This is a genomic window from Amycolatopsis sp. NPDC033938, from assembly GCF_055575975.1.
The window spans coordinates 280,264-394,334 of the sequence record NZ_JBVIRO010000001.1; the positions used below are offsets into that span (position 1 = coordinate 280,264).

105 protein-coding genes (2 of these 105 only partly in view) are annotated in these 114,071 nt (G+C 67.9%); 51 read left to right on the forward strand and 54 right to left on the reverse strand.

Annotated elements, in window-relative coordinates:
- From ACZ5ZX_RS01450 to ACZ5ZX_RS01470, 5 genes are all read left to right on the forward strand, one after another.
- Positions 1–690: the 3' portion of a MerR family transcriptional regulator gene (locus ACZ5ZX_RS01450; protein WP_465500126.1), read on the forward strand. The gene continues 72 nt to the left of window position 1, outside the view; only the last 690 of its 762 coding nucleotides appear in the window; the start codon falls outside the window, past its left edge; its stop codon occupies positions 688–690.
- Positions 691–803: 113 nt separating this feature from the next.
- A complete protein-coding gene (locus tag ACZ5ZX_RS01455) occupies positions 804–1,994 on the forward strand; it encodes an AAA family ATPase (protein ID WP_465328369.1) in 1,191 nt (396 codons plus the stop codon).
- A 285-nt stretch (positions 1,995–2,279) separates the two neighbouring features.
- A complete protein-coding gene (locus ACZ5ZX_RS01460; protein WP_007032374.1) occupies positions 2,280–2,429 on the forward strand; it encodes a hypothetical protein in 150 nt (49 codons plus the stop codon).
- A 240-nt stretch (positions 2,430–2,669) separates the two neighbouring features.
- A complete protein-coding gene (locus ACZ5ZX_RS01465; protein ID WP_465500127.1) occupies positions 2,670–3,593 on the forward strand; it encodes a bifunctional helix-turn-helix transcriptional regulator/GNAT family N-acetyltransferase in 924 nt (307 codons plus the stop codon).
- A gap of 293 nt (positions 3,594–3,886) precedes the next feature.
- On the forward strand, positions 3,887–4,522 hold the full coding sequence (locus ACZ5ZX_RS01470) for a hypothetical protein (protein WP_465500128.1): 636 nt from the start codon (positions 3,887–3,889) through the stop codon (positions 4,520–4,522).
- Here the strand turns inward: ACZ5ZX_RS01470 and mctP are convergent.
- Both mctP and ACZ5ZX_RS01480 read right to left on the reverse strand, forming a co-directional pair.
- Positions 4,519–6,162, reverse strand: a complete 1,644-nt coding sequence (gene mctP, locus ACZ5ZX_RS01475; RefSeq protein ID WP_465500129.1) for a monocarboxylate uptake permease MctP — start codon at positions 6,160–6,162, stop codon at positions 4,519–4,521. The two genes, ACZ5ZX_RS01470 and mctP, sit on opposite strands and share 4 nt — an antisense overlap.
- On the reverse strand, positions 6,159–6,437 hold the full coding sequence (locus ACZ5ZX_RS01480; RefSeq protein ID WP_465500130.1) for a DUF3311 domain-containing protein: 279 nt from the start codon (positions 6,435–6,437) through the stop codon (positions 6,159–6,161). Before ACZ5ZX_RS01480 ends, mctP begins: the two co-directional genes overlap by 4 nt.
- Before the next feature lie 203 nt (positions 6,438–6,640).
- Between ACZ5ZX_RS01480 and ACZ5ZX_RS01485 the strand changes: the two genes are divergently transcribed.
- Complete coding sequence (locus tag ACZ5ZX_RS01485; RefSeq protein ID WP_465500131.1) at positions 6,641–8,257, forward strand: alpha/beta hydrolase; 1,617 nt, start codon at positions 6,641–6,643, stop codon at positions 8,255–8,257.
- A gap of 214 nt (positions 8,258–8,471) precedes the next feature.
- On the forward strand, positions 8,472–8,744 hold the full coding sequence (locus tag ACZ5ZX_RS01490) for a helix-turn-helix transcriptional regulator (RefSeq protein ID WP_465500132.1): 273 nt from the start codon (positions 8,472–8,474) through the stop codon (positions 8,742–8,744).
- On the opposite strand, the gene ACZ5ZX_RS01495 is transcribed toward ACZ5ZX_RS01490, so the two are convergent.
- The 12 genes from ACZ5ZX_RS01495 to ACZ5ZX_RS01550 form a co-directional block, all read right to left on the reverse strand.
- Entirely contained in the window at positions 8,741–9,316 is a 576-nt protein-coding gene (locus ACZ5ZX_RS01495) for an EndoU domain-containing protein (protein ID WP_465500133.1), read from the reverse strand. The two genes, ACZ5ZX_RS01490 and ACZ5ZX_RS01495, sit on opposite strands and share 4 nt — an antisense overlap.
- Positions 9,317–9,392: 76 nt before the next feature.
- Positions 9,393–10,640 (reverse strand): DUF6297 family protein, encoded by a 1,248-nt coding sequence (locus ACZ5ZX_RS01500; protein WP_465500134.1) that lies wholly within the window; start codon positions 10,638–10,640, stop codon positions 9,393–9,395.
- Positions 10,634–11,239 carry an ABC transporter ATP-binding protein gene (locus ACZ5ZX_RS01505; RefSeq protein WP_465500135.1) on the reverse strand — a complete coding sequence of 202 codons (606 nt, stop codon included), beginning with the start codon at positions 11,237–11,239 and terminating at the stop codon, positions 10,634–10,636. Before ACZ5ZX_RS01505 ends, ACZ5ZX_RS01500 begins: the two co-directional genes overlap by 7 nt.
- The gene (locus ACZ5ZX_RS01510) at positions 11,236–12,108 is read right to left on the reverse strand and encodes an LLM class F420-dependent oxidoreductase (protein ID WP_465500136.1); all 873 of its coding nucleotides are present in this window, start codon (positions 12,106–12,108) and stop codon (positions 11,236–11,238) included. Before ACZ5ZX_RS01510 ends, ACZ5ZX_RS01505 begins: the two co-directional genes overlap by 4 nt.
- An 84-nt stretch (positions 12,109–12,192) precedes the next feature.
- Positions 12,193–14,016: a phosphoenolpyruvate carboxykinase (GTP) gene (locus ACZ5ZX_RS01515; RefSeq protein ID WP_465500137.1), complete on the reverse strand. Its 1,824-nt coding sequence runs from the start codon at positions 14,014–14,016 to the stop codon at positions 12,193–12,195.
- Positions 14,017–14,413: 397 nt separating this feature from the next.
- Positions 14,414–15,130 carry a DUF6802 family protein gene (locus ACZ5ZX_RS01520; RefSeq protein WP_465500138.1) on the reverse strand — a complete coding sequence of 239 codons (717 nt, stop codon included), beginning with the start codon at positions 15,128–15,130 and terminating at the stop codon, positions 14,414–14,416.
- A 109-nt stretch (positions 15,131–15,239) separates the two neighbouring features.
- Entirely contained in the window at positions 15,240–15,560 is a 321-nt protein-coding gene (locus ACZ5ZX_RS01525) for a hypothetical protein (RefSeq protein ID WP_465500139.1), read from the reverse strand.
- Positions 15,557–17,398, reverse strand: a complete 1,842-nt coding sequence (locus tag ACZ5ZX_RS01530) for a dynamin family protein (protein ID WP_465500140.1) — start codon at positions 17,396–17,398, stop codon at positions 15,557–15,559. Before ACZ5ZX_RS01530 ends, ACZ5ZX_RS01525 begins: the two co-directional genes overlap by 4 nt.
- A complete protein-coding gene (gene grpE, locus ACZ5ZX_RS01535) occupies positions 17,395–17,898 on the reverse strand; it encodes a nucleotide exchange factor GrpE (protein WP_465500141.1) in 504 nt (167 codons plus the stop codon). Before grpE ends, ACZ5ZX_RS01530 begins: the two co-directional genes overlap by 4 nt.
- A 34-nt stretch (positions 17,899–17,932) precedes the next feature.
- Positions 17,933–18,589: a TetR/AcrR family transcriptional regulator gene (locus ACZ5ZX_RS01540; protein ID WP_465500142.1), complete on the reverse strand. Its 657-nt coding sequence runs from the start codon at positions 18,587–18,589 to the stop codon at positions 17,933–17,935.
- The gene (locus ACZ5ZX_RS01545; protein ID WP_465500143.1) at positions 18,586–19,065 is read right to left on the reverse strand and encodes a YqeB family protein; all 480 of its coding nucleotides are present in this window, start codon (positions 19,063–19,065) and stop codon (positions 18,586–18,588) included. Before ACZ5ZX_RS01545 ends, ACZ5ZX_RS01540 begins: the two co-directional genes overlap by 4 nt.
- Positions 19,066–19,147: 82 nt before the next feature.
- Positions 19,148–20,713 (reverse strand): dynamin family protein, encoded by a 1,566-nt coding sequence (locus tag ACZ5ZX_RS01550; RefSeq protein WP_465500144.1) that lies wholly within the window; start codon positions 20,711–20,713, stop codon positions 19,148–19,150.
- A 149-nt stretch (positions 20,714–20,862) separates the two neighbouring features.
- On the opposite strand from ACZ5ZX_RS01550, the gene ACZ5ZX_RS01555 reads away from it, so the two are divergent.
- The 3 genes from ACZ5ZX_RS01555 (at position 20,863) to ACZ5ZX_RS01565 (ending at position 23,225) form a co-directional block, all read left to right on the forward strand.
- Positions 20,863–22,071 (forward strand): sensor histidine kinase, encoded by a 1,209-nt coding sequence (locus ACZ5ZX_RS01555; protein WP_465501001.1) that lies wholly within the window; start codon positions 20,863–20,865, stop codon positions 22,069–22,071.
- Positions 22,068–22,724, forward strand: a complete 657-nt coding sequence (locus tag ACZ5ZX_RS01560; RefSeq protein WP_037307422.1) for a response regulator — start codon at positions 22,068–22,070, stop codon at positions 22,722–22,724. The genes ACZ5ZX_RS01555 and ACZ5ZX_RS01560 overlap by 4 nt, the downstream gene beginning before the upstream one ends.
- An 81-nt stretch (positions 22,725–22,805) precedes the next feature.
- Entirely contained in the window at positions 22,806–23,225 is a 420-nt protein-coding gene (locus tag ACZ5ZX_RS01565) for a VOC family protein (protein ID WP_465500145.1), read from the forward strand.
- 535 nt (positions 23,226–23,760) lie between these two features.
- Here the strand turns inward: ACZ5ZX_RS01565 and ACZ5ZX_RS01570 are convergent.
- Positions 23,761–24,672, reverse strand: a complete 912-nt coding sequence (locus ACZ5ZX_RS01570; protein ID WP_465500146.1) for an SDR family NAD(P)-dependent oxidoreductase — start codon at positions 24,670–24,672, stop codon at positions 23,761–23,763.
- A complete protein-coding gene (locus ACZ5ZX_RS01575) occupies positions 24,673–25,251 on the reverse strand; it encodes a TetR/AcrR family transcriptional regulator (RefSeq protein ID WP_465500147.1) in 579 nt (192 codons plus the stop codon).
- A 189-nt stretch (positions 25,252–25,440) separates the two neighbouring features.
- On the opposite strand from ACZ5ZX_RS01575, the gene ACZ5ZX_RS01580 reads away from it, so the two are divergent.
- The 6 genes from ACZ5ZX_RS01580 (at position 25,441) to trmB (ending at position 30,405) form a co-directional block, all read left to right on the forward strand.
- Positions 25,441–26,379, forward strand: a complete 939-nt coding sequence (locus tag ACZ5ZX_RS01580; protein WP_465500148.1) for an ABC transporter ATP-binding protein — start codon at positions 25,441–25,443, stop codon at positions 26,377–26,379.
- A gap of 29 nt (positions 26,380–26,408) precedes the next feature.
- Positions 26,409–27,140 (forward strand): ABC transporter permease, encoded by a 732-nt coding sequence (locus ACZ5ZX_RS01585; protein ID WP_465500149.1) that lies wholly within the window; start codon positions 26,409–26,411, stop codon positions 27,138–27,140.
- 157 nt (positions 27,141–27,297) lie between these two features.
- On the forward strand, positions 27,298–28,218 hold the full coding sequence (locus ACZ5ZX_RS01590; RefSeq protein ID WP_465500150.1) for an ABC transporter ATP-binding protein: 921 nt from the start codon (positions 27,298–27,300) through the stop codon (positions 28,216–28,218).
- Positions 28,215–28,967: a hypothetical protein gene (locus ACZ5ZX_RS01595; protein ID WP_465500151.1), complete on the forward strand. Its 753-nt coding sequence runs from the start codon at positions 28,215–28,217 to the stop codon at positions 28,965–28,967. Before ACZ5ZX_RS01590 ends, ACZ5ZX_RS01595 begins: the two co-directional genes overlap by 4 nt.
- 168 nt (positions 28,968–29,135) lie before the next feature.
- A complete protein-coding gene (locus ACZ5ZX_RS01600; protein ID WP_465500152.1) occupies positions 29,136–29,678 on the forward strand; it encodes a hypothetical protein in 543 nt (180 codons plus the stop codon).
- Between the two features lie 43 nt (positions 29,679–29,721).
- Positions 29,722–30,405 (forward strand): tRNA (guanosine(46)-N7)-methyltransferase TrmB, encoded by a 684-nt coding sequence (trmB, locus tag ACZ5ZX_RS01605; protein WP_465501002.1) that lies wholly within the window; start codon positions 29,722–29,724, stop codon positions 30,403–30,405.
- Positions 30,406–30,617: 212 nt separating this feature from the next.
- Here the strand turns inward: trmB and ACZ5ZX_RS01610 are convergent, their stop codons facing one another.
- Complete coding sequence (locus ACZ5ZX_RS01610) at positions 30,618–32,870, reverse strand: FtsX-like permease family protein (protein ID WP_465500153.1); 2,253 nt, start codon at positions 32,868–32,870, stop codon at positions 30,618–30,620.
- On the reverse strand, positions 32,870–33,565 hold the full coding sequence (locus ACZ5ZX_RS01615; protein ID WP_037307451.1) for an ABC transporter ATP-binding protein: 696 nt from the start codon (positions 33,563–33,565) through the stop codon (positions 32,870–32,872). Before ACZ5ZX_RS01615 ends, ACZ5ZX_RS01610 begins: the two co-directional genes overlap by 1 nt.
- Before the next feature lie 181 nt (positions 33,566–33,746).
- Here ACZ5ZX_RS01615 and ACZ5ZX_RS01620 point away from each other — a divergent pair, with 181 nt between their 5' ends.
- The 3 genes from ACZ5ZX_RS01620 (at position 33,747) to ACZ5ZX_RS01630 (ending at position 37,668) form a co-directional block, all read left to right on the forward strand.
- On the forward strand, positions 33,747–35,522 hold the full coding sequence (locus ACZ5ZX_RS01620; RefSeq protein ID WP_465500154.1) for a sensor histidine kinase: 1,776 nt from the start codon (positions 33,747–33,749) through the stop codon (positions 35,520–35,522).
- Positions 35,519–36,169 carry a response regulator gene (locus ACZ5ZX_RS01625; RefSeq protein ID WP_061981716.1) on the forward strand — a complete coding sequence of 217 codons (651 nt, stop codon included), beginning with the start codon at positions 35,519–35,521 and terminating at the stop codon, positions 36,167–36,169. The genes ACZ5ZX_RS01620 and ACZ5ZX_RS01625 overlap by 4 nt, the downstream gene beginning before the upstream one ends.
- Positions 36,170–36,360: 191 nt before the next feature.
- Entirely contained in the window at positions 36,361–37,668 is a 1,308-nt protein-coding gene (locus tag ACZ5ZX_RS01630; RefSeq protein ID WP_465500155.1) for an amidohydrolase family protein, read from the forward strand.
- A gap of 226 nt (positions 37,669–37,894) precedes the next feature.
- Here the strand turns inward: ACZ5ZX_RS01630 and ACZ5ZX_RS01635 are convergent, their stop codons facing one another.
- The 10 genes from ACZ5ZX_RS01635 to ACZ5ZX_RS01680 all read right to left on the reverse strand — a co-directional run bounded on the left by ACZ5ZX_RS01635 (position 37,895) and on the right by ACZ5ZX_RS01680 (position 49,501).
- On the reverse strand, positions 37,895–38,581 hold the full coding sequence (locus ACZ5ZX_RS01635) for an SDR family oxidoreductase (RefSeq protein WP_465500156.1): 687 nt from the start codon (positions 38,579–38,581) through the stop codon (positions 37,895–37,897).
- A gap of 14 nt (positions 38,582–38,595) precedes the next feature.
- Positions 38,596–40,320, reverse strand: coding sequence for an arabinofuranosyltransferase AftB family protein (locus ACZ5ZX_RS01640; RefSeq protein ID WP_465500157.1), 1,725 nt, complete (start codon positions 40,318–40,320; stop codon positions 38,596–38,598).
- Positions 40,321–40,373: 53 nt separating this feature from the next.
- Positions 40,374–40,991 carry a class I SAM-dependent DNA methyltransferase gene (locus ACZ5ZX_RS01645; protein WP_465500158.1) on the reverse strand — a complete coding sequence of 206 codons (618 nt, stop codon included), beginning with the start codon at positions 40,989–40,991 and terminating at the stop codon, positions 40,374–40,376.
- A 56-nt stretch (positions 40,992–41,047) separates the two neighbouring features.
- Complete coding sequence (locus ACZ5ZX_RS01650; protein WP_465500159.1) at positions 41,048–41,308, reverse strand: Txe/YoeB family addiction module toxin; 261 nt, start codon at positions 41,306–41,308, stop codon at positions 41,048–41,050.
- Positions 41,305–41,547 (reverse strand): type II toxin-antitoxin system Phd/YefM family antitoxin, encoded by a 243-nt coding sequence (locus ACZ5ZX_RS01655; protein WP_229907886.1) that lies wholly within the window; start codon positions 41,545–41,547, stop codon positions 41,305–41,307. The genes ACZ5ZX_RS01650 and ACZ5ZX_RS01655 overlap by 4 nt, the downstream gene beginning before the upstream one ends.
- 99 nt (positions 41,548–41,646) lie before the next feature.
- The gene (locus ACZ5ZX_RS01660) at positions 41,647–43,281 is read right to left on the reverse strand and encodes a DUF7850 domain-containing protein (protein ID WP_465501003.1); all 1,635 of its coding nucleotides are present in this window, start codon (positions 43,279–43,281) and stop codon (positions 41,647–41,649) included.
- A gap of 133 nt (positions 43,282–43,414) precedes the next feature.
- Positions 43,415–45,514, reverse strand: coding sequence for a PhoX family protein (locus ACZ5ZX_RS01665; protein ID WP_465500160.1), 2,100 nt, complete (start codon positions 45,512–45,514; stop codon positions 43,415–43,417).
- Positions 45,515–45,694: 180 nt separating this feature from the next.
- On the reverse strand, positions 45,695–47,737 hold the full coding sequence (locus tag ACZ5ZX_RS01670; RefSeq protein WP_465500161.1) for a PhoX family protein: 2,043 nt from the start codon (positions 47,735–47,737) through the stop codon (positions 45,695–45,697).
- 98 nt (positions 47,738–47,835) lie between these two features.
- Positions 47,836–49,053 carry an MFS transporter gene (locus ACZ5ZX_RS01675; protein ID WP_465500162.1) on the reverse strand — a complete coding sequence of 406 codons (1,218 nt, stop codon included), beginning with the start codon at positions 49,051–49,053 and terminating at the stop codon, positions 47,836–47,838.
- Positions 49,043–49,501: a MarR family winged helix-turn-helix transcriptional regulator gene (locus tag ACZ5ZX_RS01680; protein WP_465500163.1), complete on the reverse strand. Its 459-nt coding sequence runs from the start codon at positions 49,499–49,501 to the stop codon at positions 49,043–49,045. Before ACZ5ZX_RS01680 ends, ACZ5ZX_RS01675 begins: the two co-directional genes overlap by 11 nt.
- An 81-nt stretch (positions 49,502–49,582) precedes the next feature.
- Between ACZ5ZX_RS01680 and ACZ5ZX_RS01685 the strand changes: the two genes are divergently transcribed.
- Complete coding sequence (locus tag ACZ5ZX_RS01685) at positions 49,583–50,227, forward strand: HAD family hydrolase (RefSeq protein ID WP_465500164.1); 645 nt, start codon at positions 49,583–49,585, stop codon at positions 50,225–50,227.
- A gap of 86 nt (positions 50,228–50,313) precedes the next feature.
- Here the strand turns inward: ACZ5ZX_RS01685 and ACZ5ZX_RS01690 are convergent, their stop codons facing one another.
- Positions 50,314–51,396, reverse strand: a complete 1,083-nt coding sequence (locus ACZ5ZX_RS01690; protein WP_044849462.1) for an inositol-3-phosphate synthase — start codon at positions 51,394–51,396, stop codon at positions 50,314–50,316.
- Between the two features lie 62 nt (positions 51,397–51,458).
- Complete coding sequence (locus ACZ5ZX_RS01695; protein WP_465500165.1) at positions 51,459–52,004, reverse strand: PadR family transcriptional regulator; 546 nt, start codon at positions 52,002–52,004, stop codon at positions 51,459–51,461.
- Between the two features lie 247 nt (positions 52,005–52,251).
- On the opposite strand from ACZ5ZX_RS01695, the gene ACZ5ZX_RS01700 reads away from it, so the two are divergent.
- Both ACZ5ZX_RS01700 and ACZ5ZX_RS01705 read left to right on the forward strand, forming a co-directional pair.
- Positions 52,252–52,665 carry a DUF5318 domain-containing protein gene (locus ACZ5ZX_RS01700; RefSeq protein ID WP_465500166.1) on the forward strand — a complete coding sequence of 138 codons (414 nt, stop codon included), beginning with the start codon at positions 52,252–52,254 and terminating at the stop codon, positions 52,663–52,665.
- Between the two features lie 499 nt (positions 52,666–53,164).
- Complete coding sequence (locus ACZ5ZX_RS01705; RefSeq protein WP_465500167.1) at positions 53,165–55,558, forward strand: transglycosylase domain-containing protein; 2,394 nt, start codon at positions 53,165–53,167, stop codon at positions 55,556–55,558.
- A gap of 108 nt (positions 55,559–55,666) precedes the next feature.
- Here ACZ5ZX_RS01705 and ACZ5ZX_RS01710 read toward each other — a convergent pair whose 3' ends face one another.
- The gene (locus ACZ5ZX_RS01710) at positions 55,667–56,158 is read right to left on the reverse strand and encodes a hypothetical protein (protein WP_465500168.1); all 492 of its coding nucleotides are present in this window, start codon (positions 56,156–56,158) and stop codon (positions 55,667–55,669) included.
- Between the two features lie 493 nt (positions 56,159–56,651).
- Here ACZ5ZX_RS01710 and ACZ5ZX_RS01715 point away from each other — a divergent pair, with 493 nt between their 5' ends.
- From ACZ5ZX_RS01715 to ACZ5ZX_RS01725, 3 genes are all read left to right on the forward strand, one after another.
- On the forward strand, positions 56,652–59,948 hold the full coding sequence (locus ACZ5ZX_RS01715; protein WP_465500169.1) for a golvesin C-terminal-like domain-containing protein: 3,297 nt from the start codon (positions 56,652–56,654) through the stop codon (positions 59,946–59,948).
- On the forward strand, positions 59,945–60,913 hold the full coding sequence (locus tag ACZ5ZX_RS01720; RefSeq protein ID WP_465500170.1) for a S8 family serine peptidase: 969 nt from the start codon (positions 59,945–59,947) through the stop codon (positions 60,911–60,913). The genes ACZ5ZX_RS01715 and ACZ5ZX_RS01720 overlap by 4 nt, the downstream gene beginning before the upstream one ends.
- 88 nt (positions 60,914–61,001) lie before the next feature.
- Positions 61,002–63,542, forward strand: a complete 2,541-nt coding sequence (locus ACZ5ZX_RS01725; RefSeq protein ID WP_465500171.1) for a transglycosylase domain-containing protein — start codon at positions 61,002–61,004, stop codon at positions 63,540–63,542.
- On the opposite strand, the gene ACZ5ZX_RS01730 is transcribed toward ACZ5ZX_RS01725, so the two are convergent.
- Complete coding sequence (locus ACZ5ZX_RS01730) at positions 63,543–64,592, reverse strand: Gfo/Idh/MocA family oxidoreductase (protein ID WP_465500172.1); 1,050 nt, start codon at positions 64,590–64,592, stop codon at positions 63,543–63,545.
- Between the two features lie 55 nt (positions 64,593–64,647).
- On the opposite strand from ACZ5ZX_RS01730, the gene ACZ5ZX_RS01735 reads away from it, so the two are divergent.
- Complete coding sequence (locus tag ACZ5ZX_RS01735) at positions 64,648–65,736, forward strand: ROK family transcriptional regulator (protein ID WP_465500173.1); 1,089 nt, start codon at positions 64,648–64,650, stop codon at positions 65,734–65,736.
- A gap of 17 nt (positions 65,737–65,753) precedes the next feature.
- The gene (locus ACZ5ZX_RS01740; RefSeq protein ID WP_465500174.1) at positions 65,754–67,298 is read left to right on the forward strand and encodes a glycosyltransferase family 87 protein; all 1,545 of its coding nucleotides are present in this window, start codon (positions 65,754–65,756) and stop codon (positions 67,296–67,298) included.
- Here ACZ5ZX_RS01740 and ACZ5ZX_RS01745 read toward each other — a convergent pair.
- Positions 67,255–67,602, reverse strand: a complete 348-nt coding sequence (locus ACZ5ZX_RS01745; RefSeq protein WP_465500175.1) for a hypothetical protein — start codon at positions 67,600–67,602, stop codon at positions 67,255–67,257. The genes ACZ5ZX_RS01740 and ACZ5ZX_RS01745 overlap by 44 nt on opposite strands.
- 43 nt (positions 67,603–67,645) lie before the next feature.
- Positions 67,646–68,155, reverse strand: a complete 510-nt coding sequence (locus ACZ5ZX_RS01750) for a hypothetical protein (RefSeq protein WP_465500176.1) — start codon at positions 68,153–68,155, stop codon at positions 67,646–67,648.
- 113 nt (positions 68,156–68,268) lie between these two features.
- Here ACZ5ZX_RS01750 and ACZ5ZX_RS01755 point away from each other — a divergent pair, with 113 nt between their 5' ends.
- The gene (locus ACZ5ZX_RS01755) at positions 68,269–68,754 is read left to right on the forward strand and encodes a hypothetical protein (protein WP_465500177.1); all 486 of its coding nucleotides are present in this window, start codon (positions 68,269–68,271) and stop codon (positions 68,752–68,754) included.
- A 344-nt stretch (positions 68,755–69,098) separates the two neighbouring features.
- Here ACZ5ZX_RS01755 and ACZ5ZX_RS01760 read toward each other — a convergent pair whose 3' ends face one another.
- The gene (locus tag ACZ5ZX_RS01760) at positions 69,099–69,878 is read right to left on the reverse strand and encodes a deoxyribonuclease IV (RefSeq protein ID WP_465500178.1); all 780 of its coding nucleotides are present in this window, start codon (positions 69,876–69,878) and stop codon (positions 69,099–69,101) included.
- Positions 69,879–69,998: 120 nt separating this feature from the next.
- Between ACZ5ZX_RS01760 and ACZ5ZX_RS01765 the strand changes: the two genes are divergently transcribed.
- The 12 genes from ACZ5ZX_RS01765 to dnaB all read left to right on the forward strand — a co-directional run bounded on the left by ACZ5ZX_RS01765 (position 69,999) and on the right by dnaB (position 81,519).
- Complete coding sequence (locus tag ACZ5ZX_RS01765; protein ID WP_465500179.1) at positions 69,999–70,799, forward strand: hypothetical protein; 801 nt, start codon at positions 69,999–70,001, stop codon at positions 70,797–70,799.
- Between the two features lie 571 nt (positions 70,800–71,370).
- Positions 71,371–72,264 (forward strand): hypothetical protein, encoded by an 894-nt coding sequence (locus ACZ5ZX_RS01770; protein ID WP_465500180.1) that lies wholly within the window; start codon positions 71,371–71,373, stop codon positions 72,262–72,264.
- Positions 72,265–72,382: 118 nt separating this feature from the next.
- Positions 72,383–73,270: a hypothetical protein gene (locus tag ACZ5ZX_RS01775; RefSeq protein ID WP_465500181.1), complete on the forward strand. Its 888-nt coding sequence runs from the start codon at positions 72,383–72,385 to the stop codon at positions 73,268–73,270.
- Positions 73,271–73,371: 101 nt separating this feature from the next.
- Positions 73,372–73,692 (forward strand): 30S ribosomal protein S6, encoded by a 321-nt coding sequence (rpsF, locus tag ACZ5ZX_RS01780; protein WP_177242327.1) that lies wholly within the window; start codon positions 73,372–73,374, stop codon positions 73,690–73,692.
- A 17-nt stretch (positions 73,693–73,709) separates the two neighbouring features.
- The gene (locus tag ACZ5ZX_RS01785) at positions 73,710–74,219 is read left to right on the forward strand and encodes a single-stranded DNA-binding protein (protein ID WP_465500182.1); all 510 of its coding nucleotides are present in this window, start codon (positions 73,710–73,712) and stop codon (positions 74,217–74,219) included.
- Positions 74,220–74,308: 89 nt separating this feature from the next.
- Positions 74,309–74,557 (forward strand): 30S ribosomal protein S18, encoded by a 249-nt coding sequence (gene rpsR / locus ACZ5ZX_RS01790; RefSeq protein ID WP_005168122.1) that lies wholly within the window; start codon positions 74,309–74,311, stop codon positions 74,555–74,557.
- 12 nt (positions 74,558–74,569) lie between these two features.
- Positions 74,570–75,025, forward strand: coding sequence for a 50S ribosomal protein L9 (gene rplI / locus ACZ5ZX_RS01795; RefSeq protein WP_465500183.1), 456 nt, complete (start codon positions 74,570–74,572; stop codon positions 75,023–75,025).
- Between the two features lie 157 nt (positions 75,026–75,182).
- Entirely contained in the window at positions 75,183–75,593 is a 411-nt protein-coding gene (locus ACZ5ZX_RS01800; RefSeq protein ID WP_465500184.1) for a hypothetical protein, read from the forward strand.
- A complete protein-coding gene (locus ACZ5ZX_RS01805) occupies positions 75,593–76,189 on the forward strand; it encodes a DUF3558 domain-containing protein (protein ID WP_465501004.1) in 597 nt (198 codons plus the stop codon). Before ACZ5ZX_RS01800 ends, ACZ5ZX_RS01805 begins: the two co-directional genes overlap by 1 nt.
- 3 nt (positions 76,190–76,192) lie before the next feature.
- Positions 76,193–77,533, forward strand: coding sequence for a PPE domain-containing protein (locus ACZ5ZX_RS01810; RefSeq protein WP_465500185.1), 1,341 nt, complete (start codon positions 76,193–76,195; stop codon positions 77,531–77,533).
- Positions 77,534–77,630: 97 nt separating this feature from the next.
- Positions 77,631–78,428, forward strand: coding sequence for an ESX secretion-associated protein EspG (locus ACZ5ZX_RS01815; protein ID WP_465500186.1), 798 nt, complete (start codon positions 77,631–77,633; stop codon positions 78,426–78,428).
- Positions 78,429–78,903: 475 nt separating this feature from the next.
- The gene (gene dnaB, locus ACZ5ZX_RS01820; protein WP_465501005.1) at positions 78,904–81,519 is read left to right on the forward strand and encodes a replicative DNA helicase; all 2,616 of its coding nucleotides are present in this window, start codon (positions 78,904–78,906) and stop codon (positions 81,517–81,519) included.
- Between the two features lie 18 nt (positions 81,520–81,537).
- Here dnaB and ACZ5ZX_RS01825 read toward each other — a convergent pair whose 3' ends face one another.
- The 3 genes from ACZ5ZX_RS01825 to ACZ5ZX_RS01835 form a co-directional block, all read right to left on the reverse strand.
- Positions 81,538–82,050, reverse strand: a complete 513-nt coding sequence (locus ACZ5ZX_RS01825; protein ID WP_465500187.1) for an allene oxide cyclase barrel-like domain-containing protein — start codon at positions 82,048–82,050, stop codon at positions 81,538–81,540.
- A gap of 81 nt (positions 82,051–82,131) precedes the next feature.
- Entirely contained in the window at positions 82,132–83,064 is a 933-nt protein-coding gene (locus ACZ5ZX_RS01830; RefSeq protein ID WP_465500188.1) for a LysR family transcriptional regulator, read from the reverse strand.
- Positions 83,065–83,120: 56 nt separating this feature from the next.
- The gene (locus tag ACZ5ZX_RS01835; protein WP_465500189.1) at positions 83,121–84,242 is read right to left on the reverse strand and encodes an FAD-dependent oxidoreductase; all 1,122 of its coding nucleotides are present in this window, start codon (positions 84,240–84,242) and stop codon (positions 83,121–83,123) included.
- Positions 84,243–84,310: 68 nt separating this feature from the next.
- On the opposite strand from ACZ5ZX_RS01835, the gene ACZ5ZX_RS01840 reads away from it, so the two are divergent.
- Positions 84,311–84,994: a TetR/AcrR family transcriptional regulator gene (locus tag ACZ5ZX_RS01840; RefSeq protein WP_465500190.1), complete on the forward strand. Its 684-nt coding sequence runs from the start codon at positions 84,311–84,313 to the stop codon at positions 84,992–84,994.
- Between the two features lie 37 nt (positions 84,995–85,031).
- Positions 85,032–86,210, forward strand: a complete 1,179-nt coding sequence (locus tag ACZ5ZX_RS01845) for a serine hydrolase domain-containing protein (protein ID WP_465500191.1) — start codon at positions 85,032–85,034, stop codon at positions 86,208–86,210.
- A gap of 6 nt (positions 86,211–86,216) precedes the next feature.
- Here ACZ5ZX_RS01845 and ACZ5ZX_RS01850 read toward each other — a convergent pair whose 3' ends face one another.
- Entirely contained in the window at positions 86,217–86,699 is a 483-nt protein-coding gene (locus ACZ5ZX_RS01850; RefSeq protein ID WP_465500192.1) for a MarR family winged helix-turn-helix transcriptional regulator, read from the reverse strand.
- A gap of 84 nt (positions 86,700–86,783) precedes the next feature.
- Here ACZ5ZX_RS01850 and ACZ5ZX_RS01855 point away from each other — a divergent pair, with 84 nt between their 5' ends.
- Positions 86,784–87,968, forward strand: a complete 1,185-nt coding sequence (locus tag ACZ5ZX_RS01855) for an FAD-dependent monooxygenase (protein ID WP_465500193.1) — start codon at positions 86,784–86,786, stop codon at positions 87,966–87,968.
- On the opposite strand, the gene ACZ5ZX_RS01860 is transcribed toward ACZ5ZX_RS01855, so the two are convergent.
- Positions 87,965–88,390, reverse strand: coding sequence for a MarR family winged helix-turn-helix transcriptional regulator (locus tag ACZ5ZX_RS01860; RefSeq protein ID WP_465501006.1), 426 nt, complete (start codon positions 88,388–88,390; stop codon positions 87,965–87,967). The genes ACZ5ZX_RS01855 and ACZ5ZX_RS01860 overlap by 4 nt on opposite strands.
- A gap of 120 nt (positions 88,391–88,510) precedes the next feature.
- Here ACZ5ZX_RS01860 and ACZ5ZX_RS01865 point away from each other — a divergent pair, with 120 nt between their 5' ends.
- Positions 88,511–89,281: a dioxygenase family protein gene (locus ACZ5ZX_RS01865; protein ID WP_465500194.1), complete on the forward strand. Its 771-nt coding sequence runs from the start codon at positions 88,511–88,513 to the stop codon at positions 89,279–89,281.
- Here the strand turns inward: ACZ5ZX_RS01865 and ACZ5ZX_RS01870 are convergent.
- Positions 89,278–90,444: an MFS transporter gene (locus ACZ5ZX_RS01870; RefSeq protein WP_465500195.1), complete on the reverse strand. Its 1,167-nt coding sequence runs from the start codon at positions 90,442–90,444 to the stop codon at positions 89,278–89,280. The genes ACZ5ZX_RS01865 and ACZ5ZX_RS01870 overlap by 4 nt on opposite strands.
- A gap of 90 nt (positions 90,445–90,534) precedes the next feature.
- On the opposite strand from ACZ5ZX_RS01870, the gene ACZ5ZX_RS01875 reads away from it, so the two are divergent.
- Entirely contained in the window at positions 90,535–91,725 is a 1,191-nt protein-coding gene (locus ACZ5ZX_RS01875) for an ROK family transcriptional regulator (RefSeq protein WP_465500196.1), read from the forward strand.
- Positions 91,726–91,883: 158 nt separating this feature from the next.
- Here ACZ5ZX_RS01875 and ACZ5ZX_RS01880 read toward each other — a convergent pair whose 3' ends face one another.
- Positions 91,884–95,117, reverse strand: a complete 3,234-nt coding sequence (locus tag ACZ5ZX_RS01880; protein WP_465500197.1) for a beta strand repeat-containing protein — start codon at positions 95,115–95,117, stop codon at positions 91,884–91,886.
- Between the two features lie 209 nt (positions 95,118–95,326).
- On the reverse strand, positions 95,327–96,358 hold the full coding sequence (locus ACZ5ZX_RS01885) for a hypothetical protein (RefSeq protein ID WP_465500198.1): 1,032 nt from the start codon (positions 96,356–96,358) through the stop codon (positions 95,327–95,329).
- Between the two features lie 279 nt (positions 96,359–96,637).
- On the opposite strand from ACZ5ZX_RS01885, the gene ACZ5ZX_RS01890 reads away from it, so the two are divergent.
- Genes ACZ5ZX_RS01890 through ACZ5ZX_RS01900 form a run of 3 tightly spaced genes read left to right on the forward strand, consistent with a single transcriptional unit; the run spans position 96,638 to position 99,662 of the window.
- Positions 96,638–97,843, forward strand: coding sequence for an AI-2E family transporter (locus tag ACZ5ZX_RS01890; protein WP_465500199.1), 1,206 nt, complete (start codon positions 96,638–96,640; stop codon positions 97,841–97,843).
- Positions 97,840–99,006: a MacS family sensor histidine kinase gene (macS, locus tag ACZ5ZX_RS01895; protein WP_465500200.1), complete on the forward strand. Its 1,167-nt coding sequence runs from the start codon at positions 97,840–97,842 to the stop codon at positions 99,004–99,006. Before ACZ5ZX_RS01890 ends, macS begins: the two co-directional genes overlap by 4 nt.
- Positions 99,003–99,662 (forward strand): response regulator, encoded by a 660-nt coding sequence (locus ACZ5ZX_RS01900; RefSeq protein WP_465500201.1) that lies wholly within the window; start codon positions 99,003–99,005, stop codon positions 99,660–99,662. The genes macS and ACZ5ZX_RS01900 overlap by 4 nt, the downstream gene beginning before the upstream one ends.
- A gap of 1 nt (position 99,663) precedes the next feature.
- On the opposite strand, the gene ACZ5ZX_RS01905 is transcribed toward ACZ5ZX_RS01900, so the two are convergent.
- Entirely contained in the window at positions 99,664–100,590 is a 927-nt protein-coding gene (locus tag ACZ5ZX_RS01905) for a hypothetical protein (protein ID WP_465500202.1), read from the reverse strand.
- Between the two features lie 189 nt (positions 100,591–100,779).
- Between ACZ5ZX_RS01905 and ACZ5ZX_RS01910 the strand changes: the two genes are divergently transcribed.
- Positions 100,780–101,445, forward strand: a complete 666-nt coding sequence (locus ACZ5ZX_RS01910) for a DUF1707 SHOCT-like domain-containing protein (RefSeq protein WP_465500203.1) — start codon at positions 100,780–100,782, stop codon at positions 101,443–101,445.
- Here the strand turns inward: ACZ5ZX_RS01910 and ACZ5ZX_RS01915 are convergent.
- The 8 genes from ACZ5ZX_RS01915 to ACZ5ZX_RS01950 all read right to left on the reverse strand — a co-directional run bounded on the left by ACZ5ZX_RS01915 (position 101,442) and on the right by ACZ5ZX_RS01950 (position 109,721).
- Positions 101,442–102,860 (reverse strand): MFS transporter, encoded by a 1,419-nt coding sequence (locus tag ACZ5ZX_RS01915; protein ID WP_465500204.1) that lies wholly within the window; start codon positions 102,858–102,860, stop codon positions 101,442–101,444. The genes ACZ5ZX_RS01910 and ACZ5ZX_RS01915 overlap by 4 nt on opposite strands.
- Before the next feature lie 85 nt (positions 102,861–102,945).
- Positions 102,946–103,482 carry a cadmium resistance transporter gene (locus tag ACZ5ZX_RS01920; protein ID WP_465501007.1) on the reverse strand — a complete coding sequence of 179 codons (537 nt, stop codon included), beginning with the start codon at positions 103,480–103,482 and terminating at the stop codon, positions 102,946–102,948.
- A 51-nt stretch (positions 103,483–103,533) separates the two neighbouring features.
- Positions 103,534–105,171 (reverse strand): phosphoenolpyruvate--protein phosphotransferase, encoded by a 1,638-nt coding sequence (gene ptsP / locus ACZ5ZX_RS01925; protein ID WP_465500205.1) that lies wholly within the window; start codon positions 105,169–105,171, stop codon positions 103,534–103,536.
- Between the two features lie 68 nt (positions 105,172–105,239).
- Positions 105,240–106,100, reverse strand: a complete 861-nt coding sequence (locus tag ACZ5ZX_RS01930; protein WP_465500206.1) for a ribokinase — start codon at positions 106,098–106,100, stop codon at positions 105,240–105,242.
- 319 nt (positions 106,101–106,419) lie between these two features.
- Positions 106,420–107,568 (reverse strand): hypothetical protein, encoded by a 1,149-nt coding sequence (locus tag ACZ5ZX_RS01935; protein WP_465500207.1) that lies wholly within the window; start codon positions 107,566–107,568, stop codon positions 106,420–106,422.
- Between the two features lie 26 nt (positions 107,569–107,594).
- A complete protein-coding gene (locus ACZ5ZX_RS01940) occupies positions 107,595–108,836 on the reverse strand; it encodes a WXG100 family type VII secretion target (protein ID WP_465500208.1) in 1,242 nt (413 codons plus the stop codon).
- A gap of 3 nt (positions 108,837–108,839) precedes the next feature.
- Positions 108,840–109,157: a hypothetical protein gene (locus ACZ5ZX_RS01945; protein ID WP_465500209.1), complete on the reverse strand. Its 318-nt coding sequence runs from the start codon at positions 109,155–109,157 to the stop codon at positions 108,840–108,842.
- 24 nt (positions 109,158–109,181) lie between these two features.
- Complete coding sequence (locus ACZ5ZX_RS01950; RefSeq protein ID WP_465500210.1) at positions 109,182–109,721, reverse strand: YbaB/EbfC family nucleoid-associated protein; 540 nt, start codon at positions 109,719–109,721, stop codon at positions 109,182–109,184.
- A 190-nt stretch (positions 109,722–109,911) separates the two neighbouring features.
- Between ACZ5ZX_RS01950 and ACZ5ZX_RS01955 the strand changes: the two genes are divergently transcribed.
- Entirely contained in the window at positions 109,912–110,283 is a 372-nt protein-coding gene (locus ACZ5ZX_RS01955) for a hypothetical protein (RefSeq protein WP_465500211.1), read from the forward strand.
- A gap of 38 nt (positions 110,284–110,321) precedes the next feature.
- A complete protein-coding gene (locus ACZ5ZX_RS01960; protein ID WP_465500212.1) occupies positions 110,322–111,038 on the forward strand; it encodes a TetR/AcrR family transcriptional regulator in 717 nt (238 codons plus the stop codon).
- On the opposite strand, the gene ACZ5ZX_RS01965 is transcribed toward ACZ5ZX_RS01960, so the two are convergent.
- Both ACZ5ZX_RS01965 and leuS read right to left on the reverse strand, forming a co-directional pair.
- The gene (locus tag ACZ5ZX_RS01965) at positions 111,035–111,772 is read right to left on the reverse strand and encodes an SDR family oxidoreductase (protein WP_465500213.1); all 738 of its coding nucleotides are present in this window, start codon (positions 111,770–111,772) and stop codon (positions 111,035–111,037) included. The two genes, ACZ5ZX_RS01960 and ACZ5ZX_RS01965, sit on opposite strands and share 4 nt — an antisense overlap.
- A gap of 89 nt (positions 111,773–111,861) precedes the next feature.
- Positions 111,862–114,071, reverse strand: the 3' portion of a protein-coding gene (gene leuS / locus ACZ5ZX_RS01970; protein WP_465500214.1) for a leucine--tRNA ligase. 637 nt of this gene lie beyond the right edge of the window; the window shows 2,210 of its 2,847 coding nt (coding positions 638–2,847); its start codon lies off the right edge, out of view; its stop codon occupies positions 111,862–111,864.

Consider the following 114,071-nt stretch of genomic DNA (forward strand, 5'->3'; position numbering starts at 1 on the left):
CACTACGGCGACATCGGGCTGCTCGAACCGAGCCGGGTGGGGAGCAACGGATACCGCTACTACGACCAGGACGCGCTGGTGCGGCTGCAACGGATCCTGCTGCTTCGCGAACTCGGGCTGAGCCTGCCCGCGATCGGCGAGGTGCTCGAGGGGGAGCGGGACACCGCGGCGGCGCTGCGCACCCACCTGAAGTGGCTGGAGCAGGAGCGGCAGCGACTCGGACGGCAGATCGAATCGGTCAGGACGACCTTGAGGAAGACGGAGAGAGGTGAACAACTGATGGCAACGGAAGTGTTCGACGGCTTCGACCACACGAAGTACGAGAAGGAGGTCACCGAACGCTGGGGCGCCGACGCCTACCAGCAGGGTGACCGGTGGTGGAAGTCGCTGAGCGCCGAGGACAAGAAGGCGCACCAACAGGAGCAGAAGGACATCGCGGCCGCGTTCGGGGAAGCCCGCGCGAAGGGCCTTCCTGCCGACGGCGACGAAGCGCAGGCGATCACGCGACGGCTGTACGAATGGCTCCGGCCTGCCGTGCGGACGGTGTCGAAGGGCTACTTCGCCGGTCTCGGGCAGCTTTACGTCGACGACCCGCGCTACGGGCAGTACGACGAGAAGTACGGCACGAGCACCGCGGAGTACATCCGCGACGCGATGGCGGTCTACGCCGAGCGCAACCTGAGCGAGTAAGCACCAGGGACGGGGCTGCAGACCCGTCCCCCTCGGCGTGCCCCGCCGCGACACGCCTATCCCTCTATCGCCGAATATCGGCTCCGCGCTAGAAACGCCGATAGCGTGTGAGAGTGGATCCCATCCGCAACCCCTTCGCCCCGGGCGCCGGTCAACGGCCGCCCGAGCTGGCCGGTCGTGTGCGTGAGCTCCAGGCCTTCGAGGTCGTTCTCGAACGGGTCGCGCGGGGGAGGCCGGAACGCAGCCTGATGCTCACCGGTCTGCGCGGCGTGGGGAAGACCGTGCTGCTGGGCGAGCTGCGCTCGAAGGCCATCAAGCACGGCTGGGGCGCGGGCAAGATCGAAGCCCGTCCCGACACCGAACTCCGGCGGCCGCTTTCGGCCGCGTTGCACCGCGCGATCCGCGATCTCGCCGTTCGCCACCGTGCGCCGGACCGGGTCGAGCAGGTGCTGGGCGTGCTCAAGGCGTTCGCGCTGCGCGCCAACAAACCGGACGCGAAACTCCGTGACCGCTGGCAACCGGGCATCGACGTGCCCGCCGCGCAGGGCCGCGCCGATTCCGGCGATATCGAGATCGACCTGGTCGAGCTGTTCACCGAGGTCGCGGAGCTGGCGGCGGACGTCGGCACCGGCGTCGCGCTGCTGATCGACGAGATCCAGGATCTGCTCCCCGAGGACGTCTCCGCGCTCTGCGCCGCCTGTCACGAGCTCTCGCAGTCCGGGGCCCCGCTGGTCGTGGTCGGCGCGGGACTGCCGCACGTGCCAGCCGTCCTTTCTGCGTCGAAGTCGTACTCGGAACGCCTCTTCCGCTACGCGCGCATCGACAGGCTCGAACGCGAAGACGCCGACCTCGCGGTGATGGCGCCCATCGAACGCGAAGACGCGGGGATCGAGCCGGAGGCCTTGGACGCGTTGTTCGACGCGTCCGGCGGCTATCCGTACTTCATCCAGGCGTACGGCAAGGCCGCCTGGGACGCGGCCCCGGCCGATCCGATCACCGTGAAGGACGTCCAGGTCGCCGCGCCGGAAGCCGAATCGGAACTCGCCGTCGGCTTCTTCGGCTCCCGCTACGAGCGCGCGACGCCCGCCGAACGCGAGTATCTGCTCGCGATGGCCGAGTTGACCCAAGGCCGGGACGAGGCCGCCGGTACCGCCGATGTGGCCGTCTACCTGGGACGGAAGCCGTCTTCGCTGTCTCCCGCGCGGGACAGCCTGATGAAGAAGGGCCTCGTGTACTCCGCCGAGCGCGGGCATATCGCCTTCACGGTCCCGCACTTCGGCCACTACCTGCTCGGCCGAGACTAACCCTCTCTGCCACTCTCTAGCAGTATCGCTAGAAAGCCCTAGAGAACGCCATCTCCGGCTTCATCGCGCCCTCTTCCGCCGTATCGCGCGAACACTAGAAAGCCCTAGCGTTACCAAGAAGTGACCGGCGACACCAAATCTCTCCGGATTTCCCTCCCTGTTGCCGATGATTCATCGGCAAGTGTGCCAAGTCACCGGATAATCGTTGGCGTTCATGTGAAAAAAGGCGCATACTAGGTGCACAGCCACGAAGACACAAGACCCTCAAGGGGATGACTTAAACCGATGAACAACATCGCCGCCAAGCTCCGTGCCCGTCGCGCCGAGGCTCGCACTCGCCGGGCCCTGAACCGGGCGATCGACACCGCGGCCACCGCGACCGTTCGTCAGGAGCTCATCGCTATCTCTCAGGCGCGTCACACGCACATGCGCTGATTCGACGAAACACCGTTGTGAGTGTCGCCCATTCGAGTGACCTACGACACATAGTGTGTGGGGTGTAACGCCGCGGAAAGCAGCGTCGATACCCATTACGACCCCGTGATGCTGGCGGACCCCCGACCTGGCAGCATCACGGGGTTTCCATATGTCCGGACCCTTTTCCCCGAACTTCTCACCGGCGCCGTTTTGCGCGGTAATCTTTGACCCAGTCAACGAATCTGTTGAGGTGGTCAAATGACTGGATCCGCGGACCGGGTGGCGACCGTCCGGGCGTTCAACCGGCTGTACACCGGCGTGATCGGCGTCCTCGACGAAGGACCGGCCGACGCCGAGTACTCCCTGAGCGAGGCCAGGGTTCTCTTCGAACTCGCGCAGCAGGATTCGACCCAGGTCACCGATCTGCGCAAACGCCTCGACCTCGACGCCGGGTACGCGAGCAGGCTGCTCGTCAGGCTCGAAGGCCGCGGCCTCCTCACCCGCGAACGCAGCGACGAGGACGCCCGTCGTCAGATCGTCAGGTTGACCGAAAACGGCCGGAAGGCCTTCGCCGTCCTCGACGCACGTTCAGTGGACCGGATCGGTGCGCTGCTCGGCCGGTTCGGCGACGACGAGCAGGAGCGGCTGCTCGGCGCCATGGGCACGATCACCTCGCTGGTCGGTGACCGCCGAGCGGATCCCACGCTGGTGCTGCGTCCGCCGCGGCCCGGCGACTTCGGCTGGGTCGTCCACCGCCACGGCGCCCTCTACTCCCGCGAATACGGCTGGGACGAACGTTTCGAAGCTCTCGTCGCCCGGGTCGTCGCGGACTACGCCGACCATCGTGGTGATCCTCGCCAGGCCGGGTGGATCGCGGAGCTCGACGGAGAGCGTGTCGGCAGCGTCTTCTGCATGCCCGCCGAAGACGGCCGCACCGCGAAGCTGCGGCTTCTGCTGCTCGAACCGGCCGCCCGCGGCCGTGGCGTCGGGAAACGCCTGGTCGCCGAATGTGTCGAGTTCGCGAGGGCGTCCGGCTACGCGGCGATCGAACTGTGGACGGTGTCGTTGCTGGACGCGGCGAGGGCGATCTACCAGAAGGCCGGTTTCCGGCTCGCCGACGAGGAGACGATCCCCGGCTTCGGCTACGAGCTGACCGGCCAGACCTGGCGGCTGGAGCTGTGAGTACCTCGGCGCCGACCCACCCTGACCAGCCTCAACGCACAATCCCAGCCCACCCCAGCCCCCACCCGTCCCAGGGGGGCGTGCCCTGCTCCAGCGTATCGGGAGGGGGTGTCGGGAAGCGGATTCGTAAGGGATTCGGCGTGGAGTTGTCCACAACGGCGGCGGGGTGTGGACAACTCGGGGCGGGTCTCTCGAAGGGGTCTTTCGGGACGTTCGAGGACGCGGAGGTCTCGTGAAGGAGCGCGACGCGGGGGCAACACCCCGAGTTCACGCGGAGAGGGTTATCTAGAGGGGTGAACTGGACGGTCTACCTCGACAGGTACTGCGAACGCCTGGCCCCCGGCCTCTGGGGCGAGCCGCTCAACAGCCTCAGCAATCTCGCGTTCCTGGTCGCGGCGATCGTCGTCTGGCGTCGGGCCAAAGACAGCCACGGCCGCGTCTTCGCCGTCCTCATCGGACTCGTGTTCCTCGGCAGCACGGCCTTCCACCTGTTCGCGAACCGCTGGTCCGCGGCCGCCGACACCGGTTTCATCCTGGTGTTCGTCCTGTACTACGCGGCGGTGTTCCCCCGCCTGTTCTACGGCGCCGGCCGCAGGCTTTCCTGGCTGGGTATCCCGGTCTTCCTGGCGTTCACCGCCGTCTTCGCCTCGGTGGGCGGCGGTCTGTACGTCTCGGCGCTGATCGGTCTCGTGGTCTTCGCGATCGTCCTCAAAGGAGCGGACCGGAGACGCTTCGCCATCACCGCGGCGGTCTTCGGGGTGTCGCTCTCGTTCCGGTCGGCCGACCACGCCGTCTGCGGGCACTTCCCGGCCGGGACGCATTTCGTCTGGCATCTGCTGAACGGTCTCGTGCTCTACCTGGCGGCGGACGCGGCCATGAGAAAGGCCGCGTCCCGGCAGGACGCGGCCCATTCCCAGAGCAGGAGCTAGTGGACGCCGATCTCGCGGAGATCCTTGTCGTGCTCGTCGGCGTGGTAGTCCTCGGGCTCGGTGTCGTCCGTACCGTTGAAGACCTTCATCTGCCGCGCGATCACCGTGAAGATCACCGCGATCAGCAGGTTCGCCACCAGCGCCACGAATCCGACGTAGATCTGCAGCTGTGAGCCGCTGAGCGGGTGCCAGCCGAAGATCGACAGCTTGTCCAGCGCCAGCGCCGACGTGCCGAAGTGCTTCTGACCGGTGGCCGGGTTGGGGATGTTGTAGAGCATGATCAGGCCCCAGCCGATCCCGACGACCCAGCCCGCGATCAGGCCCCAGCGGTGGAACCACCGCGTGTACAGCGAAAGCGCCACCGCCGGCAGCGTCTGCAGGATCAGCACCCCGCCGATGAGCTGCAGGTCGATCGCGTACTGCGGGTCGATGAACAGGATGAACGCCACCGCGCCGAACTTCACGATCAGCGAAGCGAGCTTCGCCTGCTTCGCCTCCTGGCCCGGCGTCGCGTTCTTCTTGATGTACTCCTTGTAGATGTTGCGGGTCCACAGGTTGGCCGCCGCGATCGACATGATCGCCGCGGGCACCAGCGCGCCGATGCCGATCGCGGCGAACGCGATCCCGGCGAACCACGACGAGAACTGCGAGTCGAACAGCACCGGGACGATCGTGTTCGTGTCCGGCCTGCCGGTGGCGTTGTTCTTGATCGGCGAGACCGACGCGCTGATCGCCACGTAACCGAGCAGTGCCAGCAGACCCAGGACCAGCGAGTACGCCGGGAGCGCGACCATGTTCCGCTTGATCACGCTGCGGCCGCGCGAGGCGAGCACGCTGGTGAGCGAGTGCGGGTACAGGAACAACGCGAGCGCCGAACCGAGGGCCAGCGTGGCGTACTGCAGCTGGTTGTTGGCGTTGAGGAGGATGCCGTCCGCCGGGGACTGCGACTTGTCGAATTTCGCGTCGGCCGCGTCGAAGATCGCCGACCAGCCGCCGAGCTTCGCGGGCAGGTAGATGATCGCCACGATGATCACCAGGTAGATCAGGATGTCCTTGACGAACGCGATCAGCGCGGGCGCGCGCAGGCCGGACTGGTAGGTGTAGACCGCCAGGATGATGAAGGCGATCAGCAGCGGCAGGTGCCCGACGATGCCGGAGCCGTTGATACCCATCGTCCGCAGCACCGCTTCGAGGCCGACGAGCTGCAGCGCGATGTACGGCATCGTCGCGATGATGCCGGTGATCGCGATCAGCAGCGCCAGCGTCGGCGAACCGAACCGGCCGCGGACGAAATCGGCGGGCGTGACGTAGCCGCGAACGCGGGAGACCGACCACATGCGCAGCGCCGGCATCAGCACGATCGGGTAGACGATGATCGTGTACGGCAGCGCGAACATGCCCATCGCACCGGCGCTGAACATCAGCGCGGGGACGGCCACGAAGGTGTACGCCGTGTAGAGGTCACCGCCGAGCAGGAACCAGGTGATCCACGAACCGAATTTGCGGCCGCCGAGCCCCCATTCATCGAGGTGGTCGAGGGTGTTGCCCGCCTTCCAGCGCGACGCGACGAAGCCGAGGACGGTGACCACCGCGAAGAGGATCGTGAAGATGATCAGCTCGGGCCACTGGATGTTCGTCACTTGAGGTCCCCCTCGTCGAGCTCGTCCACGGACAGCCGGTCAGGACGCTCACTGGTCGGCTTGTCCTTGGTCATCACGAAGACGATCCAGGTACACAGGACGCCCACGACCACGAACACGAATTGGAACCAGTAGAAGAACGGCATCCCGAACAGCCGAGGGCCGTCCGAATTGAACAACGACGTGATCAGCACCAGCAACGGGATGATCAGCAGGAGGTTCCAAGGGCTGAACTGAAAGCCCTTCACCTTCCCGTCTGCCTTACCTGACGCCATCGGACCTCACCTAACATTCCCGTAACCCCGGATGGTCCCGATGACCCTAGAACCTCTCCCCCACCTGGGTCACGCGTGCCCGATATCGATTTGATCAGCACCGTCGATCCGACGAAGGGCGGTTGCCGCCCGCATCCGGAGCGGATATCAATAGCCCGCAGTCGCGAACAGGAACTTCGCACGCAAGACCAAAGGGGCATCGGATGAAGAAACTCCGCTATGCGGTGGTGATCCCGGCTGTCGCCGGCACCATGCTGGCCGGGTTCACTCCTGCGTTCGCAGGACCGGAGGCGGCCACGCAGCAGCCTCTGAACTCCACCAACATTCCGGCGAAGTACGCGGGCCAGAAGCTGGACTGGCACAAGTGCACGGCCAATGAGCTGCCGTCCGCGCCGCCTCCGGGGGCCGAGAACATCGAGTGCGCGACCTACCGGTCGCCGCGAAACTGGTACAACCCGGGCGAGAACATCGACCTGACGATCGCCGTCAGCAGGCTGGCCGCGACCAGCGGCACCGCGACGGCCAGCGTCATCACGAACCCGGGTGGCCCCGGTGCTCCTGGCCGGAACTTCCCGGCGCGTCTGCGTAACCAGACGAAGCTGCGCGCGAACCAGGAGATCATCGGTCTCGACCCGCGCGGAACCGGCAAGAGCACCAACATCACCTGCGGCAACGCGATCGGCACCGGCTCCGACCTCGACCCGCGCGACCGCAGCCGGGCGAACCTCAACCTGATCCTGGACGCCACCAAGTACGCGGCGGACTCGTGCCAGGTGAAGTCCGGCGAGCTGGGCCCGCTCATCAACACCGCCCAGACCATCCGCGACATCGATCTGCTGCGTGTCCTGCTGGGCCGCGACAAGATCAACTGGGTCGGCTACTCGGCGGGCACCTGGATGGGCGCGCACTACGCGCAGCAGTTCCCCACCCGGACCGGCAAGTTCCTGCTCGACTCGTCGACCGAGTTCACCACCACCTGGCAGAACTCCTTCGACGGGCAGCCGCTCGGCTTCGAGCGCCGCTGGCGTCAGGACTTCCTGCCGTGGATGGGCAAGTACGACAAGGTCTACGGCTTCGGCAAGACCGGTGAAGCCGCGCGCCAGAGCTACGAGAAGGTCCGCTTCGCGCTGACGCAGAAGCCTGTCGAGGTGGACGGCGTCCCGGTTTCGGCCAACGCGCTCGACTCGACCATCGCGGGGTACCTCTACTCGAAGCGCAACTTCCCGGCGCTGGCCGAGTACCTGGTCAACCTGAAGACGCTGACCGAGGGCACCTCGACCCAGCAGCAGAAGAGCGCGGCCGCGCAGAAGGTCAAGGCGGAGACGGTGGACGGTGACGGCGTCATCGGCCCGCAGCCGCTGTTCGTCCCGAGCGACGGCGACTCCTACAACGCCAGCTTCTGGTCCATCCCCTGCAACGAGGGCCCCTGGTACGGCAACCGGAACAGCGTCATCCGGCAGTCGCAGAAGCTGATCGACAAGGACCTGCCGCTGCTCGGCGCGGGCTGGCTGATCCAGCCGTGCATCTTCTGGAAGAACAAGCCGGTCGACCTGCCGAGGCTCGCCGGCGTCGGTGTCCCGCCGGTGCTGATCGTCCAGTCGGTGCACGACCCGGCGACCCCGATCGAGGGCGCGACCCGTGCGCACCGCGCGTTCGCCAACTCGCGGATGATCACGGTGACCGGTGAGGGTGACCACGGCATCTACGCCGGCGGCAACGCGGGTGTGGACAAGGTCGTGGAGGACTTCCTCGTCGACGGCAAGGTGCCGAACGACCAGAGCCTCCCCGGACTCCCACTTCCGGTGCCCGCGGGCGCCTGAAGCCACTAGGGATTGTGGCCCCGTCGAGTTTCGGCTCGGCGGGGCCCTTTCTTTCGCCGGTCCACAGACCTGTGCACAGAGTTATCCACAGGCTGGGGGTAACTCGACCGGCTGCGCGTGAAGGACCCCTTCCCTCGGCTCAGCCGAGGAAAGGGGTCCTTCACGCGCTGCCCGAGACACCTGCATCGAGTCGGCCGGTATTACTATTGGGTCCATGGTGCGAGTGCCGTTGACGGACGAAGAACGCGAACGCGGCGAGCGGCTGGGGCTGGCGCTCCGGGACGCCCGCGCGTCGGCGTCGCGGAGCATGGTCGAGGTCGCCGCGGAGGCCGGGATCTCGGTGGAGACGCTCCGGAAGATCGAGACCGGCCGGATCCCGACGCCCGCCTTCTTCACGGTGACGGCGATCGCCGACGCCGTCGGAATGCCGTTGGACGTCCTCCGCGCGACTGTGGACGGAGCCTCTGAAGTCGCCGAAGCGAGTTAGGGGCGCAAGGTGGCCAGGGTGTGCGCCCGGTCGTTCAGGTAGAGAAAGCCGTCGATCGGCAGCTCGAAGCTGTTCAACAGGCTCTCCAGGGTGGCGAACTCGTCCACTCCGAGCCGCAGGTTCTCCTTCATCGCGTGCGCGACGAGGACGTCGGCCAGCTCTTCCCACTCACCCGACCAGTGCAAGGTCCGGTAGAACGCCAGGACGTCCGGCGCGACGCGGTCGGCGATCTGGTCGAGCAGGCTTTCGCCGAAGAAGCTGATGCGACCGGCGGCGAGGTCGGCGATGGTCGGGTTCGCCGGATCGGCCGCGGTATCGGGATTGCGGACCACGCCGGGGCCCGCGACCGGATATCCCGTCTTGACGTTCCCGTTGTCCTCGACCAGCACGATCAGGTGCACGCCGTACCGCTCGCCCGCACAACGCCAGCGGCCGTTGTGCTGTCTGCGTCGAGGTTCGCTGGGGTCGTTCGCGACGTCCTTGATCACCGCGATGATCTGCTCGTCGGTCCAGCCCGCGGGGAATTCGCTGGTCGCCCGCCGTCCCTTTCCCGGTGCGTGCCCGCCGCCCACTCGTGCTCCCTTCGTCGCCCCGAGGGTAACTCGCGTTCGGAGTATTCGAATGGTCCGAACGCGGGAACGGGTGACCTCAGGTGATCACGGAGAGCACTATCGAGCCGGCGATCAGCAGATCGGCGCCTCGCAGGGCCTGCAATCCGGCGGCCCCGCCGCTGACGTCGTAGTTCATCGGTGGCCGGGTCGCCGTCCGCAACGCGGCCGCGACGGCGAGCGGAACCGCGAGCCACACCGGCCAGGCAGGTGTCACCCCGAGCGTCAGCGTGACCAGGCCCAGCAGCCCTCCCCACCCGAAGCCGAGTACGGCGATCACCAGGCCGTTGACCAGCCGCAACTCCCAGTCGGACGCGCCGAGCCAGCGCCTGCGGCCGGGATTGCGCCACAGTTCGCCGAGTCCGCCGACGAACGGCACGAGCGCCGCGTACGCGCCGAGCGCGAACAGCGGCGCCACCGGGACGGCGGGGAACGCCAGATGCCCGACGCCGGTCAGGCAAGCGATCACCACGCCGGCCGCCGCGTAGCGCAGACGACCGAGCACTCCGGCCCACGCGAGCCGCAGTGTCGTCGGCCGCCTCAGCGACAGCCATGGCACCGGCCTCGATTCCGGGATCAGCAGCATGGGATCCATGAAGACCGCGGCCATCGCCCGCAGCAGCCGCGCGTTCCAGCCGTCGACGAGTTCCTGGCGCCCGACCCCGGACACCGGCTCGCCACCGAAGGCCACCGCGACCGCGACGACGAACAACCCACCGGCGAGCGTTTCGACCGCGATCGGGCCCAGTCCGGCGGCGGCCACCGCCAGCCCGGCCAGCGCGAGCACGACCGGGCCCGCCGTTTCCCCGCGGGTCGCCGTCCGCCGGGCGGTGACCCCGGCCAGGATCGCCCCGGAAGCGGTCAACGCCGACATCGCGATCCAGACGTCCTTCGACCCGCCGCCGATCGCGGTGACCAGCGCCCCGGTGTAGCCGACCACCACGACCAGGCCCAGCCACAACGTCCACATCCGCTTCAGGACGAGACGGCGCCTGTCGACGCCCGCGAAGTCCATCCACGTCAGCGCCGCCGGTTCGGCCCAGACGAAACCGCGGCGCAGCAGGCTTCGCCAGAAGATCGCGCACAGCACGACCAGGAGGCCGAACACCGCGGCGAAGTCCACAACGGACTGTCCAAAGAGGAAATGACGCAGCTTCGGCAGGTTCTGGAACGCGGTGAACAGCGCACCGAATCCGAACAGTGCCAGGAAGGTCTGGTAATCCCCGTTGAGCAGTCCGCCGAATCGCTGCCGCCCCGGAACCCGCGTGGGGGCCTTGGTGCTCACCACAACTCGAGGGTGGAATCGGCCGCTTCGAGCAGCGGGGGATGGTGCGTGGCCACGACCACCGCCGCCCCCGCGCCGGTCGAACGTGCGATCAGCGCGGTCAGCCATTCCTTCCCTGCGACGTCGAGCGCTCGCTCGGGCTCGTCGAGGAGCAGTACGTCGTGCGGCCGCGCCGTCGCGCCGAGGAGCAGCAGGCGGCGGCGCTGCCCGGCGGAGAACTTGCCCGCGGTCACCTTCGCCCGTTCGGAAAGGCCCGCGTCCGCCAGCAGCGCGCCGAAATCGCCGAGATCGGCTCCGAACGAGCCCTCCAGCAGTTCGAGATGCTGCAGCGGGGTCAATTCGGCGAAGAAATCCGAATCGTCGAACAGCACGGAAACCTTGCGCCGGAAGGAAAGATCGCGTTCGTCGGGTTTTCCGCCCGCGACGACGACCCGGCCCCGCTGCGGGGCCTGCGTTCCGTACAGGCATCGCAGCAGGGTCGATTTCCCGACCCCGTTCGGGCCGACGATCACCGCGCATTCGCCCGCCTCGACCTCGAAATCGAGGCCGTCGAACAACCAATGCTCCCCGGCCTGGACACCGAGCCCGCGTACGTCGATCATCGGCCGCGCAACAGCTCGATCACCGGCGCGAACGACTCCATATTGTGTTCCAGCACGGTGAAATAGGTGAAGCCGTACCGCTCGCGATGAGCCAGGAGCTGTTCGGCGATCTGTTCGTGAGTGCCGACGAGTGCCGTCGGCAGGACGGCGAGCTGGTCGACGGTCAGTTGACCCTTCACGCGTTCCCGCAAGTCCGCCAAACCCGCCTGTCGGTCTTCGACCACCGCGACGAAATGCGGGAGGAGATTCAATTCCACGTCGCGGCCGTTCAATTTCCCCCGGACGAACTCCACCCGTTCCGCGATTCCGTCCGCGTCGTCGGGGACGAGCCCACCGCCGTCGGGAACGGCTTTCGTCCCGGTGAAGCCGATGATGTCGGCGTGTTCGGCGGCGAGCGCGAGCAGCCTGTCGCCCCGGCCGGCGATCATCAGCGGCGGGCCCGGTTTCTGCACGGTTTCCGGTTTGTGGTCTTCATCCGCGTAAAGCCGTTTAAGCTCTTTGATGGTGTTTTCGAGGTGATCGACCCGCTTGCCCGCACTGGGGAACTCCATCCCCGCGGCTTCGAATTCGGACTTCACGTACCCGGCGCCGAGGCCGAGCTCCAGCCTGCCTTCGGTGAACTGGTCCGTGCCCGTGACGTCGCGGGCGAGCAGCACCGGGTTGTAGAAGGAAGTGTTGATGACGAAGGTGTTGAGCCGAGGACGGCTGGTCACCTCGGCGGCGAGCACCAGCGCGGGAAAGGGCGGTGCCATGCCCAGATGGTCGGCGGCACCGATGACGTCGAAACCGAGTTCCTCGGCCTTCCGGCATTTCCCGACCCAGGCCGCACGGCTTTCCGGGACGATCATGTTGACCCCGAATTTGAACATACGGCCACGTTACCCAAGAGCGAAAGAAGAAGGCCTCATCCTCAGGAATGACCATGAGGATGAGGCCTTCTCCGGCGTTCTGGATCAGCCGAGACGCTGCTTGAGCGCGTCCAGCTCGTCACGCAGCGAAGCCGGGACCTTGTCGCCGATCTTCTCGAACCACTCCTCGATCAGCGGCAGTTCCTGGCGCCACTCGTCGGCGGAGACGTCCAGCGCGGCCTGGATGTCGGCGAGCGGCTCCTTGAGGCCTTCGGTGTCGAGGTCCTCGGCGTTCGGCACGAAGCCGACCGGGGTCTCCTTCGCGTTGCCCTTGCCCTCGACGCGGTCGATGACCCACTTCAGGATCCGCGAGTTCTCGCCGAAGCCCGGCCACAGGAAGCGGCCGTCGTCGCCACGGCGGAACCAGTTGACGTAGAAGATCTTCGGCAGCTTGTTCGCGTCGGCGTTCTTGCCGAGGTCCAGCCAGTGCTTGAAGTAGTCACCGGCGTGGTAGCCGAGGAACGGCAGCATGGCCATCGGGTCGCGGCGCACGTTGCCGACCGCGCCGGCGGCGGCCGCGGTGGTCTCCGACGACATGGTGGCGCCCATGAACACGCCGTGCTGCCAGTCGCGGGCCTCGTTCACCAGCGGAACGGTGGTCTTGCGACGGCCACCGAACAGGATCGCCGAGATCGGCACACCCTTCGGGTCGTCCCACTCGGGCGCGAGGATCGGGCACTGCGACATCGGCGTGCAGTAGCGCGAGTTCGGGTGCGCGGCCTTCTCGTCCGACTCCGGCGTCCAGTCCTGCTTCTTCCAGGAGGTGGCGTGCGCGGGCTTCTCGCCCATGCCCTCCCACCAGACGTCGCCGTCATCGGTGAGCGCCACGTTCGTGTAGACCGTGTTGCCCTTTTCGATGGTGCGCATCGCGTTGGGGTTGGTGTGCCAGTCGGTGCCCGGCGCGACGCCGAAGAAGCCGAACTCGGGGTTCACCGCGTACAGGCGGCCGTCCTCACCGAACCGCATCCACGCGATGTCGTCACCGAGGGTTTCGGCGCGCCAGCCGGGGATGGTCGGCTGCAGCATGGCGAGGTTGGTCTTGCCGCAGGCGCTCGGGAACGCCGCCGCGACGTAGTGGACCTTGTCCTCCGGCGAGATCAGTTTGAGGATCAGCATGTGCTCGGCCAGCCAGCCCTCGTCGCGGGCGATGACCGAACCGATGCGCAGCGAGTAGCACTTCTTGCCGAGCAGCGAGTTGCCGCCGTAGCCGGAGCCGTAGCTCCAGATCTCCCGGCTCTCGGGGAAGTGCGAGATGTACTTGGTGGTGTTGCACGGCCAGGAGACGTCCTTCTGGCCGGGCTCCAACGGGGCGCCGACGGAGTGGAGCGCCGGGACGAACTCGCGCTCGGTGCCGTCCTCGGTGACGAACTTGTCCAGCGCGGCCTTGCCGGCGCGGGTCATCACGCGCATGGAAGCGACGACGTAGGCGAAGTCGGTGATCTCGATGCCGAGCTTGGGGTCGTCGGCGCCGAGGGGACCCATGCAGAAGGGGATCACGTACATCGTGCGACCGCGCATGCACCCGCGGTACAGCTCGGTCATCGTGGCCTTCATCTCGGCCGGGTCCATCCAGTTGTTGGTGGGACCGGCGTCTTCTTCGTTCTCCGAACAGATGAAGGTGCGCTCTTCGACACGGGCGACGTCATTCGGGTCGGAAGCGGCCCAGTACGAATTGGGCTTCGCGTCGAGCTGCACGAACGTGCCGGCGGCGACCAGTTCGGCGTTGATGCGCGCGGCCTCTTCGTCGGACCCGTCGACCCACACCACGCGGTCCGGAGTGGTCAGTTCGGCGACCTCCCGGACCCAGGACAGGACGCCGGAGTGCGTCGTCGGCGCTTTATCCAGTCCGGGGATGGCGACTGCGGTCATCTCTACTCCTGACTTCCGACGGCAGAAGCCCACACCGGGAACGACGCTGTTCCGATGCGGGCTTCGATGCCGGCGACCGAATGGCTTCGCACACCGGCGGGAAGGCCGGTGTGCAGGTTTTGGGATTCCCCGAGAGTAGCCGGATGACCGGCAGGTAACCGAGAGCTGACCTGTCGGTTCTCTCACAAGAACGATAAGGGAATCGATTCAGTATCACCGGAATGGGCCATACGCAAAAATTCTTCCGGTGATCGACAGCACAAGGGACGGGCGAAATCGGACACGAGAAAGCCCGGCACGAGATCTCGTGCCGGGCTGTTCTGTGACCAGGATTACACGAATTGGCCTAATCGAATGGACTAAACCACTCCACTATTGGTTCAGGCCATTTCCAGGTTTAGTTGGGACTGATCCACTGACCGGTGGCGGAATCGATCTTCGCCACTCCTTCGAGTGTTTCGGTGCCCGCGCCACCCCACGCCGCGTCGCCCGCCGGGTCGCCGACGGCGGCCGGAGTGCTCGCGAAAGCCGAGCCGATGTCCTCGTTGACCACGCCGCTGCTGGTCTCGGTCCACTGGCCGGGGCCGGTGTGCTCGTAGGTCTTGGAGTTGCCCGAAGCGTCCGTCTCGACCGCGATGTCGGCTTTGCCGTCACCGTCCTTGTCGGTGAACGCGATCGTGCGGCCGTCCTCGGTCTGGATGACGGCGGTGTCGGGAGTGCCGTCACCGTTGGTGTCGATCGTCGGCGGGCCGACCTCGACGTCGCCGTTGGGCATGTCGGCGTGCATGGTGCCGCTGGTGCCCGCGTCGCTGCCGCTGTCGTCGCTGCCGCCCGCTTCGACCCAGGCGCCGGAGGCCTCGTCGTAGACGGCTTCCTGGACGACCTTGCCGTTCTCGTCGAGCACCGCGTACTGGTCGGCGTCGCCGTCGCCATCGGTGTCGACGAATGCCTGGCCGGTGCCGTCGTCGTGCTGGATGACGGCGGCGTCGTTCACGCCGTCCTTGTCGAGGTCGTAGTTGAGCTCGGCCTGGTACTCCTCGCCGTCAACGTGGACCGTGACGGCCTCCGTGGAGCCCGCCTCGGTGTCCGTGCCGCCGCTCTCGTCGACCCACATGGGATAACCCCCTCGTTGACCTGCTGGTGTGTCGAAGCTTATGACTCACCGTAGGCCCGTTCGGTTCCGGTCCACAACAGCGCCACCCGGCCGGGCCGTCCGGAGCGGACTACTTCGACAGGTGGTCGGCCACCGGAGCGACCACGAAGACGAACAGCGCGATCACCGCCACGATGAAAACGACCAGCGCGACAATGCCGAGCAAGGTCCTGAGGATCAGCTTCTTGCGACTCTGTGGATCGCGGGCCATTTCGCTCAGCCGCTGCAGCTTCGCGGGCAGACCCTTCTGCGGCGGCAGCGGCGGGAACGGGCTTTGCGCCGGTCCCGGCGGCGGGAACTGCTGCCCGAACGGCTGCTGCGGCGGGTACGGCGGTTGCTGTCCCGGCGGCTGCGGCTGCTGTCCGTAAGGCTGCTGCGGCGGAAAGGTCACGCTTGATTGTCTCGCAGTGACCGAATGCGACCAAGGAGGGCCTCGGCGCGGTCGCGACCGTCGGAGACGTCCTTCAGGCGCTTCGCGACGACCGAGATCTTCTTCGCCCGTTCCTGCGCGCCCATCTTGATCGTCTTGTCGACTTCCTTCAGCTCCGCCTCGATCGCGTCGATGCGGCGGCCGAGTGCCTCGTCGAGCGCCATCGACAGCTGCTGCTCGGCCTCGATCAGCTGTTCCGCGACGAGCTGGTCCAACGTGGACCGCGCGTCGGCGATCGCCTCGACCAGCCACTGCTTCATATGCTGCTTGTCGGCCGCGTGCTTGCGGGTCCGCGCCATCCACCAGCCGGCACCGAGGCCGATGATGATCGTGGCGGGCAGGATCACCGGGTTCAGGATCGCGACGCCCGCCAACGGCAGCGCGGCGACCTTTCCGGCACCCAGACCGCCGGAGACGCCCATGAAGACGAGCAGTTTGTCCTCGGCCGTCGGCGGTTTCTTGTCCGGCGGGCGCAGCACGACCGGCGGGCCGCCCGCCCTGGCGAACTGACCTCGGATGATGTCGAGTTCCTCGGCCGAGAACAGCTCCGAAAGCGCGACGTTCGTGACCTGGTTGAGCCGCTGGGAGAGCAGCATCGAGATCCGCTGCGACGTCGTCTGCAGCGCGATGTCCACCTGCTGCGGCAGCGCGGCGAGGGCGTCGCGTTTCGCGCCGTCGATCTGCTGCCGGAAATGCGTCGACGCGTCGCGCATCTGCCTGCTGGTCTCGTGTCCGACCTCGACGCGGGTCCGCTGGATCTCCGCGCGCAGTTTCAGCTGCCAGCCACGCGTCGACGAACGACGTTCGGTGGTCAGGTCGTCGCGGCGCCGGCGCAGCTGTTCCGCCTCGGCCTCACCGGCGGACAGCGCACGGCTTTCCGCCTGCAGCTTCGCCTTGAGTTCGGCGAGCGCGCTCGACAACGCGCGCAGGGTGTTGGCCTCGCCCAACATCGCCGAACGACCGACCAGCATCTCCTGCAGCGCACCCTGGAGTGCCGCGATCCCGGCCTTCTCCCGCAGCATCATCGCCATCTGCTCGTTCGGCGCCTTGGCCGCCGTCTCGAACATACGCGCGGACACCGGGTGGAACACCGCGTCGGCGAACCGGGGAGCGTGTTCGGCGAGCAGCCGCCGGTCGGCTTCGAGTACTTCGCGCCAGCCGCGGAACTGGTCGGTCTTGGTCAGCGCGAACAACACGGTCTCGACACGCTCGCCCATGTCGTGCAGGAACTGCAGCTCCGGCGCGGTGAACGGGGAGGAGGCGTCCACGACGAACAGCAGCGCGGTGGCACCGGCCGCCGCCTCCTTCGCCAGCTCGCCGTGCAGCGAGTCGAGCCCGCCGACCCCGGGGGTGTCCACAATGGACACGCGTTCGAGCAGCGGTACCGGGCCGGAGACCTCGACGTAACGCGGCGGGATCTGCCCTTCCGGCAGTTCGTGCGCGGCCGAGACCCAGTGGATCAACTCGGTCAGGTTGATCGGTACCGGCGCCAGCTGCCCCGGATAACAGGCCTGCGCGGACCACTGCTCGGCATGTTCGAAGACGAGGTACGTCGCCGTGGCGACATCGGCGTCCACAGGGGACAGACCGGGCATGGACAGGAGCGCGTTCACGAGCGAGCTCTTGCCGCGGTTGGTCTCGCCGACCACCACGACCGACGGCTTCTTCGGCCGCGCCTTCCGGACGTCCTCGACCCATTTCGCGGCTTGAGGATCGGCTTCACGGACGACGGTGAGCAGCTGCTCGCGAGTGCTCTTCACGACCGCCGGAAGATTGGCCGCCGCGCTCGGAGCGGTCACTGGGCCTTCTTCGCGTAGACGATGACGATCGGCGCGCGCAGGACGCGGTCGTGATCGGCGAAGCCGACGACCTCGGTCTCCGCGACGAGCCCTTCGAGTGCCGGATCCTCCGTCGCGACCGCGCCACCGGCCTCGTGCACGGCGGGGTCGAACCGCTCGCCGTCCGGGCGCAGGGCACGGACGCCGATACCGGCGAGACCGTGTTCGAGCCGCTCGACGACGCCGCCGCTACGGGCGCGGTCGAGGGCGTACAGGCAGAGCTGGATCAGCGCCTGCCGGTCGGCGAGAGCCTGTTCGAGGTCGGCCGGACCCGTGGTCGTGGACTCCACATCGGTCTTCGACGCGGCTTCGACGGACTCGGTTCCCTCGACGGGCGAAGTCTCACCGTCGACTTCGGCGATGATCGCGGCGATGCTCACGGCCGAGATCTGGCCGGTCGGCACATCGTCCGGATTCTCCTCCTCGACCGCCTTCTTGCGCAGCCAGGCTCCCACCCGCATCGACCCCCGTTACTGGCGTTCTCGAGCTTCCCGATCAGCTCGGAGAGATTTCACCAGTGTCGGCCACGGCCCCGCCCTCTGGGGGTGGAATCGCAAGAACCGGACGGAGGAATCTGGTGAGGACCACCTTCAGCACCGCGATTTCCGCGGCCGGATCGAGCTCGGGATCCAGGATCACCCGGGAAAGCGGTGCGTCGATCAACGCGGTGAGCCAGTCGGCGGCGACCTTCGGTTCGAAGCCGGGATCGATCCGCCCCGCTTCGATCGCCCGCTCCACGAGGTCGAGGAGGCCGTCACGCAGGAACCGGTCGTTGCCCTGGATCAACCCGGCCAGTTCGGCGTCGCGGGCGGACTGCGCGGCGACTTCGAGGACGAGCTTGGCCACGATGGGGTGCAGGAGCTGCTCGCAGACGTGCACCATGACGTGGAGGATCGATTCCCAGGGATCCTCGAGGTCCCTCGCCGCCGCGAGCAGGGCCGTGGTCTCGTCGGCGTCCTGCTCGAAGATGCCGACGAAGACCGCGCGCTTGTTCGGGAAGTAGTGGAACAGGCTGCCGGTGCTGATCCCGGCGGCGCGGCAGATCTCCGCCGTCGTGGTCTTCTCGAAGCCCTTCTCCGCGAAGCACACCGTGGCGGCCTCGAGGATCGCGCGGCGCTTCGCCTCGTGCTTGACCGGGTCGACCGTCCTCATTTCACCGCCGGTGGCTCGTCGAGCCACGGATAGCCGTACTCGAGGAAGGCCTTGGCGACGGCTTGGCGATCGACGTCGGCCTTCTCCCGGACCAGTTCCCGGCCGTCGGCGGCGAGCAGGACGAGTTCCTTGCCGTCGAGGTAGACGGCTTCGAGCTTGGCCTCATAGGCGCGGCTGCGGCCCTTCGAGGTCAGCGTGACGCGCGTCGGCGTCACCTTGACGATGAGCCGCTCGTGCGCCCAGACCGCGGCGAACATCAGGCCGAGCACCAGGCCCGCGCCGATCCCGGCGACCGCGCCCCACGGGCGGGGGATATCCGAGACGAGCTGGAAAGGACCCTTGAACGGGACCCAGCTCAGGGAGACCACCCACCCCGAGATCGACTGGAGGAACCAGCCGATGGCGGCGCCCGCCAGTGGGCAGCCGAGCCAGGAGCCGACGCGCAGCCACTGGGGTTCGTCGACGATCGTTTCCATGGGCTCCATTATTAGACCGAGCGCTCGGTTTATCAATCTCGGGTCGCGTTTAGCCCGCTAACCGCGACGCGTTTGGGGGTGATCAGTCGCGGATTTGTTGCCAGATGAGGAAGTACGCCCGGTGCACGACGTGCGCGACGCGGCTTTGGGCGGGCGTCGCGCCGAAGGACGCGAAGGAGCGCCACCAGCCGGCGCGCTCCAGGGCGTGCGCCGCGAGTTCGGCACGGGGTGCGCCCGGCTTGCCGAGCTGGGCTCCGATGTCGGCGTTGCTCCCGACCCGCAGGACCTCTTCCGACAGGTCCTCTGGCATGTCGACCGCGCCGGACGCGACCAGCGTGAGCGCTTCGAGCAGCCGGAGCTGGTGCGCCTCGGGCTTGGCGAGCAGGACCTCGATCGCGTCGTGGACCCGCTGCCGTTCGGCCGGGTCACCCGAGGCGTGGGCCAGCGCGGTGACCGAAGCCAGTGCGGCGGCCGCCTTGATGCCGTCGGCGCGCGCGGCGAAGACAATGCTCAGGCGCTGTCGGACGGCTTCGAGCCCGGAGGCGTCAAGGAGCTTCCGACGCAGTGAGCCCGCGGTGATCTCGGGTTCCTTGCGGATCGCCTCGACGGCGTACCGGACGCCGAAGAGGTCCAGCTTCTCCAGCAGCCGCAGTCGCGTACCTGCCGCGACGTCGCATTCCCAGCTGGTGAAGATGTCCGCCGAGATCAGCATGGTCTCGAGGATGTCGTCGTCCATCTCGGCAAGCTGGCGCAGCGCCTCGGCGTCGCCGGAGGTGAACCCGCCGGACTCCGCCGATTCCGCGATCAGCCCGATCACCGGCAGCACGTCCGCGACGCGGGGTTTCAGCGTCGCGGCCTGCTTCTCCGACAGCAGCGTCGCGGCCTTCCAGACGTCGCCGCCCGAGCCTTCGACCGACTCCGGCGCGATCGTGTCCGCCTTGTTGAGCACCGCGATCGCGTTGACCGGGCCCGCCTCGCGGCTCGCAGTCGCCGCGGTGAACGCGGCGAGCGCCTGCTGGTCGTCCGCGCGCACGCCCTGCGTGACCACGTAGAGCACGGCCTCGGCGCCCGCGACGGCGTTGCGCGAAGTGTCGTCCAGCTCGTCGGAGCCCTCTTCGTCGTCATCGTCGTCGGCCTTGCGATGCTTCGCCGCGCCCAGCAACTGCTCGGTCCGCGACACCGACGCGGCGTCGAGCGAGCCGAGGCCGGGGGTGTCGATGACGGTCATGCCCTGCAGGACCGCGTTGGTGAGGTACGCCTCGATATGCGAGACCTTCTCGATTTCGATGCCGAGCTCCGCCGGGATCATCCCGTCGGCGGCGAACGGCAGCACCTGTTTGCGGCCGTCGTTGAAGACGATCTCCACGCGGTCGACCGTGCCGTATTGGAACCGGGTCACCAGCCGGGTGCACTCGCCGACGTCGGTCGGCGCGACCCGGCGCCCGATCAGGGCGTTGACCAGCGTGGACTTACCGGATTTGATCCGGCCCGCGACGGCGACCTGCAGCGGACCGCCCAGCCTGCGCAGCACCTCGGCGAATCCGGCGGCGGTCCGCGCGGACACCTGCGGCTGCAGGCGATGGCAGAGGTTCGCCACCGACATCGACAGCGGACCGGCGAGCCGCCCCTGCTCCGTCGGTGACGTCACGGCGCCTGCCCCTCCCAGTCGTCGAGCCTGCCGAGTCGAATCGTGCCATGCCGCTCATCCTCGGGTCGCACCGAAGGTGGTACCGGCGACCGACGCGCGAGCGGCCCTGGCCGACATAGTGTTACCAGGTGCGACGGTTGAGCCTCTGGATGCGTGCCCACCCCATGGCGGGTGACAGTTTCATCGCCGTCGTCCTGTTGCTGACCGACCTGCTGTTCTACGTCGCGGCGACCGAGACGCCGGAAGTCCCGATGCCACCCTGGTACGTGGCGGTGCCGCTGGACATCGCGATGGTCCTTCCGCTGATCTTCCGCCGGAAGGCGACGCTGTGGTCGGCGTACCTGGTGCTGCTGATCGGTATCCCGCACGGCGCACTGGAACTGGGCGTGGCCAGCGCGCTGGCGTTGATGATCAGCATCTACTCGGTGCTGGTCTACGTCGGCCGCAAACAGGGGCTGCTGTACCTGCTGGCGGTGCTCGTCACCTCGGGGATCCAACTGCGGGTCGATCCGCCGGAAGACGTCTTGGTACTGGCCGTCATCGGCGTCTTCGCCGCCGCGCTGTGCTGGACGCTCGGCGAATTCGCCGGCGCGAGACGTGCCTATCACGAGGAGGTGGAAGCCAGGTTGCATCTACTGGAGACGGAACGGGACCAGGCGACCAGGATCGCCGTCGGTGAGGAACGCGGACGGATCGCCCGTGAGCTGCACGACGTCGTCGCGCACGCGGTGAGCGTGATGGTCGTGCAGGCCGACGGCGCTTCCTACGCGGTCGACGGGAATCCCGAGATGGCGAAACGGGCCTTGCAGACGATTTCGGAGACCGGCCGCGGCGCGCTCGCCGAACTGCGACGGCTGCTCGACGTGCTCCGCAGCGACGGTGACGAGGAGCCTCGCGTACCGCAGCCGGACGCCAGCGCGCTGAGCGATCTCGCGGATCGCATCCGGCTGGCCGGGGTGCCGGTGACGCTGGCGATCGGCGCGGACGCGCTCGACGGCCTGCCGGCCGGTGTCTCGCTCGGCGTGTACCGGATCGTCCAGGAGTCACTGACGAACACGCTCAAGCACGCCGGGCACGGCGCGCAGGCGGAGGTGCTGGTGCGCCGGGAGGCGGACGTGATCGACGTCCGGATCACCGACGACGGCGCAGGCAACGCCAAACAGCTCGTGCCGGCCGCGTCGAAGGCCGCTCCACACGGAGCGCCCACCGGGCCGCGGCGACTCGCGGTCCCCGGCGGGAACGGTTTGATCGGAATGAGGGAACGGGCGAACGTCTTCGGCGGCACGCTGGAGGTCGGCCCGGCTCCAGGTGGAGGGTGGCAAGTGCACGCGAGGCTCCCGGTTAGGTTGGCGACGTGATCCGAGTGGTGGTCGTCGACGACCAGGAATTGATGCGTGTCGGGTTCCGGATGGTGCTGGGCGCGCAGGCCGACATCGATGTCGTCGGCGAGGCCGGTGACGGCGCGCAGGCCATCCGCCTCGCCGAGGAGCTACGGCCGGACGTCGTGCTGATGGACGTCCGGATGCCGGTGCTGGACGGGGTCGAGGCGACGAAACGGATCGTCGAGGCCGGGACGGCGCGGGTGCTCGTGATGACGACGTTCGATCTGGACGAGTACGTCTATTCGGCGTTACAGGGCGGGGCGAGCGGGTTCCTGTTGAAGGACACCCAGCCGGATCACCTGGTCTCGGCGCTGCGGGCGGTCGCTTCCGGCGACGCCGTGGTCTCGCCCTCGGTGACGCGGCGGCTGCTTGACCGGTTCGTCGGCGGCGGCGGGAAGCCGATGCGGGACGCGGCCGAACTCGACGTCCTCACCGAGCGGGAGCGGGAGGTGCTCGTGCTGATCGCGAAGGGCCTTTCGAACCTGGAGATCGCCGAGACGCTGTTCCTGTCCGAAGCGACGGTGAAGACGCACGTCGGACGGATCCTGTCCAAACTGGATCTCCGGGACCGGGTGCAGGCCGTGGTACTCGCGTACGAGACCGGTTTGGCCCGACCCGGCGTCAGCTGAACTTCTCCGGGAAAAGTGGTCATTCGGTGAGCACTTTGCGGTGGATCCTTGTCTCCAGAGCCACTACTGGAGGAGAAGGACATGCTGCGAGGACTCACCACGACCACGTTCTACGCCGACGACATGACCGCCGCGATCGAGTGGTACTCCGACCTCTTCGGGATCGAGCCGTACTTCGTCCGCATCGGACCTGACGAGACGCCGGCGTACGCCGAGTTCCGGATCGGCGACTACCAGCACGAGTTCGGCATCGTCCGCGGGGACTACCGGCCCGCGCTCGCCCAGCCCGGCCCCGGTGGAGCGATCGCGAACTGGGCCGTCGACAACGTCGAGGACGCCTTCGCGAAGCTGCTCGAAAAGGGCGCGAAGGAGTACGAGCCGATCATCGAGCGCGGGCCGGGCTTCGTGACCGCGGCGGTCGTCGACCCGTTCGGCAACGTCCTCGGCGTGATGTTCAACCAGCACTACCTGGACGTGCTGGGGCGCGTGGGTCGCGAGTGACAAGTGTCGTTGGAGCGACCCCTCTCTTAGGGACCTACTCGTCACCTGCGGCCTGGCTCGTGGGGGAAGCGCGTGAAGGCCCCTTCCCTCGGCTGAGCCGAGGGAAGGGGGCCTTCACGCGCAGCCGGTGTGGCTGGTGGTGCTGTTGAGGCTCGTGATGGCCTTCCCAGGCCGCTGCCGGACTCACTCACCGTAGGTACCTAAAACCCCCTTGGTTATTGAGGGGTAAGGCAAATACGGCGCGGTCGGCTCGTTGCCGTGAAGGTCCCCTTGCTTACCCTGAAGGTAGTGAAGGAGGCCTTCACGGACCGGGCTTGGGCCTGACCTGGACGAGGGTGGTTCCGCGGGCATCGTCGCCCGGTCTACCGGCGATCGAACGGGGAAGATTCCGGACGCTCAACGGCCGGAATCTTCCCCACTCGGACCGCACCGGCAACCCGCACAAGCTCCACACCAGCGGGTAAGCAAAGGCGAGCCCCTCAAAGGGGCTTTCGCGACAGTCGCGAACACCGCTGCCCCAGCGTCGAAGCGTGACTCAGCGGTACAGGGCGTGGTCCGCCGTGTCCGGATCCTTGCCCGCGTCCCTGACTTCGGCCATCCACTTGCCGAAGTCGGGGCGTGAGCCGTCGACGTCGGTCAGGCCGTACTCGTTCATCAGCGTCCACGAGGCCAGCGTTTTGCCCGCGAACCGCGAGACCTCGGGGTCGGTCGCCAGTTTCGCGACGCCTCGCCCGAGCAGCGTCGGGGTCTCCGAGATGGCGAAGTCGACCGGCGCGGCCTTGCCGACCGCGTCCCGCCACGTCTCTTCGGTGACCTTGAAGTAGTCGAGCATCGCCTCCGACCGCAGGAAGCCCGGCGTCACGGTCATGCCGACGCAGCCGTACTTCTTCAGTTCGGCCCCCAGCGCCCTGCCGATCGCGCGGACACCGCACTTCGCGAGGAAGTACGGGATCCCCGCGCCGACGTACTCGTCGTGATCGCCGTCGGTGACCTCGATGACGAGACCGCCCTCGGACTTCACGACCAGCGGGAGGAGCCGGTGCAGGGCGATCAGATGGGTGTCGAGCGCGTTGTGCACCAGGGTGAGCGCGTCGTCGAGACTGGAATCCCAGTACGCCCCGTCGAAATCCGCCAACGGGTCGCCGCCCCAGACGTCATCGACCAGTACGTCGATCCGGCCGTCCACTTCGGACTCGATCCGCGCCTTCAGCGAGTCCACATCGGACACTTCGGTGAAGTCGGTGCGGACGGCGATCCCCCGGCCGCCCGCCGCGTCGACCAGTTCCGCGGTGTCTTCGATCGTCTCCGGCCGCTTCATCGGCGACCCTTGTTCCCGCGTCGTACGGCCGGTGACGAACACCGTCCAGCCGAGTCTGCCCAGCTCCACCGCGATCGCGCGGCCACATCCCCTGGTCGCCCCCGCGACCACGGCCACTTTCCGGTCCATTCAGGACACTCCTTTCCACGCGGTCAGCACCGCGTCCACGTCTTGCCCCACCCGGTCGACGAATCGGCCCTTCGGCCGGATCGACCAGTCCAGCGCGGCCCCGTTCGCCACCCCCAGCAGCACTCGCGCCGCGCGGACGACACCCGGCGCACCCGGCAGGTCACGCGCCGCCACCCGCATCAGCCGACGCAATTCCGCTTCCACCGCGGTGAAATGCACCCCGAGCAGGAGACGGAGTTCTGGGTCACCGAGGTCCACTCCGAGCTGACCGAGATGGTTCGCCGCGGTTTCCGCCGAACCCAAGCCCTCGTAGACCACGACCACCGCGGCCCGCAGACCCTCCACCGGATCGGCCGACTCGCCGCGTTCCCGCATCCGCTCGACGACGGTTCGCGTGTTCAACCTGCTCAATGCCTGCAACAGGCCGTTTTTGGAACCGAACCGCTGGGCGATGGTGCCGACCGCGACCCCGGCCTCCGCCGCCACCTGCGCCAGCGTGAAACCCGGGCCGACCATGCCGATCACGGTCTCCGCCGCGTTCAGCAGTCGTTCGTCGGTGATGGTACGGGGCCTCGCCACGCAGTTATTGAACCACAGTTCATTAACCCTGGCGATTCAGGGTCCGTCTCAGGGGCATCACCGATCGCGTACGCCGCCGGGAGACGGCAAGCTACCTCTCAGGTCGGGTATCAGGTTGGCACCTCAGGATGACGCGCTCGGCCACCCACATGGACGACGATTGTTTCGCAGTCGCCGAGGGGAGCAGACATGATCGAGGCAGTGGGCCTCACCAAGCGGTACGGCAAGACACTGGCGGTGAACAACCTTTCCTTCTCCGTCGCGGGTGGAGAGGTCACCGGATTCCTCGGCCCCAACGGGGCGGGCAAGTCGACGACCATGCGGATGATCCTCGGCCTGGACAACCCGACCGCGGGTTCGGTGCGCATCGGCGGCAAGCTTTACCGTGAGCTGAAGGATCCACTGCGGACGGTCGGCGCTCTGCTTGACGCCAAGTGGGTGCACCCCAACCGGTCGGCGCGGGCGCATCTGCAGTGGATGGCGAGGTCGAACAAGATCCCGGCGGCCAGGGTCGACGAGGTACTCGAAATCGTCGGGCTCACCAGCGTCGCCGGAAAACGCGCCGGCGGCTTCTCCCTCGGTATGTCGCAGCGACTGGGGATCGCGGCGGCACTGCTCGGCGACCCGGAGGTCCTCCTCTTCGACGAGCCGGTCAACGGCCTCGACCCCGAGGGCATCCTCTGGATCCGGAAGTTCATGCACCGGCTGGCCGACGAAGGCCGCACCGTACTCGTTTCCTCGCACCTGCTTTCGGAGATGGCGCTGACCGCGAGCCAGTTGGTCGTGATCGGCAAGGGACAGCTGATCTCCCAGTCCTCCACCGCGGACTTCATTTCCCGTGCCGCCGAGAACACGGTCAAGGTCCGGTCGCCGCAGCTGCCCGCGCTGGGCTCCGCGCTGACCCAGGCGAGCGCGCAGGTCACCGCCGTCGACAACACCCTCGTCGTGTCCGGAATGGACAGTGACAAGATCGGCGAGATCGCCGCGGCCAACCGGATCGTGCTGCACGAGCTCAGCCCGCAGACCGGCTCCCTGGAGCAGGCCTTCATGCAGATCACCGGCGATTCGGTCGAGTACCACACCGGTCTCGAAGCCGAAGCCGCCGAAGTGGTCGCCGCCGCCCAGTAGCCGCTTACTCTTTTGAGGAAAGAAAAGCCATGACTCTGCTCGCTGTGGAACGCATCAAGCTGTTCACCACACGCTCGCCCTGGTGGTGCGCGCTGGCCGCACTGGCGGTCGTGATCGGTTTCGCCGCCATCATCTCCGGCGCCGCACCCGCCGGTGAACTCACCGACGTCAGCCTGACCCAGTTCGGCTACGGCTTCGGCATGGCCGTGATCATGGTGCTCGCCGCGCTTTCGGTGACCACCGAATACCGCTTCAGCACCATCCGGACCACCTTCCAGGCCGTGCCGAACCGCACCGCGGCGCTGCTGGCCAAGACCGGCGTCGTCGCGATCCTGTCGCTCGTGGTCGGCGAGATCGCCGCGTTCGGCGCCTGGGGCCTCGCCTCGGTCATGCGGCCGGAAGACCTCGCGCTGAACACCGCCGCGGAGTGGACCAGTGTCGCCGGGGTGGGCGTGGTGTTCGCACTCGCCTCGGTGATCGCGATCGCCGTCGGCATCCTGATCCGGCACAGTGCCGGCGCCATCTCACTCGTGCTGATCTACGCCCTCGCGGTGGAGAACCTGGTCCGGCTCATCCCGAAGATCGGCAATGACATCTACGAGTGGATGCCGTTCCGTGTCGCCGACAGGTTCCTCACCGGTTCGGGCCCCGCCAGGGCGGAAGCACCGTTGAGCCAGGCCGGATCGCTGGCCTACTTCGCCGGCTTCGCGCTGGTGCTGCTGGTCATCTCACTGGTCGTCGCGAACAAGCGCGACGCGTAAGAACTTCCACAGGGGAGGAGGCCGGTCGCTCGGCTCGGGGGAGTGAAGCGACCGGACGGGGGAGAAAAAGGGGAAACAAGGACCGGGCCGCCTATCGGGGGGCAGCCCGGTCCTTTCCCGCGTAATGTCGGAATCCACTGGAGGGAGGGGAGGCCAGATGATCGAGGCCGCCGGACTCACGAAACGCTACGACGACAAGCTCGCCGTCGACGATCTTTCCTTCACCGCCCAAGCGGGTCGCGTGACCGGGTTCCTCGGTCCCAACGGCGCGGGCAAGTCCACCACCATGCGGATGATGCTCGGGCTCGACAACCCCACGGCGGGCTCGGTGACCATCGACGGCAGGTCCTACCGCGAACTGCGTGATCCACTTCGGACGGTCGGCGGCATGATGGACGCCACCTGGCGCCACCCCGGCCGCACCGCCCGCGAGCACCTCCGCTGGATCGCCGCGACCAACGGCCTCCCCGACAAGCGAGTCGACGAGGTGCTCCGGCTGGTCGGACTGGAATCGGTCGCCCGCAAACGGGCCGGGCAGTTCTCGCTCGGGATGTCGCAGCGCCTCGGCATCGCCACGGCGTTGCTGGGCGACCCCCGGGTGCTGCTGTTCGACGAACCGGTCAACGGGCTCGATCCCGAGGGCATCGTGTGGATCCGGAAGCTGATGCACGCGCTCGCCGCCGAGGGCCGCACCGTGTTCGTGTCCAGCCATCTGCTGCCGGAGATGGCGCAGACCGCGCAGGACCTCGTCGTGATCGGCCGGGGGAAGCTGATCTATCAGGGCACGATGGAGGACTTCATCGGCCGGGCGAAGGGACTCGGCGTGCGGGTCCGCAGCCCGCAGCTGCCCGAACTGCGGACGGCGCTGACCGAGAAGGGCGCCGAATTCCGCGAGGACGACGGCGCGCTCATCGTGTCCGAAATGGACAGCGACGACATCGGCGAACTCGCGTTCGCCGCGGGCGCGACCCTCCACGAGCTGAAGCCGCTCACCGGCTCGCTCGAACAGGCGTACATGCAGTTGACCGCCGGAGCCGTCGAATACAGCGCCGGCCAGGTTACGGAGGTCGTCCGATGACCGCGGTGAACATGCTCCGCGCCGAGCGGATCAAGCTGCTGAGCACCCGCGCGCCCTGGTGGTGCGCGGGCATCGCGGTCGTGGTGGCGCTCGCCTACACCGCGTTGTTCTTCGGTTTCGTGCCGATCGAGGGTCAGACAGGCGTCAACTCGACCCAGGTCGCCGGCGCTCTCGGCCGCACCGTGGTGCTCGTCCTCGCCATCCTCGCGGCGGCGACGGAGTTCAGCTGGGGCACGATGAAGCTCACCTTCCAGGCGGTGCCCTCGCGTGTGCCGGCGTTACTGGCGAAGGGCGCCGTCGTCGGGGTGTTCTCGGGACTGATCGGGCTGCTGGTGGGCTTCGGCTCGTGGGCTGTCGCGTATCTGATCAAACCGGCCGCCGACCTGGGCCTGGCTTCCGGAGCCGACTGGCGTGCGGTGGCGGGCCAGGGCCTGACCTTCCTCCTGACCGGGCTGCTCGGCGTCGGCCTCGGACTGCTGTTCCGCAACCCCGCGTTCGCACTCGGGGTCGCGCTGGCCTGGACACAGTTGCTCGAGGGCCTCATCGTGCTGATTCCGCGTGTGGGCGACGACATCTACCAGTGGATGCCGTTCTTCGCGGCGAATCAATTTTCCGGCCCGGATCTGACGGTTTCGATGCTGAAACTCGAGCCGCCGATGGGGCCGTGGGGCTATTTGGCTTATTTCGCTGGTATCAGTGTGCTTGTCTATACAGCTGGGCTGATGATCACCCACCGCCGGGATGCCTGAGCTTTTACCGCCACCAAAGGAGTTAAGTCCACGTTAAGAGGCTGTGGCTTCTCTCACAGGAAGCGGACATACTGTTCCCGACCGGGCGATGCTCGGGATGAGCCTATTTCGGCTCTTCGGCCCCGGAGGTGATCCTTGACGGTGGATTCCGGTCAGGGAGTAGAACGCATGATCCCGAAAGCCCGCACGGAAAGTACGCAGCCGCGACTCGAGCCCATGCTCGACCTCGAATGGTCACAGGCGATCGAACTGCCCCGCACGGTGGCGTCCGCGACCCGGCCATCCGATATTCGCCGCGCCTGGGTGCACCGCGCGCCCGAAGATCTCGTTGTCGCGCTGTACCGCGCGTCCAGCGGAATGCACGGGGAAATTCCCGCACCCTGGTGGCTCCGCGCCGTCGTGGAAGGCAGACTCGAATCGCGGGAACTCGGTTTCCGCATCGAAGACCGCATCGCCGGCCTGCTCGGCAGGCGTCCCGGTTGGGAATTCGTCCCGTGGGCCGCGGACGGCGAATCCGGCTACTGGGAGTTCATGCCTTCCGAACGCGGAGCGTCCGGGCATTCGATCCCGACCACGGTGCTGAACACCAGCCGCCACGACGGCTGGATCGACGTTCTCCCCGCCCACTCCAGCACGACGCCACCGCCGATCGCGGTCGCCGGATTCGCGGGCCTGCGCTCGCGGCTGGGGGAGTTCGAAGCGGTCCGGTAACCCCACGTTTAATGGGTGGGTGGAAAACGAGGACCAGCCACGGATGCGCAGCGTGGTCAGTTATGTCAAACGCGGCGGCCGGATGACCGTCGGGCAGCAGCGAGCGTGGGACGAGTTGTGGCCGTCGCTCGGCCGCACGGTCGGCGAGCTGCCCGAAGGCCCGGTGGACTTCGACGACTGGTTCGGCAGGCAGGCCCCGGTCATGGTGGAGATCGGTTCGGGGATGGGCGAGACCACCTCCCAGCTCGCCGCCGCGGCGCCGGAACTCAACTACGTCGCGGTCGAGGTGTACGACCCCGGGCTCGGCCAGCTGATGTTGCGCGCCGAGAAGCTCGGGGTGCAGAACCTGCGGCTGATGCACGGTGACGCCGTCATCCTGCTGACCGAGCACGTCGAGCCGGGGACGCTGTCCGGGGTCCGGCTGTTCTTCCCGGACCCGTGGCCGAAGAAGCGGCACCACAAGCGGCGGATCGTGCAACCGGAGTTCGTCTCGCTGGTGGCCTCACGGCTCGAACCGGGCGGCACGTTCCACATGGCGACCGACTGGGAGAACTACGCCGAGCAGATGATGGAGGTCTGCTCGGCCGAGCCGCTCCTGCGCAACCGCCACGCCGACGAGCCAGGCGGCTGGGCCCCGCGCCCGGAGTGGCGCCCGATCACCAAGTTCGAGAACCGCGCCGACGTCGAAGGCCGGATCTCGCACGACCTGATCTTCGAACGGGTCTGAAGCGCCTGAAAGGGCCGGTCAGGACGTCCCCCGTCCTGACCGGCCCTTTCTGTACACCCCGCGCCCGCGGGACGCCCCCTGCGCGTCCCGGTGCCCGTTCGTCCCTCCCCCGACAGAGGGACGAACGGGTCACCCGGCTCGTGGGTGGAACCACCGACTCCACCCACGAGACCTGCCCGCCCGGGCGCCATGACGCCATTCGGGCGAACTTTCTATTCGTCGGCGAGTGGCTCCGACTGCACCCGCTTGAGCGCCGGGGTCGAGACGGATGCCCCGAGCAACGCCACCCCGATTCCCAGCACCACGGGCGCCAGCAGCCACGGGCTCAGCACCACAGGGTCCTTTTCGACCATGCTGTAGAGCCCCATACCGACGCCTATCCCGACCACACCCGCGCCGATGGTGGCCACCATCGCGGGCAGGGCCGCCTCCATCCGCAGCGCCCTCGCCAGCACCCGGACCGGTGTCCCGGCCGCGATGAGCGCCCCGAAGGTGCGGCGGCGGTCCATCACCGAACCGGCGGTCGCCACGGCCGCGCTGCAGCCGGCGAGCACGCCCGCCGCGATCAGGCCGATCACGGTGACCCGGCGCAGGTCGGCGAGTTCCTGCTGCTGGCCGACCAGGTGCAGGCCACGGCTGCCGACCTCCTGGCCGGGTGCCGCGCCGACCAGTGCGGTCCGCACGATCTCTCCGTTCGACGGCGTCGTCGGCACGACCACGTCGACGTTCTCCGGCTTGACGCCCTCGGGCACCAGGGCCGGATCGATGACGATCGTGCTGTAGGTGTCCTTTTCGGACTCGGGGAAGGTGTACGCCGGGATGTTCGCGGCGAACGGCACCCCGGCCTGGTTCCACTTCCCCGTCACCCGGAACTGCGCCGGGTCGATCTTGTAGCTGCTGTAGACCGCGGGCCCGGGCTTGCACGAACCGCCGATGTTCACTCGAAGCAGCTTCGCGGCGTCTTCGCAGGTCATCACGAAGGCGCGGTTCAGCGACTGGCTGCCGTCGGACCGCATCTCACCGCTCGCCAGGTAGACCTGGCCGACCGCGATGGCCTTTTCGGTGATCCCGTTGCGGGCGAGGGTGGCGTTGGTCTTGTCGACCACCTGCTGTGCCTGGGTCACGTCGGCGTCGGCGTAGAGGACCTCGTCCTTGAAGGTCCGCCCGCCGCCCGCCATCGACTCGAAGGAGGGCAGCAGCGTGAGCGCCATGGAGCCGGTGAAGACGGCGAGGACGACACCCGCCGTGGCGCGGTAGGCGCTCTTCGGGTCGTCACGGAGCCTGCGCCCGGCCAGCAGCGACGCCGGTTTGCGCCAGACCCGGACGAAGGTGCCGCCGACCGCCGAGGTGACCCACGGGCCGATGATCGCGGCCGAGGCGACCAGCAGGAAGAGCCCGAACATCACCATCCCCAGGTTGCCGTTCTCCTGGCTGACCGCGAAGAGGAAGAACGCGCCGGACACGGGGACCGCGAGCAGGCGCCACCAGTGCAGCGGTTTGCGAGCGTGCGCCGAAGCCGCGAACAGCGGCGTCTTCAGCACGCGGCGGATGCCGAGGACCCCGGCGAACACGACCAGCAGCGGGATCGCCACGGCGACCGCGATGGTCGAGCCGAGCGAAAGGCTGAAGTCCGACGCGAGCCAGGTGCCGCCCGCCCAGGGGACGAACGTCGAGAGGCCCTGTAGCGCCGGTGCCACGAGGATGCCGAGCAGCGCGCCGACGATCGCGGACAACGCCGTCTCACCGGCGACGATCTTCGTCACCTGACCCGGCGTCGCGCCTGCCAGCCGCAGCGCCGCCATCCGCACCTCGCGCCGAGCCGCGGTGAGCCGGGCCGAGGACGCGACCAGCACCAGGCTCGGCACGAGCAGGACGATCACGCCGACCCAGGCGAGCAGTTCGAGCAGCGGGTCGGGTTTGGCCTGTTTGTCGGGGAAGCCGTCCGCGGCCTGCGCCGACTGCGGCATCGAATCCGGGGTGTGGCCGACGATGGCGACCAGCTGCTCCGGATACATCAGGGAGTCCGGGCCGAGCGAATCGACGAGCTTGCCGAACCGGTCCCCGAGCTGGGCGGACGGCGTCGACTGGATCAGCTTCCCGAGCGCGGGCGAAACGACCGCCTCGCCGGGGCCGGGCAGCTTCGGGATGCCCGGAGGCAGGCTGAGCATCGGCGAAGTGCCGGTCTGGGCGATGTCGACCCGGGTGATCTCGCGGTCACCCGAGTAGTCCTTGTTCGCCGCCATCAGCAGCGGCGCCGGGCGCTGGGCCTCGCCGGAACTGGAGTAGTAGCTGTGGATGTCCTGCCAGATCGCCCGCTGCGAGCGGGCCTGCGTGGCACCGGGGAGGGAGGCCAGCAGGAGCACCAGACTGGTCGCGACGGCGACCCCGACCGCGGTGAGGATGGCCGACGTGCGGGTCCGGCGGTCGACCCGGAGCACCCGCATGGCCAGCTGGAAACTGTTCATTACGCAGCCAACCTCGTCGCGATCAGGCCGTCGCGGATGGAGACCGTACGCGGCATGGCCTCGGCGAGTTCGCGGTCGTGGGTCACCACGATCACCGCGGCCCCGCTGTCGGCGGCCGCCGAGAGCAGCGCGTCCATGGTGGCGCGGCCGGTGCGGGTGTCGAGCGCGCCGGTCGGCTCGTCGGCGAAGATCACCTTCGGCCGGTGCGTGAGCGCCCGTGCGATCGCGACGCGCTGCGCCTCACCGCCGGAAAGCTCACCGGGGCGGCGCTTCTCCTTGCCCGCGAGGCCGAGCTTCGCCAGCCATTCGCGGCCGGCCTCGATGGATTCCTTGCGGCCCTTGCCACTCAGCAGCGACGGCAACGCGACGTTCTCCTCGGCGCTCAATTCGGCGACGAGCATCCCGGACTGGAACACGAAGCCGAACTCGGTGCGCCGCAATTCGCTGCGCTTGCGCTCGTTGAGCTGGTCGACCCGCTGGCCGGCGAGGAAGATCTGTCCCGAGTCGGCGCGGAGGATCCCGGCGAGCACGTGCAGCAGGGAGGTCTTGCCCGAGCCCGATGGCCCCACGATGGCGACCGCGTCACCCGCCTGGATGTCGATGTCGATCCCGGCCAGCGCGTACTGCGTGCCGTACCGCTTGACGAGCCCTCGCCCGGAAAGTACCGGCTGCCCTGTCCACTGTGGATCTTCCACCGTGATTCTCCCTAGTCAGTCACTTGGTGTTCTGCTTCGGGGAAGAGCTTCGCTTCGAAGTACCTGTGTCCACTTCGGGCAGACGGCCAGTGCTGATCATGCGCGCATCGGCCGATCGGCCGACCCACGTCGGACCGGTCGGCCAAGGTGCGGACGGTGACGAATCCTCTACCGTCACGGTGTGACAGCAGGTCCATCCCAGAACAGGTTCTACGCACGCGCGGTCTCGCTCGTGCGCCGTATCGGCGTTCCCGCGTCCGTACTGCTGGCCGCGCTCGCCTTCGACCTGCTCTTCATCACCGACGCCGCGTTCGACGACACGGGCCCTCGCGGCATCGACCTTCTGCTGTTCCCCGGCATCTTCGCGATGGTGTTCTGCGCGCTCTGGGCACAGAAACGGGCGGCCGTCGCCGCTGTCGCCGCGTCGGTGGTGCTGGTGGGCTACACGCTGGTCGTCCGGTATTTCGACATCCCGACCTACTCGAGCGTGCTCGCCCACCTGTCCATCACCGAGGTGGTGGCCGGGGTCGAGGTGCTGTTCTACGCGGCGCGCCGGACGCGGCCGGGTGTCGCGTTCGCCGTGATCAGCGGGCTGGTGCTGGCGACCCTGACCGCGGTGTCGGGCCGCTACTACTACGGCAGCACCGCCAACGGCACCATGGCGCAGGCGATGCTGTTCGGCGGGATCCTGCTCGGCGGAACGCTGGTCTTCGCGATTCCGGGACGCGACCGCACGGCGACCCCCAGAAGTTACGAGAAACTGCAGAAGATCAACAAGCTGGTGCTGGGCCAATGGCCGCTCATCGGCATGCTGTCGATCGCGCTGATCGTGGAATTCGGCTTCACCTACGCCAGCGGGGCGCACGGCTTCCCCATCCTGGTCTGCTCGATCGTCGCCGCGGTCATCGCGGTCGCCGCGCCGCGACGGCCCGCCGACGCGATGGTCGGGCTCACCGCCGTCATGCTGCTTTCCGCGCTGGTGACGCCGTTCCTCCGGCTCGGCTACGAGTACGCGACGCCGGGCGGTGTGCCGGGAACGCAGGTCGTCGCGGGGATGGGCGCGATCGTCACGCTGGTCCGCGCGGCCGGGCTCGGCAAGGCCATGCCGCGGCTCGCGGGGATGACCGGGGTGGTGGTGATCGCCTGCGTTCTCAACACCAGGCGCCCGAGCCCCCGGCTGATGACCGACCCGGACGACATCGCCGGATTCGCGATCGCGGGCCTGCTGCTGCTCGGCATCTCGGTGGCGGTCGGCCTCGCGCTGCGGTCGCGGGATTCGGAGCGCACGCAGGTCATCCAGTCGGCGATCAGCGACGCGCAGACGTCGGAGCGGATGGCGCTCGCGCGGGAACTGCACGACGTCGTCGCCCACCACGTGACCGGCATCGTCGTGCAGGCGCAGGCGGCGAAGATGATGGGGGAGAAGAACCCACAGGTCGCGGTCGAGGCGATGGGCCGGATCGAGGACGCCGGGGTGGAAGCGCTCGCGGCGATGCGGCGGCTCGTGCGGAGCATGCGCGGCGACGCCCCGGCCGGGAGCAGCGAGTTCAGCGAGCAGGCCACCACCGATCTGGCCGCCGACCTGCGGACGCTGGTCGAACGGTCGAACCACGGCGTCGAGACGTCGATGAAGCTCGAACTGCCGCCGAACGTGCCGCACGAGGTCGGGCGGTCGGCGTTGCGGCTGGTACAGGAGTCGCTGACGAACATCGGTAAACACGCGTCCGGCGCGACGGAGGCGCTGGTCGTCGCCGAAGTGGTCGAGAACGAACTGCACCTCCAGGTGACCGACGACGGACGCGAACCACAGGGCCGTCCGGCCGGCGGGTCGGGCGGATACGGTCTGATCGGCATGCGCGAACGCGTCGCCCTGCTGCACGGCCGGCTCTCCGCCGGACGCGCGCCGGGCGGCGGCTGGCGCGTCGAAGCGTGGCTACCACTTGAAGGAGAAGAGTGATCCGGGTACTGATCGCCGACGACCAGGACATGGTGCGGATCGGCTTCCGGATGATCCTGGACGCGCAGGACGACATCGAGGTGGTCGCCGACGTCGCGGACGGCGTCTCGGCGGTCGCGAAGGCGCGCGAACTGCGGCCGGACGTCTGCCTGCTGGACATCCGCATGCCCGGGATCGACGGACTCGAGGTCACCAAGCAGCTGGCCGGCCCGGACGTCACCGATCCGCTGAAGGTGGTGGTGGTCACGACGTTCGATCTGGACGAGTACGTGCACACCGCGCTGCGGAACGGCGCGAGCGGGTTCCTCCTGAAGGACGCCGGGCCCGCGCTGCTGATCGAGGCGGTGCGAGCGGCCGCGCGCGGTGACGCGCTGGTTTCGCCGCAGATCACCGTCCGGCTGCTGAAGCATTTCGACGGCGGGACGGTGAAACGCGACGTCAGCCCGCCTTCGGAACCGCTGACCGCGCGAGAACTGGACGTGGTCAAGGCGGCCGCGAAGGGGCTGACGAACACCGAGATCGGGGCCGAGCTGTTCCTGTCGCTGTCGACGGTCAAAACGCATTTGGCCTCGGTGCAGGGGAAGATCGGTGCGCGGAACCGGGTGGAGATCGCGGCCTGGGCGTGGCGGAGCGGCGTGGTGGATTAGGCCGTGTCTCTCAAACCGGAGTTGGCAGTTCCGGTGACGACACGCGCGCGCGTTTCTTGTGGGCCGAAGGCCTCGGACTTGCGGAGACGGGCCGCTGATACGACCGCGGGAGTGGTCAGCGCATGCCACGGCCCGGCTGCGGAAATCCGACAGCGCGCTTTGAGTGACACAGCCTGACCTAAGCTCTTTTCATGCAACGCCGTTTCCACGCTCCTGTCGTTCTTCCCGCCGACCCCGCTTGCTCATTGCTGCGTGACGCCGTGGTCGATGTGGACGAAACGGGACGTATCACCCACGTCGGTCCCGTATCCGGGGCTCCCGAAACCTCCGCTCCCGTGACCCGGTTGAGCGGCATCCTCCTGCCCGGTCTGGTCAACGCGCACGCGCACAGCCCGATGACCCTGCTGCGCGGGATGGGCGGCGACCTGCCGCTGCTGCGGTGGCTGACCGAGATCATCTGGCCTGCCGAGGCGAAGCTGAAGCCCGCCGACATCCGCACCGGCATGGTGCTCGGCTCGGTCGAGATGCTGCGGCACGGTGTCACGACCAGCGCGGAGATGTACTTCGAAGGCGAGCAGCTCGCCGACGCGGTGCTCACCACCGGTGGCCGCGTGCTGCTCGGCCCGCCGATCATGGAACTGCCGGGGATGGACTGGCGCGCGATGCTCAAGGGCATCGAACGCTGGATCGACACCGACGGCCTCCGGTTCGGGCCCGGTGAGCGGATCGAGGTCGGCTACGGACCGCACTCGGCGTACATGCTGAACGCCGAAGCACTGCGCGCGACCGCGGAATCGGCGGCCGAGCGTGGCGCGCTGGTGCAGATCCACGTGGCCGAGGCGGCGCTCGAAGACGTCAAGCAGCGTGAAGAGCACGGCTCGGTGCCCGCGCTGCTGGAGAAGGTCGGGATGCTGCGCGGCCGCACGCTGGCCGCGCACGCCATCCACCTTTCCGACGAGGACATCGCGCTCTTCGCCGCGCGCGGGGTCGGGATGGCGCACTGCCCTGGCTCGAACGCGAAGCTCGCTTCAGGTATCGCGCGGGTGACGGAGCTGCGCAAGGCCGGTGTCGCTGTCGGGCTGGGCACGGACGGCCCGGCGTCGAACGACGACATCGACCTGTGGGAGGAGCTGCAGCTCTCGGCGATGTTCGCGCGGCTCGCGACCGGGGAATCGACCGTGCTGACCGCGGCCGACGCGTTCCTGCTCGGCACCCGCGGCGGCGCGGACGCGCTGGGCCGAGCCGACATCGGCGCGCTGGAAACAGGCCGGTGGGCGGACATGGTGCACGTCGACCTGGACGACCCGGCCTTCGCGGCGGGCATCGACGTCCCGGACGAGCAGCTGCTCTCGAACCTGGTGTGGGCGGCGGGCTCGCGCCGGGTGCGCGACGTGTGGGTGGCGGGCGAGCAGGTGGTCGGCGACGGCGAATCACTGCGGGTGGACCGCGCGAAGGTGCAGTCCGAGGTCGCCGAAACCTCGGCGCGGCTGCGCTCTTGACGAGGGGTAAGTCAAACCTGGCGTAATCGGCTCGTTGCCTGGCGGCAGGCGAGGAGCTCCCGTTGAGACGGGGGTGGGCCGGCTGGGTTTTCTGAAGTCGCAAGGGCCTCCTTTGGGACGATGAGCGTCTCAAAGGAGGCCCTTGCGACATCCGGCTTGCGAGGACACTCCCCGAGCGGAGCAGCCGGGCCGAAGGGGTTGGAGCGCTCGACAGTTTCCGGCCCGTCTAGACCAGTCCTCGTGGCCGAAGGGTCACCTCGGTCGGATGCGCGTCGCCGGTGGCGGTGACGGCGGCGACCACGGCGGCCGCGACGGATTCGGGACGCAGGAAGCGTTCCGGCTCGTACGCGCGCCCTTCGTCGGCGACGATCGCCTGCTGCATCTCGGTGTCCGTGCGGCCGGGGTAGATCGACGTCACCCGCAGGGTGGACTCCTCTTCGCGCAATGCGTCGGCGAAGGCGCGGACGGCGAACTTGCTCGCCGCGTAGGGACCCCAGCCAGGGCGCGCGTTCTGCCCGGCCCCGGAGTTGATCACGACGACGTGCCCCTTCGCGGCACGCAACGCGGGCAGCAGCTGCCTGGTCAGCGTGACCACCCCGAGCACGTTGACCTCGAAGTTCGCCCGCCAGTCGGCGTCTGTCGCGGTTTCGACCGTGCCGAGCCGCGCGACACCCGCCGAGTGCACCAGCACGTCCAGTTCGCCGAATTCGGCTGTCGCCGCTTCAAGCGTCTCGGCGTCGGTCAGGTCGACCGGCCACGGCCTCGCGCCGGGCAGCGTTCCGGCGAGTTCGCCGAGCGCGTCGGCGTCGCGTCCGCCGAGCAGCAAGCGGTGGGTGGGGGCGAGCGCGCGGGCGGTCGCGGCGCCGATTCCGCGGGTGGCGCCGGTGACGAGGGCGAGGGGAAGATCAGCCATGGCCGCCACGCTAGTCACCGGCAGACGACCGGTGGCGACGCCACCCGAGGGAACCGCACGGAGCCCCGCGCGAACGACCCGATGAGGTTGTCCACGAACCGTCCCGCCGTCAGCGGATCCCGCACCGACGCGTCGATCGCCACGAGCTCCGGGCAGCTGAGGGCCAGTCGCGCGGCGGCCACGTCCTCGGCACGGACCGGACCGCCCTCGGGGATCGGCAGCCGCGCCGAGTTCGCCAGTTCCCACACCGGGGGCAGCCATTTCTGGTGGCCGGGGCGGCCGTCGGGGAACGACGTCGAATGGGCGGCGAACGGGTTGGCGAGGCCGTAACCGTCGCGCAGCCGCATGTCGAGCGGGATCAGCACGCCGAGCGCACCCATGCTGTCCGCCGCGACGGTCACATACGGCCTGTCCGTCGGGTACGCGTACCAGCTCCTTGTCGAGTAGTCCTGGATCAGCACCGCCGGGCCCCGCACCCCGCGGATGGCGTCCAGCACCGTCGGCATCGACGGATGGTCGGCGTAGTCCTCGGCCAGAATCGGATGTTCGTGCCCGGTCGCCCGCGACCAGTAGGACCGCTCGTCGGTGATGCCGACGGCACGCGGCGCGGCGGAATACGGCGGACGGAGCGATCCCGCGGCCACGACCGCCCAGATCCCGACGCCGACCAGAAGTACCGCGGTCACCCTCGTCACGGGCACGGCCAGCACGGGCAGCAACAGGCAGAACAGCGCCGGGAGCAACATGCGCCCGTGCATGAAATCCCCGCCGACCCTGATCACGTACAGCGAAAGCAGGACCGCGCCGATGAGGGGGACCGCCGCCAACACCACGAAGGTCCTGTCCACAGTGGACGTCACGGTCAAGACGGCGGCGGCGAGCAGGAGCACCGGGACCAGTAGCCAATACGGCTGAGCGAGGTCGGTGAGGTACGCCCAGCCGCGAGCCCAGTTCGCCTCCGACGCCTCCTTGACCAATGCGGTGTTCGGCGTCAGCAGGCCGTAGTAGCCCATCCGGAACACCTGATACGCCAACGGGAGCGCGGCCGCGGCGGCCAGCAGGCCCACCGCGTGACGCCGTCCTGGCTTCAGGAGAAAGAGCAACGCAAGCACCGCGACACCGCTGAAGAGCGCGAGATCCGGCCGCACCAACGGCCCGAGACCGGCGACGACCGCGACCGGCCAGCCGCGCGGTCCATCCACTGTGGACACACGTCGGACGAGTAGCCACCAGGTGACGCCCAGCCACAAGGTGATCAGGCCGGTCTCCAGGCCGGACGTCGCGAAGTCGCGGAACGGCGGAAGCGCGCAGACCACCAGCGCCCCGGCGGGCGCGAGGCCGTGGAAGGCCAGCGGCTGATAAAGCCGCCGGGCACCGTCCAAGCCGAAGAACAGTCCGGCGACCGAGAAGACCAGCCCGGCCACCACGGAGATCCACTCCAGCGGTACTCCCGGGAGCAGGCCGAGAACACTCAATATCGCCGTCCACAAAGGACTGGTGTTGGTCTCGACCCGTTCGCCGATGTTGAACACCGGCCCGTTGCCCGCGAGGATCTGGCGGACCGTCCGCAGCACGATCAGCCCGTCGTCGCTCATCCAGCGGCGGCGCCAGGCGAGGTCGGCGTAGACCACCAGCACCAGGCCGAAGCCGAGCCGGGTCCAGGTCGACGGTCGCCGGAACCAGGCACGTGAAGGCCACGCGGGCGGGCTTTCGCTCGCCGTCGTACTTGTCTGTGTCATGGCCCCGCCCGGCTCGGTCGCGTCCGCAGGGAATCAGGTCCGCGGCCCACGAGTCAAACCGCGACGGCGAGCAGGCAGGCCTGCGGCCACTTCTTCCCGGCCAGCTCCAGCCGCGCGGTGACCTCGAATCCAGCCTGGCCGAGCAACTCGGCGATCCGGGCCGGTCGCAGCAGGTAAGCGTCGTAGGTGACCGGGTGGCCGTACGCCGTCTCGGGGCTCAGGCGCTCGTCACCGACGTGGAAACCGATCAGCAGATGCCCACCTGTCACCAGCGTCCGACGGAATTCGGCGAACACGGCCGGAAGGGTCTCCGGCGGCAGATGGAAGATCGACCACCAGGCGACGAGGCCGCCCAGAGTGCCGTCGGGGACATCGAGCGCTGTCATCGAGCCGACCTCGAACCGCAGGTCCGGGTACTGACGGCGGGCGATCTCGATCATCTTTGGCGACAAGTCGACACCGGAGACGTCGAGACCGAGCGAGGCAAGGTGGGCGGTGACATGGCCTGGCCCGCAGCCGACGTCGGCGACCGGGCCGCGCACCTGCTCGGCGAATCCGGCCAGCATCGCGCGACTGACGGGCTCCTGGTCGAACAGGGGTTTGATCAGCGTCACGTAGTCCTCGGCGACGGTGTCGTAGGACTCGCGGGTGGCATCGAGATGGGAGGTCACGGTCGGCGACGGTAGCGGCCCCCACCGACAATCCCGGTTCGATCAGGTTCCGTCTTCTATTTCCCGTAGTGGTAACGACAGGCAGCGAGCCTGATCTCGCCTTCAGCGACCTTGTAGACAAGTCGGTGCTCGTCCGTGATCCGACGCGACCAATAGCCCTGAAAGCCGTGCTTCAACGGTTCGGGCTTCCCGATACCTTCATTGCCGTTGCGCACGATGTCCTTGATGAGGTCATTGATGCGCTTGAGCACTTTCCGGTCCTGGGTCTGCCACCAGAGATGATCTTCCCAGGCGTTTTCGTCCCAAATCAGCTTCATTCAACGAGTTCGTGCTGTGTCCCGCCGCCCGACTCCAGTCGCTCGATCGCGGTGATCAACCGCCGCGCGTTCTCCGGACTGCGGAGCAGGTACGCGGTTTCCTTGAGCGACTGGTAGTCGTCCAAGGACACGATCACGACGGGCTCGTGCCCAGCGCGGGTGATCACAACCTCTTCGCGGTCGTTGACCACCGAGTCGAGCGTCTCGGCGTACTTCGCACGAGACTCGGAGTAGCTCATGGTTTTCACTAGCACCCTCCCTTCGACGTACAGATTATTGTACGTCGGTAGAGGGGGGCGGGACAAGGGTGCCGGGTAGGTCATGAGTCACACCGGCAATCACGGTTCGATCAGCCCGGCATCCCTGGTCAGATCCTCCGGTACCCCCGGCTCGGTCACCGGGGTGCAGCCGGTCGCGGGGTCGGCGGCCGAATCGGTCCCGTTGTACTGCACCGCGCCCGACCGGGTCAGCTGCCGGGATCCGGCGTCGAAGCAGACCTGGTACGAGCCCGCGGGTACACCCCCGAAGGCATACCGGCCGTCCGGCCCGGTCACGGTCTCGCTGACCACCTTCGCGGAAGCGTCCTTCAACGTCACCTTCACCTCAGGGACGCCGATCTCGTCGCGGCCCTGCAACCCGTCCTTGTCCTTGTCCAGCCAGACGAAGTCGCCCAGTTTGCGCACGGGCGCGACCAGCCCCGCGGCGAGTGTCAGATCCTGGCGTTTCCGTGGGCCGACCGTGGTGGTCGCGGTGCACCCGTTCGTGGGATCGGCGTCGGAGTCCTTCGCGTCGTCACCCGCGTCCTTCGCCGTGAAGGCGTAACCCGCGAACTCGGGCGGAAGCGCGCCGATGTCGAAGCAGACCTGGTAGATGCCGTCCTTCAGCTTGGCGAAGCGGTACTTGCCGGCGGCGTCGGTGGTGAGTGTGCCGAGCGCCGTGCCCGAAGCGTCCTTCAAGGTCACCTTCGCCCCGGCGACACCCGGCTCGCCGGCGTCCTGCAGGCCGTCCCGGTCGAGGTCGTTCCAGACGAACTCCCCGATCTCGTCGATCGCGGGCGGCGGGGTGACCTTGATGGTCGTCGTGGCGGTCTTCTGCGGCAGCGTGCCGCCCGAATACTTCGCCCCGGAGACGGTCACGGTGCCGACGCGGCCGTTGTCGGCCTCGGTGACGTTCGCGTGGTCGCAGGTGATCGTCGTGGACTTGCCGCCGTCGAGGCTCGCGACCGGGGCGGGCTTCACGTCGCAGTACGGGTCGTCCACCTTGATGCCGGTCAGGTTCTCGGTGCCGTCGTTGGTCAGCGTGAACCGGAAGTTCGCGGTGGTGCCCGCCTCGATGGTGGCCGTGCCGCCCCAGGCGCCGCTCGCCGGGTCCCGCACCTCGGCCTTCACCGACAACGAGGCGACCCGGAGCTGGACGCAGTCCCACATCACCCAGTTGTGGTCGGTGGCGGCGAAGAACTTCACCGAGGTGGCCGTCGGCGGCGCGGTCGACGGCGGGAAGTCCTGGCGGGCGACCTTCCCGTCGGTCTCGACGGCGTGCGCGACCTTGAGCTTGTTCTCCAGCACGACCTTGTTCGTCGCGTTGTAGAACCGCAGTCCCGTTTCCCGGACGGCGTCCGCGCGGCGGAGATTGTCGTCGTTCGTACCGGTCCAGTCGGTGAGCGTGTAGACGGCGCCGGGCACGAACTTCATCGCCGCGTAGGCGGTGCTGACCATCTTGTCCGGCGTCGCGATCAGCGCGTACTTGCCACCGTCCTGCTGGTAACCGCCCGCCGTCGACAGCCGTGGCTGTTTACTCTTCGGCGTCCCTGGGGGCACCGGGGCCGCCGGGTTGAACGAGTACCCGGCGGGTGGACTGCCCTCCTCCACGCTCGGGTTCGGCGCGATGCCGCCGGTGCAGCCGGACGGGACGTCCGGAGCCTGCGCCTGCGCGGGAAAAGCACCCGCGCCCAGCAGAAGCGCGCCAGCCGTCATCAACACCAGTGCCCTTTTCACAGGGCCGAAGCTAGTGAGCGCGGGGCCGTTCCGTAATCGCTGAACGGTGTCGACCGGCGCCCCGATCAGGCAGAACGTGTCTTGCCGAGAGTGATCGGGGCGCCGGTCGCCGCTACTTGACGCCGATGCGGCCGACCTGGCCCCAGCGACCCTTCTTCCACACCGAGACGATCGACGGCCGCGGCTGCGAAGTGCCACCGTCCGGCCAGTGCGACGTCGGGTTCGCGGAGGAGGGCGCGTCCTCACCGGGGTGCTGCACGGCGACGAGCACCAGGTGGTCGGTCACCACCGGGCCGCAGGTCTCCGCGCCGACCGGGACCGACAGGAACTGCTTGACGTGACCACGCTCCGGCCCGTCGACCGGCACCGAGAACAGGCCGTCGTTCGCGCCGAGCGCGTTGCCGTCGGTGGAGATCCACAGGTTCCCGTGCCGGTCGAACGCGACGTTGTCCGGGCAGGAGATCGGGCTGACCTGGTCCTTCGGGAAGCCGCCGAAGTAGGTGTCCGCCGTCTTCGGGTCACCACAGACCAGCAGCAGCCGCCAGGAGAACCGCGTCGACGCGGAGTCGCCGCCTTCCTCGTCCCACTCCAGGATGTGCCCGTTGCGGTTGTTCGGCCGCGGGTTCGCCTCGTCGACGTTCGCCTTGCCCGCGGGGCCACGCTGGCTGTTGTTGGTCAGCGCCGCGTAGATCCGGCCGTTGACCGGGTTGGGCTGGATGTCCTCGGGACGGTCCATTTTGGTCGGCTGGACCTTGTCCGCGGCCTGACGGGTGAAGACGTAGACCTCTTCGGCGGTGAATCCGTCCACAAAGGACTTGTCGCCGGAGACCAGCGGGATCCACTCGCCGACGCCGTCGAATTCGCCGTCCGCGGGGAGTTTGCCGGTGCCGTCGATCTCGGCGGCGGGGCTGTCACCGGTGAACCGGCCGACGTACAGCGTGCCCTCGTCGAGCAGCGCCGAGTTGTGGCGGCGCGCGTGCGCGCTGTCGCCCGGCTTGTACTTGCCCTTCGAGACGAACTTGTAGATGTACTCGAACCGCTCGTCGTCACCGGAGTAGACGGCGACGCGGCCGTCCTTGGTGATCTTGACGTTCGCGGCCTCGTGCTTGAACCGGCCGAGCGCGGTGTGCTTGACCGGCGTCGAGTTCGGGTCGTTCGGGTCGATCTCGACGACCCAGCCGAACCGGTTGGCCTCGTTGGGCTCCTGCGCGAGGTCCCAGCGCTTGTCGTACCGCTCCCACTTCCGCGTGGTGGCGGTACCGGAGAAGCCGTACCGCTTCAGGCGGGCGGCCGCGACCGGGTCGGTGACCTTGTCCGCGTTGGCGAAGTACTGGTTGACGTTCTCCTCACCGGAAAGCACGGTGCCCCAAGGGGTCACGCCACCGGCGCAGTTGTTCTGCGTGCCGAGTACCTTGCGGCCGCTCGGGTCGGCGGATGTCTTGAGGTACTTCGAACCGGCGGCCGGGCCGCGGACCTCGAAGGTGGTGTTCAGTGTGATGCGGCGGTTGTACCGGCTCGGCGTGACGTGCAGCGCGCCGCCGATCGGGTCGCGGAAGGCCTGTACCACCGAGAGGCCGTGTGCCGCCCAGGCGATCTTGACCTGTTCCTCGGTGGGGTTGGCCGGGTCGTACTGGTCGGCCGGGAACATGTGGACCTCGGTGGTGTACTCGTGGTTCACCACCAGCAGGTTGCGGATGCCCAGCGGATCCTGCGGGATCAGGCCGACGAAATCGCAGTTGTAGCCGAACTGCTTGGCCTGCGCGGCCGCGGTCTGCTTGGCGAAGTCGAACTTCGGCGCGCCCGCCTCGACCGCGTCACCCCAGCGGATGACGACACGCTGTTCGTACCCCTCGGGGATGGTGACGGCGTCGAGCTTGTTCGGCGGCACCGCCTCGAAGTCGGTGCCGGGCACCGGACGGCCGGGACGGCCCGGCTTGCCGTGGCCGGCGGCCGCGACGTCGGCGGGTTCGGCGGCGGCCGTACCGGACAGCGCGGCGAAGCCACCCGCGGCGGCGGCCATCACGGCACCCGCCTTCAGCGCGCCACGCCGGGACAGCATGTCCTTGACCACGTCGCCGAAGTATTCGTTCTCCGAGCCGTTGGGCTCGGGGTGGGCGCACGCGTTGCCGCAGCGGTACTCACAGGTGACCGCGGAGCGGCCGCCGGGATGAGAGGTGATCAACGGCAGGAGCCGCCGAGGCTCGAAGGACACAGGGCCTCCATGGTTCGCGGTGGGTTCACGTAATCCGGTCAGGGGAACGCCGTGACGGTAAGCGACCAAAACGATCCAGTCCCGACCAGCAGATGAACAGCGCGCGAACGAGCGATGGCGCGCTGCCGGAACCGGCCGCGCGCCATCGACGAAAAGTACTGCTAGAACGTTGCTTACCGACTAGGAACCGATGTCACACAGCCCGTGACGACCGGGTTTCCACACCGCCACCACCGAGGGCCGCGGCTGGCTTTCGCCGCCGTCCGGCCAATGGGAGGCCGGTTTGTCCGCACTCGCGCCGTCCACCTCACCCGGATGCTGAACACAGACCGTGACGATCTTGTCCTCGACGATCGGACCGCAGGTCTCCGCGCCGCGCGGCACGGTGAGGAACAGCTTCAGCTCGCCGCGGTTGCGGCCCTCCAGCGGCACCGAGTACAGGCCGTCGTTGATACCCAGCGCACCGGAGGAATCGGTGGAGATCCACAGGTTGCCGTGCTTGTCGAAGGCCACGTTGTCCGGGCTGGAGATGGGCGAGACCTGATCCTTGGGGAAGCCCGCGAAATAGGTGTCCGGCGAGGACGGATCACCGCACACCAGGAACAGCCGCCAGCTGAACGTCAGCGCGAGCGCGTCCCCGCGGCGCTCCTCGAACTCCAGCACCTGGCCGTGTTTGTTGTTGACCCGGGGATTGGGCTCGGTGGCGCCTTCCTTGCCGGGGTTGCCACGCTGGACGTTGTTGCTCAGCGCGCAATAGATCCGGCCGGTGTACGGATGCGCCTGGATGTCCTCGGGGCGGTCCATCTTGGTGGCGCCCACCCGGTCGGCGGCCTCGCGGGTGAACACGTACACCTCTTCGGCGGTCATTCCGTCCACAAAGGACTTCTTGCCGGAGGCGAGCGGGATCCATTCGCCGACACCGTCGAACTCGCCGTCGCTCGGCAGTTTCCCGGTGCCGTCGATCTCGGCGGCCGGGCTGTCGCCGGTGAACCGGCCGACGTACAGCGTGCCGTCGTCGAGCAGGGTCATGTTGTGCCGCCGGGCGTGGCGGCTGTCGCCCGGTTTCATCCGGCCCTTGGAGATGAACTTGTAGATGTACTCGAACCGCTCGTCGTCACCGGAGTAGGCGACCACGCGGCCGTCCTCGGCGACGCGGATGTTCGCCGTCTCGTGCTTGAACCGGCCGAGATGCGTGTGCTTGACCGGGGTACTGTCCGGATCGTTCGGGTCCAGTTCGATCACCCAGCCGAAGCGGTTGGCCTCGTTCGGTTCCCTGGCGATGTCCCAGCGCGCGTCGAACCGCTCCCACTTCCGGGTGGTCGCGGTGCCGTTGATGCCATAGCGCGCGAGCCGTTTGCGCGCCACGGGATCGGTGACCGTGTCCGCGTTCCCGAAGTACTGGTTGATGTTCTCCTCGCCGGACAGGATCGTGCCCCACGGAGTGACGCCACCGGCGCAGTTGTTCATCGTGCCCAGCACGACCGTGCCGGTCGGGTCGGCGGCGGTTTTGAGCAGCTCACTGCCCGCCGCCGGGCCTGCCACCTTGAACGGGGTGTGCAGCGTGATGCGCCGGTTGTAGCGGGACATCTTCGGCCGCAGGTGTCCGGTGTCGCGTCCGCGCGTCACCTGCACGACGGTGAGCCCGTGAGCCACCCAGGCGATCTTGACCTGCTCCTCGGTGGGGTTGTTCCGGTCGTACCCGCGGAACATGAACTCTTCCGACGTGTACTCGTGGTTCGTCACCAGCAGCGCGGAAAGGCCAGAACGGTCCAGGGGGAGCAGCGCGGCGAAGTCGCAGTTGTAGCCGAACTGCTTCGCCTGCGCCGCGGCCGTCTGATTGTCGAAGTCGAACTCCGGTGCTCCGGGAAGCACGGCGTCACCCCAGCGGATCACGACGCCCTGCTGATAGCCCTCGGGCACCACGACGGCGTCGAGCGTGTTCGGCTGGACTCGCTGGTAGTCGGTGCCCGGCGGCGGTTTCGGACGGCCATCGGGAGCGGCGGAAGCGGGCGCGGCGAGCGCGAGCGGGGTGCCGGCGGCCAGCGCGACGACGGCGGTCGCCTTCAACGCGCCGCGGCGGCTCACCGCGCCGAGCACCTCGGCGAAGGTGGGGTTGTCCGACGTGTTCGGCGCGTCGTGGAAGCACGCGTCGCCACAGCGGTAAGTACAGGTCACTGACGCCCGGCTTGGTGAGTGGCCGGCCAGTAACGGAAGGAACTTCACGCGGACCTCCGCATCTGCAGTTCGGGAGGTCGACGCTAAGGCACCGGACCAGCGAGAGGAAACCCCTCGTTGGTCCGGTGTTCACCTTTTGTTCCGATTTACATCTCTTCGCCCACGAGGACCGCTTCGGCCGGGACCGTGTGCGGGTCGGCGGTCTTCTCACGGATCGTCAGCAGGGCGCCGGCGAGCACGCACAGGACCGCGGCGATCACGAAGGGCGCCTGCTTGGCGCCGAACCACTCCGCCAGGTGACCGACGATGGTCGCGGCGACCGCGCCGCCGAGCCACCGGCAGAAGTTGTACCCGGCACTCGCGACCGGACGCGGCGCGCCGCTGATGGACATCGCCGTCCCGGTGAAGAGCGTGTTGAGCAGCCCGGAGACCAGCCCCGACAGGATGATGCCGACCACCAGCACCGGCTTGCTCGGGATCGCCATGATCAGCAGCAGTACCGCGTAGCCGAAGACGGCGACCACGGTCGCGTGCCGTTCACCGAGTTTCGCAGCGAGCTTCGGCGCCAGCACCACACCCGCGACCGCGACCGAAAGTCCCCAGCCGCAGAAGATCAGGCCGACGGCGACGGCGCTCCACTCCAGCACGAACGGCGACCAGGCCAGCACCACGAAGAACGCGGCCGTGTAGAGCGCGGAACCGATCGACGTGCGCAGCAGCCCGGCGTGCTTCAACGCGCGGAACGGGTCGAGCAGGCGGATCTTCGGCCGCTTCTCCTTGGCGTCGCCGGTCAGGAAGATCGAGCACAGCACGAGTCCGCACAGCATCAGCAGCGACGTGCCGAGGAACGGGCCGCGCCAGGAGATGCTGCCCAGCAGGGCGCCCAGCAGCGGGCCGACCGCGAGACCGACACCGAGGGCAGCTTCGTACAGCAGGATGGCGCCAGCCTGGCCGCCGGTCGCGGCGCCGACGATCACCGAAAGCGCCGTCGCGATGAAGAAGGCGTTGCCGAGTCCCCAGATCGCACGCAGCCCGATGAGCTGCTCGATCGAGCCGGACGCGGCACACAACGCGGTGGCGACGACGACCAGCGTCAGCCCGGCGACCACGGTCCGCTTGGCCCCGAACCGGGCGCTCATCGCGCCGGTCACCAGCATCGCGACCGCTTGGACGCCGAGGTAGCTGGAGAACAGCAGCGTCACCTCGGACGGCGTCGCGTGGAGGCCTTCGGCGATCGACAACAGGATCGGGTCGACCAGCCCGATCCCCATGAACGCGATGACCGCGGCGAACGCGGTGATCCATACCTGTTTGGGCTGCCCCTTGACGGCGTCCAACAGGCTCGAGTGGTGCTCAGCGCTCATCGCGGATCAGTTCCTCCTTCTTGTCTTCGTGCAGCAACCTGGTGAGGGCGGGGAGCGCGGCTTCGATGGCGGCGTGATCGGCGTCGTCCAGTCCGAGGAGCCGTTCACGGAGGAATTCCTCCCTGGCGACGATCAGCCGCCGATGGAAGCGCTGCCCCACCTCGGTGACCTCGACGAGCACCGCCCTGCCGTCGGCGGGATCGGGACGGCGGCTGACCAGCCCCAGCCGTTCGAGACGGCGGACGACGTCGGTCATCGTCGGCATCCGGACCCGTTCCAGCTCGGCGAGCGTGCTCATCCGGCGCGGGCCGCCGTTCAGCAGCTCCGACAGCACCGAACCCTGGGTGAGGGTGAGCTGCACCTGCGGGGTCTCCCGGCGGACGAGGTAGTACAGCCGGAAGACCAGCGGGCGGAGCCGATGCGCGAGGCCGGCGACGGTCGTGGTCACTTAGCCATGCTAACTAAAAATACTGAGCATGGCTAAGTAATCTGCCGCACAAGATCTCCCTGGACGTTCTAGGGTTGTGGGGTGGAAGCGGTGATCTTCGATCTCGACGGTGTCCTGGTGGATTCGGAAAAGATGTGGGACGAGGTCCGACGGGCGGTCGCGTACGAGTTCCACGGCACCTGGCGTGACGAATCGACCAGGGCCATGCAGGGGATGAGCACCCCGGAGTGGGCCGCCTACCTGGCGCACGACCTCGGCGTCCGGCTCCGGCCCGCCGACGTCGCGCAGGTGGTGATCGAGCGGATGGCGCGCCGGTACGCGGAGAAGCCGCCGATCATCCCCGGCGGGCCGGACGTCGTCCGCGAGGTCGCGAAGCACTGGCCGGTGGCGATCGCGAGTTCGTCGCCGCCGCTGCTGATCAAGGCGTTCCTGGACATCACGCGGCTACCGGTGCCGACGGCGGTGTCCTCGGAGCAGGTCGGCGCGGGAAAACCGGCGCCCGACGTGTATCTGAAGGCGGCCGAGCTGCTGGGCGTGGAGCCGAAGAACTGCGCGGCCGTCGAGGACACGACGAACGGGCTTCGCGCCGCGCTGGCGGCGGGGATGACGGTGTACGCGGTGCCGAATCCGCACTTCCCGCCGGATCCTTCGGTGCTGGCGGAGACGACGGTGGTCGAGAAGATCACTGATCTGCCGGCGGCGCTTCAGAAGGCGCTTCAGGACTGAGGTGCGCTACCCCGCCGATGCAAGGAAAGGTCCTTTCCTCGCAAATTTTGCAAGGAAAGGACCTTTCATAGCGCGCTACCGGGGGCTCACGCCTCGCCGGCGATGAACTTTTCGACCTCGTCACGCGCGGTGGAGTCGTCGTACTGCTCCGGCGGCGACTTCATGAAGTAGGAAGAAGCCGACAGGATCGGGCCGCCGATACCGCGGTCCTTCGCGATCTTCGCGGCGCGCACGGCGTCGATGATGATGCCCGCCGAGTTCGGCGAGTCCCACACCTCGAGCTTGTACTCCAGGTTCAGCGGCACGTCGCCGAAGGCGCGGCCCTCGAGCCGGACGTAGGCCCACTTGCGGTCGTCGAGCCACTGCACGTAGTCCGACGGGCCGATGTGGACGTTGCCCTTGCCGAGTTCGCGGTCGACCTGCGAAGTGACCGACTGGGTCTTCGAGATCTTCTTCGACTCGAGCCGCTCGAGCTCCTTCATGTTCAGGAAGTCCATGTTCCCGCCCACGTTGAGCTGCATCGTCCGGTCGAGCTGGACGCCGCGGTCCTCGAACAGCTTCGCCAGCACGCGGTGCGTGATGGTGGCGCCGACCTGGGACTTGATGTCGTCACCGACGATCGGCACCCCCGCCGCGCGGAACTTCTCGGCCCACTCGGGGTCGGAGGCGATGAACACCGGCAGCGCGTTGACGAACGCCACACCCGCGTCGATGCACGCCTGCGCGTAGAACTTGTCAGCCTCTTCGGAGCCCACGGGCAGATAAGAGACGAGCACGTCGACCTCGGCCTCGCGCAGCGCCGCGACGACGTCGACAGGAGTCTCGTCGGACTCTTCGATGGTCTCGCGGTAGAAGCGGCCGAGCCCGTCGTAGGTGTGGCCGCGCTGCACGGTGACGCCCAGCGGCGGCACGTCGGCGATCTTGATGGTGTTGTTCTCGCTCGCGAAGATCGCCTCGGACAGATCGCGGCTGACCTTCTTGGCGTCCACGTCGAACGCGGCGACGAACTCGATGTCGCGGACGTGGTACTCGCCGAACACGACGTGCATCAAACCGGGCACGCGAGTGCTGGGATCTGCGTCGCGGTAGTACTGAACGCCCTGGACCAGCGAGGCCGCACAGTTGCCGACGCCCACGATGGCCACCCGAACGCGGCGGTTCTCGCCCATGCCGGTTTCTCCTTCATTCGTCCAACAGTTGTAGGTAGTGCTCAGCGGGGCCGGAGAGCGCCTCAGATCTCCGGTCCGCGCTGCTCGGCCTGTTCGTGCGCGATCAGCTCGTTGAGCCAGCGCACCTCCCGCTCGCTGGACTCCAGCCCGAGCCGGTGCAGCTCGCGGGTGTAACGGTCGATCTTCTCCTCGGCCCGCGCCATTGCCGTCCGAAGTCCTTCTCGGCGTTCCTCGACCCGACGACGACGGCCTTCCAGGATGCGCATCCTGACGTCGGCCGGTGTCCTCGAAAAGAACGCCAGGTGGACGCCGAAGCCTTCGTCGTCCCACGTCTGCGGACCGGCGTCGCCGAGCAGTTCGGCGAACCGCTCCTTGCCCTCGGCGGTGAGCTTGTACACGCGCTTGCCCCGGCGTGCCCACGCCCGGTCTTCCACCTCTTCGAGCTCCTCGACGAGGTAACCGGCGCGAAGCAGCCGACGCAGTGTCGGGTACAGCGAGCCGTACGAGAACGTCCGGAACATCCCGAGCGTCTCGTGCAAACGTTTGCGCAGCACGTAACCGTGCATGGGGGTCTCGTGCAGCAGCCCCAAGATCGCGAGCTCGAGCACACCGCACCCCCTTCCGGGAACAAACCGCGACCGGTCGCGTTGGCCACCGAGACCGGCTCGGTCAACCTACCGGCCCACTATATCGCGCCGATACATCGAAGTGGTGTAGCTAACCCGATCAGGGCCCTCGCCAACCGGACGAAATTCACCGGAGAGTTATCGAATCCTCGGCGTGTCCGGATGCGCGCACCCCGTCCGGTCGAGAACGGGACGTGGACCACACAGCGAGAGCCCGTACTCTGTTGGCGTGCGAAACCAGCGGCAGGTCGTGGACTACGCCTTACAGCGGCGCGCGCTGCTGAAGGGCGTCCACTCCGGACGGGTCGGCACATACGACGTCTGCGACGCGGGTCCGTACCTCCTGCGGGCCGCGAAATTCCATGGACGACCAGGTGAGCAGGACTGCCCGGTCTGTCATCGGGAGGAACTGACCCTGGTGTCCTGGGTCTACGGCGACGAGCTGAAGCACGTCGCCGGATCGGCCAAGACGCCGGACGAACTGGTGCGGATGGACGGGCTCTTCGCGGAGTTCACCGTCTACGAGGTCGAGGTCTGCCGGAGCTGTCACTGGAACCACCTGGTGCGCTCCTACGTCCTCGGAACAGGAGATCCGGGAAGCACCCGGCCACGGACCCGGTCGCAGAGGACAGCGGGTCAGTGACAGGTATCGAAATCGCAGTTGAGCACAGAGCGGCGTGCCCCGAAGCGCCGGTCTGGGAGGCCCATTCGTGAACGACGAACGCAACCGCTCCTGGCCTGGCCAGGAGCCTGATGCACCTCGCCGTGCCCAATGGCCGGGAGAAGAGGACGGACCCGGCTGGCCGGGCGAGGAACCCCCGCGCCGCCCCCAGCGCCGGACACCCCCCAACGGCGGTCCCCGCGCGGCCGCACCGCGCTCCTCCGATCCCAGACCTCCGGCCCCTCAGTGGCCAGGAGGTGACGGTGGCGGCCCGGAGTGGCCGTCCGACGACGAACCGCGCCGCCCCGCCGCCCCGCGCCGCGCCAACGGCATGCCCCCGCGCAGGCCAGGGCCCCCGCCGCCCGGCGGGCGTTCCGCCGCTGCCGCTGCCGGAGCCCAGCGTTCCCGGCAGGGTGCCACCGGCCATCGGCCGCCGCCTCCGCCCGGCAACCGCCGCCCTCCCGCCGATCAGGCGACCGCGATGGTCCGTCCCGTCGAGCCGGACCCGTACGAGCGCGAACCGGATCTCATCACGCACCACGCCCACAACGGCACCGAAGACCCGTACGGCTACGACCCGTACGACGATCGCTATGACGATCGTCACGAAAGCGTCGCACTCGGGGCCGAGGGCGAGGATCCCCACGACGACGAACCCGCCGAGGAAGAAGACGGCGACAAAAAGAAGACCCTCACGCCGAAGCAGCGCAAGAAGCGCCGCTGGAAGATCATCCGCCGGGTGCTCTACGCGATGTTCGGCCTGTTCGTGGTGGTCCCGGCGATCGCGTTCGTCATCACCTACTTCCTGGTGGACGTCCCGTCTCAGGAAAGCGTCGCGAGCCAGCAGAGCCAGCCGATCACGCTGATGTACTCCGACGGCAGCCCGATGGGCAAGATCGCGCCTGCCAGCGGCGGCAGCCGCTACCTCCTGAAGCCGGGGGAGATCCCGGACTCGGTGAAACACGCCGTGTACGCCGCCGAGGACTCGTCCTTCGAGACCAACTCCGGGTTCGACGTCGGCGGCATCCTGCGCGCGGTCTACAACAACGTCACCGGCGGCCAGGGCGGCGGTTCGACGATCTCCCAGCAGTACATCAAGAAGGCCACGGCCAACGAGGCACCGACGCTCACCCGTAAATGGACCGAGCTGGCCAAATCCTTCAAGATGAACAACCAGATGTCCAAAGAGGAGATCATCACCGCCTACCTCAACACCATCTACTTCGGCCGCGGCGCGAACGGTATCGAAGCGGCCGCGCAGGCCTACTTCAAGAAGCCCGCCAAGGAGCTCAGTTCCTCCGAAGCCGCTCTGCTGGCCGGCCTGATCCAGGGTCCGAGCCGGTCCGAGAACGACGCTTACGCGCAGCGGCGCTGGAACTTCGTGATGGACCAGATGGTGGCGAACAACTGGTTGCCCGCCGCCGAACGCGCGGCCGCGACCTACCCGAAGCCGATCCCGAAGGCGCAGGCGAAGGCCGACGACGCCGGGACGCTGAGCCTGCACATCCGCAACAGGGTGATCGACGAACTCGAAGCCCGCGGCTACGACCAGGACAGGCTGCACCAGGGCGGGTACAAGATCACCACGACGATCGACCCCAAGGCGCAGAAGATGGCCGAGGAGTCCGTCGCGGAGGGGATGAAGGGCCAGACCGACGAAAACATCCTGAACGCGCTGGTCGCGGTCGATCCCAAGACGGGCGGCGTGGTCGCCTACTGGGGCGGCCCTGACTGGAAGAAGAACGACCAGGGCCAGGACGTCCAAGCCCACGACTGGGCGAACGTCCCGCACAACCCGGGTTCCGCGTTCAAGGCCTTCGACCTGGCCGCGTGGCTCAAGATGGGCAAGGGGCTCGGCGAGACCTTCGACGGGTCCAACAACCGGAAGTTCGACATCGGCGGCGGCAAAACCCGCACGGTCAAGAACGCGGGCGAGAGTTCCAACTGCGGCTCCCAGTGCACGGTCGCCGAAGCGATGAAGGTCTCCGCGAACACCGTGTTCTACGACATGGTGATCAACAAGACGAAGGTCGACCCGGTGGCGAAGGCCGCGAAGGAAGCCGGCGTGGAGACGGTGGACGAGGGCGGCACTTCGGTCCTCTACCCCGACATCAACATCGCGCTCGGCGGTGGCCGCACGGTGACCACGGCGGAGGACATGGCCGCCGGGTTCGCCACGTTCGCCGGTGAAGGTGTCCGGCAGAAACAGCACTTCGTCGCCAAACTGACCAACTCCCAGGACGAGGTCGAGTTCGACGAGACGGCCCCCAAGGGCACTCCCGCCTTCAGCGACGACGCCGACAAGAGCAAGCAGATCGCCGGCAACGTCACCGACGCGCTTGAGCCGGTCGTCCCGTATTCGAAGCTGAAGTGCCCGGCCAACCACGATTGCGCGGGCAAGACCGGGACGCAGCAGTACGACCCTCAAGACAAGGACCCCGCGAGCTATAACGACCGCAACGCGCAGACGTGGATGGTGGGCTACACGCCGTCCATCTCGACCGCGGTGTGGGTCGGCGGCGACGGCAACAAGCCGCTGCACGACAAGAACAACAAGCCGATCTACGGCCGGACGATCGCCGGTCCGATCTGGGAAGACTTCATGTCCCGGTACCTGACCGGGAAGCCGACGGAGAAGTTCGGCAAGGTCAAGCCCATCGGCAAGGACGCCCGTGCGGTGGTGACGACCACGCCCCCGAAGCCGCCGGAGACGTCGACACCGCCGGAGACGACCTCGTCGGCCCCGCCGCCGCCCACCTCCACTGAGCCGACGGAGACGACGCCGACGAAACCCACGAAACCGACGAAGCCGCCATGGTCTCGTCCGGGGCCGGGGACCTCCGATCCGTTGTTCCCGAATACCGGGGACCCGTGACCGGGCGAAAACGACTGAAGAAGGTGTGCTGGGCGGCGGCCCGGCACACCTTCTTTCGTCAATACCGACGGCCGGAGATCTCACGAACAAGCCACTTCGACCTCGAAGTCAGTGCCAACGCGAAAGCACTTGCACGCCGCCGTCCCGTGCGCCTGCCCGGAAAACCCATTGAGAACTCGAACTGGTCTGCTTGGCAGCCGATGTGATGGACATCTTTCCCTTCGAGTTGTAGAAGGGACCACACTGCAACCACGTACGGCCGCCGTCCTGCGACCAGTCCAACCACACGCTGCTCTCCTTCGGCAGCCAGTCTTGCACCGGCCCGTTGTCGCTGGCGAACAACATTGCCCAGCCACGAGTCACACCGTTGACCTTGCCGAAGTGGAGTTCCAGCCAATGCGTCCCGCTTCTGACCTGTTCGACCGCCAGCCCGGCCAGGTTATCTGGGATGTCGACGAAACCGTTGGCACCGCCTGCACAATCCCTTGCCGCGGCTGACGCGGTTGATGACGCGACAACGCTGAAACTCGCGACAACTACCACGACCGACGCCAAGGTGCCCATGCGTGCGAGAAAACCGCGCGTACCGAGATTCTTCACGTAACCCCCTTCGAACTACCGTCGACTACGCAGTCATTCACCTTGCCCACTGCCAACAGAACCATAGCAGCCAAACACTCCGCCACTAGAGTGTAACTCAAACAAAAGTTCGAAAAGAAATTTTTCGTTTTGCTCGAAGGTCACCGTGCCCGACTTCATTATTCGCAATTTTTTCTATCGTCCAGTACGAAAATCTGAGCCGAATCACACGGTACCCGAATGGCGGATGACAAGGCACAAACCAGGCCGGTTTGATGATCAGGATCGCAGGTCCGTGCTGATGGGCGCACACAAGGAGGACTTGCCTGCCACGATACATCTGGGGAAACGGTAATTTGTTCGTTTGCAGCATACCTTTTAACCGAAGGCAGCCATCCGTTCGATTGTGTCATGACCTCATTTGGAGAGATTCCGAAAGGGAAGAATGAGAACGATCGGTCATAGAGTCGCGATAGCGGCTTTAGCCGTGGCATCGATGCTATCCAGCGTCGCGATGACCACGCCTGACGCCGTGCATTCCAGTGATGAGCAGACCACCGCGCCGCCTGTACCACCCGTTCGGCCGACAGCGATCGACCTCCCCCAGCGCGATGAACTGCTGGGCAAAGACTGGCAGTCCTCCGAAGACCGGCTGTGGACTACCAGCGGCGACGCGACCGGATTTCACGTCCTGGTGGCCGAGGCCAAGACTGGATACTCCTGGCGGACCGCCGCGACACTGCGTCAACCCGGTGTCGAAGCCGACCAGTGGATAGGCAACGCCTGCGTCACCGGCTCCGGCAACCGGGCAGTCGTCGTCTACGCGCCACGGACCTTTACGAACAAGGAGAAGTTGACCTCTAGGGGCGGTTTCACCGCGATCGTCGATCTTGTTTCCGGCGCGGTCACCAAGCTGCCCGTGCGAACCTCGCTCGCATACTACAACCCCGGTTGTGGCACGGGTGAATCCGCAGCCTTGACCCAAGAAGCCACCGAGGACCTGGGCAAGACCGGCGTGCTCCTCGTGGATGCGACCTCCGGCAAGGTCCGCCCGCGCACGGAACTGACCGGGCAGGTCACCTCGGCGCTGCCTGTCCAGAGCGGCTTCGTGGTCGCGGACACGAAAGGGCTGCTGAAAGTCGCGGACGACGGAAAACAAACGCGATTGGTCGCGAATACCACAGGCGTCCCCTTCGCGGTGAAGGCCGACGGCGATGGCGGCATCGTGTTCATGGACCAGACGAAGGACGCCACAAGGATCTTCCGGGCCGCTGCGGAAGGGCCCGACAAGAAGGCTCAGGTACATCAGCTCGTATCGGGCAAACGCGGCTCACTGGGCTTGTCGTCCGGCGCAGGAGGCCGGCTGTTCGTCACCGGCGCGGCCGACACCATCGCCCCGTTGCCCGCCTCGATCTCGAAGGTGGACGCACCAGTGTCCGCGAATATCTCCACCCTCGGCGAGGCTGCCGCCGACGTCGTTCGGGCCAGCCCGTCCTCGTCTGACGCAAGCACTCCCGAACTGGTGCACATCGAAGGCAGGAGCGTGAAAACGGGCAAGCCGTTGGCGTTCACCGTGAACCCTGGCGAGACGTTGAAACCCCGGTGGACCGACCCTCGGGATCCGGCGCGGACCTGTGCCGTACCGCGAAACAGCACCGGCAGGCAGGTATACCAGCCCAAACCGAAACAGGTCGAATGGGCGGCCAATATGGCAGTGAAAGGGCAACTGTCGATCACTCGTCCCGCCAACTGGCGAGGCAATGGGCTGGGCGCGTATGTACCTCAACAGATGTTCCCGCCCATCCCCTTGAAGAACGGCGGGCAAGTCCCCGCGCAGCTCCTGCTGGGGATTCTCGGCCAGGAGTCCAACCTGTGGCAGGCGAGCAGACACACCCTTCCCGGCGAGGTCGGCAATCCCTTGATCGGCAACTACTACGGCCTGGCAATCTACGACGACACGACCGCCAACGACTGGGACATCCGCTGGGACAAGGCCGACTGCGGCTATGGAGTCTCCCAACTGACCGACGGAATGAGGCTGGCCGGTCACGCCCGGCCCGGCGAGGCGCTGCTGCCGCCCGATCAGCAGGCGGCGGCCGCCACCGACTACGCGGCGAACCTCTCGGCCGGCCTCCGGATCCTGCAGTCGAAGTGGAACCAGATGCAGGACGCCGGGATGACTGTGAACAACAACGATCCGTCGAAGATCGAGAACTGGTTCTACGCGACTTGGGCGTACAACTCGGGCTACCACACCGGAGCTGCACCAGACGATGACGGCGTTGCCGGATTGGGCTGGCTGAACAACCCTGCCAATCCGCGTTACCCTCCGGACCGTACCGCCTTCGGTAAGAATCCCCGCGACTTCGCGACGCCAGGCCGGTGGCCTTATCCTGAAAAGGTACTCGGGTTCGCCTCGTACCCACCGAGCGGTTACGAGAACCCGGAACTCGCCGTCCCGTTCTTCCGCGCCGCCCGATGGCTCACTGATGCGTACAGGGCGGCGGCCGTGCCTCCGCCCTGGCTGTTCTGCGTGCAAAAGAACTCGTGCGCCTGGGGAACTTCCACGAAGCCCGACGCCCCAGGAGTAGAAGACGAACCCGCCGGCCCATGCCAGCACAAGAACGCCGCTGGCAAGTTCGACCTGAAATGCTGGATAACCTATCCACTCCTGTCGAAAGACGACTGCGCCAAAACCTGCGGCTTCGAATTCATCCGATATCCGTACCCGGAGTACGCACAGGAACCTGAGGACGGAATCAGCTATCCTCCTGTCTGTACCCCGGCCGGCCTGGTAGCGGATGCCATCACCGTCGATGACGTCCCTGATGCGACCAAGCCGATACAAAGACCCGACTGTAACGGAATCGGGAAGAACTACGGGAGCTTCGACTTCACCTTCAAGAAGAACTCGCAGGGTTTCGAACCCGGAAAGATCGACCTACACCAACTCGGCGGCGGATTCGGCTCTCATTTCTGGTTCAGCCACACTCGAGGCGCCTACCAAGAGGGCTTGGATCTCGAAATCAACGGAACCTGGACATTCGAACCGATCGACGGCCTAGCGCGCGTCAAAGTACATATACCAGCACACATGAACAAGGGTTCGGTCGTCACATATCGCGTGGAGAACGCCAACGGGGCCGTTCCGGTTCTCGTCGATCAGAAATCGAACGACAATAGATGGGTCGATTTAGGCGTCCACCCGTTCTCGAAATCTTCACCGCCAAAGATCCATCTCGGCACGATTCAGCCCGAAACCAACGGAGAGAAGACCGTAGCCTGGGATGCGGCCGCCCTGGAACCCGCATATCAGGCCGGATCAAACACGCTCTACCAACCCACAGTGTGGAATGACGCCAACGGCAGATGCATGATGTTGCGAAACAATTCCATCGCCGAAACCGTGATCGAGCAACGCGATTGCAACAAATTCAGTGCCAACTACTGGCACTTCGAAAAGGTTGCAAGCGGGCCTGATAACCGTTATGTCATCGTCAAGATCATAGACCGGGGAAATGGCAGGTGCCTACAGGCCTTGAACGGGCGGACGGATTCCGGAGCGCCGGTAATGGAATCTACTTGCGACGGGACCAACAAGTCCCAACTTTGGATCGTTCCCGACCTCGTCAATACCGCATACCCAGAAATGATTTGCAATCAGAATGGCGGATTTTGCATAACACCAATGGGGTCTTCGCACCTGAGTGGCACTCCGCTTGTTCTGGAACCTGAAAAGGTCGATGAAAACGGACATCCCCTCGACCCCAGCCAGTCCTGGCGCATACACATGGAGGCACCGCCCACGTGATAGCCGCGCTGGCCGTCAGCGTGATCGTTCTCGTCGGCTCCCCGGCAGGCACGCCTGCCGGGGAGCCGCACTGGGTCGATCAACTCGGCCTTTCCCAAGCCTGGTTGCGCTCGCGCGGTGAAGGGGTCCGAGTCGGCCTCGTCGACACCGGCGTGGACACCTCCGAGCCCGACCTGGCGAAGCGCGTTCTGTCCGAAGCGAGTTTTCCAGACCTCGGCGGTGACGCGGCGAGTGGAGACGGTCACGGAACCACCATGGCGTCCCTGATCACCGGGGTCGCCCCAGAGGCGAAGATTGTCTCCGCCCGACTGACCGGCGGCGCCGAGGACGCGAACAACGCCATTCGCTGGGCCGTGGACAACGGTGCCACAGTGATCAACCTCTCACTCGGCGGGTCTGTCGATTCGTCTTCCTTCGACGCGGGACTGCGGTACGCGATGGCACACGATGCGATCGTGGTCGCCGCAGCAGGGAATGCCGATGTGGAAGACGAAGTCACGAGTCCTGCGGACCGACCGGGCGTCATCGCGGTGTCCGCGGTGGACCAGAGCGGCCGTTTCGCGCGGGAGGTAAGCGTGTCCGGCCAAGAGGTCAGCTTCGCCGCCCCTGGTGTCGACATCATCACCTCGGCTTCGAAAGAATCGGCACCGACATCGGGCACCAGTCAGGCGGCGGCCCTGATGTCTGGGGTAATTGCCCTGGTCAGAGCCTATTTTCCTCAGCTGACCGCTGATCAGGTTGTCGAGCGGCTCTCTCTGACCGCCAAGGACATGGGGGCTCCCGGGCGGGATCCGGAGTATGGGTACGGGACGGTCGATCCGGTCGCGGCTTTGACTTCCCCAGGTGTGACGGAGCCGGAAGACAGCACGCCCGTGTGGTGGCTTGGCCCTGTCGGCCTTCTACTCGTGGTAATGGTGTGGCTACTGATTCGCAGGCGTAAGAGGGCTTCTTTCGGCCTGCGATGAACCTGAACGGATCTGACACGTCTTCTCTAGAAGGAGACCTGCGACCGCAGGACCGCGCTCACCACGGAAAGGTTCGGAGGACGTCCAAGTGAACGACGATCCCCACGGCGGATGGCCAGGTCAGGACCCTGACCCCGCACGTCGTCCGCAACGCCCGGCCGGACCGCCCCGTCGTCCCGCCGGGGGCCCGCCCCCGGGCCACGGACAGCGACCGGGCGCCCACCAGCAAGGTCCCGGGCAAGCGCCGTGGCAACGGCAGCAGGGTTCGCCCCAGCAGCCGCCACCGCGCCGTCCGCAGCGCCCGCCGGTCGCGCCGCAGCACGAGCCGGACCTCATCACGCATCACGAGCACAACGGCACAGAGCACCGGTACGAAGCCGACCGCGGCTACGAAGAGCCGTACGACGAGGATCGGCCCGGCCAGGAGACCGACGAAGACGGCAAGCCCATCCTCACCCCGGCGCAGCGCAAGAAGCGCAGGTGGAGACGGATCCGGCGGGTGCTGCTGGCGCTGTTCTGCCTGTTCGTCGTCATCCCGGCGATCGCGTTCGTGATCACCTACTTCGCCGTCGACGTCCCGTCGCCGCAGTCCGTCGCGGCCACGCAGGGCCAGGCGGTGACCTACTACTACGCCGACAACACCGAGATGGGCAAGGACGTGCCCAAGGGCGGCAACCGGCAGATCCTGACGCCGGAGCAGATCCCGGACATCGTCAAGAAGGCCGTCATCGCCACCGAGGACGCCTCCTTCGAGACGAACTCCGGTTTCGACGTCGGCGGCATCCTGCGCGCGGTCTACAACCAGGTGACCGCGGGCAAGGGCGGTGGTTCGACCATCTCCCAGCAGTACATCAAGGTCGCCAGCGGGGACGACGAATCGTCGCTCGCCCGTAAATGGACCGAACTCGCCAAGTCCTTCAAGATGAACCAGACGTACGAGAAGAAGGACATCATCTCGGCGTACCTGAACATCATCTACTTCGGGCGTGGCGCGTACGGGATCGAATCGGCCGCGCAGGCCTTCTTCGGCAAGCCGGCTGGTGAGCTGAACGCGTCCGAAGCGGCGCTACTCGCGGGACTCATCCAGCAGCCTGGTCGCTCGGAGAACCCGAAGGTCGCGAACGACCGCTGGAACGTGGCGCTGAACCGCATGGTGCAGAACGGTTTCCTCTCCGCCGCGGATCGCGCGAACCTGCAGTTCCCGACGCCGATCCCGCAGGAGGACAAGCAGCAGGCCGGCGTGGTCAATCCGTTCATCCGCGACAAGGTCAAGGAAGAACTCGCCGCCAACGGCATCACCGACGACGTCTATTACACGGGCGGCTACAAGATCTACACGACCATCGACCCGAAGGCGCAGGCCGCGGCGGAACAGGCGGTCGCCGACGGGATGAAGGGCCAGACCGACGAGAACCTGCTCAACGCGCTCGTCGCGGTCGACCCCAAGACCGGCGGGGTGAAGGCGTACTACGGTGGCCCGTCCATCGTGAAGGGGCCCGACGGCAAGGACCAAAAGGGCCGGGACTGGGCGAATACGCCGCAGAACCCCGGGTCGTCGATGAAGCCGTTCGACCTCACCGCGTACCTGCAGCTGGGCAAGGGCGGCATCAACTCGACGTTCGACGGCTCCAACAACCGGCAGTTCGGGAGGTGGACGATCCGGAACGCGGGGCCCGGCAGCTCCTGTTCGCAGCAGTGCACGGTGTCCGAAGCGATGCAACGTTCGGCGAACACGGTGTTCTACGACATGGTCGTGAACGTGACCAAGCCCGGACCGGTGGCACAGGCCGCCAAGGACGCCGGGATCAAACCCGCTCCCGAAGGCGTCTCCGAACTGTATGCCGACAACAACATCGCGCTCGGCGGTGGCAAGACGGCCGTCAGCCCGGAGGACATGGCCACCGCGTACGCGACCTTCGCGGGCGATGGCCAGCGGCGGACCAAGCACTTTGTCGCCAAGGTGACCAACTCGCAGGACGAAGCCGCGTACTCCGCCCCGGAAGAGGCGAAGCCCGCGTTCTCCGACGACGCCGACAAGAGCAAGCAGATCGCCGGCAACGTCACCGAGTCGCTCAAGGGTGTCATCCCGTTCTCGAAGCTCAAGTGCCCCAACGGACATGAATGCGCCGGCAAGACGGGAACCCAGCAGCACACCTACCGGACGGGCGAGCCCGCGTCGGCGAAGGACTCCAACTCGCAGACCTGGATGGTCGGCTACACGCCGTCGATCTCGGCCGCGGTGTGGGTCGGCGGCGACGGTGACAAGCCGCTGAAGGGCAAGAACGGCAAGGCGATCTTCGGTTCGACGATCGCCGGGCCGATCTGGCAGAAGTTCCTTTCCCTGTACCTGAACGGAAAGCCGGGCGAGCGCTTCGACAAGGTCAAGATCATCGGCGGGGACGACAACACCAACACCGTCCCGTCGACGCAGACCCCGCCGGACGACAACGAGGACCCGGGCGGCGAGACCGGCACTCCGTCGACCGGCCCGTCGACAGGGTCGTCTTCGCGGAAAGAGGAGGACCCGCCGTCCAGCTCGAAGAATCCTCCGTCCTCCAGTACGAACAGCGGCGAAGAAGGCGGCGGCAACACTCCCGGCCGTGGCGGCGGCAGAGGCGACAACGAATAGCTAGAGGGTGACGACGCGCCGTTCGGCACCGGAAAGGTGGGCGGCCTCGATGACCCGGAGCGCCTCGACGGCGGAAGCGGGATCGACGGGGAAGTCGCCCTTGCCGAGCAGCGCGTCGCGCACCTGCGCGTAGAAGTCCTCGTAGCGGCCGACCTCGGTGGGCACGGTTTCGACGTCGTCGTTCACGCCGAGCCGACCGGCGTCCGACGCCGGTTCCACGCCCCAGCCGGGATCGCCGGGCCGCAGCCCGTCCTTGATCTGCGGCTCTTGGACGTCGAGACCGTACTTCGTGAAGGTCGCCTTGTCGCCGAGCACGCGGAACCGGGGGTTCCGGATCCCCGCCAGCGCCGACGCCCACAGGTGCGAGCGCACGCCGTTGGTGTGACGAAGGGCGACGAAGGCATCGTCGTCGACTGACACCCCGGCACGCCGCTTGTCGACCTCCGCGTAGACCTCGGCGACCGGGCCGAACAGCTGCAACGCCTGGTCGACGATATGCGCGCCGAGGTCGTAGAGCAGCCCGCCCGCCTCGGCCGGGTCGCCGAACTCGCGCCAGTTGTCCCGCGGTTTCGGCACCCATCGGTCGTAGCGCGATTCGAAGCGGAAGACGTCGCCGAGGCGGCCGGCGTCGATGAGCTTTCGGACGGTGAGGAAGTCCGAGTCGAACCGGCGGTTCTGGAACACCGTCAAGCCGACACCCTTGGCCTTCGCGGCCTCGACGACCTTCGCCGCTTCGGCCGCCGTCGGCGCGAAGGGCTTGTCGACGACGACTGGCAGCCCTGCTTCGATCGCCTGAAGCGCGAGCGGGACGTGCGTGCGGTTCGGTGTGCTGACCACGACCAGATCCAGTTCACCCGCCTTCGCGAACAACGCGTCCGCGTCCGGCAGCACCTCCGCGTCCGGATAGTCGGCGCCGGCCTGTTCGACCCGTTCCGGATTCGAGGTGACGATCGCGGCCGGGGTCAGCCCCGGTGTCGCGTCGACCAGCGGGGCGTGGAAGACCCGCCCACCGGTGCCGTATCCGAAGATCCCCACTCGCAAGTCAGCCATGACACTATTAAACAACAGTGTTGCGTAATCAGCCAGCCGTGGCAGGATCTGCGCCATGCCGGAGACCGGGGTCAATCTGCGCGGCCTGCGCCAGCACAACCGCGCGCTGCTGCTCGCGCACATCCTGCGCGCGGGCGGTCTCAGCCGCGTCGAACTCGCCGGACGCACCCGCCTGACCCAGCAGGCCGTCTCGAAGATCGTCCCCGAACTGCTCGACGCCGGCCTGCTCGACGAGGAGCGCCAGCCCGCGGCCGGGGTCGGCAAGCCGCGCACGCTGCTGCGCGTCCGCGCGGACGCCCGGTACGCGCTCGGCGCCCAGCTCGACCGGGACTCCTTCCGCGTGCTCAGGGCCGACCTGACCGGGAAGATCATCGCTTCGGAAGGCGGCACACTACCCCCGGGATTCACCCCTGACCAGGCCGTTTCCGCACTCGCCGAAGCGACCGAAACGCTGCTCGGCGGCGTCGAGCGCGAACGCGTGCTCGGCCTCGGCGTCGGCGCCGTCGGACCGCTCGACCACCGCGAAGGCGTCGTCCGGGACGCCACGAACATGCCGGGCTGGCACCACGTCCCCCTGCGCGACCTGCTCGCGAACCGCACCGGACTGCCCGTGCGGCTCGACAAGAACACCAACGCCGCCGCGTTCGCCCAGCACTGGCCCGATGGCGACCGGACCGCGACCGCCGTCGTACTCGTCGGCACCGGGATCGGCGTCGGCCTGCTGATCGACGGCAGGCTGTACCGCGGTCCCCGCACCAACGCGGGCGAGTTCGGGCATACGACACTCGCCTTCGACGGGCCGCGCTGCGCTTGCGGGCGCCGCGGCTGCGTCGAGGTGCTGCACAACGCGGCGGCGACCACGGCGGAGGCGGCGGGCCTGCTGGGCACCGGGCTCGCCGACCTCGTCCAGATCCTCGACCTCGAACGCGTGGTGCTGACCGGACGCGCGGTCCGCGCCGAACCGGAGATCTACCGCGACACCGTCGCCACGCGGCTGCGAGAACTGCTGCCTTTGCCGCACTGGCAACGGATCCAGGTCGATCTCGACGAAATGGGCGACGACGTCGTCGCGTTCGGGGCGGCGGCCGAGGTGCTGGCCGGGTTCTACGACAGCGGCGACATCACCGGATGGTCACCCGGTTAGGCGCTAACATCCGCCACGTGTCCGACCAGACGACCCCGCCGGAGCCCGAGGCCCCGCTCTCCCTCACCCCGGGCGAACGGGTCATCCCGAGCTGGAACGAACCGCTCGTGGCCACGGCCACCCGGCCGATCGGCGGCCCGCTCGGCGAGCACGCGGCGGTGGGGCGGCACTGGTTCTGGTCGCCGCAGAGAGTCGGGCTGCTGCTGGCCTGCCTCGCGCTGCTGCTGTCGTGGTTCGGCAAGGCGTCCTGCATCCAGCAGTACACCGACGACTCCGGGATGAACCAGCTCGACTGGCGGGCGGGCCGCCCGTTCGTCGCGATGTGCTACTCGGACATCGTCCCGCTCTACAGTTCCGAGCGGCTGAACAATCCGGACACCTTCCCGTATGTGACTTCGTGGACCGAGAACGCGGGCACGGTGAAGGAGACCACGCGGTACATGGAGTACCCGGTCGCGACCGGGCTGTTCCAGTGGATCAACGCGAAGCTCACCGAAGCCTGGCTTTCGGTCGCGGAATCGGGCTGGCTGCCCGGCGCGCTCCCGGTCGCCGTCTACTTCAACATCTCCGCGCTCTGGCTCGCGCTGGCCTGGCTGGTGACGGTGTGGGCGACCGGCCGATCGCTGAAACGCCGTCCGTGGGACGCCGCCCTGGTGGCGATCTCACCACTGGTGCTGGTGCACACGTTCACCAACTTCGACGCTATCGCGACCGCGTTCACCGCGACCGCGCTGCTCGCTTGGGCAAGGCGGCGGCCGGAGGTCGTGGGTTTCCTGCTCGGCCTCGGCGCGGCGGCGAAGCTGTATCCACTGCTCCTGCTCATCCCGCTGTTCTTCCTGTGCCTGCGCGCGGGCAAGGTCAAACAGTGGGCGCTCACCGCCGGGCTCGCCGCGGTGACGTTCGTGGTGGTCAACGTCCCGTTCGCGCTCGCCGCTCCCACCGGCTGGTGGGAGTTCTTCCGGCTGAACACGGTCCGCCCGATGGATCCGGATTCGCTCTACAACGTGATCTCCCACCTGTCCGGGTGGTCCGGTTTCGACGGGAAACTCGCCACGGGCGAAACACCGGTCGTGCTCAACACCGTCGTCGCGCTGCTGTTCCTCGCCGCTTGCGCCGGCATCGGGTACATCGCGCTGAAGGCGCCGCGACGGCCACGGTTCGGCCAGCTCGCCTTCCTCGTGGTGGCCGCGTTCCTGCTGACCAACAAGGTGTGGAGCCCGCAGTACTCGCTGTGGCTGGTGCCCTTGGCGGTGCTCGCGATCCCGCGCTGGCGGCTGCTGCTCGGCTGGATGATCATCGACGCGCTGGTCTGGGCGCCGCGGATGATGTACTACCTCGGCGTCGACAACAAGGGGCTGCCCGAGGACTGGTTCCTCGGCACCGTCGTGGTCCGCGACCTCGCGGTGATCGGCCTGTGCGCGCTGGTGATCCGCGAGATCTACCAGCCGCGCACAGACCCCGTCCGCCTCGCCGGGGACGACGACCCGGTCGGCGGCTTCCTCGACGGCGCGCCGGACGCTAAACGCGTTTCAACACCTCAGGCCCAGGACGCTCCAGTTTGATCCGCTCGCCGAAGTCCTCGGCGCCGAAGTCGTCGATCTGGACGACGACCTCTTCGGGCGAGGTCTCGACGAGACGGCAGGTGAACCAGTCCTCACCGTGTTTGACCGACCAGCGGTCGGCGAGGACGGCCAGTCCCTCGGCCTCCAGCAACGCGACGGAGTCGTCGAAGGCGGCCGGCCCGCCGAGCGGGTAGCCGAAAACGGTCAGTGCCTGCCAACGCGCGGCAGTAGCGTCTCGGGCGGGGACGACGTAGCCGACGTGCTCGCCGTCCTCCGCCCGGTACACGGTCCGATGCTCGATCATGCGGATCAGGTTCGACCCTCCCGTGGCGTGAGGGTCAAGCCGATTACCGCACGGTGTAGCCGCCCTCACTGGTCCGGAAGAACGGAACCGGTCCGGTGCAGGGCAGGACGTCCTGCTCGATCGAGCCGTACGCCCAGCTCCAGCCGATCCAGTCGTGACCGCGCGGTTCGTCTCGCACCGAGAAGCCGACTCGCCGTCCGACGACGTTCACCGGGAGGCCGGGGATGTCCGCGCGTTCGATCACGCCGGTCACCATGGCGAGGTCACCGGAGCGCGCGACGCAGTCGACCCGGCCGTCGAAGTCGGCGACGAGCTTCCCGGTCACGGACAAGTGATTCACGTGGAACCGGCCGGAGGACTTCCCCGGCTCGCCGAAAGCCGCGAAGTCGAACCGGACGGGCTCACCCTCGTAGCCGGGGAAGGTCAGCGGGCCTCCCGCCGATCCCACGACGACCGAACCGGACGACGGAGCCGCCGTCGCCTGCGTCGCCACCGACGTTCCCCCGACGACGGCCAGCACGGCGACCGCGGCGATCTTCGACTTGATGTTCATGGCTTGCCCTCCAGTGCCGGGTGTTTCCCGGCCGGGGTCGAGCCTTTCGCGATCGGCGGGGGAGGTCCTCCCGCTGGAGAGGGAACGATCTCCCGCCTGGGTAGCCTCCGCGCATGGCCTTCCACCTGGCGCACGGCACGGTCGTGTACCGCACCACGACGCTGCACGGGTACTCCGCGATCATGATGGTCGAGCGCTACGCGCGGGGCCGGTGGGAGCTGGCGGCGGAACTGCCACGCGCCGCCGAGGAGATCACCGACGCCGCCGCGCGGGAGAAGCTGGGCGAGGCCGTCGACGAGCCCAGCGAGTTCGCCCAGGCACCGGACGGAAACGGCCCCGCTGGACTGCACGCCCGGCTGGCGCAGCTCGATTCGATGATCGACACCACGGTGGCCTGGCTGAGGACGAGCGCTGTCGGCACCGACACCGAACTGGCGTGGGCGCGCTACCAGTCGTCGGATTACGACTACGAGCTCGACACCAGGGAAGCCTTGCGCGACGCCGCCGCGCTCGTCTCGCAGCTGGTCAGGCACCGCGACACCCTCGCCGCGCGCGCCGAGATGCGGCGCCGGAAGCACGAAGAAGAGGACGCCGACTGACGCATTTATTGAGGGGTAAGGCAAATGTGGCGTGTCCCGGCGCGGGAGTGGGCTGAGTGACGGAAGCCGGGCCACGCCCCCAGCGTCCACAAGGGACACTTTTCTGGAGAAGTTGTCTGATTTGGGCGGTTTGTGCGGTTTTGCACCGGGGTCGTGAGTGGCAATGAGGGTTCTAACCCTATTCGCCACTCACGACCCCCATGCGGAACCGCGCATAGCGCTATCAATCGGACACTGAGCCCTCGAGAGGTGTCCCTTGTGGACAGTCATGTGACACGCCTGCCGCCAGACAGTGAGCCGATCACGCCACGTTTGCCTCACCCCTCAAGAGTCGCGCGGGTGGGTCAGGCGGAGGCGACGCGTTCGCGGACGTAAGCGATGTCCGCGGCCTGGCCGTCGGCCGGGGTCTCGACGATCACCGGCGCGCCCGCCTCGGCCGCGACCGCGGCCAGCACCTCGGGATCGATCGTGCCGTCACCGCCGACGACGTTGGCGTGCCGGTCACGCGTGGAGCCGAATTCGTCGCGCGAGTTGTTGAGGTGGACCAGATCGATCCGGCCGGTGATGGCCTTGACCTTCTTGACCGCCTCGGTCAGGTCCCAGCCCGCCGCGTACGCGTGGCAGGTGTCGAAACAGAAACCCGCGCCGAATTCGCCGACCTTGTCCCAGAGCCGGGCGATCGTGTCGAGGTCGCGGGTCATCGCGTTGTCGCCGCCCGCGGTGTTCTCGATCAGGATCGGCACGGCGAAGCCGCCCTTCTCCTGTTCACGCTCGAAGAGCTTGCGCCAGTTGACGAGGCCTTCTTCGACGTCCTCCGCGGAACCGACGTGGCCGCCGTGCACGACGAGCCCTTTCGCGCCGATCTCGGCCGCGCCGTTCGCGTGCTGCGTGACGTTTTTCCGCGAGGGGATGCGGATGCGGTTGTTCAGCGACGCCACGTTGATCAAATACGGAGAATGGATGTACACCTCGACAGGCGACTCTTTGATCGCTTCGCCGTGCGGGTGGGGTTTCGGAGCCTTCCAGCCCTGCGGGTCGGAAAGGAAGAATTGGAGGACCTCTGCGTCGCGTTCGGCGACCGCGGATAGGGGGTCGTCGTCGCGGACATGGGCGCCGATTTTCATGCTGGCAACTTACCCTCGCGAGAATTTCCCCGGCGCGGGCCGGATGGTCACGCTCGTGAGGTAGCGTGAGCGCGTTCTGTGAAAACCGCGTTGGGTCTTGAGGGGCGGAGGACGAACTCGATGGGGAAGACTGCCGGGCGGATCACGGTTTGGGGATTCGCACTCTCGGTCTCGGCCGGGCTCGCGTTCCCGACGATCGCGATGGCCGCGGAAGGACCGAATCCGACCCTTTCCGGCGACTGCGCCACCACGCTGCAGAACGGACAGTCCGGCAACGGCCTCGTTCTCGACGCGGGCGCTCCGCTGAACTCGCCCGAGGCGCTGACCGTCGGCCTCGACTCGAAGGCCAAGACCGCCGAGGGCCGCAAGCCGCTGCTCTCCCTGCCGGTCGGCGACCTCGTGAAGGCGACCGGTCTCACCGACAACGCGGTCGGCGACCTCGCCGCGAAGGGCGTCTGCCCGCCGGTGCAGGGCACCGTCAACGCGGTGGGCGACCTGACCCAGGGTGTCACCAAGGGCGTCCCGCCGGTCGTGACCCCGCCGGAGACCAACCCGCCGAACCCGGAGCCTCCGAAGCCCCAACCCCCAAAGCCGGGGCCGGGCCAGCCCGGCGGTCCGGGTAGTGAACTCCCGGTCGAATCCGGCCCGGGTTCCTCCACCGGCATCGGCGGCGACTCGATCGCCGGTGTCATCAGCAACGCCGCGCTGCTTCCCGGCAACTTCGTCCAGGCGCCGGTGATCACCGAGATCATCCCCGGCGAGGTGCCGCCGCCCACCGTCGACGAGAAGGACACCGGCAACGCGCAGGCCGTCCAGGCACCGGTCGCCCCGGCCAAGCTGCCGCTGCTGCTCGCGGTGCTGGCGCTGGCCGTCGTCGCCGCGGCGCTCGTCCGTGCCTGGCTGCGGGGCAAGCCCGCCTGAGCTAGGGAGGGGTAAGCCGAACGTCGGCGTGCCCCGGCACAGGTCGTCAGGTAGTGAAGGCCCCCGTTGAGACGTTGAAAGTCTCAACGGGGGCCTTCAGGACATCACGCTTCGACGCTGGGGCAGCGGCTGTTCCCGAGGCTCTCCAACTGTCCATAAAGGATTCACCGAGGGCCGATACATCCGATTCATCACCCTTTGGCCGTGTTGTCAAGTCCGTGAAGGCCTCCTTGAGGGTAGGCAAAGGGGACTCGGCCGTTGATCAAGCTCGTGCCCAATCACGACCGGTGGACCGGCGACCGAGCGGGGAAGATTCCGGACGCTCAACGACCGAAATCTTCCCCACCCGGACCGCCCCGGCAAACCCGCACAAGCTCCACACCAGTAGGTAGACAAATACGAGTTCCCCAAGGGGACCTTCACGGCAGCGAGCCGATCGAGCCGGTTGGCTAACCCTCGGTGACGCCCGCTTCCACTCGAATGCCCGACATCTTCGAGTGAGCGGGCGTTACTCGTCTCCATTAGCGTCGTTGTGCAGGTAGGTGAACCCGACGACGGAGGAGTCGAAGGCATGCGCGAACGGACACGGAGGGCGACAGCCCTGGGTGCCTCGGCCTTCATTCTCGCGGGCTCGGCCGCCCTCGCCATGCCGGGCACGGCCGCCGCCACCGAGACCAAGACCGCCGTCTGCGGCGGATCGGTGACCGCGAAGCCCGGCGACACGATCCTCGGCACGACACCGTTGCTCGGCATCCCGCTCAACCTCGGCCAGGCGGGGTCGGTCTCCGGCGTGCTCACCGGGACGATCAACGCGTTGCTCGGCACGGTCTGCAAGGTGACGGTGACCGTGGTGAACACGGTGGTCGCGCCGGTACCGGTCGTCGGCGAACCCGCCGCGGAAGCACTGAACGGCGCCGTCGCGGGCACCACCCAGGCGTTGACCGGCGGCGGCCAGAAGGCTCCGGGAACCCAACCCGCTCCGGAGAAACCGGCCCCCGGCACCGGCACCCCGCAACAGGGTGGTTCCGGCGGCACCCCGGCGCAGGGCGGCAACCCGGCGAGCGGCCCCGGTATCCCGGCCGCGAACAGCCCGCTGCTGCCCGGCACCTTCACCCCGAATTTCGGTGGCCTGCCGTGGGGTATCAGCACGGGCTACGCCCCGATGCGCGACTACAGCTCCATCCCGATGGCGACAGCCGGACTCTTCAGCCCTTCGCCCGGCCTGCGCTACGGCAGCCAGATCCCCGGTTACGCGCCGCAGTTCGGCATCGCGGCCGAAGGTGAGAACGGCACCGCGAACCCCGACGTCCACAACGCGGGACAGGCCGAAGCGCTACCGAACGTGAGCGACGGATTCACTCAGGACGGGAAACTTCCGCTGCTGATCGCCGTTTTGGCACTCTCCGGAGTCAGCGCGGGTCTGGTCCGGACCTGGGTACTCCGCCGAATGGCCGCTTCAAGTTAGTCCTACCGCCTAGTATCTTTCTGATCACTCCCTCGTTATCCCCGTTGGCTGTGCTTTTTTCGCTGGTGAAAACCTGATGCACTGCCACACGCCCCCACCGACCCGGAGGATCGCGCCCGTGCGGAAGACCACCATCTGGCAGACCACCCGCAAGGCGCTCACCGTCTCCGCACTCGCGGCCATGGTCACCGGCGGCGCGTTCCTGGCAGGCGGCACCGCTTCGGCGGCGACCACGCTGGCGAACGCGTGCAGCGGCACCGTCAACGGCGGGATCGGCGACACCGTCGCCATCACCGGCACCTCGGTCAAGGAACTGGTGCGCGCCGGGGCGAAGGAAGCGGGCACGCTCGCCCTCTACGACGTCGCCGCGAACGACATCGCCAAGGTCAACACCATCTCCGTCGGCACGGTCCCGAACGCCGCGGGCGGCTCGGTCGAGGGCAAGGCCATCGGCGCGGCCGTGCGGCAGGCGGTCAAGGACACCAAGTCCTGGGGCCTCGGGCTCAACCCCGAGAAGACCCTCGACTCCATCCAGCACAAGGTCGCCGGCAGCTGCGGCCTGACCACGGTCGCCACGAACTACGTCGCGCCGACGCTGCCCACGCAGGGCACCACCGGCCCGCAGCAGGGCGGCAACGGCGGCGGCACCAACGCGCTGCCGTCCACCCCGAACCTGCTCCCCGGCAACAACAACGGCACCGGTTACGCCCCGCCGCGCGACTACGGCAACCTGCCGGTCGCGCAGCCGGGTGTCGCGGTGGCGCCGGGCGTGCGCTACCCGGCCAACAGCCCGCTTCCCGGCGAGGGCGCCCCGCAGTACGGCCTTCCCGGCGACGGGCAGGCCGGGCAGGGCCCGGACGTCCGCAACGCGGGCAACGCCGAGGCGCTCGCGACCGACGGCATGCCCGGCGGCGATGTCCAGCTGCCGATGCTGCTCGCGGTGCTCGTACTCGCCGGCGTGACCGCCGCGCTGGTCCGCACCTGGGTCCTTCGCCGCGTCTCCTGACGCCCGTTCGGGGCCGGTGAAAGCCGCCAGGTACGCTTACCTGGACAAACCCTCCTGCCACGGACAGTCCGTGGCCGCGAGCCCATAGGAGGTGAGTGGTTGTGTCACGCCATTACGAGGTAATGGTCATCCTGGACCCCACGCTCGATGAGCGTACGGTCGCACCGACCCTGGACACCTTCCTCAACGTCATCCGCACTTCGGGCGGAAGCGTGGAGAAGGTCGACGTCTGGGGACGCCGCCGTCTGTCGTACGAGATCAAGAAGCACGCCGAGGGCATCTACGCGCTCCTCGACCTGAACTCGACGTCGGAAGCGGTCAAGGAGCTGGACCGTCAGCTCTCGCTTCAGGAGACCGTGCTCCGCACCAAGGTCATGCGCCGCGAGATCAAGCCGGCCAAGCCCGTCGCCGCCAAGGCCTGAGCCGAAGGAATTTTCCGATGGCTGGAGACACCGTCATCACGGTGATCGGCAACCTCACGTCCGACCCGGAGCTTCGCTTCACCCCTTCCGGTGCGGCGGTCGCGAACTTCACTGTCGCGTCCACCCCGCGCACGCTGGACCGTCAGTCCGGTGAGTGGAAGGACGGCGAGGCCCTGTTCCTGCGCTGCAACATCTGGCGTCAGGCGGCCGAGAACGTCGCCGAGTCGCTGACCCGTGGCGCGCGAGTCGTCGTGCAGGGGCGCCTCAAGCAGCGGTCTTTCGAGACCAAAGAAGGCGAGAAGCGCACTGTCGTCGAGCTCGAGGTCGATGAGATCGGTCCCTCGCTGCGCTACGCCACCGCCAAGGTGAACAAGGTCAGCCGTGGCACCGGTGGCGGTGGCGGCGGCTTCGGTGGCGGCGGCGGTGGCGGCCAGAGCGGCCCGCCCGCCGACGACCCGTGGGGTTCCGCTCCGCCCGCCGGCGGTGGCGGCGGTGGCGGTGGCTTCTCCGACGAGCCGCCCTTCTGATCCGAAGTCGCATCAGGCCGTCCACCGCGGGCGAAAGCTCCGCGAGACGCCTAGAGACAACCACTACGTAGAAATCCAGGAGTAGCACCGTGGCCAAGCCACCCATCCGCAAGCCCAAGAAGAAGGTCTGCGTGTTCTGCAAGGCCGAGAAGAAGGGCCGCCCGGAGAACATCGACTACAAGGACACCAACCTGCTGCGGAAGTACATCTCCGACCGCGGCAAGATCCGTGCCCGCCGGGTGACCGGCAACTGCAGCCAGCACCAGCGTGACATCGCCATCGCGGTCAAGAACTCCCGCGAAATGGCGCTGCTGCCCTACACCTCGACCGCACGCTAAGGAGGCACGTCAATGGCGAAGATCATTCTCACCACCGACGTCGCCAACCTCGGTGGACCCGGCGACATCGTCGAGGTCAAGGACGGCTACGCGCGCAACTTCCTCCTCCCCCGCGGCTACGCGATCGTGGCCACCAAGGGTGCGGAGAAGAACGTGCGCACGATCAAGCGGGCGCAGGAGAGCCGTCGCATCCGCGACCTCGACCACGCCAAGGAGATCAAGGCGACCCTGGAGGGCCTCGGCGCCATCCAGCTGACCGGCAAGGCGGCCGAAGGCTCGAAGAAGCTCTTCGGTTCGATCACCACCGCCGAGATCGTGGACGCGATCAAGGCCGCCGGCGGCCCGCTGCTCGACAAGCGCGTCATCGAGCTGAAGGACCACATCAAGACCGTGGGCAAGCACTCGGTCGGCGCCCGCCTGCACCCCGACGTCCGCGTCGACGTGCGGCTCGAGGTCAAGGCCAAGTAACACCGCTTCGGTACCGGGCGGGGTTTCTCCTTCACGGAGAGGCCCCGCCCTTTGCTTTGTGTGGGACTGCTTTGCGTGGAACCCCACTCGGCCGGGTCACGTCTTAGGATTGACTCGACGTCGAGGCACGGGGACTCAAAAAGGGGATCTGGGAGCAATGGCTTACGACAGCAATGCCGAGCAGAACCGGCAGGAGAAGGTCACGGTGTCGGCGCCGGCCAACCCGGACAAGCCGTCGTCGACGTCCGGCGGGGGTGGCGGGGGCTTCTCCTTCGACAAGGACAAGATCGACGGCATCATCAAGAAGTGGACGGACCTGCAGGTCGAGCTCAAGAAGGACTTCCGCGACGCGAACCTGATGGCGAACGTCAAGGCGCCGGGCAAGGAGTTCGCGAGCGGCGACTGGGAGAAGCTGGCCAACCCCTCCGGCAAGGCGTTCCTGGAGCAGAACCAGAAGATGCAGGACTACGTCCAGAACTACATCGACCAGTTGACCGCCGCGAAACAGAAGATCGCCACGAACGAGGCCGAAACGCAGGCTTCGCTCAACAAGCACCGGGCCGTGTGATGCGCCGTTCCCTCGTCTTCGTTTTCGCCGCCGCCGTGCTGGTCGCGGGCTGTTCGGGCACCAAGAACGGCACCGCGTCGTCCTCCGAGCCGTCGTACACGACCGGTGCCCCGAGCGCGTCGAGCGGCTCGTCCGGCTCCGCGCCCAAGGTGTCCAGCCCGCTGAAGACCTCGTCGATCGAGAGCAACGCGTGCTCCGCGCTTTCCCCGGCGAAGCGGGCCGAACTCGGACTCAGTGACGGTGAGCAGGGGACCACGAGCGCCGGCCCCGGTTGCTCCCTGTTCGCGGTGGACGACCGGCTGAACCAGATCGACATCAGCCCGGTGCTCGCGAACAAGAACGGCCTCAGCGACGTCTACGACACGAAGGCCAACGACGAATACTTCGAGCCGACCGAGGTCGCCGGGTACCCGGCGGTGTACGCCGCGGCGCTCGACCACCGCAAGAACGGCAAATGCGGCCTGTTCGTCGGCGTGACCGACCAGCTGTCCGTGAACATCCTGGTGCAGTACGACCACGGGCCGGGCGCGAGCGACCCGTGCCCGGTCGCGCTCAAAGTGGGGGAAGCGATGATCGAGACGTTGAAGGAGGGCTGAGGCGTGTTCCTGCTGCCGATCATCGCCGGGTACTCGGCCTACAACCTGGCGACCACGAAATCCGGCGATTTCGAAGCGTCGGGCGGCGATCGCAAGATCGACTGCTACAACATCTGGGAGAAGATCGTCACCGGCCCGGGTACCGGGTCGATCCAGGAGGGCCAGGCCGCGGCGACCCGGCTCAAGGCCGGTTACCAGGACAGGCTGACCACCATCGACAACCTGTCGAAGGAGATGGACGCCGCCTGGACGGGTAAGAGCGCCGACGCCGCGCAGGAGGCCGGCGCGCATCCGCTGCGGGCCTGGATGGAGGACTCCGGCAAGAAACTGACGGACTCCGACAAGTACCTCGGCGAGCAGAACACCGCTTTCACCACGGTGAAGGCGAAGGTCCAGCCGGTCCCGAAGGACCCGCCGAAGAACAACCTGCTCAACTCCATCACCCCGTGGACGACCGACACCGACCGCGCGATCCGGGACTACAACCAAAAGGGTCAAGCGAACGTCGACGCGTTCAACGAGTACTTCAAGGCCAGTTCCGAGAACGGCAAGAAGATGCCCACCTACTCCAAGATGGAGGGGCAGAACACGAACGTCGACGTCAACGGCGGCGGCAAGGACAAGGACGGCAACGGGAACGGTCAGGGCGACCGGAACGGGAACAACGGCATGCCGCCCGGCGGCATCTCCACGCCGCCCGGTTCGATGCCGCCCGGTGGGATGCCGACCGTGCCCGGTGCGAACATCCCGGGTATCGGGACGCCGGGTGCGCACCCGCCCGGATCGAACCTGCCCGGCGGCAACCTGCCGGGTTCGAACATCCCCGGCACGAACCTGCCGGGTTCCGGTTTTCCCGGCGGGCAGTACAACCCGAACATCCCCGGCAGCAACTACAAGCCGCCGTCCTGGGACGACGGGACGAACGCCTCCGGCTTCACCCCGCCGAAGATCCCCGGTGCCGGCGGCTTCGGCCCGGGTAGCGGCGGAGGTGGTGGCGGCGGCGCCGGCTTCGGCGGCACCGACATCCCCGGTGCCGGCGGCTTCGGTCCGGACGGCGGCTTCGGCCCGGGGTTCGGTCCCGGTGGCGGGAGCGGCGCGGCCCTGCCGGGCAACGCGGGTGCGATGGGCGGCGCCGGCATGGGCGGCGGCGCGGCCGGAGCCGGAGCGGGAGCGGGTCGTGGTGCCGGCGGCATGATGGGCGGCATGGGCGGTATGGGAGCCGGTGGCGCGAAAGGCAAGGGCGGCGAGGACGAGGAGCGCAGCTCCAAATTCCTCGTCGGCGAAGATCCCAATGAGATCTTCGGGACCGACGAACTCACCGCACCGCCGGTGATCGGGGAGTAATAGGTACGAGCCGGCCGGGCGCGTGCCAAAATTGGCGCCGCGCCCGGCTTGTCTTGTTCCGGGCTGGACGAACATGAACGACTAGGGGGCAGTTCCGGTGCTGGACAAGCAGGTCACGATCACGACCGGCACCCTCATCACGCTGATCCGCCGCCGAGGCGGCGAACCGCACACGATCCTGTCGGAAACCCCGACCTGGTACAGCGATGACGCGCAGCGGGCCGAGGACGAACGGGCCAACGAGGAACTGGCGAGCCAGGGCCTCTTCGGCGCCAGGGGACTGCACCCCGGATTCAAGGCGACGCTCGAAGCCATCACCAGGCCGTCACTGGAGTACTACGGCTGGGTCGACGGCGGCTTCGAGGGCAAGGCGCTGAGTTTCACCCTGCTCGCGGGCAGCAGCGGCGGGGAGGGTTTCGTACTCGCCCGGCACAGCGAACACGACGGCATCGCGCTCGGTTCGGTACGGCCCGAGGCGCTGCTCACCGAGTTCCTCGACCAGATCCCGAAGCTCGCGCCGGGACGCGGACGTCCGATCGCCGTCCCGAAGAGCCAGATCGAAGCGCCGCGCTCGTCGTCGACGGCACAGGACGAGGGCTTCGAAGTGCTTCGCAGCGGGCGGCAGAGCGCCGGGAGCCAGGAGGCCGACGAGCTTCGCCGCATCCTCGCGCTTCGCCGGATGGGCAGCGGCAGCCTGTACGTCGCCGCTCGCGGCCGGAGCGGCGCGCGGCAGCGGATCGAACGCCCGGTGAACTACATCGATACGTCCGAGGGCCGGTGGCTGACCGAAGAGGTACCGGGGAGTGGCGAGCCGAGGATCGCCTTCACACCCGCCGACCAGCAGGTTCTCGCGGAACGACTACGGAGCGCACAGGGCAGGTTGTTCGCGTCCTGATTCACACGCCGTTCAGCCCGGTGGGTGGACCCTCTACCCTCCGTAGCATTCATCCACAGGGCACCCCTGTGCGCCGCCGTGCGACACGCCGAACGACGTGTTTTGCCCGACACGCCGGGCGGATTTGAATAAAGTTCTCCACAGTCTCTCCACAGGCCCTGACCAGCAGTTTTGTCAAACCATTCCAGCGTTGCCCACAAGTTGTACACAGGCTTCGGGCCACCTGTGAAGGGATGCCCGCAGTCATCCCCAGGTTGTCCACAGGGCGGTCCCCAGGCGAAATTGCGCTGGTCCTTTCGGGGGGCCTACCGTGCCCGCCGGGCCTGTACGCAGTGTCGCGTCCGAGGGGTCCAGGAGATGAACGCAGGGGAGCTCGGGGAGCCGCGGGAGGGCGGACGGCGAGCGCAGGGGACTGACCGGGGAAATTCTGGCATAATCGAACGCGTGTTCGATGCCTGAGGAGGTGGCAGCAGCGGTGGCGCTGACCGACGACCGCAATCCGATGTACGCGGAGTCCGACCCGGGTCCCAGCGACCCCGGGCCGCGTGGCGGTGAATACGACCGCCAGCCGCCGCAGGACATCGCGGCCGAGCAGTCCGTGCTCGGTGGCATGCTGCTGTCGAAGGACGCCGTCGCCGACGTCATCGAAGCCCTCGGCCCCGACGACTTCTACCGGCCCGCGCACCAGGCGATCTACGACGTCATCCTCGACCTCTACGGACGCGGTGAACCCGCGGACCCGATCACCGTCTCCGCCGAACTGGAACGCCGAGGCGAACTCGGCCGCGTCGGCGGCGCCCCGTACCTGCACACCCTGATCGCGACGGTGCCGACGGCGGCGAACGCCGGGTACTACGCGGAGATCGTCTCCGAGAAGGCTGTACTGCGGCGCCTGGTCGAAGCGGGCACGCGGATCGTGCAGTACGGCTACGGCGCGGCCGCGGCCGACGGCGCGAACATCGACGAGGTCGTCGACCGCGCGCAGGCCGCGATCTACGACGTCACCGAGCGGCGCACCAGCGAGGACTACGTCGCGCTGGAAGAACTGCTCCAGCCGACCATGGACGAGATCGACGCGATCGCGTCACGCGGCGGGCAGTCACAGGGCATCCCGACCGGATTCGCCGACTTCGACGATCTGACCAACGGTCTGCACCCCGGGCAGATGATCATCGTCGCCGCGCGGCCCGGTGTCGGCAAGGCGCTCTCGCTGGACACCCCGCTGGCCACTCCCGACGGCTGGACGACCATGGGCGAAGTCCAGCCCGGCGACAGGCTGCTCGGTGCGAACGGACGCCCCACGACCGTGGTCGCGGCGACCGAGGTCATGGACGACCGCCCCTGCTATGAAGTCGAGTTTTCGGACGGCACGGTGATCGTCGCGGACGCCGAACACCAATGGCTGACCGACACCAGGGCGTCTCGCCGATCGGGTCGGTCAGCGCCGTCGGTGCGGACGACGGAAGAGCTGGCGGCCTCCGTGCGGTGCGAGACCGGGGACCGGCGGGCCAACCACTCGATCGCGACCACGGCCCCGCTGCAGCTGCCCGAACGCGAACTCCCGCTCCATCCCTACGCGCTCGGAGCCTGGCTGGGTGACGGCCACTCGGCCAGTGCACGGTTCACCACGGCCGACCCGGAGATCATCTGTTACCTCGAGGCGGAAGCCGGACTTCTGGTGGAACGCCGCGGTGAACTGTCGTACACCCTGCGGCTCGTCCCCCCGGATCCGGTGGAATACCGGCTTTGCGAGGTATGCGGAGAGCCGTTCGTTCCCCAGACCTCGCAAGTACGGACGTGTGGCCGTTCGTGTGGCGGCAAGGTGCGGTTCCAGAGCTCCCCGGTGCCCGCGCCGACCTGCCCCGACTGCGGACGCCCGTCGTCAGGTATGCGCCTTTGCCAGGCCTGCCGCAGCGGGCACGGCAGCGTGCAGGCGATTCTCCGCACGATGGGCGTACTCGGCGACAAACACATCCCCGTGGACTACCTGCGGGCGTCCGTCGAACAGCGCCGCGCGCTGCTGGCCGGCCTGCTCGACACCGACGGCACCGTCAACCATTCCGGCGCGGTTCAGTTCGCCGTGACGAACAAGGTGCTCGCGGAACAGACGCGGGAACTGATCATCAGCCTCGGCTATCGCTGCTCGCTCACGACCAAGAAGGTCAAGGGACGCAGTGAGGCGACCTCGACGGCTTACATCCTCGGTTTCACCACGCAGGATCGAGTTTTCTGGCTGCAGCGCAAGCACCTGCTGCAGAAGGAACGGCTCACCAACGTCCGCGTCCGCCCCCACCTCCGCTACATCGTGGACGTCCGCCCCGTACCGTCCGTTCCGGTGCGGTGCGTGGAAGTCGACGCGCCGGATCATCTGTATCTGGCCGGTCGATCAATGGTCCCGACCCACAACTCGACGCTGGGTCTGGATTTCGCGCGTTCGGCGTCCATCAAACACGGGCTGACCAGCGTCATCTTCTCGCTGGAAATGAGCAGGACCGAGATCGTCATGCGCATGCTCTCGGCCGAGGCGCGGATCCGCCTGGCGGATATGCGCGGTGGCAAGATGTCCGACGACGACTGGACGCGGCTCGCGCGCCGGATGAGCGAGGTCTCCGAGGCGCCGCTGTTCGTCGACGACTCGCCGAACATGACGATGATGGAGATCCGCGCGAAGGCCCGGCGGCTCAAGCAGCGCAACGATCTCAAGCTCGTCGTCCTCGACTATCTCCAGCTGATGACCTCGGGCAAGCGCGTCGAGTCCCGGCAGCAGGAGGTCTCGGAGTTCTCGCGGCAGATGAAGCTGCTGGCGAAGGAGATCGAGGTCCCGGTGATCGCGATCAGCCAGCTGAACCGTGGTCCCGAGCAGCGGACCGACAAACGCCCGATGCTGTCCGACCTCCGTGAGTCCGGTTCGCTGGAGCAGGACGCCGACCTCGTCATCCTGGTCAACCGCCCCGACGCCTGGGAGCGGGACGACCCGCGCGCAGGCGAGGCGGACCTGATCATCGCCAAGCACCGTGCCGGGCCGACGGCGACGATCACCGTCGCGCACCAGCTGCACTACAGCCGGTTCGTGGACCTGTCACACGACTAGCGGCGATCGCGCGGGTCCTCACGTCCGGGGGCGCTTTGCCGGATGGATGATTTCGGCGCGCATCCGCTCCTGTGGCGTCGCGATGTCCCACACCCGGACGGTGCCCAGCGCATCGCGGTAGGCGCCGGTGCCGCCGGTGATGGCCATGTCGAGCGGACTCTCGCCGGTGACCCAGAGCGATTGCATTGTCAGCGATCCCTGCTCGAGCCTCGCTGTGAGCAGGCACTGAGTGGTGATCTTGGCACCGTCGACCTGAATGACCTGGCACGAACCCCCGCCTTGCCCCACCCTGCGGCCGTCCTTGCGCAGCCAGCCGGAGTACACATAGAGGTCGCCGACACTGGTGCCGGCCGGCGGCAGGTCGGGGGCCGCGTACTGGTCGTTCTCGACCGCGAGTTCCAGGATCTCGGGACGCTCCGGCGAGCTCGCCGAACCGGTCTCCGCCGCGTAGGCGCTGAGCCCACAGCCGACCAGCAGGGCCCCCGCGGCCGTCACGACGATGGTCTTCCTCAGCAGCTTCATCGGATACATGAACTTCGTCCTTGTCTTCGGATTTCGACCGACACCGAAGAAGTTATGACGCTGAAGGCATTTTGACGAAGACCAATATCGCTATGACGTTATAGCTGTGCGGGTATGCGATCCGCCGGACCGCCAGTCCCAGTCGATGATCGTGTCGCGCAACCCGCGGGCGGCGGCCGAGAGGTGGCTGCCGGCGCCCCAATACAGGGTCAGTGTTCTGCGACAGTCCGGGTGGTCGATGGCGACCCAGGCGACCGAGGCGCTGGGAGTCGAGCGTCTGGCGAGGTCGGGGACGAGACCGATACCGAGGCCCGCCTTGATGAGTTCCGCGATGGCGCTCACCTCGTCACCCCCGTAAACGATCCTCGGGGCGAGGTGCCTGGCCGCGAAGAGCCGATCGAGAAGCCGACGATGCCAGTGTCCCTCGCCGGCGGCGATGAAGGGTTCGCCGTCGAGTTCGTCGATGGTCACCGAGGTCCGGCCCGCCAGGGGGTGGTCGAGCGGAACGGCCAGCCACACCACCTCGTCCAGCAGCCGGACGGCTTCCAGGCCGTCGGTGGGGATCGGCTGGGAGGCGACGCAGAGGTCGACGTCCTGAGCCAGGAGGCGTCGGGCCATCTCCGCGGCGGGTATCTGGTGAAGTTCGACTTCCACGCCGGGATGGGCCTGTTTGAAGGCCGCCAGTGGCCCGATGAAGGTGAGGAAGGTTTCCGAGGCCAATCGCGCGGTGCCCAAGCCCCCGTCGATGGCCTCGGCAACGGCCCGCCGCCCCGCCTCGAGTTCGCCGAGCGCGCGTTCGACGTAGTCGCGGAAGAGCTTCCCGGTGTCGTTCAGCCGGAGCCGCCCTGCCCGGTCGAAAAGCGGTGTGCGGAGTTCACCCTCCAGCCGCGCGATGGTGCGGCTCAGTGACGGCTGGGCGACACGAAGTTCGTCGGCCGCTTGGCTGAGGTGCTCCAGCCGCGCCACCACCAGGAACTGTTTGAGCGTATTCAGGTCCATCGCGTTCCACCCCTGCTCGGACATAGCCGAAGAGCAATACCGACCTCAGGCAAGATAGCCCGAACGGCATGGTGAACAGGTCAGTTACGGTCCGGCTGGAAGAACGCGAGCATCTTCCGGGCGGCGTCCGGCGCCATCAGGAGGTCGTGGACCCGCTCGGACATCCGGGCGGCGGCACCGGCGCGTTCGAACATCTCGTGCTCGTACGCCTTGACGGCGGCGGGGAAGTCGTCCGGGCTCGCGGCCAGCGCGAGACCGAGCAGGGCGCCGTCGAGCAGGGCCATGTTGGCGCCTTCGCCGACCGCCGGCATCAGGTGCGCGGCGTCGCCGATCAAGGTGACGTCCGGTGCCGAGGGCCAGGTCAGGCCGACCGGCAGGGCGGTGATCGAACGGGGCACGACCACGTCGTCGCAGGCCTCGATCAGCGCGGTGAACCGGGCGTCCCAGCCGCTGAGCCGCTCGATCAGCCACGCCTTGGCGGCCGCCGGATCGTCGAGCGGGATCCCGCTGGTGGCGAACCATTCCTCGTCGGTGCCGTAGAAGCTGAGGCTGACGCGCACGGTGCCGTCGCCGTTGCGCTGCGCCGCGAGGGACTTCCCGTCACCGAGCGCCCAGTAGGTGCCGCGCCCGACCATCGCCGCGAGGTCGGGATGGGTGCGGTCGATGTCGGGAATGCGGAGTTCGACGAGGTTGTGCCCGAGATGCGCCGGACGGGCGTCGGTGAGCAGCGCGCGGACCCGGGAGTTCGCCCCGTCGGCACCGACCAGCAGGTCGTACGTCGCGCTGCTGCCGTCGCCGAAGCGCAGCACGCCGTCTCCGGCTGATTCGTAAGCGTGCCCCCAGCGCACCGCGTGCTCGGGGAGGGAGTCCAGCAGCAGGTCACGCAGATCGGTCCGGTCGATCTCGGGCCGCGCGAACGGCGCGTCGTCGGGCGTGTCCTCCTGCAGCAGCAGAGTGCCGTCCGGCTCGAGAAGCCGCATGTCCTGACCTTCACTACGGGCGATCGCGGAGAACCGGTCGAAGAGACCCGCTTCGCGCAGCGCCCGCTGCCCGGTGTCGGCGTGGATGTCGAGCATGCCGCCCTGACCTCGGGCGTCGCGCGACGCTTCCCGTTCGTACACGACGGCGTCGATGCCGTTGACGTGCAGAACCCGGGCGAGCACCAGGCCTCCGGGCCCTGCTCCGACGATGGCGATGGTCATGCCGCACTCCTTTGATACACCGTATTGGTCAATACACTGTATCGAACGATGCGTTGTATTGTCACCGCATGGTGGTGTGGGAGCGGCCGGAGCCGCCGAGTCGGCCCGCTCTGGCCCCGCTGAGCCGGGAGCGGATCGTGCGGGCGGCGATCCGGCTGGCCGACGCGGACGGCCTGGACGCGGTGTCCCTGCGCAAGATCGCCACCGCGCTGGACGTCGGTCCGATGCGGCTGTACGGCTACATCGAGAGCAAGGAAGAGCTGCTCGACCTGATGGTCGACGCCGCACACGCCGAGATCCGGCCGGCCGGTGACGGCTGGCGAGAGGTGCTGGGCTCGCTCGCCCACGCCCTGCGGCACGCCGTTCACCGGCACGAATGGCTCGCCGACCTCCTGGGCGGCCGCCCTCAACTCGGGCCCAACGCGCTGGCCACCGCGGAGTCCGTGATGGCGGCGCTGGGCGACATCGGCGTGGACTCCGCGATGCCGGTGGTCTCGGCGGTCAACGCGTACACGATCGGCGCGGTACGCCGGGAGATCGCCGAGCGGCGTGCGGAGCGGGCCACCGGGATGGACGAGAAACGCTGGCAAGCCACCCTCGGGCCCTACCTGCAACGGTCCTTCGCCAGCGGCAAGCTCCCCGCGCTGGCCACGGTGGTGCACGACGCCGTCCACCTGACCGCCGACGAAACCTTCCGGATGGGCCTCGATTTCCTGCTCGACGGCATCGGAGCCCGCGTGTCAGCGCCGTGACTGTCCTGTGTCAGGGCGGCCCGCGAACGTGGTCGCCATGACCAAGACACCGAAGACCTTCCGCCGGCTCGGCCTCGTCGCGCTGGCCGCCGCGCTGCTGACAGGGGTGACCGTGCCCTCGGCCTCCGCCGGGCAGGATCGCCCGGAACTGCGGCAACTCCTCCAGGAGTTCGTCGACGCCGGGTTCGGCGCGATGCAGCTCCGCGTCCGTGACGAACGGGGTGAATGGACCGGCAGCGCCGGGGTCCGCGAGCTGGGCGGGACCGCGAAACCGCCGACGAACGGCCACTTCCGCGTCGGCAGCACTTCGAAGAACTTCACCGCGACTCTCGTGCTGCAACTGGTGGCCGAGGGCAGGATCGGCCTGGACACCCCGGTCGCGGGGTTCCTTCCCGAGTTCGGGCTGGACTCGCGGATCACCGTGCGGATGCTGCTGCAGCACACCAGCGGACTGTTCAACCACACCGGCCAGTACCACCCGGACGGGACGGTCACGCCCGGAATCCCTTGGGCCGGCAAGGAATGGGTGGACAAGCGCTTCCACACCTACCGGCCGGAGGAACTGGTCCGGCTGGCGGTCTCCAAGCCACTGGTCTTCGAGCCGGGCGCGCGCTGGGACTACTCCAACACCAACTACGTGGTGGCCAGGCTGCTGGTCGAGAAGCTCACCGGCCGTCCCTTCGCCGACGAGCTGGACCGGCGGATCCTGCGGCCACTCAAGCTGCGTGACACCTTGTCGCCGGGCGCGTGGCCGGGGATGCCTCAGCCGTATGCCCACGCCTACTACCAGTACGAGGACGCGGGCAAGCGGAAGACGATCGACGTCACGCACCAGAACCCGTCCTGGATCTCCAGCGCCGGCGACATGATCTCGACGACCAAGGATCTCCAGACCTACTTTTCCGCGCTGCAGAGCGGAAAGCTCCTCCCGGCCTGGCTGATGACCGAGATGCGCAAGACGCACCCCGGCAGTGAAAGCCTTTACGGCTTCTACGGTCTCGGGCAGTTCTCGCAGGACCTGGGCGCCGGCTGCGTCGGCACCGTCCTCAACCACAACGGCAGCAACAACGGCTACGCGGCGCTGATGTACAGCACGCCCGACGGCGGCAAGACGCTGACGGCGTCGATCACCGCGGGCGATCCCGAGAAGGACCCGCTCCCGTCGTATCCGGCGGCGCTGACCAAGCTCGTCCGGACGGTGTTCTGCGGCAAGTGAACCGGGTTACTCGTCGTCCAGGCGCGACAACCGCGCGGTGAGGTCGTCGACGAAGCGGCCGAGGAGGCTTCCGAAGATCTTTCGGTCCTCCTCGGTCCATTCGTGCAGCGCGTCGCCGAACCAGCCGAGGAGGGTCCGCAGGTATCCGTCGGGCAGCAGTTTCCCCTCGGGCGTCAGCTCGATCAGCCGCGCCCGCTGGTCCTCCGGGTCCGGGACGCGGACGACCAGCCCCCGTCGTTCGAGTTCGTTGAGATGCCGGGTCACATGCGGCCCGACCACCTGCATACGTTCGGCGATCTCCCCGACCCGCAACGGCCGGTCGGCCATGTGCAGGGTGACCAGCACCGTCATCGCGGGCCGGTCGAGCGTGATCCCGGCCCGGTCCATCGCCCGTTCGACCAGCTGACTGCGGTTGAGCACGGTGCCGAGCTGGGTGAGGCGGGGGAGTACCGCCATCAGGTCGAGCTCCGGCACTCCTGTGTCGTCCATCACACCTCATAAAGATACCTAAGTTAGGTATATAGTTGCTCCGAGCCCACAAGGATACCTAAGTTACCTATCCAAGGAGCATTCATGAGCACGGTACTCATCTCCGGCGCCAGCATCGCGGGCCCGGCACTCGCCTACTGGCTGAACCACTACGGCTTCGAGGTCACGGTCGTCGAGAAGTCGGACACGGTCCGCGGCGGCGGCTACCCCATCGATATCCGCGGCACCGCGCTCGACGTCGTCCGGCGGATGGGCGTCCTGCCCCGGCTCCGGGCCGCCCACATCGACACGCGCCGGATCACCTTCCTCGACGCCGAAGGCGAGCGGATCGCCTCGCTCCGGCCGGACGCGGTGGCGGGCGGAGTCGCTGGACGCGACCTGGAGGTGGCCAGGGGAGACCTCACCTCCGTCCTCTACGACACCGTCCGCGACGACGTCGAGTTCCTCTTCGGCGACTCGATCGAGACCCTGGACCAGCACGCCGATGGCGTGGACGTGCGCTTCCGAGGCGGAACCGAACGGACCTTCGACCTCGTCGTGGGCGCCGACGGCCTGCACTCGCATACCCGCGCCCTGGTGTTCGGGCCCGAAGAGCGGTTCCATCACTACATCGGCTACTGCTTCGCCGGCTTCACCATGCGCAACGACTTCGGACTCTCACACGAGGGCGTCCTCTGGAACACACCCGGCCGGGCCGCGGCCCTGTACGCCGCCGGGGACGGTGAGACGGTGCACGGCTTCCTGAACTTCGCCCGCCCGGAACCGCCCATCGACGCCTTCCGGGATCCCGCCGCGCAGCGCGACCTGGTCGCCTCGGTCTTCGACGGCGACGGCTGGCACCTCCCGCTCATGGTCGACACCATGCGCGCCGCGGACGACCTCTTCTTCGACGTCGTGAGCCAGATCCGCATGCCGGACTGGTCCAGCGGCCGGGTCGCCCTGGTCGGCGACGCCGCGCACGCCCCGTCGTTCCTCACCGGGCAGGGGTCGAGCCTCGCCCTGGCCGGCGCGTACATGCTGGCCCGCGAGCTGGCCATGACGAACGATCACGCGGCGGCGTTCGCCGCCTACGAACACGGCGTCCGGGAATTCGTGGAGCTGAACCAGGCGCTGGTCACCGCGGGGAACTCCACCATGTTCCCGAGTACGCCCGAAGCCCTGGAGCAGCGCAACGCCGCGTTGCGCGGACTCTCGGCCATGCCCGCGGACGCGGAAGAGCCCGCACATTCGGCGCTCACCCTTCCCGAGCCCGCGCCGCTCGCCCGCTAGCGCCCGAGCGCGCCGTAGTTCCGGACGAAGGCGGTCAGCAGCCGGGCGAACTCACGGCGGTCTTCGTCCGGCCAGTCGGCCATCGCCTCGGCGAACACCGAGCGACGGAATTCGTGCATCCGCGTCACCTCGGCGCGGCCGCGTTCGGTAAGCACCAAGACGGCGCGGCGGCCGTCCCGTTGATCGGCCTCGCGCCGGAGGAACCCACCGTCGACGGCCCGCGCGACCAGGCGGCTCGCGCGCGGCTGGTCGATGGTCAAGGCCGCCGCGAGGCTGGTGACGGTGCCGGCCTCGCCGCTCTCTTCGGCCGCTTCGACGGCGTCGAGCAGCCCTTGTACCGCCTGGTCCGGCATCGATTCTGCGCGATCGCGGGCGAGCTTCGACAGCGAGCGTCTCGCCTGGCTCCGCCGGATGGCGATCATCGCGCGTTCCACGTCGGCCACGGCGTCGTTGTTCACAGGACGAGTATCCCCACCGGGGAATAAGGCGGAACGCGGCGGCGTCTCCGGTATTAGTTGAAAATTCAAACACCTGGAGCTGACATGACCCCGGTGCTCTACCTCAGCCACGGCGCGCCGCCGCTCGCCGACGACGCCACCTGGACCCGCCAGCTCGCCGGCTGGTCCGCCGACCTCGAAAAGCCGAAGGCCATCCTCGTCGTCTCCGCGCACTGGGAAGAGGCGCCACTGACCCTCGGCGCCACCACCACGGTGCCGCTGGTCTACGACTTCTGGGGCTTCCCCGATCGCTACTACCAGGTGGAATACGCCGCGCCGGGCGCTCCCGAACTCGCGGACAAGGTGCGGAAACTCCTGCGCTCGACCCAAACCCCGGTCCACGACGCGCCCGACCGCGGCCTCGACCACGGCGCCTATGTCCCGCTCGTGGAGATGTACCCGGACGCCGACATCCCGGTACTGCAGGTGTCCATGCCGTCGCTGGACCCGCGGGAGCTGTTCGACCTCGGCCGGAAGCTCGCGCCGCTGCGCGACGAGGGCGTGCTGATCATCGGCAGCGGTTTCTTCACGCACAACCTGAGCGCGATGCGCCAGACCGACGGCACCGACGGCACGCCGCCGTCGTGGTCGAGCGAATTCGATCACTGGGGTGCGGAAACCCTGCGCGCGGGCGACCTCGACGCGCTGCTGGACTTCCAGCACAAGGCACCCGCCGCGGCCATCGCGCACCCCAGGATCGAACACTTCGCACCGCTGTTCGTCTCGCTCGGCGCGAGCTCTTCGGAGGGGAAAGGCGAGACCGTCATCGACGGCTACTGGTACGGCCTCGCCAAGCGTTCCCTCCAGTTCGGCTAACGGGATCGAAGGACGCCGGCGCCCGCCACCAAGCCGAGCGCGAGCAGCGTGACCAGCCCGAAGGACACCGTCAGCGACGTCAAGTCGGCGATCCCGCCGATCAGCGACGGCGCGACGAGCCCGGAGGAGTAGGTGATGGTCGCGACGCCCGCGATCGACTGGCTCGGCGTGGGGCCGCTGCGTCCGGCCGCCGCGAAGGCGAGCGGCACGACGACGGAGACACCGAGCCCGATCAACGCGAACCCGGCCATCGCCATCACCGGATGCGCGGCCAAGACCACCAGCAGACCGCCCGCCGTCGCGAAAGCGCCGCCCGCGCGAACCGTCTTGACCGAGCCGAAGCGCCGCACCAGCGCGTCGCCGCACAGCCGGGCCACCGCCATCGTGCAGGTGAACGCGGTGGTCGACGCGGCGGCGATCCCGGGCGAGGTGCCGAGGACGTCACGCAGATAGACGGCGGACCAGTCGAGGCTCGCCCCTTCGGCGAAGACAGCGCAGAACGCGACGGCACCGATGATCACGGCGGACTTCGGCGGCAGCGCGAACCGCGGTGGCGGATGCTCGTCGGATGCGCTGCGGACGTCGAGGACGCCCTGACAGAGCAGCGCTCCGGCGACGGTGAGCACGGCGGACGCGATCGCCAGATGCACCCGGGCGTCCAGCGCGGCGTGCGCGGCGAGCGCACCGGCGGCGGATCCGACGAGCGCGCCCGTGGTCCACAGGCCGTGCAGTCCCGACATCACCGACTTGCCCATCTTCTCCTCGACGTCGACGCCCAGCGCGTTCATCAGGACGTCCGAGGTGCCGGCCGCGGTGCCCATGACGAATAGCGCGAGGCACAGGGTGAAGAGGTTCCCCGCCAGGGAAGGCAGGATCAGGGCGAGCGTCCAGTACGCGAGCAGCAGCCGCATTCCCTGCCTGCCGCCGAGCCGGTGCCCGATCCGCGCGGCGAGCGGCATGGTGAGCGAAGCGCCGATGGCGGGGAAGGCGAGCGCGAGGCCGAGCTGCCCCGCGCTGATCCCCGCGTGTTCCTGGATCCACGGGATCCGGGTGGCGAAACTACCGGTCACCGCGCCGTGCACGGCGAAGATGGCGGCGATGGCGACCCGGGCCTGCCGTACCCGCCGCGTCGGCCCGCCGACGGTTTCCACTGCATTACTCACTGGGCCCCCAAGGTCCACGAGACAACCGATGAGCGCCAGCGTAAACTATCAGGAAGGGAACCTGATAATTAATTCTGGGAGGATCTGCCGGTGAGTGTCATTCGGATGCCGTCCGCCTCCCCGAGTACCGCACGGGCCATCAACGACCGGCTCGCCCTCGACCTGCTCCAGCGCGAGGGCCCGCTGACGGCCGCTCAGCTCAAGACGTCGACCGGGCTTTCCCGGCCGACCGTGGCCGACCTCGTCGAACGGCTGCAGGACGCCGGGCTGATCGCCGTCGTCGGCGAAGCGGGCGCCGAACGCCGAGGCCCCAACGCGAAGCTGTACGGCATCGTCGCCGAACGCGCGTTCCTCGCCGGCCTCGACATCCGTACGCACGGGATGGCCGTTTCGGTCGCGGACCTGCTGGGGCGGACCCGCGCGGAAGCCTCGCTCCCGTTCGATCCGGACATAGACACCGACGTGGCCGTCGAGCGCGCGATCACGCTCCTGGAGACCACCACCGCCGAAGCGGGCGCGTCCGTGCTGCACACGATCGCCGTCGGCGCTCCCGGGCTGGTCGATCCGGCGACCGGAGGACTGCGGCCCGCCGGGGGATTGCCCGCGTGGCACGGGAGACTCGTCTTCGAACTCCGGCGGCGGCTGGGCATCCCGGTACTGCTGGAGAACGAGGTCAACCTCGCGGCGGCGGCCGAACAACGACTCGGCGCCGCCCGCGACCGGGACACGTTCGTCCTGCTGTGGCTCGGTTTCGGCGTCGGCGCGGCCGTGGTTCTCGACGGTTCACTGCGACGGGGCGCCTCGGGCGGCGCGGGGGAGATCGGGTTCATGCCGATGCTCGGTCCCGCTCGGCTGCCGACGGCGACCGATTGCGACGGTGGCTTCCACACCCTCGCGGGGAGCGCCGCGATCTGCGAACTGGCCCGAGCGCACGGCGTCCCGGCTTCGCCTGCCGACAACGCCGAAGCGGCCGAAGCGGCTGTCGGGTACGCGATCGACGCGGATGCCGAAGACTTCCTGGAGATCCTCGCGGAGCGGATCGCCATCGGCTCCGCCGCGGTCACCGCGGTGCTGGACCCGGGCTGTGTCGTACTCGGCGGCGAAGTCGGCCGGGCGGGCGGCGACGCGCTGGCGAACCGGGTGAGCCGTCGGCTCGCGGAGATCTCGCCGCTGCGGACCGAGGTACGCGCGGGGACCGTCGGCGGCGGCGCGGTGCGGGAAGGCGCGGTGCTGACCGCGATGGGCGCGGCACAGGAGGCACTGTTCACCCCGGGAAGCTGAAGGGGACTTTCCCCGCATGTGATGCGGCGAAAGCGCCCTTCACCGCATCACATGCGGGGAAAGCGTCCTTCAGCTCCTGGGGGCAAAAAGAAAACGGGCCCGGGAGTCGCCTCCCGGGCCCGCTTCGGTCATTCAGTGGCGTGAGCCGACTGGCAGGTTCACATGGTGTGGAACTTCTTGCCGGTCAGGGTGCCCACGAAACGCTGGAACATGCTCAGCGGCGACGAGTCGACGTTCGCCAGAGCCGGAACCTGCGCGGTCGGCATCGCCGGGGTGCTGTTCACGACGGGCAGGGTGCCCGTGGTGGGCAGCTGGCCGACCGGGAGGTTGCCCGCGGCGGGCAGGTCCATCGGCAGCTTGCCCAGTGCGGGCAGCTGACCGACCGGCAGCTGACCGACCGGCAGGTTGCCGGCGGCGGGCAGCGACGGAAGCTGCGCGAGCTTCGGAGCGTCCGCACGAGCGGCGTCACCGGGCAGCGCCGGGGTCTTCGGCAGGGCCGGGACACCGGGCAGCGACGGGGCACCGGGCAGACCCGGGGTGCCGGGCAGCTCGGGCAGGTCGGACTTCGGCAGCTGGGCCGGGATGGTCCGGAGCTGCTTCAGCGCGGTCAGACCGGCCATCTGCACCGGGAGGGTGCCCACCTGGGGACCGTCGGCGCGGGCGCCACCGAGCTCCGGGGTGGTCGGCAGGGCGCCGGCACCGTTCAGCGACGGAACGGCCGGGGCACCGAAGGGCAGCGCGGGCAGCGCGTCGATCGGCATCTCCGAACCGACCGAGTCGGTGAAGGCGCGGGTGTACTCCTCCTCGTTGATCACGGTGGAGTCTTCCGAGTTCTCGTCCGCGATCGCCAGGATCGGGATTTCGAGCTCGTTCAGCGGCACCACGAACACGAACGGGTGGTGGAAGTTGAAGCCCGAGAGGGCCTCTCCACTGCCGTCGGTGATGCTGTCGCCGCCGGCCTGGCCGGTGACCATGCTGTCCGCGGTGGTCGTGGAGACGCCGCCGGCCGCCGCGATGGCGTCGCCGAACACCTCCGGAACGGCCGCGACCGGGACGTCGAGGATGTCGCCCGACAGCGATCCGTCGAGGCCCGAGGTCTCGACGTCTCCACCCGAAGTGGCGTCGACGGTGTCGGTGCCTTCGGCGGTCGCGATGCCCGCGGCCGAGACGGCGTCGTGCGTGATGGGCACGATCGGCAGCGCCTGCACGCCGATGATGTTGCCCGCGACCGCACCGTTGTCACCGTTGGTGGTGGCGTCGCCGCCGGCCGCCGACATGACGTCGTTGATGCTGTTGCCCTTGGCGATACCCGCACCCGCGACACCGAGGCCGGTCACCGGCACGGCGCCACCGATCGGCGTCTGGACGATGTTGCCGGCCAGCGCGCCTTCTTCACCGTTGGCGGTGGCGTCGCCACCGGCCGACGAGTCGGTCAGGTTCGAGCCCTCGCCCGACGCGATTCCGCCGAGCACCGCGGCGAAGTTGTGCGCCTGGACCGGCAGGGAGACCGGGCCGTAGACCAGGTTGCCCGCACCCGCGCCACCGTCACCGGTCGCGTGGACGTCGCCGCCCGCGTTGGAGGTGGTGTCACCGTCGGCGGCACCGTGGCCCTGACCGATGAACGCGCCACCGATCCCGAACGCCTGCACCGGCAGCGAAACCGGCACGGTGCCCAGGTTGGAGCTCAGGAAGCCGTTGTCGTCGTTGGTGTTTCCACCGCCGCCGCCGGAGATGACCTTGGTCTCGTCGGCGGTGCCGGAGCCCTGGCCGATGAAGGAGCCACCGACGCCGAAGATCTCGACCGGGCCCGCGACCGGGACCTGGACGACGTTGCCCGAACCGGACGAGTCGTCGCCCGTGGTGCCGTCGTACCCGCCGGCGGTCACGGTCTTCGTCTCGGTCGCCTCGGCGACGGCCTGGCCGATGTGCGAGCCACCGACGCCGTAGACCTCGGGGGCCAGCGCGGCCTGGGTGTTGACGATGTTCCCGGCGAGGGTGGAGTCCTCACCGGTGGTGTGGCTGCCGTTGCCCGCGTTGGCGTCGACGGTGTTCTCGCACGACGTGGCGGAGACGTTGCCGATGTAGGTGCCCGCGATGCAGGTCACCTCGACCGGGGCGGCCACGGCCGGGTCGACGATGTTGCCGCCACCCGCGGAGCCGTCGCCCTCGGAGCTGACGAACCCGCCGGCGTCGACGACGCTGGAGTGGCTGGTGCCGCCGTCCTTGCCGGTGTTCGCGAGGCCGATCCAGCTGGCGGCCACGCCGCCGACGTTCGCGACGTCCGCGGTCTGCGGCACGATCGCGTTACCCGCGACGGCCGAGTCCTCGCCGGAGGTCTCCACGTAGGTGGGAACGTTGGACCAGCCGGGCTTGGTGTCGCCGGCCGTCGCGTCCGCGGAGGAGCTGCTGTTGGAGTTCGCGAGCGAACCCCACGCGGCGGCCGCGTTGTCGTTCACCTTCACCGGCAGGGCGATCGGCACCGCGCCGACGTTGCCGCCGAGCGCGCTGTCGTCACCGTCGGTCTCGACCCAGCCGCCGGAGGTGGCGTCGGTCTCGGCCTCGTAGCCGGAGCTGTTGGCGTTGCCGATGATCCAGGACGCGGCGTTGCCGGTGACCTGGACCGGGGTGGCGAACTGACCGGCCACCACGTTGCCGGAGAGAGCGGAGCCCTCGCCGTCGGTGGTGATGTTGCCGGTCTCGGTGGTGCTCTGGCTGGCGGAGCCGCCGACCACGCGGCCGGTGCCACCGGCGAGCCCGCCGCCGTTGCCGGCGATCTGCACGGGCAGCGCCCAGTCGAGGGACACGACGTTCCCGGCGAGGCTGGAGTCCTCACCGGTGGTCTCGACATCCTGGTTGTGCGACCAGGTCTGCTGGTGGTCTCCACCCTCGACCTCGGCGTCGCCGAGCACGCCGATGGCGTTGTCGACGATCTGGATCGGGACGACGACGTCGCCGACGATCTTGTTGCCCTTGAGGATGTCGTCCGTGGTGGTGAACCCACCACCGGTCAGCCCACCGCTGACCTGACGGGCCGAGTCCTTGGCGGCCAGCGGCGCGGGAACGGCGCCCTTGCTGGACAGCTTGGGCAGTCCGCCGCCGATGCCGTCGGTGCTGCCGCCGGGCGAGGTGACGCTGTCGACCGCGTCGGAAACCGGCTTGGTGACGGCCTTGGTGCTGACCTCACCCTCGTAGCCGGGCAGGTCGACCTGGCCGAGGGGCGTGCCGATGGCGTTGTTGTCGATCTCGATGGGAACGGTGACGTTCGCGTCGAGCGGCGAGGCAGGGGTGTCGGGGTTGACCTGTTCGTCAGCCGAGGCGATGCCGGTGCCCAGCATCAACAACCCACCCGTGACCAACGCGGTCTGGAGTCCGCGCTTTGCCCAGGATTGCATGGGGTTTTTCTCCTTCATTTCGGGTTCCCTTTCGGGTTCGAGGAGGTGCCCTCGACGGAATGTCGAGTTGGGTAGCACCAGAGGGGGGTGGAACTGGCTGCGGGCGCACAAAAGCGCACCGCCGTTTCGCGGGGATCAGGAGCGGACGCGAAGCCAAGCCCGGAATCGGGAGGCGTAGGGCGCGTCGGCTACCCCGCGGAGGGAGGTGTTCAGTCGGGAGTGACGCCGGGCTGCGAGCCCGGGGTGAGCGGCATGTACCGCGTACCGGCCAGCGTGGTGCCGGCCAGCGAACGCTCGACGGCGGAGGTGACCCAGGCGGGAACGCCATAGGTCAGGCCGTCGAGGTGACCACCGGGGGCGGTGCCGCCGCCGGGGACAGTCGGGATGGACGGCGCGACGGGAAGCTGCGCCGGGGAAAGCGGACGCGGGAAGTCACCGCGGTGACCGTCACGCGAAGAAGAGTCCTCGTCCTGACCGGCGACGGCTCCGTACTGCTGGACGAACGCCGGCATCGGGAGAACGGTCTCGGTGGAAGCGGGGAACTGAGTCGTGGCCAGCTGGGCGAAGTCGGTGACCTGTTCGCCGGCCCCGCCGGTCTCCAGCGGGGACCTCGGGTCGAGCGGAACGCCGCTGACCGGAAGCTCCGGGAGGAGGTCTCCGTGCCCGCGCGGGTCGAGGAGGTCCCAGACCTTACGGCCGAAGTCCTGCGCCTCGGGTGTTCCGGCGAACGTCTCGTCCAGCACCTGGCGGGTGTCCTGCGGCTTGCGCACGATGTGCTCGACAGCCCCGAGGGTCCGCTCGGTGGGGGTGATCACCGCGTTGTCGGCGAAGTCGGTGACGGCGTCGCTGACGCGGGTGGAGACTTCGTGCTCGTCGGCACGGAGTTCGCCACAGTGGTGCTTCGCGGACGCGGGCTTGTCCTCGCCCGGCATCGACCACGTGGTGGCTTCCTGGTGACGGTTGCCGCACATCGCACCGGCGACGTCGCCCGCGAACTTCGAAGTACCGCGCGAAACGTCGGTCAGACCGGCCGCGGTGGCGTCGGTGACCGGGGTGACGCTCGTCTCGGGAGTGGCGATCACCGGAGCGGAGGGAACGACGTCGGCGGCTGCGGAAGCGCCGGAAACGACCCAGGCCGCGGCTGAACCGGCGACGGCGCCGCCGAGCACGAACAGCGCACGCGAAGCGAGACGGCCGAAGCGCGCCGCGCCCCGCCCCTCGTTCTTCGCCGCGTTCGTCACTGGCGTCTCCTGCCGCATCGGTTTGCCGGTTCGTCGTTGCGGGACCGACATAAGCAAAGTCGGGGAGGGCCGCGCGACCTCGCAGCACCTTGATGGCACGATCGTGTGAAGAACACAGGGTGTAGTCCACGATGACGATCAGTGATCACCGCTGGCGGGACCTGGTTACTCCTGAGTCGACCATCCGGGGGTGTGTCAAGCGTCGCTTCGGGCGAATCCAACCCTGGCGCGTTGCCCGGAATGTTCAAGAACGTCGCCCCGGACCGATACGGTGAGCGCGTGAGCGAGCCCCAGCGCAAGCAGCCGGAATTCGACCCGGCGAACCCTTTCCTCTCCGAATCCACCGAAGACGTCTCCAGTCTGGTCCCGCGCGGGCTCCGGATCGGTGCGGCGCTGTCGTGGCGCTTCATCGTGGTGATCGCCGCGCTCTACGTCATCGTGTTCCTGATCGGCTACCTGTCGGTCGTCGTCATCCCGCTGTCGATCGCGCTGCTGCTCGCCGCGCTGCTCGCGCCCGCGGTCTCCAAGCTGACGACACTGAAGTTCCCGCGCGGGCTCGCGGCCGGGATAGTGCTGATCGCCGGACTCGCGGTACTCGGCGGGCTGCTGACCTTCGTCGTCGCGCAGTTCTCCTCCGGTCTCCCTGAGTTGCAGAAGCAGCTGACGGAGAGCCTCAACCAGATCAAGGTGTGGCTCATCGACGGCCCGCTGCACCTGCGCCAGGAGCAGATCCAGGAATTCATCAACCAGGCGATCGGCTTCCTGCAGAACAACCAGGCGTCGATCACCACCACGGCGCTCACCACGGCGGGCACCGTCGGCGAGATCGTCACCGGGTTCATCCTGACCCTGTTCATCCTCATCTTCTTCCTCTCCGGCGGCGACGGGATCTGGAAGTTCCTCGTCCGCGGCGTGCCCGGCCGGGTGCGCGACCGGGTCGACGTCGCCGGGCGGCGCGGGTTCGCCTCACTGGTCAGTTACGTACGCGCGACGGCGGCGGTGGCCGTGGTCGACGCGGTCGGCATCGGCATCGGGCTGGCGATCGTCGGCGTGCCGCTGGTGATCCCGCTGGCGACACTGGTCTTCCTCGGCGCGTTCATCCCGATCATCGGCGCCGTGATCGCCGGCGCGGTCGCCGTGCTGATCGCGCTGGTGACGAAGGGCGTCGTCGGCGCGCTGATCGTGCTGGCCATCGTCATCGGCGTCATGCAGCTGGAAAGCCACGTGCTGCAGCCGATCCTGCTCGGCCGCGCGGTCAAACTGCATCCGCTCGCGGTGGTGCTCGCGATCACCGCGGGTCTGGTCGCCGCCGGGATCGCGGGCGCGCTGCTCTCGGTGCCGCTGCTCGCGGTGCTCAACGCGGGTATCCGATCGCTGCTGCACGAACACGATCCCGATCCGGCCGAGGTCGACGTCCTGAAGGATCAGGCGGCTCAGCCGAACGATTCCGGCTCGCCGGATGAAGAGGTCAAAGCCAAGCCGTGACCGAAACCCCGCTCTGGCGCGCCGTCTCGGCACTGGGCACGCGGGACCCGGCCACTCCGCTGTGGCGCGGGGTGATCGTGCTTCGCGTGACAACGCTGCTCTTCGCGCTCGGCTCGTTCATCGTCCACTACGACGGCTACGCGAAGCAGTGGCTGGCGTGGACCGCGTTCGGTGTGATGACGGCGTGGACGGTGGCCAGCGGCGTGCTCTACGCACGGCCGTCGAGCCGCTGGCCGTGGCTGGTCGGCTTCGATCTCGTGCTGACCGTCGTGCTCATGTTCACCTCGGCGTGGATCCTGTCGACCGCGCAGTTCGACGCCAACACGCCGCTCATCACGACGGTGTGGGCGGCGGTCCCGCCCGCGGCCGCCGGGACGCGGTTCGGCGCGCTCGGCGGGGTGCTCGCCGGGCTGGTGGTCTCGGTGGTCACCGGGCTGGTGCGCTGGCGGTTCGACGTCGACGTCGCGCGGGACGGCTTCCTGCTGACCGCGAGCGGCTTCGTGATCGGGCAGGCCGCGACCATGGCGCGGCGGTCCGCGGACGCGCTGACCAGGGCGCTGCGCATGGAGGCCGCGACGGCCGAACGGGAGCGGCTCGCCCGCTCGATCCACGACAGCGTCCTGCAGGTGCTCGCACGGGTGCGCAAACGCGGCGCCGAGTTCGGCGGAGAAGCCGCTGAACTGGCGAAACTGGCTGGTGAACAGGAGATCGCGCTGCGCGCGCTGGTCACCACCGAGCCGACCCGGCCGAGCGCGAACGGCACCACCGACCTCCGGGCCGCGCTGCAGTTGCTCGCGACCCCGTCGGTGCAGGTCTCGACGCCGGCGGGTGAGGTCCAGCTGCCCGAGCACGTGACCGCGGAACTCGTGGCGGTGGCGCGCGAAGCGCTGCTGAACGTGGAGAAGCACGCCGGTCCCGAGGCGCACGCCTGGGTGCTGCTGGAGGATCTCGGCACCGAGGTCGTGATCAGCGTTCGTGACGACGGTCCCGGAATCGCGCCCGGGGTGATGGAACGCGCGAGCGCCGAAGGACATCTAGGTATCGCGGAGTCCATCAAGGGCCGCGTGCGGGATCTGGGCGGAAGCGTCGCCCTCGACACCGCGCCGGGCCAGGGCACGGAATGGGAAGTCAAGGTTCCAGTCGCGGCGAGGGGAAAGCGATGACCGGTACGCCTGGAGTGTCGGTGATGGTGGTCGACGACCATCCGATGTGGCGGGACGGGGTCGCTCGCGACCTGACCGAGCACGGCTTCGACGTGCGGGCCACCGCGCCGGACGCGCCGGCCGCGGTGCGGATCGCGCGGACGGTCCGGCCGGACGTCGTGCTGATGGACCTGAACCTCGGCGAGACGTCGGGCGTCGACGCGACCCGCGAGATCACCACGGAGCTGCCGTCGACCAAGGTGCTGGTGCTGTCGGCGAGCGGCGAGCACAGCGACGTCCTCGAGGCGGTCAAGGCCGGGGCGTCCGGTTACCTGGTCAAATCGGCCTCGGCGAGCGAACTGGTGGACGCGGTCAAGCGGACCGCCGCCGGGGATCCGGTGTTCACCGCCGGGCTCGCGGGGCTCGTGCTCGGCGAATACCGCCGCATGGCCGACGCGCCGGACGACGGGCCGGCCCCACCGCGGCTGACCGAACGCGAGACCGACGTCCTGCGACTGGTGGCCAAAGGGATGACGGCGCGGCAGATCGCCGAGAAACTCGTGCTTTCGCATCGGACGGTGGAGAACCACGTCCAGTCGACGCTGCGAAAACTCCAGCTGCACAACCGCGTCGAACTCGCCCGCTACGCCATCGAGCACGGGCTCGACGGGGAGTAGTTCAGCCCTGGGCGACGGTCACCACCGACCGGTTCCGCTCGGCGGGCAACGGCGTCTTGACAACGGTCCAGTGTGGACGGTCCAGCCGCCAGCTCGCGACGACGTCGGTCGTGAGCACCAGAGCATCGTCCTCGGTCCATTCGATCGCGGCCTGTTTGAGCGGGGTCGCGATCGGCATCGAGGGCGCCCGTGTCCAGGTCAGCGTGTCGAGGGCGAGCACCCAGACGTCGGCGGTCTGCGTCGCCGTCCCGGCCCAGGCCGGATCGCCGAACAGCACGGCGACCTGGTAGCCGTCGCGGCTCGGCACCACCGGCCCCGGCGTGCCGTTGGCCACCGGCCGTTCGACCGGCGTGCGCTGATCGTTGCGCAGGTCGAGCACGGAGAACTTGGTCAGCTCGGCGAGCAGCATCCGGTCTTTGGTGACCGCGAGCACCCGAGGGAACTGGTGCACGGCGCGGCCGGTGGCGGGATCGATCAGCACGTCCTCGGCACTGGCCGTCCCGCTGTTCACCGTGATCAGCAGCCCCTTCGACACTTCTTGGCGCACCGCCGTCGTACAGCTCGCCGGACGGCCGCGGCCGCGTTCGACGCCGAGCAGGGAGACGTATTGGAGGCGGCACAGGTCGTCGCCGTCGTCGCGGATCAGCCAGACGCCGGTTTCGTCGGCGGCCGGGGCGACACTGCGCGCTTTGCCCAGCCGCCACGGCTGATTCTTGGGATCGCCGTAGACGAGCACCTCGGCAGGCTCCAGGCACGACGGCCCGCAGCGGCCCGCCGACAGCACGACCGGGAACTTGCCGACGCGGAGGACTTCGTTGACCCTGTCCCCGCCTGGAGCGCCGGGAAGCGCAGTGGTGACGCCAGTGGCGGGATCGAGCACCGAAGGCGGCGAAGTCGCCATGACGAGGCGGAAACCGCTGTAGTCCACCGGCTCGCCTTCGATCCGTGACGGCGGTGGGGTCGTCGGCTGGGGAGGCGGCTGCGGAGGCTGGGCGTCAACGGTGCAACCGGCCAGCAGAAGGAACGCCGCCAGCAGGGCGGCACCGGGGTGAAATGCGGGTCTGTTCAGGGTATTTCCCCGATCTCGCGGGTGAGATCCGGTTCTACCATTCCAGGCATGGGCGAGGAAGAGCAGTCGACGACCGAGACCAAGCCGTTGAGCGGACGGGACATCCGGGTTTCGGACGCGGAACGCGAACACGTCGTCGAAGTGCTGCAGAAGGCGATCGGCCTCGGGATGATGAACCTCGACGAGTTCACCGAGCGGACCGACCGCGCCCTCGCGTCCAAAACCCGCGGTGAGCTGAACGCGGTGCTCACGGATCTGCCCGGCCTGGTGCATCCCGAAGCGGGAATGGTGCCGCGTCAGCAGCAGAACCCGTGGGCGCCGCCGCAGCGGCAGTACGCCTACGGGTCGCCGTCCGGGCAGGCCATGGAACTCAACGGCAAGTACTCGGCGTTGCAGCGCAACGGGAACTGGCTGGTCCCGGAGTCGATGGTGATCCGGAACAAGTACGGCGCCACGAAACTGGACTTCTCCCAGGCGGAGATCAGGTTCCCGGTGGTGTACATCGAATTGCAGGTCAAATGGGGTTCGGTGGAGATCACCATCCCCGAAAACGGTGCCGTCGACACCAATTCGATCACCGACATCAAGTTCGGCAGCCTCGACGACCGGACCAGCTCGAACGGCCGCCCCGGCACGCCCCGGTTCGTCATCACCGGGCGCGTGCACGGGGGAGCGCTGATCATCAAGTACCCGCGGCGTGGCTTCTTCGGTTAAGCCCCGACCGGCCGCACGTGCCGGAGGTGCCTGAGCACGAAATACGCGATCGCGGCCAGCACCAGCGCGGCCAGCCCGGACACCGCGTGCATCCCGCTGGCGAAGGCGTCGTGCGCGGGGACGGCGTCGGCGAGCTGGGCCTGGGTGACGGCGTTGCCCAGCGTCCCGACGGTCGCGATGCCCAGCGCGTAGCCGAACTCGTTGCCGGTCTGCGACAACGAGGCCGCCGAACCGGCCTTCTCCGGCGGCACGGAACCGACCACCAGATCCGTGCCCAGAGTGATCAGCGGGCCGCCGCACAGGCAAGTGATGGCGAAGGCGATCGACGGGATCACCGGACCGGCACCCGCCTCGACCTGCGTCAGCAGCAGGAATCCGGCGATCGCGCCTGCCAGCCCGCCGGCGATCAGGGACGCGGGACGGAAGTGGCGAGCGAGGATCGGCGCGGTCAGGAAGCTGACGGTCGAGGCGAGCATGCCCGGCAGCAACGCCAGCGCGGCGCCGACCGGTGAAAGCTCCAGGACGATCTGGAAGAACTGCGCGACGAACAGCATCGTCGTGCCACCGAGCATGGTGAACGCGCACATCCCGCCCAGCGCCGTCGTGAACGCGCGGCTGTGGAAGAGCTTCAGGTCGATCAGCGGGTCGGCGAGCGTCCGCTGACGGCGTACGAAGACCACGCCGAAGCCGAGGCCGATCAAGAGCGAGGCCACCGGGACCACGTGCACACCTTCACGGGCGAGTTCCTTGATGCCGTAGACCGCGGGCAGGATCGTGACCAGCGAAAGCACGACACTCGTCAGGTCGATGCGGCCCGCGTTCTCGTTGCGGTACTCGGGCAGGAGCTTGGGTCCGACGACGAGCAGCAGGACCATCGCGGGGACGCCGAGCAGGAACACCGAACCCCACCAGAAGTGCTCGAGCAGCACGCCGCCGACCATCGGGCCGACGATCGCGCCGACGGTGAAGCAGCCCGCCCAGATCCCGATGGCGAGCGAACGCTGGCGGCTGTCGAGGAACAGGTTGCTGATCAGGGCGAGGGTCGAGGGCGCCAGCGTCGCCCCGGCGATACCGAGGACCGCGCGGGCACCGATGAGCATCAGCGCGCTGGTCGAGAACGCGGCCAGGACGGACGCCAGCCCGAACGCCGTGGCGCCGATCAACAGCAGTTTCCGGCGGCCGATGCGGTCGCCGAGGGTCCCCATGGTGACCATGAAGCCGGCGATCATGAAGCCGTAGACGTCCATGATCCACAGCTGCTGGGTGCTGTCGGCGCCGAGACTGTGGCTGAGCTTCGGGAGCGCGAGGATCAGCACGAAGACGTCGAGGGAGACCAGAAAGGTGGGCAGGGCCAGCACGGCCAGCCCGACCCACTCCCGGCGTCCTGCCCGCGTCGGGGTCATGGTGGTCGTCATGGTCGGAGTCCTTTCGTCGCAGCGGCTGTCTTCACCACTGCGTCGAACCCGTGGACCGGATTTCGACATGCCTCCGGGATCTTTTTCAGACCTCGAAGAGAATCAGCAGGCCGATGCCGACGAGGACCACCGGCAGCAGGAGATGACCCCAGCGCGCCAGGCCGCGGGCGATCACCGGGCGGGTGGCGAAATACCGGCCCGCCGCGCACCAGACCGCCACGAGTGCGAGGAACACGGCGGCGTACACGATCAGCTCGCCGGTACCGGTGTTGGCGAACACGGGAACGTAGACGCCGATGTTGTCGCCGCCGTTGGCGAAGGTCACCCCCGCCACGGCGAGGACACCGGGACCGACCTCGGGCTCCTCGTCGTCCGTGCCGCGCTCACGCCAGACGCGCCACGCCGCCCGGAGACCGAGCAGCAGCGGCACCACCCCGAGCCAGGGCAGGACGGCGTCCGGCAGCAGACCGGCACCGAGCGCCCCGACGAGGGAAACGGCGAGAATCCCGGCGAACCCGAGATATTGCCCGGCGACCACCCTCGCCGCGCCCCCACGTCCGGCCGCGCGACCGAAGAAGAGCGCGAGCAGCACGAGGTCGTCGACGTTGGTGACCGCGAACATGCCCGCGGCCTGGCCGACCGAGTTCAGCACGGCGGGAGCAAGGGACCTTTGCTATCGCTTCCCGGCCGCGGCCGCCCGAGCCTCGACCGGATCCGCCGTGGCCAGGACGGCCTCGGCGAGCGCCTCGCATTCGGCCAGTGTCGTCGCGGCCAGGCTCGCGCCGACCGCGCGTACGGCGGGCGCGTTCATCGACAGGCTGGTCAGGCCGAGTCCGGCCAGTACCAGCGCGAGCCGCGGGTCGGCGGCGGCCTCACCGCAGACTCCGGCGGGCTTGCCGGTGTCCTTGGCGGCCTGGCCGATGACCTTGAGCAGGCGCAGCAGGCCGGGCTGCCACGGGTCGTTGAGCTTGGCGACCGCGCCGAGCTGGCGATCGGCGGCGAAGGTGTACTGCGCGAGGTCGTTGGTGCCGACGGAGACGAAGTCGACCGCGTCGAGGATCTCGCGGGCGGTCAACGCGGCGGCCGGGATCTCGATCATCACCCCCGCGCGGGCGATACCGGCGGCACGGACGCGCTCGGCGAACCAGGCGGCCTCGGCGGCGGTGGCGACCATCGGGGCCATCACCGAAACCTCGGCGCCGGAGTCCTGTGCGGCACCCGCGATGGCTTCGAGCTGGCGGTCGAGGATCTCGGGCCGGTCGAACGCGACGCGAAGGCCGCGTACGCCGAGCGCCGGGTTGGGCTCGGCTTCGGGCTCCAGGAAGGCGAGGGGTTTGTCGGCACCGGCGTCGAGGGTGCGGACGATGACCGGCTTGCCGCGGAACGGCGAGAGCACGGCGGTGTAAGCCTTGCGCTGCTCTTCGACGCTCGGCTCGGCGGAGGCGTCGAGGTAGCAGAACTCGGTGCGGAAGAGGCCGACGCCTTCAGCCCCCGCTTCGGCCGCGGCCTGGGCATCGGTGGCGGAACCGACGTTGCCGAGCACCTTCACCCGGTGGCCGTCGGCGGTCGCGCCGGTGCCGTCCCAGTCGATCGCGACGGCCTTGACGGCCGTGACGACGGCGGCGTTCGGGTCCGCGAGTCCGACCACACCGGTGTCGCCGTCCACCGCAAGCGCTTGCGCGTCGAGCGCGAGGATCCCGCGCACCGCGACGACGGCCGGAATGCCGAGCGCGCGGGCGAGGATGGCGGTGTGACTGGTGGGGCCGCCCTCTTCGGTGACGAGCGCGAGCACCTTGTCCGGATCGAGGCCGGCGGTGTCGGCGGGAGCGAGGTCGCGCGCGACGAGCACACTCGGCGAAGCCAGCTCAGGAACGCCAGGAGGCGCGATGCCGAGCAGTTCGGCGACGAGCCTGTCACGCACATCGCGCACGTCACGGGCCCGCTCGGCCATGTAGCCGCCTGCGGCCGCGAGCGCTTCGGCGAACTTCTCCGCCGCCTCGTGCACGGCACGCGGGGCGGGCAGGTTCTGGGTCTTGACCAGTGCCTCCGCCGAGGAGACCAGAGCCGGGTCCGCCGCCATGGCCGCGGTGGTGATGAGGATCGTCGCGGCTTCGCCGGTCGCGGTCTCGGCCAGCTTCTCGAGCCGGGCCGCCACGATCTGGGCGGCCGGTTCGATCCGGGCGGCCTCGGCTGCGGGATCGGCGGGCGCCGGTGTGCTCGCGGGTTCCCCGAGCGGTTCGGCGACGCGGACGACAGGACCGCTCGCGCGGCCGGGACTGACGGCGACCCCGGTCAGTGACTCAGACGGCATGGTCTAGACCATATCTCATAGGCGGCGTGACCTGGCTCATAGCCAACAGCACAACACAGAAGAAGACATCATTCCAGTTCGGACGCCTTCGGATAGGAGGGCTGAGCACCTTGCCGCGTCACAGTGATCGCGGCGACCTTCACCGCCCTACCCGCCGCTTCGGCCAGCTCCTCACCCTTCGCGAGCGACGTGGCGAGCGCACCCGCGAAGGCGTCCCCCGCACCCGTCGTGTCCACGGCGTCGACCTTCGGCGAAGCGACCTCGACCACGCCGTCCGCGGTCACCACCACCGCCCCCTTCGCACCGAGCGTCACGACGGCGGCCTTCGGCCCGAGATCGAGAAGCTTGGGGAAATCCGCTTCGCCACCGAGAAGGAATGCGGCCTCGTGCTCGTTGACCAGCAGCACGTCGAGATTCTGCAGCGTCTTCGCGGAAAGCTCGGCCGCCGGCGACAGGTTCAGCAGCGTCCGAACCCCGGCCTCGGCCGCCTTCGCGACCGCGTGCTCGACGGTCTCGAGTGGAATCTCGAGCGACAACACCACGATCTCGGCGCCATCGAGATCGATGTCCTCAGGCCGCAAACCGGAATTGGCGCCCGGCGAGACGAGAATCGAGTTCTCACCGTCGGGCGTCACGGTGATGTACGCGATGCCTGTCGGACGCTCACTGGTGCGCAACGGCCCCGTGTTCACCCCGGACTCGGCCAGCGACCGCTTGAGCAGTTCGCCGTACGGGTCGTCGCCGACCGCCCCGAGCAGCGCGACGTCGGCCCCGAGCCGAGCCGCGGCGACCGCGGTGTTGGCCCCTTTGCCACCCGGCGACAAGATCGTGTCGCCACCGAGTACGGTTTCGCCACCTGCAGGTCGCCGGTCGACCGGCACGACAAGATCGGCGTTGGCGGAACCGATGACCAGTACCTGAGAAGTCATGGAGGAAACCATCCCATGACCAGCTGTTGTCCGGCGATGTCCCCACCGTCGGCGAAGATGTGAAGAACTTTGTAACTTTCCCGGTGCCTGGTGCGACAATCAGGCGAGCAGCGGAACGCCGTCACTCTTTCGGGGGATAACCTTCCCCCGGACGTCACTTCGGCGATCACCCCCGCTCTTCAGGTGCGTTGCCGCGTTCACGCGGTGACGTTGCCCCGATCCCGGCGCGAGCCGAGATCAGGGCATCGGGTCGCCGGCGTCGATCACGTAGCCCCCCGAGTGATCGGCGCCGGCGGCGCCCCGCTGAGACCTGCCCGGATCAGCCCGGCGTCGCCGTCTCCCGGAATTCCACTTCTCGTGCCGTCCGCATGGCAAGCTCGAACTCACGACGCGCGTTGGCGGTGAACGGCTCCGCCAACCGGTACCAACCGCCAGCGAGGACGTCGGACTCTTCGTCGTATCGATCGCGTCTGGTCAGGCTCACCAGGTGTGGATGTCGGATCCGGAACGCCTCCGAGGCGGGAAGAAACTCCAAATATCTGCGCTGGTCGTCGATACCCCACCGCACCGCATCGATCTCGTGCCACCACACACCTACGACAGAGCCATAGGTTCGCAGGAAAAACCCGCGTCGTCCGAGCTCGAGTACCGCCTTCCGCTCCTTCTTGTGGGTCTCGCTCTCGAACCCATCGACCACCAACGTCACCACGAAGAGAGCGAAGAGAATCACGAACGCGCCAACCCGCACGACAGTGACATCGGTGGCCGCTGCGACCACGAGACAGCACACCTCGATCATCAACGAGCAGAGATTGAACACCTTCAGTTTCCGCTTGTCCCAGCCATTGACGTGGATCTTCACCACGTCGTCCTCGACGACCGGTTCCTCGCCTCGCGCCACGTCGACGATCGGTTCATCGGGTCTTGCGACCACTGCGGTGTTGTCGTTCTCGATCTCGATCTCGACATGGCGAACGAGCACGGGGAGCAACTCCTCGGCCTCACGCGGGCTGAGGTCGACGTCCGAGATCTGGAGGTCACCATCCGGCTCGCGGATGAGGCCTGTCGAACGAGCGTCGAAATCCGGGCCAGGCCGCAGAACGAGTGTGAACTGATCGTTCTTTGGCCTGCGATGGGTGTACTCGCGGAACTTGAGACTCAGGAACGCCTTCTCGATGTCACTCCACGGAGCGGTCCAGCTGACCAGTCCATTGGCGATCCGGGTGATGCCCTTCGCTTCGATGACCAGCTCATCAGCGGGTGGTGGCGTCCGGTAGTTGCGGAACTCGATGCTGCCGCAGTAGACGAAGACGGCACAGAGAACACCGCCGACTATGCGTACCGCCAATTGATAGTCGCTGAACACCGCGAACGCCATGACAACGGTCAGCGTGCCGAAGAGAACGACCAGCACCAGATGACCGAAGACCTCCGGCGTGCGTGAGATCACCAACCGATCGTCAGTCACTTGCCGTTCCTTCCGGTTTCCGAGGATCACAACGAGCCGGAAATACGGTTTACGCCAGGCTGATCAAAAATCGGGGGCTCATCGCCCTCCGCGGCCGACTTCTCGTAAACGGGCTCCGGGGCACTCTGCGTAGCGCCGCCGGCACTGTAGGGCCCAACGAATCCTGCGGGAGGCTGGACTTTCTGACTCGGAGGCTCTTCGTCCGAGCCACCGATAACCCCATCGGCCATCTTCCCGTAAAACTTCCGCTTCTCCTTTGTCAGGTTTTCCCGGAAGTCGTCTCCGTATTCTTCTTTGATTCTGTCGACGACGTTATCTTTCATCTGAGACAGGTTCTCGCCAAGACCATTTTTCTTTGCGGTGCCTTCGAGCGCGAAGATATGCTTGCGAGACTCCGGAAGGTCAGCGCGCGCCTTAGCGACCTTGGCAGCGAAGGTCTTGCTCTCCTCGGCGGCGTCGACTGCTTTCTTCCCGCCACCGGTGAACTTTTTCAGTGCCTTCGGAGTCAGAGCATTCTTGATCTTGTCGAAACCATCCGTGAGGCGCTTAAAGAGGCCCTTCGCCTTGTCGAACGCCTTGGTCAGCTTCTTGATCCAGCCGACGCATTTGTTCGCGTAGCCGATCGCCTTCGGTGTCCCTTCGGCGGCGATACCGGCGGGCATCGCCGGTCCGGGGTAACGCATCGCGATGCTTATGAGCTTACCAAGACACTCGGAGATCAAGTCACGGACAATGGTTCGCACGACCGCGAGGATCATCTTGCAGACGCTGACCAGTGTCCCGATGGAATTTGCACCCGAGGCGATACCAGCGTACAAGTCGGCCCGGTTTTTGGCGAAGGCTCGATAGGCGTCCGCGGCTTCACCGGTCCAATTCGCGCTCTCGCGGTCGACGGCCTTGCCCAAGTCTTCGCTGACCGACTCGAGTTCTTTGCCGATGTTCTCCCAGGTCCCGATCATGTTGTCCAAGGCGACCTGATCACCGACGAGCCAATCAAGTGGCTCACGGAGAAACGGGACGTGCTCGATGATCCAACCGAACGCGGACGCCGCCAGAGTCCCGATGGGATCGGCGACGAAGTCGGCAAGACCCATCGCCCCGTTGGCGAGATTCGCCAACCCTTCCGCCCAGTCGCCACTCGCGATCTTGGCTCCGGTGTCCCAGAAGTCTTGGAGGATTCCCGCGCCTTCGAGTGAGCTTTCGTCCTGCGCGGCGTCTGTCTTGATCAGCGGATTGGGGCCAGGAGCCGCGACGGGTGTTTCTGCCATCGGTCAGTCCTCCACCTTGAAGAGGCTCTTGAACTCGTCCTCCTGCATTTGCTTCCTCTGTTGCCAGGTATGCACACGATCGGCATGGTCGGCCGAAGCTTCGACAGCAGACTCGATCGCACTCCGCGCCAAGCTCTGGACGGCGGCGCAAATCGCGGCGAGCGGGATTCCGACGAGGCCGAATGCTTCGTCGCCCATTGCCGCGTCTGCGGCAGATCCGGTCATCGCGACTCGTTGTCCCAGATAGTCGATCGTGTTGCGATGGGCTGCGAGCTCCGCGGGGTCGACCTTGAAATCTTCGCTGCCTTGTGGCTGTCCCATGATTTCCCTCCCTCAAGTACCCACTCAGCGCAGGAAGTCGCCGCCAGTGAAGTAGTCGTCCTCATGGTCCGTCTGCTGCCTGCGCGCGGCGCGAGGCGAGGCAGGAGGCGCGGGCGGCTTAGGAGCAGGCGGGGGAGGTGGGGCGTCGAGTTCTTCCTCGGCGACGAAGCGGTCGTCCTCGTCCGGCTCCCGGTGGCCGCCCTCGACGAAGCCTGTCGGCTCGGGCTCCGGGTATTCGTTGTGCAGCTGGTTGACCAGCTCGTTCATCGTCTCGGTGCCCGCAATGGACGGGACGCCGGTCTGCACGGCAGCGGCCAGTTTGCTCTGGGCGCTTTGGACGACGCGGAGAATCTCCTGCGCGAGCGCGGGGTTGTCCCGCACCGAAGGGCCGATCTCCAGGCCCACCAGGTTCCCCGCGTGGTTGACCTTGACCGAGATCTGGCCGTCCTTGCTGCGTTCGGACACCGAGACGCTTTCGATCTCGGTGCGCATCTGATTCGCTTTCCGCTGTGCGTCGGCCAGCTTGGCCTCGAAATCAGTGAAGAGCTGCTCAGGGTTCGACACGCGAACCTCCCCTGTTCACGTCGTAGCCATTCGGCGACCGAGTGTGGCATATCCGTCTGACATCGGGGAACGTTTCCCGCGCATCCGCACCCCGGTCGTGTGGATCACCACAGCAGGCCCCGGTTTTCCCTACCGGACGTGGTGGGCAGCCCGGTGTTCGCGCAGGTCAGCGATCCATAGCGTGCTGGGTATGACGATTCAGGACTGGAAACGCGCGATCTACGCGCTTCTCGCACTTCCGGCTTATCTCGGTGGCGCGCAGGCCCAGCGCAGGCTCGCGCGGCGCTGGCTCGGGCAGACGGACGGGGCGCGGCCGCGATTCGTGGCCGCTTTCGGGCCGAGCGTGCTCGCGTTCCTTCTCGCTTTGCTGCTCTTCTATCTCATTGGGCGTATTGCGACCTACGGTCTCTTCTGGACGGGAAGCGACCCGGAGGGCACTTGGGGCGGGCCGACGCTGGCAGGGGCGTGGATCGTGCACTTCTTCGTCGCGCTCGGGATGGCCGTGCCGATTTTCCTGGCGCTCCGGCCGCTCACCAGGCTCCAGGCTCGCCTTCTGGGTTGATCCCCGGTATCGATGCGCTGACCACCTAGAATGCCCCGATGAGCAACACCGGCCGCAGGGGCCGCGAACGGGCTGCGACCGATCAGGACATCCGCCGGACGGCGCGGGCGCTCCTGGTCGAGCAGGGTCCGGAGGCCGTGACGCTGCGGGCGATCGCGCGCGAGCTCGGCATCACGGCACCGGCGTTGTACCGCTACTACGGCTCACGCGACGATCTGGTCGAGCATCTGCGGGCGGACGTCGTCGCGGATCTCGCGGCCGAGCTCGCCGAGGACATCGCGCAGCTGCCGGACGAGGGCGCGCTGCAGCTTTTCGCCATCTGCAAGGGATTTCGGCGGTGGGCGCTGACGCACACCAAAGAGTTCACGCTGGTCTTCGCGTCGCCGGCGGGAGACGCGGGGAACAGGCTGGACGAGCCGTTCGGGAAGATCTTCCTCGCCGCGGCGGGGCGGGTCCTCGCGATGCACGATCTGGTGACGCCGTCGAACGACGTGGTTCCCGTCGAGCTCCGCGACGACCTCACGTCGTTCCGGGCGGAATTGCTGGCCGTGCTGGAGGAATCCGGTGCGACGTTCCCGCTGGAGAAGCTCGACCTCGGCGTGACGTACCTGATGATCCAGTTCTGGGCCCGGCTCTACGGGCACGTCACGCTCGAGGTCTTCGGCAATTATCCGATCCCGTTCTCGAAACCGGACGTCCTCTTCGACGCGATGCTGGCCGATCTCGCGCGTGAGATCGGCCTGTCGATCGACTAGGCCGCGTGCCCGCCGTCGACCGAAACGGTCGTCGCGGTCACGTACTTGCTTTCCGGGCGGGCCAGGAACGACACGGTGGCGGCGACCTCCGACGGCGAGCCGTAGCGGTCGAACACCGTCAGGCTCCGCTGGTCGGCGGCGTACGGGCCGTCGGCCGGGTTCATGTCGGTGTCGGTCGGGCCGGGGTGGACGAGGTTCACGGTGATCCCGCGCGGGCCGAGTTCCCTGGCCAGGCCCTTGGTCAGGCCGAGCAGCGCGGTCTTGCTGACCGCGTACAGCGACATCCCCGGCCCCGGCACGCGGTCCGAAACGCAGCTGCCGATGGTGATCACGCGCCCGCCGTCGCCGAGGTGCCGGGCTGCGGCCTGCGTGGTCACGTAGACACCGCGCACGTTGACCGCCAGCACGCGGTCGATGTCCTCCAGGCTCGTCTGGTCGAGCGGGCCGACGAAACCGACGCCCGCGTTGTTGACCAGTACGTCGAGCCTGCCGAACTCGGCGACCGTCGTCTCGACCGCGGCCGCCACCGCCGCGGCGTCCGCGCTGTCGGCCTGGATCGCCAGCGCGCGACGGCCGAGTGCCTTGATCTCGTCGACGACGCCCGCCGCGAGTTCGGCGTTGTTCTGATAGGTGAGTGCGATGTCGGCGCCGTCCTCGGCGAGCCGGATCGCGGTGGCGGCACCGATCCCGCGGCTGCCGCCGGTCACCAAAGCCACCTTGCCGTCGAGGGTCATGGGGTGTTCTCCGTTCGATTTCGTTGTCCTTGAACAACTCCATCGAATCGCCTCATGACCCTCGACGCTGGCGTCTTTCAGCCACGGCGCTACAGGACGATGTTGACCAGCCGTCCCGGAACGACGATCACCTTGCGCGGCGTGCCGTCGCCGACCAGTGCGGCGATCTTCTCGTCGGCCAGTGCGGCCGCCTGCACGGCGTTCTTGTCCGCGTCGGCCGCCACGGTGATCCGCGAGCGCACCTTGCCGTTGACCTGGATCGGGTACTCCACGGTGTCCTCGACCAGGTACTTCTCGTCGACGACCGGGAACGGGCCGTGCACCAGCGAATCCGCGTGGCCCAGGCGCTTCCACAGCTCCTCGGTCAGATGCGGGGCCAGCGGCGCCAGCATCAGCACCAGCGGCTCCACCAGTTCACGCGGCGTCGCCTCGGCCGAACCGTACGTCTTGGTGACGTAGTTGTTCAGCTCGATCAGCTTCGCGCCCGCCGTGTTGAACCGCAGTTCCGCGTAGTCCTCACGGACACCGGCGATCGCCTTGTGCAGCTGCTTGCGATCGGCGTCCGTGGCGTCCACAGTGGACACTCGCAGCTCGCCGGTGTCCTCGTTGACGACCAGTCGCCACAGCCGCTGCAGGAATCGGTGCGCTCCGACGACATCCTTGGTCGCCCACGGCCGCGAAACGTCCAGCGGGCCCATCGACATCTCGTAGAAGCGGAAGGTGTCGGCACCGTAGTCGGCGGACATCTGGTCAGGCGTGACGACATTCTTCAGGCTCTTGCCCATCTTGCCGTATTCCTGCTTGACCTCTTCGTCCCCGAAGAAGAACTTGCCGTCGCGTTCCTCGACCTGGTCGGCCTGGACGTAGACGCCGCGGGAGTCGGTGTAGGCGTAAGCCTGGACGTAACCCTGGTTGAACAGCTTCCGGTACGGCTCCTTGGACGAGACGTGGCCCAGGTCGAACAGCACCTTGTGCCAGAACCGCGAGTACAGCAGGTGCAGCACCGCATGCTCCACACCGCCGACGTACAGGTCCGTGCCGCCCGGGTCGTCGACGCCGTGCTCGGCGGGCCGCGGACCGACCCAGTACTCCTCGTTCTCCGGCGCGACGAACACATCCGGGTTGGTCGGGTCCAGGTACCGCAGCTGGTACCAGCAGGAACCCGCCCAGTTCGGCATGGTGTTGATGTCGCGGCGGTAGGTCTTCTTGCCGTCGCCCAGGTCCAGTTCGACCTCGACCCAGTCGGTGGCGCGCGCCAGCGGCGAGGACGGCGTGCTGTCCTTGTCCTCCGGATCGAAGGTCACCGGCGAATAGTCGGCGACCTCGGGCAGTTCGACCGGCAGCATGCTGTCGGGCAGCGCGTGGACCTGACCGTCCTCGTCGTAGACCACCGGGAACGGCTCGCCCCAGTAGCGCTGGCGCGAGAACAGCCAGTCGCGCAGCTTGTACTGGACGGTGCCCCGGCCGTGGCCGTGCTCCTCCAGCCAGCCGATCATCGTCTTCTTGGCCTCGTCGACGCCCATGCCGTCCAGGAACCCCGAATTGATCGCGGGTCCGTCGCCGGTGAACGCCTTGCCGTCGAAGCCTTCCGTCGGCTGGACCGTACGGATGATCTCCAGACCGAACTTCTCGGCGAATTCCCAGTCTCGGGTGTCCTGACCGGGCACCGCCATGATCGCGCCGGTGCCGTAGCCCATCAGGACGTAGTCGGCGACGAAGATCGGGATTTCCTTGCCGTCGGCCGGATTCACCGCGTAGGAGCCGGTGAAGACGCCGGTCTTCTCCTTGTTCTCCTGACGGTCCAATTCGGACTTCCGCGACGCGGCCGTTCGGTAGGCGGCGATGGCTTCGGCCGGGGTGGCGGCCTCGCCGGTCCAGCGGGCGTCGACGCCTTCCGGCCACGTGGCGGCGGTCAGCTCGTCGACCAGCGGATGCTCGGGCGCGACCACCAGGTACGTGGCGCCGAACAGGGTGTCCGGGCGGGTGGTGAAGACCTCGATCTTCCGCTCACCGGAAGCGAACGACACGCGCGCGCCGTGCGAGCGGCCGATCCAGTTGCGCTGCATGGACTTGACCTTTTCCGGCCAGTCCAGCAGGTCCAGGTCGTCGACCAGGCGGTCGGCGTAGGCGGTGATGCGCATCATCCACTGCCGCAGACTGCGCCGGAACACCGGGAAATTGCCGCGTTCGCTGCGGCCGTCGGCGGTGACCTCTTCGTTGGACAGCACCGTGCCCAGCCCCGGGCACCAGTTCACCGGCGCCTCGGAGATGTAGACCAGCCGGTGCGTGTCGATGATCT

What these genes read in the sequence shown, in the direction of transcription:
- ACZ5ZX_RS01520 (WP_465500138.1), bottom strand. Translation starts at nt 15,130, where the DNA reads ATGTGGGTCGACGAGAGCGGCGGCACGGACACCGAGGCGGGCTCCACG.
- ACZ5ZX_RS01540 (WP_465500142.1), bottom strand. Translation starts at nt 18,589, where the DNA reads ATGAGGACGGTCGACCCGGTCAAGCACGAGGCGAAGCGCCGCGCGATC.
- ACZ5ZX_RS01655 (WP_229907886.1), bottom strand. Translation starts at nt 41,547, where the DNA reads ATGAGCTACTCCGAGTCTCGTGCGAAGTACGCCGAGACGCTCGACTCG.
- ACZ5ZX_RS01515 (WP_465500137.1), bottom strand. Translation starts at nt 14,016, where the DNA reads ATGACCGCAGTCGCCATCCCCGGACTGGATAAAGCGCCGACGACGCAC.
- ACZ5ZX_RS01855 (WP_465500193.1), top strand. Translation starts at nt 86,784, where the DNA reads ATGAGCACGGTACTCATCTCCGGCGCCAGCATCGCGGGCCCGGCACTC.
- ACZ5ZX_RS01595 (WP_465500151.1), top strand. Translation starts at nt 28,215, where the DNA reads ATGACCGCGGTGAACATGCTCCGCGCCGAGCGGATCAAGCTGCTGAGC.
- ACZ5ZX_RS01490 (WP_465500132.1), top strand. Translation starts at nt 8,472, where the DNA reads ATGGTGCGAGTGCCGTTGACGGACGAAGAACGCGAACGCGGCGAGCGG.
- ACZ5ZX_RS01600 (WP_465500152.1), top strand. Translation starts at nt 29,136, where the DNA reads ATGATCCCGAAAGCCCGCACGGAAAGTACGCAGCCGCGACTCGAGCCC.
- ACZ5ZX_RS01460 (WP_007032374.1), top strand. Translation starts at nt 2,280, where the DNA reads ATGAACAACATCGCCGCCAAGCTCCGTGCCCGTCGCGCCGAGGCTCGC.
- ACZ5ZX_RS01545 (WP_465500143.1), bottom strand. Translation starts at nt 19,065, where the DNA reads ATGGAAACGATCGTCGACGAACCCCAGTGGCTGCGCGTCGGCTCCTGG.
- ACZ5ZX_RS01760 (WP_465500178.1), bottom strand. Translation starts at nt 69,878, where the DNA reads ATGAAAATCGGCGCCCATGTCCGCGACGACGACCCCCTATCCGCGGTC.
- ACZ5ZX_RS01900 (WP_465500201.1), top strand. Translation starts at nt 99,003, where the DNA reads ATGACCGGTACGCCTGGAGTGTCGGTGATGGTGGTCGACGACCATCCG.
- ACZ5ZX_RS01845 (WP_465500191.1), top strand. Translation starts at nt 85,032, where the DNA reads ATGACCAAGACACCGAAGACCTTCCGCCGGCTCGGCCTCGTCGCGCTG.
- ACZ5ZX_RS01730 (WP_465500172.1), bottom strand. Translation starts at nt 64,592, where the DNA reads ATGGCTGACTTGCGAGTGGGGATCTTCGGATACGGCACCGGTGGGCGG.
- ACZ5ZX_RS01480 (WP_465500130.1), bottom strand. Translation starts at nt 6,437, where the DNA reads ATGGCGTCAGGTAAGGCAGACGGGAAGGTGAAGGGCTTTCAGTTCAGC.
- ACZ5ZX_RS01510 (WP_465500136.1), bottom strand. Translation starts at nt 12,108, where the DNA reads ATGTTCAAATTCGGGGTCAACATGATCGTCCCGGAAAGCCGTGCGGCC.
- ACZ5ZX_RS01805 (WP_465501004.1), top strand. Translation starts at nt 75,593, where the DNA reads ATGCGCCGTTCCCTCGTCTTCGTTTTCGCCGCCGCCGTGCTGGTCGCG.
- ACZ5ZX_RS01850 (WP_465500192.1), bottom strand. Translation starts at nt 86,699, where the DNA reads ATGGACGACACAGGAGTGCCGGAGCTCGACCTGATGGCGGTACTCCCC.
- rplI (WP_465500183.1), top strand. Translation starts at nt 74,570, where the DNA reads ATGGCGAAGATCATTCTCACCACCGACGTCGCCAACCTCGGTGGACCC.
- ACZ5ZX_RS01910 (WP_465500203.1), top strand. Translation starts at nt 100,780, where the DNA reads ATGGGCGAGGAAGAGCAGTCGACGACCGAGACCAAGCCGTTGAGCGGA.
- ACZ5ZX_RS01955 (WP_465500211.1), top strand. Translation starts at nt 109,912, where the DNA reads ATGACGATTCAGGACTGGAAACGCGCGATCTACGCGCTTCTCGCACTT.
- ptsP (WP_465500205.1), bottom strand. Translation starts at nt 105,171, where the DNA reads ATGCCGTCTGAGTCACTGACCGGGGTCGCCGTCAGTCCCGGCCGCGCG.
- ACZ5ZX_RS01565 (WP_465500145.1), top strand. Translation starts at nt 22,806, where the DNA reads ATGCTGCGAGGACTCACCACGACCACGTTCTACGCCGACGACATGACC.
- ACZ5ZX_RS01930 (WP_465500206.1), bottom strand. Translation starts at nt 106,100, where the DNA reads ATGACTTCTCAGGTACTGGTCATCGGTTCCGCCAACGCCGATCTTGTC.
- ACZ5ZX_RS01800 (WP_465500184.1), top strand. Translation starts at nt 75,183, where the DNA reads ATGGCTTACGACAGCAATGCCGAGCAGAACCGGCAGGAGAAGGTCACG.
- ACZ5ZX_RS01945 (WP_465500209.1), bottom strand. Translation starts at nt 109,157, where the DNA reads ATGGGACAGCCACAAGGCAGCGAAGATTTCAAGGTCGACCCCGCGGAG.
- ACZ5ZX_RS01865 (WP_465500194.1), top strand. Translation starts at nt 88,511, where the DNA reads ATGACCCCGGTGCTCTACCTCAGCCACGGCGCGCCGCCGCTCGCCGAC.
- ACZ5ZX_RS01640 (WP_465500157.1), bottom strand. Translation starts at nt 40,320, where the DNA reads ATGACACAGACAAGTACGACGGCGAGCGAAAGCCCGCCCGCGTGGCCT.
- ACZ5ZX_RS01705 (WP_465500167.1), top strand. Translation starts at nt 53,165, where the DNA reads ATGGTCCGTCCCGTCGAGCCGGACCCGTACGAGCGCGAACCGGATCTC.
- ACZ5ZX_RS01715 (WP_465500169.1), top strand. Translation starts at nt 56,652, where the DNA reads ATGACCACGCCTGACGCCGTGCATTCCAGTGATGAGCAGACCACCGCG.
- ACZ5ZX_RS01765 (WP_465500179.1), top strand. Translation starts at nt 69,999, where the DNA reads ATGGGGAAGACTGCCGGGCGGATCACGGTTTGGGGATTCGCACTCTCG.
- grpE (WP_465500141.1), bottom strand. Translation starts at nt 17,898, where the DNA reads ATGCGGGTGGGAGCCTGGCTGCGCAAGAAGGCGGTCGAGGAGGAGAAT.
- ACZ5ZX_RS01860 (WP_465501006.1), bottom strand. Translation starts at nt 88,390, where the DNA reads ATGATCGCCATCCGGCGGAGCCAGGCGAGACGCTCGCTGTCGAAGCTC.
- trmB (WP_465501002.1), top strand. Translation starts at nt 29,722, where the DNA reads ATGCGCAGCGTGGTCAGTTATGTCAAACGCGGCGGCCGGATGACCGTC.
- ACZ5ZX_RS01585 (WP_465500149.1), top strand. Translation starts at nt 26,409, where the DNA reads ATGACTCTGCTCGCTGTGGAACGCATCAAGCTGTTCACCACACGCTCG.
- ACZ5ZX_RS01555 (WP_465501001.1), top strand. Translation starts at nt 20,863, where the DNA reads ATGCGTGCCCACCCCATGGCGGGTGACAGTTTCATCGCCGTCGTCCTG.
- ACZ5ZX_RS01610 (WP_465500153.1), bottom strand. Translation starts at nt 32,870, where the DNA reads ATGAACAGTTTCCAGCTGGCCATGCGGGTGCTCCGGGTCGACCGCCGG.
- ACZ5ZX_RS01750 (WP_465500176.1), bottom strand. Translation starts at nt 68,155, where the DNA reads ATGAACATCAAGTCGAAGATCGCCGCGGTCGCCGTGCTGGCCGTCGTC.
- ACZ5ZX_RS01465 (WP_465500127.1), top strand. Translation starts at nt 2,670, where the DNA reads ATGACTGGATCCGCGGACCGGGTGGCGACCGTCCGGGCGTTCAACCGG.
- ACZ5ZX_RS01745 (WP_465500175.1), bottom strand. Translation starts at nt 67,602, where the DNA reads ATGATCGAGCATCGGACCGTGTACCGGGCGGAGGACGGCGAGCACGTC.
- ACZ5ZX_RS01920 (WP_465501007.1), bottom strand. Translation starts at nt 103,482, where the DNA reads ATGTTCGCGGTCACCAACGTCGACGACCTCGTGCTGCTCGCGCTCTTC.
- ACZ5ZX_RS01755 (WP_465500177.1), top strand. Translation starts at nt 68,269, where the DNA reads ATGGCCTTCCACCTGGCGCACGGCACGGTCGTGTACCGCACCACGACG.
- ACZ5ZX_RS01880 (WP_465500197.1), bottom strand. Translation starts at nt 95,117, where the DNA reads ATGCAATCCTGGGCAAAGCGCGGACTCCAGACCGCGTTGGTCACGGGT.
- ACZ5ZX_RS01580 (WP_465500148.1), top strand. Translation starts at nt 25,441, where the DNA reads ATGATCGAGGCAGTGGGCCTCACCAAGCGGTACGGCAAGACACTGGCG.
- ACZ5ZX_RS01660 (WP_465501003.1), bottom strand. Translation starts at nt 43,281, where the DNA reads ATGACGGCTGGCGCGCTTCTGCTGGGCGCGGGTGCTTTTCCCGCGCAG.
- ACZ5ZX_RS01485 (WP_465500131.1), top strand. Translation starts at nt 6,641, where the DNA reads ATGAAGAAACTCCGCTATGCGGTGGTGATCCCGGCTGTCGCCGGCACC.
- ACZ5ZX_RS01785 (WP_465500182.1), top strand. Translation starts at nt 73,710, where the DNA reads ATGGCTGGAGACACCGTCATCACGGTGATCGGCAACCTCACGTCCGAC.
- ACZ5ZX_RS01590 (WP_465500150.1), top strand. Translation starts at nt 27,298, where the DNA reads ATGATCGAGGCCGCCGGACTCACGAAACGCTACGACGACAAGCTCGCC.
- ACZ5ZX_RS01735 (WP_465500173.1), top strand. Translation starts at nt 64,648, where the DNA reads ATGCCGGAGACCGGGGTCAATCTGCGCGGCCTGCGCCAGCACAACCGC.
- ACZ5ZX_RS01825 (WP_465500187.1), bottom strand. Translation starts at nt 82,050, where the DNA reads ATGTATCCGATGAAGCTGCTGAGGAAGACCATCGTCGTGACGGCCGCG.
- ACZ5ZX_RS01505 (WP_465500135.1), bottom strand. Translation starts at nt 11,239, where the DNA reads ATGATCGACGTACGCGGGCTCGGTGTCCAGGCCGGGGAGCATTGGTTG.
- ACZ5ZX_RS01770 (WP_465500180.1), top strand. Translation starts at nt 71,371, where the DNA reads ATGCGCGAACGGACACGGAGGGCGACAGCCCTGGGTGCCTCGGCCTTC.
- ACZ5ZX_RS01915 (WP_465500204.1), bottom strand. Translation starts at nt 102,860, where the DNA reads ATGACGACCACCATGACCCCGACGCGGGCAGGACGCCGGGAGTGGGTC.
- ACZ5ZX_RS01830 (WP_465500188.1), bottom strand. Translation starts at nt 83,064, where the DNA reads ATGTCCGAGCAGGGGTGGAACGCGATGGACCTGAATACGCTCAAACAG.
- ACZ5ZX_RS01570 (WP_465500146.1), bottom strand. Translation starts at nt 24,672, where the DNA reads ATGGACCGGAAAGTGGCCGTGGTCGCGGGGGCGACCAGGGGATGTGGC.
- ACZ5ZX_RS01690 (WP_044849462.1), bottom strand. Translation starts at nt 51,396, where the DNA reads ATGGGCGAGAACCGCCGCGTTCGGGTGGCCATCGTGGGCGTCGGCAAC.
- ACZ5ZX_RS01835 (WP_465500189.1), bottom strand. Translation starts at nt 84,242, where the DNA reads ATGACCATCGCCATCGTCGGAGCAGGGCCCGGAGGCCTGGTGCTCGCC.
- ACZ5ZX_RS01635 (WP_465500156.1), bottom strand. Translation starts at nt 38,581, where the DNA reads ATGGCTGATCTTCCCCTCGCCCTCGTCACCGGCGCCACCCGCGGAATC.
- ACZ5ZX_RS01675 (WP_465500162.1), bottom strand. Translation starts at nt 49,053, where the DNA reads ATGAGCGCTGAGCACCACTCGAGCCTGTTGGACGCCGTCAAGGGGCAG.
- ACZ5ZX_RS01940 (WP_465500208.1), bottom strand. Translation starts at nt 108,836, where the DNA reads ATGGCAGAAACACCCGTCGCGGCTCCTGGCCCCAATCCGCTGATCAAG.
- ACZ5ZX_RS01965 (WP_465500213.1), bottom strand. Translation starts at nt 111,772, where the DNA reads ATGACCCTCGACGGCAAGGTGGCTTTGGTGACCGGCGGCAGCCGCGGG.
- ACZ5ZX_RS01650 (WP_465500159.1), bottom strand. Translation starts at nt 41,308, where the DNA reads ATGAAGCTGATTTGGGACGAAAACGCCTGGGAAGATCATCTCTGGTGG.
- ACZ5ZX_RS01840 (WP_465500190.1), top strand. Translation starts at nt 84,311, where the DNA reads ATGGTGGTGTGGGAGCGGCCGGAGCCGCCGAGTCGGCCCGCTCTGGCC.
- ACZ5ZX_RS01630 (WP_465500155.1), top strand. Translation starts at nt 36,361, where the DNA reads ATGCAACGCCGTTTCCACGCTCCTGTCGTTCTTCCCGCCGACCCCGCT.
- ACZ5ZX_RS01960 (WP_465500212.1), top strand. Translation starts at nt 110,322, where the DNA reads ATGAGCAACACCGGCCGCAGGGGCCGCGAACGGGCTGCGACCGATCAG.